We start from the raw sequence: 113515 nt of genomic DNA on the forward strand, positions 1-113515 counted from the left end.
CGCCTCCTCGCTGCTCGACGTTCTCGACGCCCAGCGTCAGGTCTCGCTCGCCCAGGCAAGCCTGGCCGCGGCCGTCCAGCAGATGGCCAGCGACTACGTGGCGCTCAACGTCGCCATCGGCGGCGGCTACAACCCGGGCGGCAACACCGCCCCGGCCAAGGTTGCCGCAAAGACAAACTGAGACGACGACAGAAATTGAGAAAAAGCCCCGGTTCGCCGGGGCTTTCTTGAGCGCTCGTCGTGTACGATACCGTAAGATACGCCCCTTGCTCATCCGCATCCTGTAAAATCGCTCCCGGTTTCGACTGATCGTCGCAACCGCTCCAGCACCAGTACGGAAACGGGGAGTGAGACAATGGGCAACTTGAAACCGCTAGGCACGGCGCTATTGGCCGGACTGTTCCTGGCGACCCTAGCCGATGTATCGTGGAGCACAGAGCAGGCGCAGCAGCGCCAGGCGGGGCGTGACATCAAGCAGACCACGCGGCAAAGCGCCCGCGATACCAAGCAGGATTGCCGCGCCGCCAATCAACAAAGCAACGCGGCATGCCGGCAGGACAAGCGGCAGACCAAGCAGAGCGGTCGGCAAACCGCGCGCGACCTGAAATACTGAAACGCCACGGAGACTCGCAACGCTCCGCTTCGACGAAGCGCTGCGTATCTCCCTAATGTAGCGATCACATGCTGGCCTGCACGCTGTGCAAGCCGGCATAGATCCCGTCGCGCGCCATCAGATCCTCGTGCCTGCCCTCCTCGACGATCCCGTCGGCAGTGAGCACGAGGATGCGGTCGGCGTGGCGGACCGTCGACAGGCGATGCGCGATGACGACGGTAGTGCGCCCCTTGGCGAGCCCAAGCAGCGCCTGCTGCACCGCCCGTTCGCTCTCATTGTCGAGCGCGCTGGTGGCCTCGTCGAAGATCAGGATCGCCGGGTTCTTCAAGAACGCCCGCGCGATCGTCAACCGCTGCCTCTGCCCGCCGGAGAGCCGCACCCCGCGCTGGCCGATGTCGGTATCGTAACCATCGGCAAGCGCCGTGATGAACTCATGCGCATTGGCCGCCCGCGCCGCAGCCTCCACCTCCGCATCGGTGGCATCCGGCCGCCCATAACGGAGATTGTCGGCAACCGAGCCGGCGAAGAGATAGACGTCCTGCTGCACCACGCCCACATGTCCGCGCAGCGACGACAGCGTGACATCGCGGATATCGGCGCCATCGATCAGGATCGACCCCGCCTGCACGTCGTACAAGCGGGGAATGAGCGAGCACAAAGTGCTCTTGCCCACCCCTGACGGACCGACCAGCGCCACGAACTCGCCGGGGGCGATGGTGAAGGACAGGTTCTCGAACACGCCACTCGTGTCGGCATCATAACCGAAGCTGACATCCTCGAACCTGATTTCACCCTTCGGCGTCGACAGCGTATGGGCACTTGGCCGGTCGACGATATCGGGCTCGACGTCGAGAACCTCCATCGCCCTCACGAAGCCGGTATAGCCCTCCTGCCAGAGCCGCACGAAATTGGCGAGCCGCTGCACGGGATCGACGAGCACCGCGACGCAGAGAAGGAAGGTCAGGAGATCGGCCACCGTCTTCGCCGACGACACGATCCTGATGCCACCGATGACGATGACGAGGATCGTGATGAACTGCGCGAAGCTCTCCGTTCCCACGGAAAACCACGCCTCGCTGCGATAGCCATCGGCGCGGCTCACGAGAAAGCGCTCGTTCTGAACGGCGAAGCGATCCCTCTCCAGTTTCTCGTTGGCGAAGGACTGAACGACGCGGATGCCCGCAAGGCTGTCTTCCAGCCGCTCGTTGACGCCGGCGATCTGCTGCTTGCTGCGTTCCAGCGCGCGGTTCATGCGACGGTTGAAATGCAGCGCGTAGGCGACCGCGAGAGGCGTCAGCAGCAGGATCAACCCGGCCAGAAGAGGATCGATATAGAAGAGTACCAGCATGGCGCCGCCATATTTGAGGATGGCGATCGAGACATCCTCGGGACCATGGTGGAACAGCTCGCCGAGCCAGAGGGAATCGCTGGTGATGCGGCTCATCAACTGTCCGGTGCGCTGGCGATCGTAGAAGCTGAAGGAGAGCTTCTGGCAATGATCGAACAGCTCCTGCCGGACGGCGGCCTCGATACGAGCGCCCATCACATGGCCGCGATAATCGACGAAGAACACCGCGACCATCTGCACCGCGAGCAGCGCCAGCATGACGGCGCCGACCTTGAGGATCAGCGCAATTGCCTCCCCGGCATCCGCGATCATGAGAAGGCGGTTGGTGACGATATTGGCGCAGATGGGCAACGCCACCGCGGTCGCCGCGACGAGAATGGCGCAGACGACATCGGCGCAGAGCAACGGCAGATGCGGACGGTAGTAGCTGAGAAACCTGGCGACCCGAGAGCGCCGCCGCGCATGTTGATCGTCGGCAGTATCAGGCTCGGAAGTGGTCGGGAGTGGTTTACGACGCGGCGCGTCTTTTCGCGCGCGGGCGAATTGAATAGACATGAAGCGGAGTGTCCTTGTGAGTGATCGTTCCTTTCGTTCTGGACAGGATCGCTTTCATGACAGTCTCCCTGGACGAGTTTGCGTTCAGCTTCGCGCCATCCTTAACAGATCAGACGCCAAGCCGCAAAGGCCGCTCCGGGCAGAAATTCAGGAGAACACGCTTAACGTGCGTTAACAGCGACGTCAGCGCGTCAGCGGGCCATTCGTCCCTCAATCAGGATTTCGATCTGGATCGAGACATCTCGGCCTCTCCCGCCGACTGTTTCCGGCCCGTCGTTTCGTTCCGCGACAGCGCGTCTGTCACAGCCTGAAACACCCTCAAGCCTTAACCTTACTGGGTAACCAATCCATTAGCATCCTGTTGAAAACGAAGGCGGTTATGGCAATCTTCAGCCATGACAAACATCCGCTCTCCAAGATTCAACGCCGATGATATGGGACGGTCGCGGGAATGCGAAAGCGTCTGCAAAGGGGCGATAACCGAAGTTGTCCGTCGCGCAATCGCGGCGGGATGGCGTGAAGCAGAAATCGCGCTTCACCTGGCAGACGCAGCAGAAGATTATGTCATCTACCTGGCAACCAAGCCGGACCGTCGCCTGAAGGCGGCAAACAACAACTAGTTGCGAATGGGGGCGACTGACGTCGCCGGAGCAAGGCCTGCTTACGAGGGGAAGCGACCTGCCTGCTCCGAAACATACGCATCGAGACTGTCTGCGGCGCTATCGCCGCACGATGATTTGAGAGCGGCGTCCACCCGCCGAACAACAGCATGGGCTCTGAAACGAGGCCATGCTGTTTGATTTCCAGCTCAGCCCTGCGGCCGGTTTCTGAAGGCCTCGGCTTCCGCGTAGAACTTCTTTTCCCACTCCTTGTGGTTATCGAGCCCTTCGCGGATGAACGGCGTGAAGACGGCGAGGTTCATCAGCGCCCAGTTGACGAAGCGGGCCGGAAACTTCAGCGGCTTGTCGAAATCGACGAACAGCACCACGCGCGTCTTGTCCGTGTGGTTCCAGGCCTCGTGCTCGTAGGCATCGTCGAAGATCAGCGCCTTGCCTTCCTGCCAGTGGCAGATCTGGTCCTTGACGCGGATGGCGAGCTTGTCGGCCGGCTCCGGCACGATCATGCCGACATGCAGGCGCAGCACGCCGTTATAGGGACCACGATGCGCCGGCAGATGTTTGCCAGGCTCGAAGATCGAAAACATCGCCGTCTTCAGGCCGGGGATCTTCTGCACCGCGCGCCAGGTTTCCGGGCACTGCGCGATGTTCTGTTCCGACTTCACGCCGAAACCGAGAAGGAAGAAGGTCTTCCAGCCGGAATCGGTCGAGATCGTCTTCACGTCGGTCGAGATGTCCTGGAAGGTCGGCAGCTCGCTCTGGCGCACCAGCACGCGCTCCAGCTCGGCGCGGATCTTAGGGTAAGCCGCCTCGACCTCTTTCGCCCAGGGGAAAGTGGCGTTGTCGTAGACCGGCGGATTGCCGAGCTTGGCGTATTTGTAATTCAGCTTCTCCGCCCAGGCGACTATGCCCATGAAGAACCGTGTCACGGGGCTCGGGCGCCCCATCGGGGCGATGCCCGAGGTGCCGAAGGTCTGTCCTTCGGGCTTGGAATTGGCGGATTGTGGGGAAGAAAGGTCAGCAGTGCTGTCAGTCATGGGTGTTCCAATGCGCGATGCGTAAACTGTCATCTGTCACTCAGGATATGGACATCGCAGCCGATTGCGCAAGTCAGGCCTCCGTGAAGTGAGGTCAAATGTCGCGACCCGGGGGCCATCTCCCCTGGTGACTGGGGGCTTCCCTCGCATACGACCGGATTCCATTAAAATCAATGGGAGACGGATTTGGAGAACAGGTTGACCACCAGCACGCCAGCGATGATCAATCCAAGGCCGATGACGGCGGGCGTATCCAGCCGCTGCTTGAAATAGATGAGGCCGACGCTGGAAATCAGCACGATGCCGAGCCCGCTCCAGATCGCATAGGCGATACCGACAGGGATGACCTTCAGCGTCTGCGACAGGCAGTAGAAGGAGGCGGCATAGCACGCGACCATCAGCGCGGTCGGCCAGAAACGGCTGAACTGCTGCGACAGCTGCAGCGCCGTCGTGCCGATGACTTCGAGCGCGATCGCCGTAAACAGGAGCGCATAGACCGCAACCGGTGCCATGATTGTTGATCCTCTATTCTAGGGAAGTCAGCGAGCGGTCAGCTCGACGAGACGTGCCAGAAGCGCCTGGCGCTGCGCGTCGTCGGAGGCGCCGCCGATCATGTCGGCGAGCCAGAGACCATCGGCGGCGAAGCGCACGATCTGCGCATCGATAGACGAGTCCGTGCCGACATATTCCTCGATCCGCCCGTCGATCCACTCCCCCCAGCGCTGCCGCAGCCGCGGCTCGGCCAGAAGCGCGATCGTCACCTGCGCCCAGTGACCGGCGTCGTCAGGGCTGTCGCGCAGGCCGGCGACGGCGTTGAGATAGGCGCGCGTGAAACGGCCGTGCGGCACTGGATCCTCGCGCATGCGCTCGTCGAGATCGGCATCGAAGCGCGCCAGAAGATCCTCGAAGAGCGCATTGAGCAGCGCATTCTTGGTCGGGAAATGGTGGAGAAGGCCGCCCTTGCTGACCCCTGAGGCGCCGGACACGGCATCGAGCGTCACGGCACTCATTCCCTGCTCGTTCGTCAGGCGCGCGGCGACATCCAGCAGCTGCTGGCGGACGATGGCGGGTTGCTTGCGGCGATGATGAGCGTTTGACATCATGCATAAAGATACCGTCTGGACGGTTTTGTCAAGATATCGTGAAATTCGACCGCTGGGTCTGGTGCGAAATGTCGCGCTTGGTGGTGCGGGTTCCGGTTGCGATCGAGGCTTCGGCGGTGCATGAAGGAACAAGCTGTGAGGAGCCGCGCCGTGAGCGAGAACACCATTACACTTTACGAGGCCGTCGGCGGCGACGCGACGATCCGGGCGCTATCGCATCGTTTCTACGAGCTGATGGATACGCTGCCGGAGGCGAGCCACGTCCGCGCGGTTCACCCACCGACGCTCGAGGGCAGCGAAGCGAAATTCTACGAGTACCTGACCGGCTATCTCGGCGGCCCGCCCGTCTATGTCGAGAAATACGGCCATCCGCGCCTCAGAAGCCGCCATTTCATTGCCGAGATCGGCCCCATCGAGCGCGACGAGTGGCTTTTATGCTTCCGCCAGGCGCTGGAGGAAACCGTTCCGAACCCGAAGCTGCGCGAGATCATCCTTCCGCCGATCGAGCGGCTGGCCGATCACATGCAGAACAAGCAATAGGCTTCCTATAATGACGCTCAATCAGCGCTTCGCGCCGCTTTTCCTGGTATTTTCAGGCCTCTTTGGCTTTGCCGGCGTGGCGCTGGCCGCGGCCGCCGCCCATCTCGACGGCGACGGGCACTTCTTAGCGTCGGCCTCCGCCATGTGCCTCGCCCACGCCCCTGCCCTCTTGGCTTTGGCGCTGGCGGGCGAAAAGCTGAAGACCGCATGGCTCGCCGGGCTCTTTATGGGCGTCGGCACGCTGCTCTTTTCAGGTGATCTGGTGACGCTTCGCTTTGCGGGCTCCGGCCTGTTTCCGATGGCGGCACCCACGGGCGGCTTCGCCATGATGTTCGGCTGGCTGGCAATCGCCGCCGGCGCCGTCTTCCGCAACCGCGCCTAAGACCAAGCGGCTTATGACTGCTGCGGGATCCGTCCAAAGCGCAGCAGATTGCCGTGCGGATCGTGGATGTAGAACTCTTCCATGTTCCACGGCCGCACCGTCATGTCGCTGAGCTTCTCGACGCCGCGCGCCTTGTATTCCGCGTGAAGCGCGCCGATGCCGCCGCCGCGTAGATAGACGGATGTGCGCTCGCAAAGCGACCGATCGTCCGTCAGCCAGAAATGCAGCTCCATCTCGTCGCGACGCAGGATGAGATAGTCCTTGTCCTGATAGACGATCGTCTCGAAGCCGAGCCCGCCGCGATAAAAGGACAGCGTCTCGCCAATATCGAGCGACGGCAGCACCGGCAGAACCTCGATACGATCTGGATTGTCAGCCACCATTCGTCAAATCCCGTCCACGACTTGAAAGCCCTCGAACACGGGCGGCCCCTTATACATCGCTTTGCGGTCGCCGGCATTGCGATGGGCGGCGCGGAACTGCTCCGACTTCGTCCAGTTGAGGAAATCCTCTTCGCTGCGCCAGATCGTATGCGAGGAAAACAGCGTATAGCCCTCCTCCGCATTCTCCCGACCGCGCAGCAGCCGGAATTCCACGAAGCCGGGCACTTCCGAAAGGCTGGAATCGCGATTGCGCCAGACGCTTTCGAATTCCGCCTCCGACCCGATCGATACCTTGAAGCGGTTCATCGCGATAAACATGGGAACACTCACGCCTTGCGTTTCCTCTCGGCCTCGGGAGCCTCGAAGGCTATCACATTGCGGCCCTCAAGGGCATCGCGCCCGAGCGGCTTTTCCGGCAATTCGCCCGGCATGCGTGCTTCCCAGATCGGAAACTGCTCGACATTGGGATAGTATCTGCGCCGCTCTTCGCGTTCCATCATCAGCTCATAGAGTTCGGGAACCATGCCATCGCCATTGTGGGCGGCCAGCTTGTGCAGGCCGATCAACGTATACCCTTCCGGGTGTCTATCGCTCATCGGGTGGCGTTTCGCTCGTTCATGGTCGTCAGCGCCCGCTCGAGGCTGGACTTGCTGCCGTTGCGCAGCGGAATGAAGGTCTTGCCGAACTTCTTGCAGCCGGTCTTTACCCTGAGGCACGCATCATGGCTGATACAGTCGATCGGGCAGAAGACGCAATCAACGGAGGGAAGCACCGTGTCGATGCGCGACACCGCCTCGCGCAGCCCGCCATCGTGGTGGATTAGCTCGGCGCCGAAGTTGCTGGCGATCTGGCGCAGATGCGCCACCTGGCAATCACGCCCGCCGACATAAAGGAAGCTGCGGCCATCGAGCTTGGAACGTCCGGAGGTCTCCTCAACCGTGCTTGTATCCGCACTCACGCGGATTTCCCGGTTAGAACCCTTCTTCGCCTTACGCGCCATTGACCACCCGTTCGTTCATTGATCGGCACACGATTGCTGCGTGTGTGGGTGGACCTTAGTAAACTTGATTTTTAGAGTAAAGTATAAAGTTGATTATTTTGATCATATTTTCTCAAGGACCCGATTTTATCATCGGGCCGCTTGCTGTCAGCGACCCGTCGTGACCTGCACTTCCTGGGTGAAGGTCCAGATCGGCTTGCCCCATTCGGCCGGCAGCGGCGGGAATGGTGCTGCGCGGCGAACGCCATCGACCACGGCGGCGTCGAGTTCGGGAATGCCCGAGCTGCGCGCAACCGACAGGCTGCTCACGCCGCCAGAGCCGTTGATGCTCAACCGAATGCGAACGCTCATCGCGGCATTCATCCGCCTGTATTCGGAAGGCACGCGGACGGACCGCCTGATTTTCGATTGCACCTTGCCCGGATAGTTGGCGACCGCGGCACTGCCGGAGCCGCCGCGATTTCCGGCGCTGCGCGAATCCTGGTCGGAGGCCTGGTCGACGCCATCGGAAGCGCCGCGTCGGCTATCCTGCTTGTTCTCGCCCTGAGAGCCTGAACGCGTGACAACCTTCTTCGGCGGCTGCTTCTTCTCTACCGGCTTCGGCTTTTCCACCGGCTTCTGCGCAACCGGCTTCGGGTCCGGCGTCGGCACGGTCTCCGGCTCAGGCGGAATTTCCGCCGTCTCGGTCGGCTGAACCGGCGCCACATCCTCAGGCGTCGCAGGCGGCGTCTCGGTAACCTCCGGCTGAACCTCCGTCGGCACCTCGGTTGCCATCGGCTGAACGACCGAGGTCTCGGCTGGCACCTGCGACGTCAACACCTCAGGCTCGACCGCCGTCATGTTCTCAGGCGAGACCCGCGTGACTTCCTGCGTCGGCGCGACAGGCTGTGGATCGACCGGCTGCGCGTCGGGCTGAACCTCTGTCGGCTGCTGCGCGACCTCGGGCTGCACCTGTTCCGCCACGATCTCTTCCGGCTGCGGCTCGGCCGTCTCCTCACCCGACGATGCCTGGTCGAGATCCGAATCGCCGAGCATGATCACGCTCACCGTCTCGCCGGCCTCTTCCTCCGGCTGCTCCGGAGTGACGACGACGCCGACGATCAGCGCGATTGCGAGCGCGCTGTGGAAAATGAAAGAACCGATGCAGGCGGCCGTCACGCCGAGCTTGCCGCGATGCGGCCGGGTGGCCGCCGGCATCTCGACGCTCGCATCCATCAGCGGCGCCGCCGCATGGCCGTTGCTTGCGCTACGCGGATCCTGCGGGAAGGACGAGATTTGCGCCTGGCGCGTGTAGTGCAGAACAGCCTCGGCGGCCGGCTGGCGCGCGACGTTGCGGAGATCCGACAACTCGTGGCCGGGATGCATGCCCGGGTTGTTGTCGTTCACACCGCCATCGGCGACCGCCTCGTCGAAGAGAACCTGTCTCGCCTTTGATCTCGCTGAAACCACCATTTTGGACGCCTTGTACCGCTGCAACGGAAGAGGCCGGGGCTACCCCCGGCCGTCACTCAACCTTCGAAAGGAATGGAAACCTGGGAGCGGGTCACCAGACCCTTCATGCACTCGCCCTTGTCGGGGCCTTCGCACGCCGGCGTGTCATTGATCAGCAGCCGCGTCACCGCCTCGCATTTCACGTTCGGCATATCGAACTGCCGCACCCGCTTCTTGCCCTGCGGCAGATCGCGGAAATCGAGAACGGTGATCTTGTCGACGGCGTTCTTGTCGTTGAAGAAGGCAAGCTCGAAGGACACTTTGGTGATCGCTTGCGGCAGCGTGTTCAACGCCACGAAGGTCATCATGCAGCCCTTCTGCGAAGGCGCCAGCGCGTTGAGTTCCACATCGAGCGCTGCCTTCGGCGCGGCCGCCGCTGCGGGCTCCTGCGCATAGGCCTGGATCGCGCCCGAAAGGACCAGTGAGCCGGCTGCCAAAAGCGTTGCAAATCGGGTGACCGGCCTCGTGACTACCATTGCGTCTCTCCACTGAAATTCTGAAACTTGACTTACAAAGTCCGCTATTGCGTCTTTAAAAAATGATGACTATGAAAGTCAAGATAATTGTAGGTCGTAAGGGCATTTTTGGCCCACCTAAAGAAGCAAAAAAGCCAACGAAATGATGGTCGATAAGCCGGACACACTGAAGCAAACGCTGTTGGCGCGCGACGCCATGGCCGAGGTCCGAATCCTGGAGAGCAGCGAGATTTTTCGCGGCGCCAACGAGATCGTCATTCGCCACGACGGCGCCTTGTACCGGATGAAAATCACCCGCCAGGGCAAGCTAATTCTGAATAAGTAGGGGTAGACATATGACTGAGAACACCAAGCCGTCGCCGGCCGAGATCCGCGCCTTCCGCGCCGAAAACCCGAAAATGCGCGAGCGCGATATCGCCGCCCAGCTCAAGGTTTCCGAAGCAGCGCTCGTGGCCGCGGAAGTCGGCATTTCCGCCACCCGCATCGACGGAAGCGCGATCAAGCTCCTGGAGCGCGTCGCCGAACTCGGCGAAGTCATGGCGCTCTCGCGCAACGAGAGCGCCGTTCACGAAAAGATCGGCGTCTACGAGAACATCAAGACCGGCGGCCAGGGCGCCATCGTGCTTGGCGAGAACATTGATCTGCGCATTTTCCCGAGCCGCTGGGTCCACGCCTTCGCGGTCACCAAGAAGGACGGCGACCAGGAGCGCCTGAGCCTGCAGTATTTCGACAAGGCCGGCACCGCCGTCCACAAGGTTCACCTGCGCCCGGCCTCCAACGTCGAGGCCTATCACTCTATCGTGAACGACCTCAAGATCGAGGACCAGTCGCAGGACTTCATCGCCGACGACAGCAAGACGGTGGCCGACGAGAGCGGCAGCGTCACCAAGGACGAGCTGCGCGACCACTGGAGCAAGATGACCGACACGCACGAATTCTTCGGCATGCTGCGCAAGCTGAAGATCGGCCGCCAGGCCGCCGTGCGGACCGTTGGCGACGACTTCGCCTGGCAGCTCGACAACACCGCGACCGCAGAGATGATGCACGCATCGGTCAAGTCCGGCCTGCCGATCATGTGCTTCGTCGGCAATGACGGCATTGTCCAGATCCACTCCGGCCCGATCTCCAACGTCCAGCCCATGGGTCCGTGGATCAACATCCTCGACGAGACCTTCCATCTGCACCTGCGTCAGGACCACATCGCCGAAACCTGGGCAGTGCGCAAGCCGACCAAGGATGGCCACGTCACCTCCGTCGAAGTCTACGGCGCCAATGGCGAAATGATCATCCAGTTCTTCGGCAAGCGCCACGAAGGCTCCGCGGAGCGCGCAGACTGGCGCGACATCGTCGAAAGCCTGCCCAAGGCGGCCAGCGTTGCGGCGTAAGCCGAAGGAGATGACGATGCCGAACCACAATCGCGGTTCATTCAAGAAGACATCCATGCTGCGGGGCCTCATGGCCCTGCCGCTGGCAGCCTCGCTTCTCGCCTTCTCGCCGGCTGCCCATGCCGAAGACAAGATCGACAGCACCCGCCTGATCTCGATCGGCGGCGACCTCACCGAGATCATCTATGCGCTCGGCGAAGAAAAGCACCTGATCGCCCGCGACACGACCAGCCTGTTTCCCGAACAGGCTCTGAAGCTGCCCGATGTCGGCTACATGCGCGCGCTGTCGCCCGAAAACATCCTTGCAATGAACCCGACGGCCATCGTCGCCGTCGAGGGCTCCGGCCCGCCGGAAGCGTTGACGGTGCTGCGCAGCGCCAGCGTCCCCTTCGAGACGGTACCGAACGCCTATACGCGCGACGGCATCCTCGCCAAGATCGACAAGGTCGGCGCGCTGCTTGGCGTCGAGCCAAAGGCAGCCGAACTGCACAAGCAGGTCGCGACCGATCTCGACGCGGCGATTTCAGACGCCGCCAAGCACCCGGAAAGCGAACGCAAGCGCGTTCTCTTCATCCTCAGCATGCAGGGCGGCAAGATCATGGCTTCGGGCACCGGAACGGCGGCCGATGGCATCATCAAGCTCGCCGGCCTGGTCAACGCCGTCGGCACCTTCCCGGGCTACAAGCCGCTGACCGATGAGGCGATCATCGAAGCCAAGCCCGACGTCATCCTGATGATGAACCGTGGCGACGGCGCAGGCACCAAGAACGAAGACCTGATGAAGCAGCCGGCGCTGGCGCTGACGCCCGCCGTGCAGAACAAGGCGATCATCCGCATGGACGGTCTGCACCTGCTCGGCTTCGGCCCGCGCACCGCCAGCGCCGTGCGCGAACTCACCAAGGCGATCTACGGGGGCTGACCATGGCGGTAGTGAACGACATGGACGGGCGTCGCATCGTGTTTTCGGCCTCGGGGATGCGTGAGCGTCACCGGGCCGGCGACCGCTCGCTGCTGGCACTGGCGGTCATCGCGCTGCTGGTGGTCGGCTCCGTCCTGTCGTTACTGTTCTCCGTCACGACCGGCGCCTCGGATGCGTCCTTCCTCGACGTGATCGCCAATGTCGCCGGATCGGATGATGCGCTGAGCAAGCGCGACCGCATCATCATCTTCGACATCCGCATGCCCCGCGCCATCCTCGGTTTCCTCGTCGGTGGTTCGCTGGCAGTCTCGGGCGCCGTCATGCAGGGCCTGTTTCGCAACCCGCTGGCCGATCCCGGCCTCGTCGGCGTCTCCTCCGGCGCCGGCCTCGGCGCTGTCGTCATGATCGTGCTCGGCGGCGGCTTCGTCGCTCCCCTCTACGTCCTGCTCGGCATCTATGCGCTTCCATTCGCAGCCTTCGCCGGCGGCCTCGCCACGACGCTGCTGCTCTACCGCATCGCCACCAGCAACGGCCAGACCTCCGTCGCGACCATGCTGCTTGCCGGCATCGCGCTCGGCTCGCTTGCCGGCGCCATGACCGGCCTGCTCGTCTACATGGCCAACGACCAGCAGCTGCGCGATCTCACCTTCTGGGGCATGGGCTCGCTCGCCGGCTCGACATGGACCAAGATCGCCGCCGCCGGCCCGATCATCCTCCTGTCCTTCATCGTCGTCCCCTTCCTCGCCAAGGGCCTCAACGCCATCACGCTCGGCGAGGCCGCAGCCTTCCACATGGGCGTTCCCGTGCAGCGGCTGAAGAACATCGCCATCGTCACCGTCGCGGCCGCGACAGGCGCATCGGTCGCCGTCAGCGGCGGCATCGGCTTTGTCGGTATCGTCGTGCCGCACGTACTGAGAATGGCGATCGGCCCCGATCACCGCTATCTCCTGCCGGCCTCGGCGCTCCTCGGCGGTTCCCTGCTGATCTTCGCCGACGTGATCGCCCGCACCATCGTCGCGCCCGCCGAACTGCCGATCGGCATCATCACCGCGGCCGTCGGCGGCCCGTTCTTTCTCTGGATCCTGCTGCGCCAGCGTTCCCGCCTTGCCCTTTGAGTATCTGCCATGATCGAAGTCTCCGGCGTCTCCGTCCGCCTGTCGGGCAAAACCATCGTTGAAGACGTCGGCTTCACCGCCGCCTCGGGCAAGCTGACGGCGATTGCCGGGCCGAACGGCTCCGGCAAGACGACCACGATGAAGGCCGTATCCGGCGAACTGCCCTATAGCGGCTCGATCCGCATCAACGGCGAAGACGTGCGCGGGCTGCAACCATACCAGCTGGCGGCCGTGCGCGGCGTACTGCCCCAGGCAAGCAACATCTCCTTCCCCTTCACCGTCCGCGAAATCGTGCGCATGGGCCTGACATCTGGGCTGAACCGCAATCCCGAACGCGCCGAGCAGACGGCGGCCAAGGCGCTGTCTTCGGTCGATCTCGACGGTTACGAAGGGCGCTTCTACCAGCACCTCTCCGGCGGCGAGCAGCAGCGCGTGCAGCTTGCCCGCGTGCTTTGCCAGATCTCCGAACCCGTCGTCGACGGCAAGCCGCGCTGGCTCCTCCTCGACGAGCCGGTCTCCAGCCTCGACATCAGCCACCAGCTGACGATCATGCGCCTTGCCCGCGCCTTCTGCGACGCCGGCGGCGGCGTCATCGCGGTGATGCACGACCTCAACCTGACGGCGCTATTCGCCGACCAGATCATACTCATGCAGCAGGGCGGCCTTGCAGCCCGGGGCACGGTGCATGACGTGCTGACTGACGAGACCATGCACTCGGTCTTCGGCTGCCCGCTGCGCATCAACAAGGTGCCCGACGACGGCACCCCTTTCGTGCTCGCCCACAGCGCCGTCGGCGGCTGATTACAAGCGGAACCTTTTGCCCACAACCGGCGTTAAGCCATTGATTTGGGTCATTGCCGGGCATCTGTGTTCATGCAAGCTTGCGTTCTGATCCTGTGTTTAACCAGGCGGTGCGAAACCGCGCCGTAACAATGGAGAAAACCATGGCATCTTTCCTTCAGACCGGCCGTCACCGTCGCAATGGCAGCGCCGCTCTTCACAACATCGAGGCAACGGTCGAGGACCAGATCGCATCGCTGCAGGATGAGATCGCGTCGCTGACGAAGTTGATCAGCAAGAACTCGCGCAAGCAGAGCGAAAAACTCAGCGCCCAGGCGGCATCCGGCTACGAAGATCTCGTTGCCCGCAGCGAGGACTTGCTGCGCGACCTGCAGGATGGTTATCTGCGCGGCGCTTCCGAAGTGCGCGACACCGTTCGCAGGCACCCGGTCGCCACCATCGGCGCTGCTGCCGCATTCGGACTGGTCGTTGCCCTCCTGGCACGACGCTAAGGAGGCTAGATGCTGTTCCCGATCCTCAGCCTCCTGGTAGGCACGAGTGTTCACCGCACCGTTGCGCGCACCAAGCGCAACGGTATTTTCATTGCCATCGCCGCGATTTTCGTGCTGACCGCCTATGCGCTGGCCGTCACAGCCGGCGCCATCTGGCTCGCCGGCATTTACGGCGCCGTCGGAGCAGCACTCTTTCTGGCGGCCTGCGCGCTTCTGATCGCCATCATCGTGATGATCGTCATGATGGTGATGAACGCCCAGGAAGCCCGGCGCGCAAAAGAACGCAAGCAGGCGTTCGAGACGGCCGCCGCGGCCAGTCTCGGCATCATCCGCTCGCAGCCGCTTCTGACCGCCGGCGTGATCGCCGCCATGGTCGCCGCCAATCTCTTCACCTCGAAGGATCGCGACTGACATCGCTGCCGCCTTCGCTGAACGCATAAAAAAACCGGCGCCCGCAAGGGTCAGCCGGTTTTTCCTTGTCCGTTCAATGCAGTCTCAGAAGGCGAAGGCCTTGGAGGTCAGCGGCGACGAGGTCGCATCCGGTCCGAAATCGGCCTCGCCGGTGATCTGCAGCATTTCCTGCAGGCGCTGGCGGGCGCGATTGACGCGGCTCTTGATCGTTCCGACCGCGCAGCCGCAGATTTCGGCAGCTTCCTCGTAGGAGAAGCCCGATGCGCCGACCAGAATGATCGCTTCGCGCTGGTCGCTCGGCAGCTGCTCGAGCGCCTTCTTGAAATCCTGAAGATCGAGCGCGCCATATTGCGACGGGTGCGTTGCCATGGATTCCGTGAACAGGCCGTCGCTGTCCTGTATCTCGCGGCCCGCCTTGCGCATCTGGCTGTAGAGCTCGTTGCGCAGGATGGTGAAGAGCCAGGCCTTCATGTTGGTGCCCATCTCGAAGTGGTCCTGCTTGGCCCATGCCTTCATGATGGTGTCTTGCACGAGGTCATCGGCGCGGTCATGACGACCGATCAGCGAGATGGCGAATGCGCGCAGGCTTGGGAGAGCCGAAAGGAGCTCGCGTTTGAAGCTTGGTTGCTGCTTGTCCATAGATCAACCTTCACTTCGCTGCTTTGGCCGAGGCCATTTCGGCCTGGTCGAGCTTTTCGAGGAGATCGAGGAAACGATCGGGGATCGCTTCTTCCTGAACGGCAGCGTAAAGCGATCTCAAACGCACCCCGATCTGGCTGTTGGGATCCATGATATCGCTTGCACGTAACTCAGCGCGTTGGCCGTCTATGTCTTCGTTGTTCCGGCTTGTCATTAACTTTTCACTTCTTGTCCGTTGTCTCTAAGCCTCGCGTACCGCTGCGGGAAAACCTTCATTCCGGTCCCCCGCCGCCTCGGTCGAATTCTCGCCGGACAACCCTCTCGGAATGCATGTCGTGTCGCAGGTCAGTTTACGATGAGCCCCTTCTCGTGGGCAGTAGAATGCGCGGTGGTAAAAAAAGTTCCTGATCATCTGGAACTTTTTTCCGGTAGTGTGCGTTCTCGATGCACTGGAGCTGTTTTTCGGCCCTGCTTATGGGAGCTTTCTATGACACTTTCTACTCGAATTGCGCCGCACCTTCCTTATCTGCGCCGCTATTCACGGGCGTTGACCGGCACACAGACATCAGGCGACGCGTATGTCGCCGCAGTGCTTGAGGCAATCATTGCCGACATATCCATTTTCCCTGACACATCGAACGACCGCGTTGCACTCTACAAACTGTTCACGACGCTGTTTGGTTCCTCGACAGTGCAGATTCCAGAGCCCTCCTCCCCCTACGCCTGGGAGCAGCGCGCCACCATCAACCTCGGCAAGGTCTCGCCGCGCGCCCGTCAGGCCTTCATCCTGGCCTCGGTCGAAAATTTCCGCGTCGGCGAAATCGCTGAAATCCTCGACAGCGAGGAGAGCGAAGTGGCGACCCTGCTCGACAGCGCATCGCGCGAGATTTCCCGCCAGGTCGCGACCGATATCATGATCATCGAGGACGAACCGCTGATCGCCATGGATATCGAGCAGATGGTCGAGAGCCTGGGCCACCGCGTCACCGGCATCGCCCGCACCCACACGGAAGCCGTGGCGCTCTACAACAAGACCAAGCCGAGCATGGTTCTCGCCGACATCCAGCTTGCCGATGGCAGCTCGGGTATCGACGCGGTCAACGACATCCTCAAGACCTCGAGCGTGCCGGTGATCTTCATCACCGCCTTCCCCGAGCGCCTTCTGACTGGTGAGCGTCCCGAGCCGACCTTCCTCGTCACCAAGCCATTCAATCCTGACATGGTCAAAGCTCTGATCAGCCAGGCGCTTTTCTTCAACGAAAGCACGAAGGCAGCCGCCTGACGCTATATTTCAGCCATTGCGGAACAATGCAAAAGGGGGAGCGTTCCAGTCCATCTGCAGCGCTCCCCGGATATTAAGATTTTATCTAGCGCTTGCCTCTAAAAAGAAGCGGTGGGCGGACTTTCGGGTCTGCTGGCGGCATAAACGGATTGAAGGAAAGGCGGCTGGGTGAAGAGGACTGGACCATTGGCCGGCACGCCCTTCGCATTGGAAGGCAAGGAGCTCTTGATGGAGCGGGCGCTCGCGAGCGCCGGCATTGCCGTTGTCTATCAGGATCCCGACCTCGGCATCGTCTACGCCGAGAACCTCCCCGCGCATCTTGAACACGCCGTTCTCCCCGGCGGCAGCGACGCCGACATGTTCGGCGAGGTCCACGCGCGCAATCTCGAAACACTGAAGCGCAAGGTGCTGGAAACCGGCACGCCGGCCAGCACAGAAGCCGACATCGCCATCGACGGCGAGATGCGCACCTACGAAATCAATGTGCAGCGGGTCACGCTTGGCCACGAAATCGGCCTGCTGTCGATCATAACCGAGATCACCGAGACCAGACACCGCGAGAAGGTGCTGAAGTCGCTTCTGCGCGAACTCTCGCACCGCTCGAAGAACCTGCTTGCCATCATCCAGGGCATCGCCACGCAGACCGCCCGAAACACGCTGTCACTCGACAGCTTCCTGGTAAAATTCCGCGGCCGGCTTCAGTCGCTGTCGAACTCCCAGGATCTCATCACCGACAGTAGCTGGCGCGGCGCCTTCCTCTTCGAACTCACCCGCAAGCAGTTCGCCCCCTATTGGCCGGAGAGCGCCGGCCCCCTGCCCGTCACCGGGCTCAATGTTCACCTGACGCCAAACGCGGCGGTTCATGTCGGCCTTGCGTTGCACGAGTTGATCGTCAATTCGGCGACCTTCGGCGCCATTGCCGGCGGTGCACCCGCGATCGCGCTCGACTGTCAGGAAACAACTCACGGCGACCGCAAGGCGATCAGCTTCACCTGGACCGAAACGCTACCCAACGACGAAGTCCACGAATTCAGCGACAACAGCTTCGGCCGCATCGTGCTCGAACGTGTCGTGCCCTCGTCGGTCAACGGCAAGGCGGATTTGCGCCTGACGCCGGGACGTATCGAGTATCACCTGCTGATCCCAGACACGGAATTCGAAATCCTCAAGCGCGCGCCGCAGCAGGTCGGCGGCGTCTGACGTTCACCACCTGACATTCCATCTATTTTTATTGAATATCGCGCACAAGAAAACAGCCAGTGCGAGGGCGGCGCACCGGCTGTTTTCACTCACCGGGAGGGGACCGTGAGTGTGATCCGAAGGTGGTTTGGGGGCGCGCATTTTTGGGTCGATGCGATCACCATTCGGATATCGCCATAACGGGCTGTGCGAGGAATGGTTCCCGCTCTTCACGAAAAATCTCTGATTTTTTCAATTATTCTTCCGCTGTGAAGGGAAGCGCCGCCGCAAGCGCCCATCGAGCGACTTGACAGCAATCAACTCAAAATCGAAAAACCGTTCTAAAACAGCAGGATACTCCGACAATCAAGCCTGCCCTATGCTAAAATTTTACCGTTTGATAAATTTTTTATCCTGAGTTAGGCTTCGTTCCACTGGCCGTTTACCTATAATGAGGGAACTTCAATGGAACGTCTGGACACTGGGATTCATGCTGGCCGGCTTTCGCCCGCCGAGTATGACAAGAATTTCTCCGATCTTCACCCGCGCCTCGACAAGCACGAGGCTCTGGTCGCCTCCGACCGCTGTTATTTCTGCTACGACGCGCCCTGTATGACGGCCTGTCCCACCGCCATCGATATCCCGCTCTTCATCCGGCAGATATCGACTGGCAATCCCCTCGGCTCCGCCAAGACCATCTTCGACCAGAACATCCTGGGCGGCATGTGCGCCCGCGTCTGTCCCACCGAAGAGCTCTGCGAGCAGGCCTGCGTGCGCAACACGGCCGAGGAACGCCCCGTCGAGATCGGCCGCCTGCAGCGCTACGCCACCGATGCGGCCATGCAATCAGGCAAGCAGTATTACACCCGCGCTGCCTCGTCAGGAAAGAAGATCGCCGTCGTCGGCGCCGGCCCGGCCGGCCTTGCCGCCGCGCACCGCCTAGCGGTCAAGGGCCATGAGGTCGTGATCTATGACGCCAAGCCGAAATCCGGCGGCCTCAACGAATACGGCATCGCAACCTACAAATCCGTCGACGGCTTCGCGCAGAAGGAAGTCGACTACGTGCTGTCGATCGGCGGCATCGAGGTCAGGCACGGCCAACTGCTCGGCCGCGACTTCCAGCTGGCCGACCTGCAACAGCAATATGACGCCGTCTTCCTCGGCATCGGCCTATCGGGGGTCAACGCGCTCCGCGTCGAGGGCGAAAACCTCGCGGGCGTCGACGACGCGGTCGATTTCATCGCGGCGCTGCGTCAGACCGACAACAAGGCCGACATCGCCATCGGTCGCCGCGTCATCGTGCTCGGCGGCGGCATGACCGCCATCGATGCGGCCGTGCAGGCAAAGCTCTTGGGCGCCGAGGAAGTGACCATCTGCTACCGCCGTGGCAAGGAGCATATGAACGCCTCGGAGTTCGAGCAGGATCTGGCGACGTCCAAGGGCGTCATCATCCGCCACTGGCTGGCGCCGAAGGCGATCCTTGCGCAGGACGGCAAGGTCGCGGCCCTTGAGGTCGAATACACCACGCTGTCGGAAGGACGCCTTGCGACGACCGGCGAAACCGGCGTGATCGCCGCCGACCAGATCTTCAAGGCGATCGGCCAAGCTCTCGTCTCGTCGAGCCTTGGGAGCCTGCGTCTGGAATCCGGCCGCATCGTCGTCGATGCCGAAGGCCGCACCTCGCTTGACGGCGTCTGGGCCGGCGGCGACTGCGTCTTCGGGGGCAACGACCTCACCGTCTCGGCCGTCGCCAATGGCCGCGACGCCGCCGAATCCATTCACCGCATGCTGGCCGCTGATGCGCAGCCGGCCGTTGCCGTCGCCTGAAGGGGAGAGTGAACCATGGCTGATCTCCGCAACAATTTCGTCGGCATCAAATCGCCGAACCCCTTCTGGCTCGCCTCGGCGCCGCCGACAGACAAGGCCTACAACGTCGAGCGCGCCTTCAAGGCGGGCTGGGGTGGCGTGGTCTGGAAGACGCTGGGCGAGGAAGGCCCGCCCGTCGTCAACGTCAACGGCCCGCGCTACGGCGCGATCTGGGGCGCCGACCGCCGCCTGCTCGGCTTGAACAACATCGAGCTCATCACCGACCGCGACCTCTACACCAACCTGCGCGAAATGAAGCAGGTGAAGATGAACTGGCCGGACCGGGCGCTGATCGCGTCGATCATGGTTCCCTGCGAGGAAGAGAGCTGGAAGGCGATCCTGCCGCTGGTGGAAGAGACCGGCGCCGACGGCATCGAGCTCAACTTCGGCTGTCCGCACGGCATGTCCGAGCGCGGCATGGGTGCCGCAGTCGGCCAGGTGCCTGAATATATCGAGATGGTGGTGCGCTGGTGCAAGCAGTACACCCGCATGCCCATCATCACCAAGCTCACGCCCAATATCACCGACATCAGGAAGCCGGCCCGCGCGGCGAAAGCCGGCGGCACTGACGCGGTGTCGCTGATCAACACGATCAACTCGATCACCTCGGTCAATCTCGACACCTTCTCGCCGGAACCCTCGATCGACGGACGCGGCAGCCATGGCGGCTATTGCGGCCCGGCGGTCAAGCCGATCGCGCTCAACATGGTGGCAGAGATCGCCCGCGATCCGGAAACCCAGGGCTTGCCCATCTCGGGCATCGGCGGCGTCACCACCTGGCGCGATGCCGCCGAGTTCCTGGCGCTCGGCGCCGGCAACGTGCAGGTCTGCACGGCGGCGATGACCTACGGCTTCAAGATCGTCCAGGAGATGATCTCCGGCCTCTCCGATTGGATGGACGCCAAGGGCCACCGCAACCTCGACGACATTACCGGCCGCGCAGTACCCAATGTATCCGACTGGCAGTATCTCAACCTCAACTACATCGCCAAGGCCAAGATCGACCAGGACGCCTGCATCAAATGCGGCCGCTGCCACATCGCCTGCGAAGACACCTCGCACCAGGCGATCACGCAATTCGTCAATGGCGTCAGGCACTTCGAAGTCATGGAAGACGAATGCGTCGGCTGCAACCTTTGCGTCAACGTCTGTCCCGTTGAAAACTGCATCACCATGGAGCAGCTACCCGTGGGCAGCCTCGACGAACGCACCGGCAAGACCGTCGACCCCAACTACGCCAACTGGACGACGCATCCGAACAACCCGATGGCCAGGCAGGCCGCGGAGTAAGCAAGTCCAGTCATCAGAATGCAAAGCCGCAAACTGTAAAGCGACACTTTACAGTTTGCGGCTTTGTGATTATATGTCCTCATGAGGATACGGAATATTCTCCATAAAGGCCTTCGACGGTTCGTCGTCGATGACGACGCGTCCGGCCTCCAACCGGCTGTCGTGGCCAAGCTGCGCCGCATGATTTCTTATCTGCAAGATATGCAGACGGAACACGAGCTAAGGGCTATTCCAAGCTGGAAAGCGCACCAACTCACAGGCGACCGGAAAGGCACCTGGAGCCTGTTTGTCACCAAGAACTGGCGGCTTACATTTCGTATCGACAACTCGGAGATCGAGATTATCGATCTGAACTACGAAGACTATCACTAGGAATGACCCCATGACGGACGCACTTGGTATTCGCGTAAAAAGCCCCGCACATCCCGGCGACTTTCTGAAGCACGAGGTCTTGGAAGAGCTTGCGCTTTCGGTCACCGATGCCGCGCGCGTCCTCGGCGTGACCCGGCCTGCCCTTTCCGCCCTGCTCAACGAGAGGGCATCGCTATCGCCGGAAATGGCGCTGCGGTTCGAGAAGGCGTTCGGGCTTTCCATGGATACGCTGATGCGCATGCAGAACAGCTTCGACATCGCCCAGGCCCGCAAGCGCGAGAACGACATCAACGTTAAGCCCTATCGCCCCGGCTCGCATCCGTAACCCCACCCGAAAACACCTTCCGATAAGCCCCCGGGCTGGTCCCCAGCCGTCGGCGAAAATGGTGCCGCATCGTTGCCGGCGTGCCGAAGCCGCAGGCGGTGGCGATGTCGTCGAGCGATGCCTCGCCCTTTCGCTCCAACAGTTCGCGCGCATGCCGCAGCCGCTCGATGAGCAACCATTCGCCGACGCTCGACCCCGTCGTGGCCTCGAAACGGCGCTGGAAGGTGCGCTGGCTCATCCCCGCCTTCGCCGCAAGCAGGCTGATCGGCTGCTCCTCATCGAGCCGCGACCGCATCCACTCGATAAGCGGCCCGAGCCGCACGCCTTCGCGCGGCTGCGGCACCGGAGCGCGGATGAACTGCGCCTGCCCGCCCTCGCGATGCGGCGGCACGACGAGGCGCCGTGCGACCGAATTGGCCGCCTCCGCGCCGAAATCGCCGCGCACCACATGCAGGCAGAGATCGATGCCGGCCGCACTGCCCGCAGCCGTCAGCATCCGCCCCTCGTCCATGTAGAGCACATCGGCATCGAGCCCGATCTCGGGATAGCGCTCGGCGACGGAAGCGACATAGCGCCAGTGCGTCGTCGCCCGCTTGCCTGCAAGCAACCCCGAGGCGGCCAGAACCGCTACACCCGAGCATAGCGACATGATCCTCGCCCCTCGCCCATGCGCCGCTTGCAACGCCTCTATTAGCCCGTCGGGCACCGGCGCATCGATCGCCCGCCAGCCTGGAACGACGATCAAATCGGCATCATCGAGATCGTCGAGACCACCATCGACGGTGACGCTCAGCCCACCGGCCGCGCGAAGCGGCCCGGCTTCGACGCCGCAGGCGCGAAAACGATACCAGTTCGTGCCCATCTCCGGCCTCGGCAGGCCGAAGACCTCGTAGGCGATGCCGAATTCGAAGGTGCACAGGCCGTCATAGACGAGCACGGCAACCTTGGGTCCTGACAGTGCGGCAGCATTTGGCATGATCTTTACGACAGTCGTCATTATGGCCAGTTTCGCCAACACCTATCATCGCTCATTGTGTCCGGCAACAGCAACGACAGGAGACCCCGATGACCGACATGATCCCCGAACAGCAGCCCGCAGCCCACCCCGCGCCACCAAGCTACGTCGCAGAAACCCCAGCCGCGGCACCGGAGGCGATCGCCGCCTATTACGCCCGCAAGCTCGCCTTCGAAACCGATTGCTGGGACGTTCACGCCTCGCTTGCATCAGGGCGCATCGACTTCGTTCTCCTCGACGTGCGCTCTCCCGCCATGTTCGCGCGGTTGCATGTGCCCAGCGCCCAGAACCTGCCGCACGGCAAGATGACCGCGCACCGCATGTCTCAGTGGCCATCGGACACGCTCTTCGTGGTCTACTGCGCCGGCCCACATTGCAACGGCACCGACAAGGCCGCCCTACGCCTCGCCAAACTCGGCTACCGGGTCAAGGTGATGATCGGCGGCATGACCGGCTGGGCGGACGAAGGCTTCGATTTCGAAACCGGATCGTCCAACGCTACAGCATAACGGCGGGCATATGCGCCGAACGGGGAGATTGAGTTTTCCGCGCCGGCGCGCATAGTCATCGCAGGCTCAAGAGGTGGCCCGCATGACCCGTCATATCGTTGCCATCGGCCCGCTGCCGCCGCCGCTACACGGCTTCTCCTTCGCCACCGCGGCGATGGTGGAACTCCTCTTGGAAGACCACACGGTCGTCACCAGCAACCTCTCGCCACCGGAAGGCGGTTCACGCCTCTGGCGGCACCCGGCGAAGGCGGCGCGCGTCTTCGCCGCGCTCGCCAGCCTTGCACGCGAGCGCGGCCATGCCGACAAGGCCTGCTACCTCGCCTGCGACGGCGGCTTCGGCCAGCTCTACACGCTGCTCCTGGTGGCCTTCGCCCGGCTCTTCGCCTACCCGACCTACCTGCATCACCACAGCTTTCGCTACATCGACCAGCCGAGCCTCACCATGCGCGCCATCCTCGCGCTCGCCGCTCCCGACCTCACCCATGTCTTTCTCTGCGGCATGATGCGCGACCGCTTCACCGACACCTATGACCGGCGCCTGCACACCGCCATCATCTCCAACGCCGCCTTCGTGCCCCCGCAGAGCGAGGACACGGCGGTCCCCGCCCGCCCACTGACGATCGGCATGCTCAGCAACCTCAGCCGCGCCAAAGGCTTGGAGACCTTTCTCGATCTGCTGCGACAGGCGATCCTCCAGGGCTTGCCGATCCGCGCCGTCCTCGCCGGCCCGGCGACCGATGGCGCCGACCGCGCCATGATCGACGCGGCGCTGAATGAATTCGCGGGCGCGCTCGATTATCGCGGCCGCGTGCTTGGCGACGACAAGACAAAGTTCTACCGCGATATCGACGTCTTCGTCTTCCCGACAACCTACGCCAACGAGGCCCAGCCCTTGGTCGTCTTCGAAGCCAAGGCAGCCGGAAACGATGTCATTGCCTACGATCGCGGCTGCATCCGCAAGCAGCTCGATGAGACCGACCTCCTCATCCCCACCGACGCAGAGTTCACGGACATAGCCATCGCCTGGCTCTCGGAAATTCCCGCGGATGACAGGCGAGACCAGCGAAGACATGAGGTCCGGCAGGTCTACGAGATCAGGCAGAAAACCGCGCGCAAACAGGCGAAGTCCTTGATGCTGTGAAATTTCCTGCCCCGCGGGTGGAAATCCGGATGGCTTGACGCATATTTTCAATCCTGCTCATTAGAGATTTATCTCGCGTCCCGAACCGAAAACTGGAAATCCCACAGCATGCCCCCTTGCAGCGCGCTTCGCGCCCACACCAGCGATTGCCACGCAGCGGCAGACGTTTTTCCAGTTCGCCCGATGGCAGACGCTGCCCCGCATGATCGGGAGCATGGTCCATCGTGAGCGAGAATTTCGGCAAGGTCGACCTCACCAATTGCGACCGCGAACCCATCCATCGCCTCGGCGCCATCCAGCCTTTCGGTTTCCTGCTGGTCGTGTCCTCGGATTGGATGGTGGCGCGCGCCTCCGCCAACCTCGAACAGTTCGTCGGCATCGCCTGCGATGAGATTATCGGCCAGCCTGTGTCGCGCGTCATCAGCGGCAAGACCATGCACACGCTGCGCAACCGGCTGAGCATCATGCGCGGGCCAGATGTGGTGGAGCGCCTCTTCGGCATCGAGCTTTCCGAAGGCGGCCCGCTTTTCGATATCGCCATCCACATGAGCGACGAGCAGGTGGTGATCGAGGCCGAGCCCTCGCAGGAGGGCGCGCAAGGCGGCTCGCCGGTGTCGATCCGCAGCATGATGGGCCGTCTCGACCAGGCCGAAACGCTGGAAGCCTTTTTCCGCGAAGGCGCCCGCCAGGCCCGCGCGCTCACCGGCTTCGACCGCGTCATGGTCTACCGCTTCGACGAAAGCGGCGCCGGCGAGGTGGTGGCGGAAGCCGCGCGTGCCGGCATCGGCTCGTTCCTCGGCCTGCATTACCCGGCCTCAGACATTCCCGTGCAGGCGCGTGCGCTCTACACCCGCAATCTCTTCCGCATCATCGCCGACATCGACGCCGTCAATGTGCCGCTTGTGCCTGAGATCGATGCGCATGGGCGCTCGCTCGATCTCTCCATGTCGATCCTGCGCTCGGTGTCGCCTATCCACATCGAGTATCTGAAGAACATGGGCGTCGGCGCCTCGCTGTCTATCTCGATCGTCGTCGATGGCAAGCTCTGGGGCCTGTTTGCCTGCCACCACTATTCCGCCCGACTGCCCTCCTTCGAGCGCCGCACGACGTCGGAACTGTTCGGCCAGATGTTCGCGTCACGGCTGGAGAGCCGCGAGCGGCGGCTTGCGCTCGAATTCGAAACCAAGGCCCGCCAGATCGCCGACCGGCTGCTGACCTCGGTCGCCGACAATGCCAGCCTGCTCGACGATCCCTCCTGGCTGATCGATGCGCTGGCCGACGCGATCCCCGCCGATGGCATCGGCGTCTGGATCAACGGCCGCTCGGCGCTGAACGGCATCACGCCGTCGCAGGCTGAATTCGGCGAGCTCGTCCGTGTCCTCAACCGCAACTCGGCCGGCCGCGTGTTTTCGACCGACAGCATCGCCGAGACCTGGCCGGGGACAATGTCCGGCGACATCGTGGCCGGGCTGATCGCCATTCCGATCTCCCGCTCGCCGCGCGACTACGTGGTTTTGTTCCGCCAGGAGATCGTCCGCTCCGTGCGCTGGGCGGGCGATCCGCACAAGCCCGTGGAATACGGCCCGAACGGCCCGCGCCTGACGCCGCGCAAGAGCTTCGAGACCTGGTCCGAGCTGGTGCGCCAGCATTCGCAGCCCTTCTCCGCCGCCGAACGCCGCGTCGCCGAGACCATTCGCGTCACGCTGATCGAGGTCGTGCTGCGGCTGACCGATGAAGCCAACGCCGTGCGCCAGCAGGCCAACGAACGGCAGGAACTGCTGATCGCCGAGCTGAACCACCGTGTGCGCAACATATTGAGCCTAATCAGCGGCCTGATCCGGCAGTCGCGCGGCACGACTGACAGCACTGACGAGTTCATCGGCCATCTCGAAGGCCGCGTGCAGGCCCTGTCGCGCGCCCACGACCAGATTACCCGAGACCACTGGGCGCCGGCGCCGCTGCGCGCCCTGTTGCAGGCCGAAGCCGCCGCCTATCTCGGCCCGAATGCCGCGCGCATCATCATGAACGGGCCGGAAGTGCTGCTCGCGCCGCAAGCCTTTTCGATCTCGGCGCTGGTGTTCCACGAACTGGTCACCAACAGCGCCAAATACGGCAGCCTCTGCGACAGCGGCACCGTCGGGGTCGATTGGCACAAGGACGACGCCGGCAATCTGGTCATTCACTGGCGCGAAAGCGACGGCCCGCCCGTCAAGCAGCCGACCCGCCAGGGCTTCGGCACGACGATCATCCGCCGCTCGATCCCCTATGAGCTCGGCGGCCAGGCGGATGTGCGCTATGAGCCGGAAGGCCTCGAAGCGCATTTCCTGATCCCCGAGAAATTCGCGACCTTCGCCGATGGCGCGGTGTCCCTGTTGCCGGAGCAATCGCTGCAATCGGCCAAGGCCATTCTGGAGACGATCAAGGATCGGCCGCTGGACGGGCTCGACATCCTGCTCGTCGAAGACAATCTCATCATCGCCATGGATGGCGAGGACATCTTCCTGCAACTCGGCGCCCATAGCGTATCGCTTGCGCCGAATGTCTCGAACGCCTTGGCGGTCATAGACAGCCGTAAATTCGACCTGGCCGTTCTGGATGTCCATCTCGGCGAGGAAACGAGCATCACCGTGGCCGAGAGGCTGGCGGCGAAGGGCGTGCCCCTGATCCTGGCGACGGGTTACGGCGAAGGAGTGTCGCAGGCCTATGGCGCCCTCGGCGCAAACCTGCTGCAGAAGCCCTACACGATCGAGAGTGTCGCAAGCGCCCTGTCGCGCATCGCGCCGATCGTCAAATCATGACGCCGGCTGGTTCGGCCGCACGCTGAGACCATCCACGAAGAGTTGTTCGAGAAAACGCGCCGCGTCCTCGAACCGCCCCTCGCCCGATTGCCCCTGCCCGAGCACGGCGCGTACCTGCACGTCGAAGTCAGCGTAATGTTGCGTCGTTGACCAGATCGAGAAGATCAGGTGGTAGGGATCACACTTGACGATCTTGCCGGCCTTGGCCCAGGCACGGATGACCGCGGCCTTCTCGTCGACCAGTTCCTTCAGCGGCCCCTTCAGCTCGTCTTCGATATGCGGCGCGCCCTGCAGCACCTCATTGGCGAACAGCCGGCTCTCGCGAGGAAAATCCCGCGCCATTTCAAGCTTGCGGCGGATATAGCCGCGAATCTCGCTCTCGGGATTGCCTTGCGCATTGAAAGCGCGCAGCGGCTCAAGCCAGGTGAACAGCACGCGGTCGATCAGTGCCCGGTGCATCGCTTCCTTGGTGCGGAAATAATAGAGCAAATTGGGCTTCGACATGCCCGCCACTTCAGCAATCTGGTCAATCGTCGATCCCCGAAAACCGCTCACCGAAAACACATCGAGCGCCGCTTCCAGGATCTGTTCTTCTTTCTCCTCCTGGATGCGGGTGCGCCGCTGTGTTTTCGCAGCTCTCGGTATCGCCATGTCGCTAATTTTTCTCTTTCAAATTCAACTATTTCAGTCAACTTTAAACAGCGGCGATCCGCTGCCGAAAAACCGGGCATATGCCCTGAATTTTGTCTGTATTTTTCCTGATTTTCGCCTTGAGCCCGACGCCGGAAGTTGTAATGTTTACCAGTCGGTCAAATTATCCGTCAGAAGCAAATCAAAGGCAACTGACGATTTTCAGACGCTAACAAAACAACAACGGCGCTGAAACTGACCACGGGAACAAGCGGACATGCCTCACGCATGCGCCGCATAAAAACTGGTGAGGAATACGGATATGGTGGCAGCACCAGGCGAGAACATGCGCGTCAACGGGGACCGTCTCTGGGACAGTCTCATGGACATGGCGAAGATCGGCCCGGGGATCGCGGGCGGCAACAACCGCCAGACGCTGACCGACGCCGATGCCGAGGGCCGCAGCCTCTTCAAGACATGGTGCGATGCAGCTGGCATGACCATGGGCGTCGACAAGATGGGCACGATGTTTGCGACCCGCCCCGGCACCGATCCCGATGCGCTCCCCGTGTATGTCGGCTCGCACCTCGATACGCAGCCGACCGGCGGCAAGTATGACGGCGTGCTCGGTGTGTTGGCCGCCCTCGAAGTCGTGCGCACGATGAACGATATGGGCATCAAGACCAAGCATCCCATCGTCGTCACCAACTGGGCCAACGAGGAAGGCGCGCGCTTTGCCCCCGCCATGCTCGCCTCCGGCGTCTTCGCCGGGGTCCACGACATCGACTACGCCTATTCCCGCAAGGATCCTGAGGGCAAGACCTATGGCGACGAGCTGAAGCGCATTGGCTGGCTGGGCGAGGAAGAGGTCGGTGCCCGCAAGATGCACGCCTACTTCGAATATCACATCGAGCAGGGTCCGATCCTCGAAGCCGAAAACAAGCAGATCGGCGTCGTCACCCACTGCCAGGGCCTCTGGTGGCTGGAATTCACACTGACCGGCCGCGAAGCCCACACCGGCTCCACGCCGATGAACCTGCGCGTCAACGCCGGGCTCGCGATGTCCCGCATCATGGAAATGGTGCAGGCCGTGGCGATGGGCGAACAGCCGGGCGCCGTCGGCGGCGTCGGCCAGGTCTTCTTCTCGCCGAATTCGCGTAACGTGCTTCCAGGCAAGGTGGTCTTCACCGTCGATATCCGCACTCCCGATCAGACAAAGCTCGACCGGATGCGCGCCACGATCGAGGCTGAGGCCGCCAAGATCTGCGAAGCGCTCGGCGTCGGCTGCTCGGTCGAGGCCGTCGGCCACTTCGACCCCGTCACCTTCGACCCGAAGCTGGTGGACGCCGTCCGCAACGCCGCCGATCGCCTCGGCTACAGCCACATGAACATCATCTCCGGCGCCGGCCACGACGCCTGCTGGGCCGCCAAGGTGGCGCCCGCAACCATGGTCATGTGCCCCTGCGTCGGCGGCCTCAGCCACAACGAGGCCGAGGAGATCTCAAAGGAGTGGGCCTCGGCCGGCGCGGACGTTTTGTTCCACGCGGTGGTGGAGACCGCGGAGATTGTCGGATGACCATGCAGCCGCTATATTCGATACCGGCTGAACTCGCGGAGACCATTGCATGTCTTCCTCTACAGAAAACCTCGTCCTTGAACATCTGCGCGCGATCCGCGCCACGCAGGATCGTCACTCGGACGACCTCATCGAAATCAAGGAGCGGCTTGGTTTTCTCGAACAGCAATATGCGAGCATCTCACGGCGCGTCGATCGCATCGATGAACGCCTTGAGCGCGTCGAGCGCAGGCTCGACCTCGTGGAGACCTGAGCCAGCCTTCAACGAGCATTTTCCGGAAGGCGTATTTCATATTCATTAGACTGCTGGACACGGCGCGACGGCACCGTGAACGGTGCCCCGTCTGATAAAAACAGGGAACCCGACCAATGAGCACAGTCATCAAGAACGGCACCATCGTCACCGCCGATCTGACCTACAAGGCGGATGTGAAGGTCGATGGCGGCAAGATCGTCGAGATCGGGCCCAACCTCTCCGGAACCGAAACGCTTGACGCCACCGGCTGCTACATCATGCCCGGCGGCATCGACCCTCACACCCATCTCGAAATGCCCTTCATGGGCACCTATTCCTCCGACGACTTCGACAGCGGCACGCGCGCGGCCCTTGCCGGCGGCACGACGATGGTCGTCGATTTCGCGCTGCCCGCGCCCGGCCAGTCGCTGCTCGAAGCGCTCACCATGTGGGACAACAAGTCCACCCGCGCCAATTGCGACTACTCCTTCCACATGGCGATCACCTGGTGGAGCGAGCAGGTCTTCAACGAGATGAAGACGATCGTTCAGGACAAGGGCATCAATACCTTCAAGCACTTCATGGCCTACAAGGGCTCGCTGATGGTGAACGACGACGAGATGTTCGCTTCCTTCCAGCGCTGCGCCGAGCTTGGCGCGCTGCCGCTGGTCCACGCCGAAAATGGCGACGTCGTCGCCTCCATGTCGGCGAAGCTGCTCGCCGAAGGCAATAACGGCCCCGAGGCCCACGCCTATTCCCGCCCGGCCGAAGTCGAGGGCGAGGCCACCAACCGCGCCATCATGATCGCCGACATGGCCGGCTGCCCCGTCTATATCGTCCACACTTCCTGCGAACAGGCCCACGAAGCCATCCGCCGCGCCCGCCAGAAGGGCATCCGCGCCTATGGCGAGCCGCTGATCCAGCATCTGACGCTCGACGAGACCGAATATTTCGACAAGGACTGGGACCACGCCGCCCGCCGCGTCATGTCGCCCCCCTTCCGCAACAAGCAGCACCAGGACAGTCTCTGGGCTGGCCTCGCCTCCGGCTCGCTGCAGGTCGTCGCCACCGATCACTGCGCTTTCACTACGGATCAGAAGCGCTACGGCGTCGGTGATTTCACCAAGATCCCGAACGGTACCGGCGGCCTGCAGGACCGCATGCCGATGCTCTGGACCTACGGCGTCAACACCGGCCGCCTGACGATGAACGAGTTCGTCGCCGTCACTTCGACGAACATCGCCAAGATCCTCAACATCTACCCCCGCAAGGGCGCCATCCTCGTCGGCGCCGATGCCGACCTCGTGGTCTGGGACCCGAAGCGCTCAAAGACGATTTCGGCCAAGACCCAGCAATCGGCGATCGACTACAACGTCTTCGAGGGCAAGCAGGTGACCGGCCTGCCGCGCTACACGCTGAGCCGCGGCGTTGTCGTCGTCGAGGAAGAGACGATGAAGACCCGCGAGGGCCATGGCGAGTTCGTCAAGCGCGAACCGGTCACCGCCGTCTCGAAGGCGCTCTCGACCTGGAAGGAAATCACCGCGCCGCGCAAGGTCGAGCGCGCAGGCATTCCGGCAAGCGGGGTGTGATCGATGATGCGCGGCAGGCTGGTTCTTACTCTCGTTTCGCTTGCCGCGCTGACCTCCGCGGCAAGCGCCGACACCTTGCCGATCAAGGGGAGCTACGGCAACAAGGATGGATGCGCCTATGCCAAGTCGGGTGAATCCACCGGATCGGAAAATTTCTTCCTGCTGACATCGGAAGCCATCACCACGGCGGCCTCCGCCTGCACCATCGAGAAGGTGCTGAAGACCGAGGGCAAGAACTTCACCGCCAAGGTCTCCTGCGAGGCCGAAGGCGAAGAAGCGGCAAGCGAGGACACGGCAAAGATCACCTATGGCCCGAAAGGCTATACGATCGGCTTCACCTCGGATGCCGGCATAAAGTGGGGGCCGCTGCCACTATGCAAGTGAAATCACACCGGCACGTTCCCATCCAGATCCGGCAAGAGCACGACGCTCTCCTGCTCGTTGGGATCGGTGCGCGCGATGATCGCCGTGCAGGGCGTGCTGCTGAGATTGGCCGGCAGGTGCGGCACGCCGGCGGGGATATAGAACAGCTCGCCGGCATGCACGACGACGTGGTGCTCGAGATCGTCGCCGTACCAGGTGTGCGCCTCGCCGGACAGCATGTAGATCGCCGTCTCGTGCGCCTCGTGCAGATGCGCCTTGGCGCGCACGCCGGGCGGAATGGTCAGAAGATGCATGCAGATACCCTTGGCGCCGACCGTCTCGGCGGCAATGCCCTGGAAATAGCTCAGCCCCTGCTTTCCGTCGTAGGAATGGTCGGGGCGCACGATATGGCAGGTCGGTTTTGATGTCGCATCCATCGTCGTCCTCCTCAAAGCTTGCCGGCGCGGCCAAAACCGCCGCCCATAATATCACGCAAACCGCCGCCGCGCGGGGAAAACAGGATCGATCCGCATTGACGCAAGCTGCCTCCGTCGTATCCGCCAAGGATCTGTGTCTCACCTACCAGGCCAATGACGCGCCGGTGCATGCGCTGAGCAACGTCAACCTCGATGTCCGCAAGGGCGACTTCGTCTCCTTCATCGGCCCATCCGGCTGCGGCAAGACCACCTTCCTGCGCGTCATCGCCGATCTCGAGAAGAAGACCTCGGGCGATATCACAGTCAACGGCATGACGCCGGAAGAAGCCCGCAAGGCGCGCGCCTACGGCTATGTCTTCCAGGCGCCGGCGCTCTATCCCTGGCGCACCATCGACAAGAATATCGCGCTGCCGCTGGAGATCATGAACTACCCGGCCGACGAAAGGCAGAAGCGCATCGCCGAGGCGCTCGATCTCGTCGGCCTGACAGGCTTCGAGAAGAAGTTTCCCTGGCAACTCTCCGGCGGCATGCAGCAACGCGCCTCGATCGCCCGCGCGCTGGCCTTCGACGCCGACCTGCTTCTGATGGACGAGCCCTTCGGTGCGCTGGACGAGATCGTCCGCGACCACCTCAACGAGGAACTGTTGAAGCTCTGGGCGCGCACCAACAAGACCATCTGCTTCGTTACCCACTCGATCCCCGAGGCGGTCTATCTGTCCACCAAGATCGTCGTCATGTCCCCCCGCCCCGGCCGCGTCACCGACATCATCGACTCGCCGCTACCCCGCGAACGCCCGCTCGACATCCGCGAGACCCCGGAGTTCCTCGAGATTGCCCACCGCGTGCGGGACGGGCTGAGAGCGGGGCATAGTTATGAGCACTAGAGGCTTGCAGTCCGTGGCTACCCCCCTCTGCCCTGCCGGGCATCTCCCCCACAAGGGGGGAGATCGACTCGTTGCCGGCTTTGCGCCAAACAAGGAAGGTGGAGCGAGCGGGCGAGCCCAGCCAATCTCCCCCCTTGTGGGGGAGATGTCCGGCAGGACAGAGGGGGGTAACGCCCGGCACACCCTCGCCAATGCGAGGCAAGCCGCATGACTCCCGACACCCTCAAGGACAAGATCATCCCCGTCACCACCATCCTGGCCGCCCTCGTCGCCATCTGGTACGTCGCGGCCATCCTGATGAACGCCTCCTTCCAGCGCGACATGGACACCCGCGCCGGCCAGACCCCAACCACGATGGAGTTCATCGAAAAAACCCTCTCGCAGCCCAAGCCCCTCCTGCCCGCCCCGCATCAGGTGGCGCAGAACGTCTTCGAAAACACCTTCCTGCGCAAGCTCACCAGCAACCGCAGCCTCGTCTATCACTCGGGCGTCACCCTCTCCTCCACCGTGCTCGGCTTCACGCTCGGCACGCTCCTCGGCATCCTGATCGCCGTCGGGATAGTCCACATCAAGGCGCTCGACCGTAGCCTGATGCCGTGGATCATCACCTCACAGACCATCCCGATCCTGGCGATCGCACCGATGGTGATCGTCGTATTGGGCGCCATCAACATCACTGGCCTCATCCCCAAGGCGCTGATCTCGACCTATCTCTCCTTCTTCCCCGTTACCGTCGGCATGGTGAAAGGCCTGCGCTCGCCTGAGGTCATGCTGCTCGACCTGATGCGCACCTATAATTCCTCGCCCGCCCAGACCTTCTGGAAACTCCGCGTGCCCGCCTCCGTGCCCTATCTCTTCACCTCGATGAAGGTGGCGATCGCGGCCAGCCTCGTCGGCGCCATCGTCGGCGAGTTGCCGACGGGTGCCGTGGCCGGCATCGGCTCCAAGCTGCTTGCCGGCTCCTATTACAGCCAGACCATCGACATCTGGGCGGCGCTGATTGCCGGCTCGCTGCTAGCGGCACTCCTGATCATGGTGGTCAGCATCGCCGCCAAGATCGTCGATCGCGCCATGGGCGGGAGGTCGGCATGAAGAACGCATCCTGGCAGGCAATCGTCGCCTTCCTCCTCATCATCGCCGCCGCGGCGACGCTGCCGTTGTTCTCCGCCACATCGGGCAAGCCGCCATCGACAGGTATGACGGCGATCACCTTCATCCTGATCGCGGCATCCGCTCTCATCTCCTTGCTGCCGCAATCGAAGACCAGCCGCGCGACGGTGCTCTTCATCGGCGCTCATGGCGGCGCCTGGCTGCTGCTGTCGAGCCTCAGCGGAAACGAAGGCTACGCAGCGAAACCATTCTTCCTGCTGATGGCGGCGTGCTGGCTGCTTGCCTGGCGCACGGTCAGCGAGATTGTCGAGATCAGGACCAACACCCGCGCTGACGACACGGCACTGCGGCTCCTGGTGCCCGCCATCTTCGGCGCCTGGATCCTCATCCTCTGGGAAACCGCCACGCGCGGCGCCGGCATCCCCTTCGTGCTTTTGCCGCCGCCGAGCGCCATTGCGGCGCGCATCGTCGGGTCGCTCCCGATCCTCGGCGATGATGTCAGGCAGACGATCTTCAAGGCTGTACTTGCGGGATATGTCATCGGCTGCGGCGCCGGCTTCGTCGTCGCCATCCTCGCCGATCGCGTCGCCTTCCTGCGCCGTGGCCTGCTGCCGATCGGCAACATGGTCTCGGCGCTGCCGATGATCGGTGTCGCCCCGATCATGGTCATGTGGTTCGGCTTCGACTGGCAGTCCAAGGCCGCCGTCGTCGTCATCATGACCTTCTTCCCGATGCTGGTGAACACCGTCGCCGGCCTTGCCGCATCCGGTCCGATGGAACGCGACCTGATGCAGACCTACGCCTCCAGCTACTGGCAGACGCTCCTGAAGCTGCGTCTGCCGGCGGCCATGCCTTTCATTTTCAATGCATTGAAGATCAACTCGACGCTGGCGCTGATCGGTGCCATCGTCGCGGAGTTCTTCGGTACGCCGATCGTCGGCATGGGCTTCCGCATCTCCACCGAGATCGGCCGCATGAATGTTGACATGGTCTGGGCCGAAATCGCCGTCGCGGCGCTGGCAGGCTCGATCTTTTATGGCGTCGTCGCCCTCGCTGAGCGGGCGGTGACGTTCTGGCATCCGTCTATCCGTGGTGGCTAGGCGTCGCTTATTCCCGACACTGGGGTCGGGCGTAAAGAAAGAGGGAACAAGAAAATGAAAAAACTGGTTCTTGCAATGATGGCGAGCGCCATGGCGATGGCGGCAAGCCACGCGATGGCCGCCGACAAGGTGACGCTTCAGCTGAAGTGGGTCACCCAGTCGCAGTTCGCCGGCTATTACGTCGCCAAGGAGAAGGGCTACTACGAAGAGGAAGGCCTCGACGTCGACATCAAGCCGGGTGGGCCTGATATCGCGCCCGAGCAGGTGATCGCCGGCGGCGGCGCCGACGTGATCGTCGACTGGATGGGCGGCGCGCTGGTTGCCCGCGAAAAGGGCGTTCCGCTCGTCAACATCGCCCAGCCCTTCCAGAAGTCCGGCATGGAACTGATCTGCCGCAAGGACGGCCCGATCAAGACCGAAGCCGACTTCAAGGGCCACACGCTCGGCGTCTGGTTCTTCGGCAACGAATATCCATTCTTCGCCTGGATGAACAAGATCGGCCTGAAGACCGATGGCGGCAAGGACGGTGTGACCGTTCTCAAGCAGAGCTTCGACGTTCAGCCGCTCCTGCAGAAGCAGGCCGATTGCATCTCCGTCATGACCTATAACGAATACTGGCAGGCGATCGATGCCGGCTTCAAGCCGGAGGAACTGACGGTCTTCAACTATACCGCCATGGGCAACGACCTGCTCGAGGACGGCCTCTACGCCAACGAGGAGAAGCTGAAGGACCCGGCCTTCAAGGAAAAGATGGCCAAGTTCGTCAAGGCCTCGATGAAGGGCTGGAAGTACGCCGTCGAGAACCCCGACGATGCAGCCGAGATCGTCGTCGATGCCGGCGGTCAGGACGAAAACCACCAGAAGCGCATGATGAGCGAAGTGGCCAAGCTGATCGGCGACGGCACCGGCAAGCTCGACACCACGCTCTACGACCGCACTGCCAAGGCTCTGCTGGACCAGAAGATCATCAGCAAGGAACCGACGGGCGCCTGGACGCACGACATCACCGACGCGGCCGCCAAGTAAGAAGCGGCGACCAAGTCGCATCAATGAACAGGAAGCGCGCGGGCTGGCACCGCGCGTTTCTCATTTAATAAATCACAAAAAATTCGTGGCGTTGTCGGATCAGCGTCGGCTGACGCGTCATAGGAATGACGGAATTGCGGATCAACAAACCGAATGCCGGCATCACGGAATGGTGATTGATATCGGCCGTCGAGATTACTAATGTGCGCCGCGAGGAATTATTTTCTGCCGGGCTTGTGCGTGGGGCAAAACGATACCACGTACATGTCGGATTTGCCGGACGAGGGTCATCTTACGAAGTAAGATACGGCAATGATGCGGGAATATTTCTGAGCTTGCACTTACGGGAGAAGGCCTTCGCGAGCTGAGGACAAGGCGCGAGTTTGGCCAACCTTTTTCAAAGACTGGACAAAGACGCATGGTACGCATGACGCCTAAAACTCTACGCGCCTCCACCCTGATCGCGGCTGCCTTTGCCGCATCGGTCGCGTTCGCTGAGGAAAACCAGCCGCCCAAGGCACAGCAGAACCTGCCCGTGATCGTGGTCACGACATCAGCCAAGCGCGCGCTGGTCGATCGCGTCATCGGCACCGGCACGATCCGCCCGATCGAGGAAGTCTATATCCAGCCGCAGGTCGAGGGTCTCTCCATCCGCGCGCTCAACGTCGATGTCGGCGACAAGGTCGAGGCCGACAGCACGCTTGCGACCCTGAACGACGATGCGCTGGTGCTGCAGAAGGCGCAGATGATGGCGACCAAGGCCAAGGGCGAGGCAAGTCTCGCCCAGCTCCGCGCCCAGCTGGTCGAGGCCAAGGCCAATGCCGAACAGGCCCGCCTGCAGCAGTCGCGCGCCGACGAGATGGGCAAGAAGGGCACGGTCTCCACCGCACAGGTCGAGCAGGCAGACGCCACCGCTGCGACCGCCAATGCCCGCGTCTCCTCGGCGGAACAGGCAATCGAGGTGGCGATCGCCGACCTGAAGGTGATCGACAGCCAGATCGCCGATGCCGACCTGAAGCTGGCGCGCACGGACGTAAAGACGCCTGTCTCAGGCGTGATCTCGGCCAAGAACGCCCGCATCGGCGCCATTGCCGCCGGCACCGGCGAGCCGATGTTCACCGTCATCAAGGATAGCGCCATCGAGCTCGTCGCCGAGCTTTCGGAAACCGATATCCAGAAGATCAAGGTCGGTCAGCGCGCCATCGTCACGCTGTCGGGCAACCGCACGAAGATCGAAGGCAAGGTCAGGATCGTCTCTCCGACGGTCGACCAGTCCACCCGCCTCGGCCTCGTGCACATCTATATCGACGACGAGAGTGCTGCCCGCTCCGGCATGTATGCCAGCGCCGACATCATCGTCGCCGAAAAGAACGACATCGCCCTTCCGCTGTCGGCCGTCACGTCAGGTCGTAACGGCTCCACCGCCCGCAAGGTCGAGGGCGGCGTCGTCAAGCAGGTGAAGGTGACGACAGGTATCCAGGATGGTGGCTTCGTCGAGATCTCGGAAGGCCTGAAGGAAGGCGACACCGTCGTCGCCAAGGCCGGCGCCTTCGTTCGCGATGGCGACAAGATCACCCCTGTCACCGAAGCCGTATCGGCACAATCGAACTGACCGAGGCCAATCCATGAATTTCTCCGCATGGTCGATCCGAAATCCGATTGCGCCGCTGCTCGCCTTCGCGCTGCTGGTGTTCGTGGGTATCCAGGCCTTCTACAAGCTGCCGATCACCCGCTTCCCGAATATCGACGTTCCCGTCGTATCCATCAGCGTCACGCAAAGCGGCGCCTCGCCGGCCGAGCTCGAAATGCAGGTGACCAAGGAGGTCGAAGACGCGGTCGCATCCATCAGCGGCATCGATGAGATCCAGTCGACGGTCACCGACGGCCAGTCGCAGACGGTCGTCGTCTTCCGCATCGAGAAGCCGACCGCCGAAGCCGTTCAGGACACCAAGGACGCCGTCGACAAGATCCGCAGCGACCTGCCCGCCGGCATCGAAGAGCCGATCGTCACCAAGGTCGATGTCGAAGGACAGGCGATCCAGACCTTTGCCGTCTCCTCCCCCAACATGACGCTTGAGGAGCTGTCCTGGTTCGTCGACGACACCGTCAAGCGCGCCCTTCAGGGCCAGCCCGGCATCGGCCGTATCGATCGCTACGGCGGCGCCGACCGCGAAGTGCGTGTCTCGCTCGATCCCGGCAAGCTTGATGCCTACGGCATCACCGCAGCCGACGTGAACCAGCAGCTGCGCGGCACCAACGTCAACCTCGGCTCCGGCCGCGGCCAGGTTGCCGGCAACGAGCAGACGATCCGCACGCTCGGCGACACGCGCGACGTCTCGCAACTCAACACGACAACCATCAGCCTGCCGAACGGCCGCTTCGTGAAGCTCTCCGAGCTCGGCACGATCGACGACACCTACGAGGAGCAGAAGTCCTTCTCGCGCTTCAACGGCACGCCGTCGGTCACCTTCGCCGTGTTCCGCGCCAAGGGCGCCAGCGAAGTCTCGGTCGCCGAAACCGTATCGGAAAGCCTGACGGAGATCCGCAAAGCCAATCCGAACGTCAAGATCGAGATGGTGGATGACAGCGTCTACTTCACCTACGGCAACTACGAGGCAGCCCTTCACACGCTGATCGAAGGCTCGATACTCGCCGTCATCGTCGTCTTCCTCTTCCTGCGCAACTGGCGCGCGACGCTGATCGCCGCCGTGGCGCTCCCTCTGTCGGCCATCCCGACCTTCTGGATCATGGATATCATGGGGTTCTCGCTGAACCTCGTGAGCTTCCTGGCGCTGACGCTGGCAACCGGTATTCTCGTCGACGACGCGATCGTCGAGATCGAGAACATCGCCCGCCACATCAAGATGGGCAAAACGCCCTACAAGGCAGCGCTGGAAGCAGCAGACGAAATCGGCCTCGCCGTCATCGCCACCAGCTTTACCATCATCGCCGTCTTCGTGCCGGTGTCGTTCATGCCTGGCATCGCCGGGCAGTACTTCATCCAGTTCGGCCTGACGGTCGCCTTCTCCGTCTTCTTCTCGCTCGTCGTGGCGCGCCTCATCACGCCCTTGATGGCCGCCTATCTGATGCGCGCCGAAGACGGCATGGAAGACCATCACGACAATGACGGCACGATCATGCGCGGCTATACGCGTCTGGTCACCGGCACCACACGCAAATGGTACTGGCGCTACACCACGCTGCTCTGCGCCATCGCCTTCCTGATCGGCTCGATGATGTTGCTCAGCCGCGTGCCCGGCAGCTTCATGCCGCCGGATGATTCCTCACGCGTCGTGCTCTCCGTCGAACTCCCGCCGAACGCCACGCTTGAGGACACGGCAGCCGCTTCCACCAAGGTCTACGACGCCGTGCGCGGGATCGACGGCGTGGAAAGCGTCTTCGTTCTCGGCGGCGCCTCGCCCAAGGGCGATCTCGAACTGCGCCGCGCCACCGTGCGCGTCATCCTCGGCAATATCGATCACTCGCTGCTGAAGACCCTCGTCAACAAGGGTCTCGGCGGGCTGCCTGTTATCGGCAACCTGATCCCAAAGATGGAAGAACACGGCCGCACGCGTCCGCAGTGGGATGTCGAGAAGGATATCTTCGCCGCCGTGCGCGGTATCCCCGACGTGCGCATCTCCAAGGTCAACGACCGCGCCGAGCGCGACCTCACCTTCAACTTCCTCTCCTCCAACGAGGACGATCTGAACGAGGCCGTCAGCCTGCTGGAATCGAAACTGCGCGCGTCGCCGATCCTGGCCAACGTCTCCTCCGAGGGCGCCCTGCCCCGTCCGGAACTGCAGATCCGCCCGCGCATGGCCGAGGCCTCCCGCCTTGGTATCACGCCGCAGCAGATCTCCGAGACGATCCGCGTCGCCACCATCGGCGATATCGACGCCAACCTCGCCAAGATCTCGCTCGACGACCGGCAGATCCCGATCCGCGTACAGGCATCGCTCGATGTCCGCCGCGATCTGGCGGCCATCCGCGCCATCAAGATCAAGACGGCGAGCGGCGCCAGCGTTCCGCTCTACAGCGTCGCCGATGTCGACTATTCAGAAGGCCCGAGCTCGATCAAGCGCAACAACCGCAACCGCGTCGTCGCCATCGGCTCCGACGTGCCTTTCGGCACCGCGCTCGATACCTCGACCGCCGAGTTCAAGCGCATCGTGTCGGAAACCGAGCTGCCGAAGAGCGTGCATCTGGCCGAAAGCGGCGACGCCAAGGTTCAGGGCGAAATGGTCCAGAGCTTCGGCAATGCGATGCTGATGGGCCTGATGCTGGTTCTGGTCGTTCTAATCCTGCTCTTCAAGGATGTGATCCAGCCCTTCACCATCCTGTTCTCGCTGCCGCTTGCGATCGGCGGCGTGGCACTGGCGCTGATTGTCACCCAGAACGCGCTCTCCATGCCTGTTCTGATCGGCATCCTGATGCTGATGGGTATCGTCACCAAGAACGCCATCCTGCTCGTCGATTTCGCGATCGAGATGAAGCGGCATGGGATGGAGCGTGTCGAAGCCATGGTGGAGGCCGGCCGCAAGCGCGCCCGCCCGATCATCATGACCTCGATCGCCATGTCGGCGGGCATGCTGCCCTCGGCGCTAGGTGTCGGCGAAGGCGGCTCGTTCCGCTCACCGATGGCGATCGCCGTGATCGGCGGCATCATCGTCTCGACGGTGCTCTCGCTCGTCGTCGTCCCCTCCTTCTTCCTGATTATGGACGACCTCTCCCGCCTCCTCGGCTGGCTGTTCGGCCGCCTTGTCGGCAAGAAGGACGAAGAGCAGCTGCCGCTCTCGCCCGAGGAACTCACCACCGCTGTCACCAGCCTCGACGGCCGCGTCACCGCGATCGAGAAGCCCGACGACAAGAAGGGTAAATCCGGCGGCAACGTCGTTCGCCTGCCGCCCTTCGCGGCGGAGTAATCGGATCACACGAAAAAGCCGGGGTTCGCCCCGGCTTTTGATCTCAAATGTGGCTTAAGCGGCCATTCACACCATTTCTAGCGTATGGGTTTCTGATCCGGGTTCGCGGCAAGGAATTCGCCGAGAGCCGGATTCTCGGCGTGGCGTTGCTGCTGATCGACAATCACGAACTTGTTGCCCAACTCGACCCGAAGCAAAGTCAGAAGCTGATCCAGATCCCTACTGAAGCGGTCGCACCTGCCTTGTGTCCAGAGGCTGGGGTCCGTCGGATAAAGCGGGTTGAGGTAGCCGAGATATTCTTGGTCGAGACGGCTGATGATCGAATGAACGTTGCGCGGCAGAAAGATTCGAGGAGGTTCTGAAACATCCCCCTCAGGGTTATAGTAGGTCGCATCAAGCGGACCATCGCCCAAAGTGGATCGTGTAGCCTCATCACCTGCCCAAAGGCAGCCGCCGGCTCCGAAATCAAAGAAGAATCGCAGTGTGCCCTTTGTCATGGCGCGAATAGCCATGTTTCATGAAATCTCCGCAAGTGGCGCATGGCTGCGACCTCAGGCTTTCTTGTTTCTTGCTCCCACTTGATGCAGATCAACTTTCACCGCAACCATTCCGGCTAGTTTAAGCGCATGGCAGGCGCGGCCTGCGACCGACGAATGTGGAGAAAGAGATGACGACGGGCTTGAAACTGAGCAATGTGCATAAGGCCATGCTTGGCGAAACCATTCTTTTTTCCGGCCTCAACCGGGATGAGCGCAACGCGCTTCTCGCTTGCGCGACCATCGTACGCTACCAGACGCATGACATGCTGTTTCATCAGGGCGAACGGGGCGAGTATTTCTATTGCGTGCTGACGGGGTTCGCCCGGCTTTATCGCCTCGGCGGCGACAATCAGGAAGGCGACATCCGTATCTGCGAGCCCGGCGACAGCTTCGCCGAATGCCTGGTCACGGATGGCGGAGATTATCGCTACGGCGCCCAGGCCATGGAGCACTCGATCTTCGCGCGCTTCAATCTCGAACAGGTCCGGGCGCTGGTCGAACACCGGCCGCATATCGGCATCGCCATCATGCGCAGCCTCTCGCAGCACCTGCTATCGACGATCGATTGCCTGGCGAGCGACCGCATGCAGACGGCTCCTCAGCGCGTCGCGACCTATCTGCTCACCCATTGCAAACAGGAAGGTCTCGAGGCGAAGATGCGGCTTCCCTTCCAGAAGAGCCTCTTGGCGCGCAAGCTCGGGCTGGCGCCCGAGGCGCTCTCCCGCGCCTTCTCGTCGCTGCGCGCCGCCGGCGTTACCGTCAGCGGCCGCTCGATCGAGATCAGCAATCTCAACGTCTTGAAGACGATCCCGGCGATTACAAGCCGCCATGCACCTTGAGGAAGTCGACGATGGCGCCAATGCCGTCGCCGCGCTTCATGTCCGAGAACACGAAGGGGCGCGTATCGCGCATGCGCGTCGCGTCGCGGTCCATCACGTCGAGATCGGCGCCGACATAAGGCGCCAGGTCCTTCTTGTTGATGACGAGAAGGTCCGACTTGGTGATACCAGGCCCGCCCTTGCGCGGGATTTCCTCGCCTTGGCAGACCGAAATTACATAAATGGTGATATCGGCGAGATCGGGCGAGAAGGTCGCGGCCAGATTGTCGCCACCTGATTCGATGAAGACCACGTCGAGATCGGGAATGCGCTCGTTGAGGCCGGCAATGGCCTGCAGGTTGATCGTGGCGTCCTCGCGAATGGCGGTGTGCGGGCAGCCGCCGGTTTCGACGCCGACGATGCGCTCCGATGGCAGCGCCTGCATGCGCATCAGCGCCTCGGCATCCTCGGTCGTGTAGATATCGTTGGTGACGACGGCGACCGAATATTGGTCGCGCATCGCCTTGCAGAGCTTTTCCGTCAGCGCCGTCTTGCCCGAGCCGACCGGTCCACCGATGCCGACCCGCAGAGGTCCATTTCCTGATTTCATATCGTGCACTCCAATCGAGAATAATCATAGCGCGTCAACCGCAAGGCGGCCACCGGCAAATGGCGCAGATCGTTAGCGACAAGTGCCGTTGTCACGATCGAAAAAGCCGCGTCGATTGCGTCTCGTGCCGTAGCGAGACGATATCGGCCTGCACCGTCGCCGAGCCCAGCTCATCGAGCGTCGAGCCCGCCGCCCGCCGCGCTAGCAGAGCGATATGCCCTTCCCGCGCCGCCATGATCGCAACGCCATCCTTCTGCCCGGCAACGCCAAGCCGGATGCCGGCGGAAACGGCCTGCGAGACATAGGCGTGCAAGAAAGCGGCAATCGCCTTTTCGGCGCCGATCTCATGCGCGCCGGACACGGCGCCGACGGCCACGGGATAAGCCACACGTTTTGGCAGCCGTGTGAACACCTCATCAGGCCATGCGCCGGCCGCCGACAGGAAAGCGTCGCCGAGCAGCATCGTTTCCTGATGCCGCTCGCGCGATCCCGCCAACGCCTCGGCAAGCTCGGCCACCTCGGATAGCGCCGAGGCGTTGCCATGCACCCTGTTGCTCTCGGCAAGCAGCACGACGTCGTTCCAGACGGCGCCGTGGTCCATCATGGCACCAAGCCAATCGCTGAGCGAGGCGGCATCGTACACCAGCCCGTCATGCACCGCACGCTCCAGCCCACCCGAATAGGCGAACGAGCCCACGGGAAAGGCCGGCGAGAGCCATGCCATCAACCGCAGCAGCGCCTGAAGATCACCGTTCTCGGTCATGGCTCAGCCGTGCGAATGGTTGTGCCCATGATCATGTCAGTGATCATGCCCATGGTCGTGCCCGTGGCCATGATCGTGTCCGTGCCCATGCGAATGGCTGCCATGGGAATGATAGGCACCCCGCGCCGGCTGGAACGGCTCGGTGACATCAGAGACCGTCGCGCCCAGCCCCTCGAGCATGGCGCGGATGACATGGTCGCGCAGGATGAGGATACGCTCTTCCTCGATCTGCGCGCCCAGATGCCGGTTGCCCAGATGCCAGGCGAGCTCGATCAGATGCAGGCGATCACGCGCCTTGATCTCGAACAGTTTCTCGTCGGCGGCAACGATCTCCACCAGCTCGCCATCGCCGAGCACCAGCATGTCGCCATTGGCAAACAGCACCGGCTCCTTGAGGTCGAGCATGACCATCTCGCCATTGTCGAGATGCAGCAGCTTGCGCCGGAGATGCCTCAGATCATGCGGCAGCACGACCTTGTGCGTGGGGTGGGAAGACGGCGTGCCGGCCGGCAGATAGGAGGTGATGTACTGCATGATGTGTCCATTCCGGTTCAGGCGAGGAGCATGCAAAATCGGCTGGAACCGCGCAAGGGTCAAAACGCCGGTTTGCGCACTATACGCGTGTCGTTGCAACGCTTTAGTCTAATGAATGGCGGACGACCTGCCGTCGACATTGGTTTCATCCTGGCTGAGACGCATGCGGCGCTGCAGGCCCTCGTCCTCGTGGACCACGCGATTACGGCCGAGCGTCTTCGCCAGATAGAGCGCCTTGTCGGCGGCGGTATAGGCCGCCTGCCTGCTTCGCCCATCGAAGAGCTCCGCGATGCCGGCCGACATCGTGACATTGAAGCTGCAGCCATCGAGTGCGATCGTCCGTTCGGCAAGCCGGTTGCAGGCAGCCCGGATCTGCGCCACCCGCTCCTCTTTCAAGGGAGCAATGACGACAACCCCGAACTCCTCGCCGCCGAGCCGCGCGACGGTCGAGTCCGCGCTGAATGCCGCCGACAGCTCCGCCGCAACAGCAACGATGACAGCATCGCCGCAGGCATGCCCATAGCGATCGTTGACAGCCTTGAAGCGGTCCACATCGAAGATCGCGAGACAAGCAGGCCCGTCGACATCATCGAGCGCCTCGGTAAACGCCCGCCGGTTCAACAGGCCGGACAGCATGTCGGTACGGCTCAACTGCTCGAACTCGGCGCGCGAGACGCTGAGCTGATGCATCGCATAGCCCGCGACCAGGGCCAGCGCTCCCGATACGATCCCGCCGATCACCCAGGATAGCGCCACGCCATAGATCACCGCATGCTCCAGCGAAACCGGCAGCATGCCCGCCCAATCGAGCGGCAACAGCAGCACCGCGATGACAAGCGAGGAGAGCATCACCGCGGCGAAACTCATCTTCAGCGCATAGGTATAAATCGTCAGGCGATTCCTGAAATCGCCGAGCTCCGCCTCGAGTAAAATGTGCATCCGAATCGACCTTCTAGCCCCTCGCCAAGTCTATTGATGAGACACGAACCGCTGCCGGGGTCTTAAGGGAATCACTAGGATTTTAGCGAGTTTTGTAAATTGTTCGTGCGCTGCACAATGGATCGAAACGCGACGAAAATGGCTTTGGAAATGGTCGCGAAGCCGCGCATCTAATAAATTGATAAATAACAGTTTTCATGAATTCAACGGTCGCCGCGTCCCATTTCGGACGCAACGCCCCATGGTGGAACAACACACAATCACGACACAACTTTAAGAATGCATTGATAAACGTGTAGCCAGAAGTTGGCCGGCACCGAAGCGCCGGCCATTAAAGCTGATCAATACATGAAGTAGCGCTGCGCCATCGGCAGCGAGGTCGCCGGTTCGCAGGTGAGCAGCTCGCCGTCGGCGCGCACCTCGTAGGTCTCCGGATCGACCTCGATATGCGGCGTCAGGCTGTTGTGGATCATCGATGCCTTGGAGATGCCGCCGCGCGTGTTCTTGATGGCGACGAGGTCCTTGGCGACACCGAGGCGGCCCTTCAGGCCGGCGTCGAGCGAAGCCTGAGAAACGAAGGTGACCGACGAGTTGGTGCGCAGCTTGCCATAGGCGGCGAACATCGGGCGGTAGTGCATCGGCTGCGGCGTCGGGATCGAAGCATTCGGATCGCCCATCGGGGCGGCCGCGATCGAGCCGGCGAGCAGCACCATCTCCGGCTTCACGCCGAAGAAAGCCGGGTTCCACAAGACGAGGTCGGCGCGCTTGCCGACTTCGATCGAGCCGATCTCGTGGCTAACCCCTTGAGCGATCGCCGGGTTGATCGTGTACTTGGCGATATAGCGGCGGACGCGGAAGTTGTCGTTATCCCCCGTCTCCTCCTTCAGCGGACCGCGCTGGCGCTTCATCTTGTCGGCCGTCTGCCAAGTGCGGATCGCCACTTCGCCGACGCGGCCCATGGCCTGGCTGTCGGACGAGATGATCGAGAAGGCGCCGATATCGTGCAGGATGTCTTCGGCCGCGATCGTTTCCTTGCGGATGCGGCTTTCGGCAAACGCGATATCTTCGGGGATCGACGGCGACAAATGGTGGCAGACCATCAGCATGTCGAGATGCTCGGCGACGGTGTTGACCGTATAGGGCCGCGTCGGGTTGGTGGACGACGGGATGACGTTCGACTGGCCGCAGATCTTGATGATATCGGGCGCGTGGCCGCCACCCGCCCCTTCCGTGTGGAAGGCATGGATGGTGCGGCCTTTGAGCGCCCCGATCGTATCCTCAACGAAGCCGCTCTCATTCAGCGTGTCGGTGTGGATCATCACCTGGATATCGTATTCGTCGGCCACCGAGAGGCAGCAGTCGATCGCAGCCGGCGTCGTGCCCCAGTCCTCATGCAGCTTCAGCGACGACGCGCCGGCCAACACCATCTCCTCGAGTGCGGCGGGCAGCGAGGCATTGCCCTTGCCCGCGAGCGCCAGGTTCATCGGGAAGCCGTCGAAGCTCTCGATCATCCGCTCGATGTGCCAGGCGCCGGTGCAGGTGGTGGCGAGCGTGCCATGCGCCGGGCCGCTGCCGCCGCCGAGCATGCAGGTGATGCCGGACATCAGCGCTTCCTCGATCTGCTGCGGGCAGATGTAGTGGATATGCGCGTCCATGCCGCCGGCCGTGATGATCTTGCCTTCGCCGGCGATCGCCTCGGTGGACGGGCCGACGATGATGTTGACACCAGGCTGCGTATCCGGATTGCCGGCCTTGCCGATGGCGTGGATGCGGCCGTTCTTGAGCCCAATATCGGCCTTGACGATGCCGGTATGGTCGATGATCACGACATTGGTGATGACGGTATCGACCGCGCCCTGCGCGCGCGTTGCCTGGCTCTGCCCCATACCGTCACGGATGACCTTGCCGCCGCCGAATTTCACCTCTTCGCCATAGGTGGTGAAATCCTTCTCGATCTCGATGAAGAGCTCGGTATCGGCAAGCCGCACCTTGTCGCCGGTGGTCGGGCCGAACATGCCGGCATAGGCGGCGCGGGAAATCTTGTAGGGCATGGGTCAGGCTCCTTGGGAGGACGAACGGGATGCGGACGGATAAAACCGCGTGACGCGGCCGGCGGCGACGTAAGCGTCGACGAGCTGCCTTTCGGCGGCGAAGGGATGCCACTCCCAGCCTTGATGGCCGAAGCCGGCAAGCGCGATCGGGGCATCGGGAAATCGGTTCATGACCTCCGCGATCACAATCATGCCGCTGCTCGGCACGACGTAGGGCGCGGGATCAAATGCGGCCAGCGCCTGGTCGACGCCATCATGAATCACTTTGTCAACGACCACATGTGCCTTGCCAGCGTCCTTGCAGAAGGCGTTGAATTGACTCGTATAGTCGTCGCAGAAATCGTCGAGCTCGGGATGCGAAATGGCAAGCGGACCCTTAAGCGCCGCGAACTTTTCCGGATCGCGCACGCTCCAGATTTCGGCAGCCTCGACCACGGCGGGATGCGCGCGCCATGCTTCCGAAGACAGCATCGCCTTGGCGGGACGGCCGGTATTGCAGACCGCGACGACATCGGTGCGGCCGGGGCTGGCGTCATAGGATCGGCATTCGTTGAACCGGATGACGAAGCCAGCTGCGGCAACAGCCGCGGCCCCTTCCCCACCGATCTCACCATTGCCGACGATCATGATGCTCTCTGTCACCTCAGTTGCTCATCGCGTCTTCGAGCGTCTTAAGCTCCTTGGTCCTGGCATCGGTCACGTTGGCGATGCAGCCGGCAACCAGCATCGGCTCCATCGTGCCGCCACGCGCCTGAAAGCCGGCCGCCTCGCATTGCGCATCACGGTAGGTAATCCAGGCGCGTTGGGCAGTGACCAGAGCCTTCTCCGCCCCCTTCATGTCGTCATCCTGATCGCTATCGATGGCGACCATGGCGGCGCGGGTCTTCTTGTATTGAACGTTGAGCGCCTTGTCGGCCTCGTCCTGCCGCGCCCGCTCGCAGAGCGTCATGTCGGTCTGCGTCGTCGGGCTCTTGCAGTCGATCTCCTCGGCGCCGGCGCCACCGGCCGCCATCAGCGCCAACAGCCCGAAACCCATAGGCATAAAGAAACGCATCATCTCCTCCCGAGACATGATCACAGCTTGCCCATCACCAGCTGCCGGAAGCCGTAAACTTCGCGCTTGCCGGATAGCGGGATCAGCGTCACAGAACGCGTCTGTCCGGGCTCGAAGCGCACGGCCGTGCCGGCCGGAATATCGAGCCGCATGCCATGCGCCTTCTCACGATCGAAGGAGAGCCCGGCATTGGTCTCACCGAAGTGATAGTGGCTGCCGACCTGCACCGGACGGTCGCCGGTATTCGACACCTCGATGGTCACGGTCGGCGCGCCGGCGTTGAGTTCGATTTCGCCGGGTGCGGCAATGATTTCGCCTGGGATCATGATTTTCTCCTCACGCAGCCTTCACGGGCGCGCAGCCCTCGGCCTTCAGCACGCGTTTCGTCGATGCCGGGTTGTTGATGAGCTTGCCCGCCGGGCGCACCGGCCGGCGCACCAGTTCGCCGCCGCAATTCGGGCAGATGCCTGAAAGCACGTTCTCGGCGCAATCAGCGCAATAAGTGCATTCGAAGCTGCACATCATGGCCTCGCAGCTTTCGGGCGGCAGGTCCTTGTCGCAGCATTCGCAATTGGGTCGAAGCTCGAGCATGATGGCCTCAGCGGATCGGTTCGTGGACGGTGACAAGCTTTGTTCCGTCAGGAAACGTCGCTTCCACCTGCACGTCGTGGATCATCTCGGCGATGCCATCCATCACCTGGTCGCGGCCGATGACATGGGCGCCGGCTTCCATCAGCTCGGCCACCGGCCGGCCGTCACGCGCACCCTCGACGACGTAGTCGGTAATGAGAGCGATCGCCTCGGGATAGTTGAGCTTGACGCCCCGCTCCAGCCGCCGCCGCGCGACCATCGCCGCCATCGAAATCAACAGCTTGTCTTTTTCTCTTGGTGTGAGGTTCATCGTGCATCCATCTGCTTGAACTAGAGATTCCAGACTTTCGGCACAGGCGCGCCGTTGCGCAAGGCTGAAATGATCGGGATCAGGATTTTTCGAAGAGCGAAGCCGTCCGACGCTGCCAGCCGAACGACGAGCTTGCCCGCCCAGCAACTGGCGCCGCCCATATGACCGTCGAGCAACGGCCTGACCGCATTGAGATAGCCTTCCGCCTGCGGCCCGAGATAAAGCAACGTCGCGAACGCGACCTGGCCCGACAGCACCGCCTGCTCCCGCGTCAGCGCCTGGACCTCGCCCGCGAGCCTCAGATCCTCGGCATGGCAGAGCCGGCCTTCTTTGCGGATACGCCAGCGGTCACGGAACAGCCCCGAGACAACCGCCTCACCCATCGCCTTGCGCCCGAGCAGGACCGCTTCGACCGCCAGAAACTCCGCTCCCTCGTCGAGGTCGACATCGAGCCGTCGATAGAGCGAGGAGCGATCGAAGAGGATGGTTTCCTGCGGCAGCCAGTCTACGCGCGCATTGGCGCCGACCTGAATTTTCGTGGTGATCTCGGCGGTGCCGGCGGACGCCTTGTAGATCTTCTCGCAGGCCTGCGTGGTCACGTCGATGCGCGTGCCCGGACCGGCAACGACGCTCCAGTCCATGCGGTCGCCACCGGTGAGCCCGCCGGCCGTATTGATGATGACGGCTTCCATCGAGGCATCAAAGGTATCGGGCAGCCGGATCTTCGCCGCACCCTCCTGATAGAGCTCGCGGATGCGCGTGCGCCCGCCGAGCGACTTCGCGGCCAGATGCCCGCGGCCTTCGGCCCTTTGCGGTCTGGTGGCTGCCGCGGCGTTCGTCATTCCATGCCCTTTTCATGCCGCCGGTTTGCCCGGCCGTTCTCATTCAACCCTGTAACTGATTGAAAGCAAGCAATTTCCGTGCCGCACGAAGGACACAGCGATCCCGGCGCCGACCAGCGGGGCGCATGTCGTCGAGTGCCTTTAAAAGCGGCGAATGCCGATCAGACGGTCAGATGCCGGCGCGCCTCCGGCGTATCCAACGTCTCAGCCAGACCTTCATGCACGATCTCGCCGCGATCCATGATGTAGACGTAATCGGCAAGCTCCCGGCAGAAATCGAGATACTGCTCGACCAGCAGGATCGCCATGCCGGTGCTATCGCGAAGATAGCGGATCGCCCGGCCGATATCCTTGATGATCGACGGCTGGATGCCCTCGGTCGGCTCGTCGAGCACGAGGATCTTCGGCCGCGTCACCATCGCCCGGCCGATCGCCAGCTGCTGCTGCTGCCCGCCAGAGAGATCGCCTCCGCGCCGCCCGAGCATGGTCTGCAGCACGGGAAACAGGCTGAAGATATCGTCGGGAATATTCTTGTCGCGGCGCGTAAGCGGCGCAAAGCCGGTCTCGAGATTTTCCTTCACCGTCAGCAACGGAAAGATCTCGCGGCCCTGCGGCACATAGCCGATGCCCTGCTTGGCGCGCGCATAGGGCGCCAAGCCATTGAGCTTGGTGTCGTTGAAGGTCACGGTTCCCGATGACAGCGGATGCTGGCCGGTGACGGCCCGCAGCAGCGAACTCTTGCCGACACCGTTGCGCCCGAGCACGCAGGTGATCTTGCCCATCTCGGCCTTCAGCGAGATGCCGCGCAGCGCCTGCGCCGCGCCATAGTGGAGGTTTGCGTTTTCGACGGTCAGCATGGTTTTTCCCTATGATGGCTTGCGGTTGGGATACCCCCCTCTGCCCTCCCGGGCATCTCCCCCACAGGTGGGGAGATTGGCTGGGCGCACCCGCTCGCTCCAACGGCTATTGATTGACGAGACGCCCGCCACACGTCGATCTCCCCCCTTGTGGGGGAGATGCCCGGCAGGGCAGAGGGGGGTATCACGCGCACAACGCTCATCACCGCCCCAGATAATTCTCGATCACCTTCGGATCGGAGCTCACAAAATCGATCGACCCCTCGGCCAGCACCGAGCCTTCAGCAAGACACGTCACCTTCACCCCAAGGTCGCGAATAAACCCCATGTCGTGCTCGACGACCACGACCGACCGCGTCTTGGCAATCTCCTTGAGCAGGATCGCCGTCTCCGCCGTCTCCGCATCCGTCATCCCGGCCACCGGCTCGTCGACGAGCAACAGCTTCGGCTCCTGCGCCAGAAGCATGCCGATCTCCAGCCACTGCTTCTGCCCATGGCTGAGATTGGCGGCAAGGTCGTCGCGGCGGTGCGTCAGGCGAACGGTCGCGAGGATCTCGTCGATACGCGACCGGTCCTCGCTCGACAGCCGGTAGAACAAAGTCGAGAACACGCCGCGCCGGCGGTTCAGCGCCAGCTCGATATTGTCCCACACCGTGTGGCTCTCGAACACCGTCGGCTTCTGGAACTTGCGGCCGATGCCGAGCTGGGCGATGTCGGCTTCGTCAAGCTTGGTGAGGTCGGTCTGCCCGTTGAAGAAGACCTGGCCGGTGTCCGGCCGCGTCTTGCCGGTGATGATGTCCATCATCGTCGTCTTGCCGGCGCCGTTCGGGCCGATGATGGCGCGAAGTTCGCCCGGTTCGATGACGATCGACAGCGAGTTCAGCGCCTTGAAGCCATCGAAGGAGACGGAGACGTTGTCGAGATAGAGAACGCTGTTGGGTTTGACGTCAGGGATCATGGCGCTCACTCCGCGGGCTGGATTTCTGCGTCCACACCGTCTTCGCGTTTCGCGGGCGGCGTGTCGCTGGAGGATGGCTTGCGCTTGCCGAGATACTGGCCGATCGTGCCCACGATGCCCTTGGGCAGGAACAGCGTCACCGCGACGAACAGACCGCCGAGCGCGAAGAGCCAGAATTCGGGGAAGAGGCCGGTAAAGATCGTCTTGCCACCATTGACCATGATCGCGCCGATGATCGGCCCGATCAGCGTCGAGCGGCCACCAACCGCCGTCCAGATGACGACTTCGATCGAGTTGGCCGGCGCGAATTCGCCCGGGTTGATGATGCCCACCTGCGGCACGTAGAGCGCGCCGGCGATCCCCGCCATCATCGCCGAGACGACGAAGGTGAAGAGCTTGAAGTGCTCGACGCGGTAGCCGAGGAAGCGCGTGCGGCTTTCCGCGTCGCGCACGCCGACCAGCACCTTGCCGAACTTCGAGCGCACGATGGCGGACGCGATCAGCAGCGAGAGTGCCAGCAGGATCGCGGTGGCCGAAAAGAGTGCCGCGCGGGTGCCGTCGGCCTGGATGTTGTAGCCGATGATATCCTTGAAATCGGTCAGGCCATTATTGCCGCCGAAGCCCATGTCGTTGCGGAAGAAGGCGAGCAGCAGCGCATAGGTCATCGCCTGGGTGATGATGGAGAGATAGACGCCGTTGACGCGCGAGCGGAAGGCGAACCAGCCGAAGACGAAGGCGAGCAGTCCGGGCACGACGAGCACCATCAGCGCCGCGAACCAGAAATGGTCAAACCCATGCCAGAACCACGGCAGTTCCTTGTAGTTCAGGAACACCATGAAATCGGGCAGGATGGGATCGCCGTAGCTGCCGCGCGTGCCGATCTGGCGCATCAGATACATGCCCATCGCATACCCCCCGAGCGCAAAGAAGGCGCCGTGGCCGAGCGAGAGAATACCGCAGAAGCCCCAGACGAGATCAAGCGCCAGCGCCAGAAGCGCATAGGTCAGATACTTGCCGAACAGCGACATGATGTAGGTCGGGATGTGCACGGGGCTCGATGCCGGCGTCATCAGGTTCAGGACCGGCACCAGCACGGCAAGCGCCAAGAGGATGAAGAGCGCGACGATGATCTTGCGATCGAGAGACCGGAGAAGGAAGGCCGTAATCATGCTTCCACCGCCCTTCCTTTGAGTGCGAAGAGCCCACGCGGCCGCTTCTGGATGAAGAGAATGATGAGGACGAGCACCAGGATCTTGCCGAGCACGGCGCCGGCGAAGGGCTCGAGGAACTTGTTGACGACGCCGAGCGACAGCGCGCCGACCAGCGTGCCCCACAGATTGCCGACGCCGCCGAACACCACGACCATGAAGCTGTCGATGATGTAGCTCTGACCGAGATTGGGCGAGACGTTGTCGATCTGGCTGAGCGCCACGCCCGCCATCCCGGCAATGCCGGAGCCGAGCGCGAAGGTGAAGGCATCGACCCATCCGGTGCGGATGCCCATCGACGATGCCATTCGGCGGTTCTGCGTGACGGCGCGCATCTGCAGGCCGAAGGCGGAACGCTTCAGCAGCATCAGCAGCGTCACGAACACGGCCATGGAGAAGACGATGATCCACAGGCGGTTCCAGGTGATCGACAGGCCGCCGAGTTCGAACGCGCCCGACATCCAGCTTGGATTGCGCACTTCGCGGTTGGTCGGCCCGAAGATCGAGCGCACCGCCTGCTGCAGGATGAGCGACACGCCCCAGGTGGCGAGAAGCGTTTCCAGCGGACGTCCATAGAGATAGCGGATCACGGTGCGTTCGATGACGAGGCCGACGAAGCCGGTGAAGATGAAGGCGGCCGGTACGGCGAAGGCCAGCGAGTAGACTTCGAGGCCAGGGAAGGTCGAGGCGATATACTGCTGCACGACATAGGTCGTGTAGGCGCCGATCATCACCATCTCGCCATGCGCCATGTTGATGACGCCCATGACGCCGAAGGTGATGGCAAGGCCGATGGCGGCAAGCAGCAGCACCGAGCCGAGCGACAGGCCGTACCAGACGTTCTGCACCACGTCCCAGAGCGCCAGGCTGCGATTGATCGTGTTGATATGCGTCTGGATCTCGCCCTTGAGTTCGTCGGGCGCGGTCGCCATCGCCGTCGTCAGGATGGTCAGCGCGTTGCGGCCGCCACGGGCGGCGATCGTGTCGATGGCGGCCTTCTTGTCCTCGGCGCCGACATCGCTCTTCAGCACCATCACGGCGCGGGCGGCTTCCATCGTCTCCTTGACCTCGCCGTCCTTCTCGGCGGCAAGTGCGGAGTTCAGCAGTTCGAGATTGGCGGGATCGGCATCGCGCAGCAGTCCCTGGGCGGCGGCAAGGCGCGCGCCCCGATCGGGAGAGAGCAGCGTCAGCTGGCTCATGGCCGAAGCAATGACACCTCGCAGCGAATTGTTGATCCGGACCTTCGACATGTAGTCCGCATCGATGTCAGCGACAGCTTCGCCGCTGATCGGATCGGAAAAGGTCGGCTCATCCTCCGTGCCGCCCTGAAGCAGAACCGGGCCACCGCTTTCCGAATTCACGTAAAGCTGGCCGTCGCTGAGCTGCTGCAGGATCTGGCTGACATGGGCATCGCCGGATGCGACCAGCGCCTTGATGGCGACCTCACGCTCCGGAAAATCGCCGACGCCGAGCGCGTCGACCAGCGCGTGGATATCTTCCTGCGCCTTCAGCGCCGTGGCGAATGCCGGCAGGGCCAGGCACAAGGTCAAAAGCAAAATCTTGATGGCGCGATACATCGGCTTTCTGCCTCGGTTATCGTTGGCCTTCCGGCGCAATCGGGAGAAATTCAGGCCTCTAACTCGGCAACTGCCGTCCGAAGCCTCAAGGCCACGCTTCGGAGAGAGAACTTCCGCCCGGACAGGAGGGCCGGACGGAAGCTGTTTTCAGGCTTTTAGAGTGAAGGGGTGTCCACTCAGGAGCCCTTGCCGCCGCACTTGCCCGTTGCGACATTGAAGTTGCCGCAGTTCATGGGCTTGCGCCAATCGGAGATCAGGTCCTTGGAGTCAGGCAGGAAGTCCGACCATTCGTCGCCGACGACAGCAGGGGTCTGCTGAACGATTTCGAACTGGCCGTTCGCCTGGATTTCACCGATCAGCACCGGCTTGGTGATGTGGTGGTTCGGCATGACCGTGGCGTAACCGCCCGACAGGTTCGGAACAGTGGTGCCGATGATCGTGTCGAGAACCTTGTCCGTGTCGGTCGTGCCGGCAGCCTGAACCGCCTTAACCCATGCGTTGAAGCCGATATAGGCGGCTTCCATCGGGTCGTTGGTCACGCGCTTGTCGTTCTTGGTGTAGGCATGCCATTCCTTGATGAACTTCTTGTTCGCCGGGCTTTCGACCGACTCGAAGTAGTTCCAGGCAGCCAGGTGGCCGACGAGCGGCTTGGTGTCGAGACCGGCAAGCTCTTCTTCGCCGACCGAGAAGGCGACGACTGGGATGTCGGTTGCCTTGACGCCCTGGTTGCCGAGTTCCTTGTAGAATGGAACGTTGGCGTCACCGTTGATGGTGGAGACGACAGCGGTCTTCTTGCCGGCGCCGCCGAATTCCTTGATCTTGGAGACTTCCGTCTGCCAGTCGGAGAAGCCGAACGGCGTGTAGTTGACGATGATGTCTTCCTTCGGAATGCCCTTCGAGATCAGGTAGGCTTCCAGGATCTTGTTGGTCGTGCGCGGATAGACGTAGTCGGTGCCTTCGAGAACGAAGCGCTTAACGCCTTCTTTTTCCATCAGATAGTCGACGGCCGGGATCGCCTGCTGGTTCGGAGCGGCGCCCGTGTAGAAGATGTTGCGCGAGGACTCTTCGCCTTCATACTGAACCGGGTAGAACAGGATGGAGTTGAGCTCTTCGAAAACCGGCAGGACCGACTTGCGCGAGGAGGACGTCCAGCAACCGAAGACGGCCGCGACCTTGTCCTTTTCGATCAGCTCGCGTGCTTTTTCGGCGAACAGCGGCCAGTCGGAAGCCGGGTCGACGACGACGGCTTCGAGCTTCTTGCCGAGAAGGCCGCCCTTCTTGTTCTGCTCATCGATGAGCATCAGCATGGCGTCTTTCAGCGTCGTTTCGGAGATCGCCATCGTGCCGGACAGCGAATGCAGAACGCCGACCTTGATGGTGTCGTCAGCCGCAACGGCTCCATGGAATGCGCCCGTGGCCGACATGACGGCGCCGAGCACGGCACCGGAAACATATGATCGCAGATTCATCTGGTTGATCCCCTCTTCTTGTTCCGACAACAGGCCTGAAACGGCGATTAACTGTTGCTTAAGGGACTATCCGGTGCTGCACTGCGAAAGCGTATACGCGAAATGACGTAGGTGACGGGGCGAAATGTGCAGTTTTGCGTTGCACCGCACTCTTAAGCCCCGCACTGTTCCATGTTACGAACGCATGACAAGGGGAACGAAGGGGCCGATTACGGGCATGGCAGCGCGGCAACGCATTATTCCGGTCAGGCGCGAATACAATCGCTGGGTCGCCAACCAGACGCTGGAAGACTATGCGCTGCGCTTCACCGCCAAGAGCGCCCGGCAGTTCTCCTCGCAGCGCATCTCGCAGACGGCGATCGGCGCCATCTCCTTCCTGGCGCTGGAGGCGATCGGCGGCGCCATCACGCTCTCCTACGGCACCACCAACGCCTTCTACGCCATCATCGTCGCCTCGATCGCCATGCTCGCCATCGGCCTGCCGATCAGCCGCTACGCGATCCGCCACGGTGTCGACATCGACCTGCTGACCCGCGGCGCCAGCTTCGGCTATATCGGCTCGACCATCACCTCGCTGATCTACGCCAGCTTCACCTTCATGCTGTTTGCGATCGAAGCGTCGATCATGTCCGGCGCGCTGGAGCTGACCTTGGGCATTCCGCTCTGGATCGGCTACATCATCAGCGCCGTCATGGTCATCCCGCTCGTCACCCACGGCGTCCGGCTGATCAGCCGCTTCCAGCTCCTGACACAGCCCTTCTGGATCGTCCTCAACATCCTGCCCTTCCTCTTCATCGCCGTGATGGACTGGGAGAAGTTCGACCTCTGGCGCGCCTTCTCCGGCATCCGCCATGCGTCGGGGCCGCCCGGCACCATCGCCCCCTTCGATCTCGTCGAGTTCGGAGCGGCCTCCGCCGTCATCCTGGCGCTGATGTCGCAGATCGGCGAGCAGGCCGACTTCCTGCGCTTCCTCCCCCCGGAAAAGCAGACGAAGTGGCGTCACCGACTGGCCGTCTTCCTCGCCGGTCCCGGCTGGGTCATCATCGGCGCGCCGAAGCTCTTGGCCGGCTCCTTTCTCGTCGTGCTCACTTTTGCTTCAGGAGTGCCCGCCGACCGCGCCGCCGATCCGGCGCAGATGTATCTGACCGCCTTCGGCTACATGATTCCCTGGCACAACGCCGCGCTGCTGCTGATGGCCGCCTTCGTCATGGTCTCGCAGCTGAAGATCAACGTGATGAACGCCTATGCCGGCTCGCTCGCCTGGTCGAACTTCTTCTCACGCCTCACTCACAGCCACCCCGGCCGCGTCATCTGGCTGGTGTTCAACGTGGCGATTGCACTGCTCCTGATGGAGTTAGGCATCTACCGGCTGCTTGAGGAAACGCTCGGCATCTTCTCGATCATCGCCATGGCCTGGCTCTGCACCATCTCGGCCGATCTCTTCATCAACAAGCCGCTCGGGCTCGCCCCTCCGGGCATCGAGTTCAAGCGCGCCCATCTCTACGACATCAACCCCGTCGGCCTCGGCGCCATGACGCTGTCTGCGACCATCGCGCTCATCGCCCATTTCGGCGTCTTCGGCACGGTCGCGGCGTCGCTGGCACCCTACATCACCCTCATCGTCGCCCTGATCGCCTCGCCCGCCATCGCCTGGGCCACCAAAGGCAAGTTCTACCTCGCCCGCAAGCCGCGCCAGAGCTGGAAGAACCTGACCAACATCACCTGTTCCGTCTGCGAACACCCGTTCGAGCCCGAGGACATGGCCTGGTGTCCCGCCTATGCCGCGCCGATCTGCTCGCTCTGCTGTTCGCTCGACAGTCGCTGCCACGACATGTGCAAGCCCAATGCGCATCTAAACGCGCAGGTCGGCTATGTCGCCAAGGCTGTGCTGCCCGAAACCATCGTCCAGAAGCTCACCACGCGCCTCGGCCGCTACGGCATCGCCGTCGTCCTGGCGCTCACCGCCGTCGGCGCAATCCTCGCCATGATCGCTCACCAGGTCTCCTCGGCCTCGCCGGAGACCGCCGAGGTCGTCAACGGCACGATCCTCATCGTCTTCTTCGTCTTCGCCGTCATCGCCGGCGTCGTCTGCTGGTTCTATGTGCTCGCCCATGACAGCCGCGTCGTCGCCGAAGAGGAGTCCTCGCGCCAGAACACGCTGCTGCTTAAAGAAATCGCCGCCCACAAGAAGACCGACGCCGCACTGCAAGCCGCCAAGGAAACCGCCGAGGCCGCCAACCGCGCCAAGAGCCGCTACGTCGTCGGCCTCAGCCACGAGCTGCGCACACCGCTCAACGCCGTGCTCGGCTACGCCCAGATCCTCGAGCGCGACGAGACCATCCCGACGCCGCGTCAGTCGTCGATCAAGGTCATCCGCCGTAGCGCCGAACATCTCTCCGGCCTTATCGACGGCCTGCTCGATATCTCCAAGATCGAGGCCGGCCGCCTGCAGGTCTATTCCAACGAGATCAACATCCAGGATTTCCTCGACCAGATCGTCGACATGTTCCGCCCGCAGGCGCTTGCCAAGGGCCTGACCTTCAACCACCAGCGCGCGCCTGCCCTACCGCAGTTCGTGCGCACCGACGAGAAGCGCTTGCGCCAGATCCTCGTCAATCTGCTGTCCAACGCCATCAAGTTCACCGATGAGGGCACCGTCACTTTCGACGTCGCCTATCGCAGCCAGGTCGCCACCTTCACCGTGACGGACACCGGCCGCGGCATCGCCGAGAAGGACCTGAGCCGCATCTACGAGCCATTCCAGCGCGGCGAAGCCGATAGCATCCGGCCCATGCCCGGCCTCGGCCTTGGGCTGACCATCACCCAGCTTCTGACCAACACGCTCGGCGGCGAAATCTCGGTGACCAGCGAGAAGGACAAGGGCTCGACCTTCCGCGTGCGGCTGATGCTCTCGGCCGTACTGCGCGAGATGGCCGCGCCGCCGCAGGAAAAGAAGATCGTCAGCTACGACGGCCCGCGCCGCACGATCGTCGTCGTCGACGACAACGAGGACCACCGCGAGATGATGCGCGAGATTCTGGTCCCACTCGATTTCGTCGTGCTGACGGCCGCCAGCGGTACGGATTGCCTGACGCTGATCGAAGGTATCCAGCCCGACCTCTTCCTCGTCGACATTCTGATGCCTGGCATGAACGGCTGGCAGCTCGTATCGAGGCTCCGCGAAGCCGGCCAGACCGCGCCGATCGTCATGCTGTCGGCCAACATCGGCGACGCAGCCGCCCATGGCGACAGCGACGACAGCCACAATGACGCGATCGGCAAGCCGGTCGACATCCGCCGCCTGCGCGATAAGCTCGCCCTGCACCTCGGCCTGAAATGGCTCTACGCCGAAGCGGCACCCGCAACGCCCAAGAAGACCGAACAGATCCTGCAAAGCCCAGGCTATGCACATGTGCAGGAACTGCTGCGCCTCGGCGAGATCGGCTATATCAGGGGCATCGAGGCCAAGCTCGCCGACCTTGCCAAGGTGGAGGCAAATCAGCCATTTACCGAGGAACTTCGATCCTATGTCGCCGCCTTCGACCTGAACGGCTTCATGGCCTTCCTGCACCGCTTCGACGAAAAGGTGGAACACATTGGCTGAGCTCCCGCGCGACATCGTTCTGTTGGTCGACGACTCGCCGGAAGCGCTCGGCTTCCTCACCGATGCGCTGGAACAATCCGGCTTCTCCGTCCTGATCGCGACGTCCGGCTCGGCCGCACTCAATATCGTCGAGCGCATCACCCCCGATCTCATCCTGCTCGACGCGGTAATGCCAACGATGGACGGCTTCGAGACCTGCCGGCGGCTTAAGGCCAACCCGGCGATCAGCCAGATCCCCGTCATCTTCATGACCGGCCTGACCGAAACCGAACACGTCGTCCATGCGCTCGGCTCGGGCGGCGTCGACTATCTGACCAAGCCGATCAACATCGATGAACTCCGCGCCCGCATCGGCGTCCACCTAAAGAACGCCCGCTCCGCGCAAAGCGCCCGCGTGGCGCTCGACGCCGCCGGCCGCCATCTCCTGGCGGTCAAGGGCGACGGCAACATCCACTGGTCGACGCCCCAGGCCACCCGCCTCGTCAACGCCGCCATGGGCAGCGACGACGGCATGGACACCGTCATATCGACCATCGCTGCCTGGATGAAGGACCGCACCGCCGCCACCATCGCCGTCGCCCATGGAGGCCAGGACGTGCTGCAGCTCGCCTTTCTGGGCACCATCGGCCCCGACGAATATCTCTTCCGCCTGACCGCCAGCCAGCGCGCCGACGACCAGGTGCTGCGCCAACGCTTCGCGCTCACCCACCGCGAATCCGAGGTGCTGCTCTGGATCGCCAAGGGCAAGGCCAACCGCGACATCGGCGAAATTCTCGGCCTCTCCGCCCGCACGGTGAACAAGCACCTCGAGCAGATCTACGTCAAACTCGGCGTCGAAAACCGCGCCTCGGCCGCGGTCAAGGCGGCGCATGTGCTGCATGAGACGTGAGCGAGCCCTGACAGTAAAAAAGACGCTCACACTTTAGAAAGCACACATGGATATCCTTGGAGGCAACGCCCGCAAGCCGGGCATGGCATCAAGATGATATCCGACAGGTCATGAAGGACAGGCTTTATTACGTGGATCGGCTGCGGATTTCCGCCTTCGCGATCCTGATCCTCTATCACTCCTCGGCGGCCTTTTTCACAGACATGGGCTGGCTGATCCATAGCGAGCGCACCAGCCCTGCACTGTCGCTAATCATGGAATTCCCGCGCGCCTGGCGGCTGGCTCTGTTGTTTTTCGTCTCCGGCATGGGGGCTGCCTTCTCATTCCGTTCGGATTCCAGCCTCGCCTTCCTGCGCAAACGCACTATCCGCCTGCTCGTGCCCCTGCTCTTTTCCATGGCGGTCCTCGTCGTGCCGCAGGTCTGGTACGAGCGCATGTACGAGAACGGCTATGACGGCTCGCTTCTGACCTTCTGGCTGACGCGCTATTTCACCGAGGGACGCTACCCGACCGGCAATTTCACCTGGGCGCACATGTGGTTCGTCGCCTATCTGCTTGTCATGTCGGTGATCTGCTATCCGATCTTTCTCTATCTCAGCCGCCCCGATAACAGGATCATGGCCTGGTTCGAGCGCGTCGCGAAATCAAGCGCCATCTACCTCTTCTTCCTGCTGCCGCTGCTTCTCAACCTGGCCTTGACGCCCTTCTATCCCAAGGAAACCAATGCGCTCTACAATGACGGCGCCTGGTTCGCCGTCTGGGCAAGCTGGTTCGGCCTCGGCTTCCTCGTCGCCCGCAATCATCGCAGCCTGATCGAGCCGATCATCGCCAAGCGCTATCTGAGCGTCGCAATCGCGCTGGCCGTCACCGTGTTCCTCTACGCCTTCGCCTGGCTTGCCCCGGCCGAACAGGCTATCGGCAGCTATGCCGATGAAACCCCGTTCTTCAAGGCCGCGATCTTCCTGCTTGCCTGGTCGATGATCCTTACCCTGATCGGCTTCGCCGCCCGTCATTTCAATCAGCCGGACGCGCGGCTGGTCACGGTCAACCGGCTCGTCTTCCCGCTCTACATCATCCATCAGACGGTGATCGTCGGCGCGCTCTATTATGTGCTGCCGCTCGGCCTGCCTGCCGTGCCGAGCTTCATCATCATCGCCGCCGCGACCTTCGTGCTGTCGGGCCTCTTCGCCATCGCGGTGGACTTCATTCCCGGCCGCGCGCGCCTGCTCTTCGGCCTCGAAGCCAAACCGCGTGGCCCCTCGGCAGAGCGCAAGACCGTCAACGCGCAGCGATAGGCGGCGTCAGGCCACCCGGTCCGGCGGCTCGCGCCCCTCGAAGAAGGCGGTGATATTGTCCACCACCTTCATCCCCATCGCATTGCGCGTCTCGTCGGTAGCACTACCGAGATGCGGCAGCAGAACCACATTCTCCATCGCGCGCAACCTCTCTGGCACCTGCGGCTCAGCCTCGTAGACGTCGAGGCCGGCGCCACGGATCACGCCATTCTCAAGCGCCGCGATCAATTCCGCCTCATCGACGACATCGCCGCGCGCCGTGTTGATCAGATAAGCCCCGGGCTTCATCGCCCCGAAACGGGACGCGTTCATCAGGTGCCGGTTCTCCGCACCTCCGGGGCAATGCAGCGACACGAAATCGCTCGCGGCCAGTACCTCTTCCACGGTCGCTAGCTGCCGCGCGCCATATCGCGCCGCTTCCGCCGCATCGACCGTCGAGCGGTTGTAGAACACCACGTCCATGCCGAAACCGAAATGGCAACGCTGCGCGAAGGCCTTGCCGATGCGCCCGAAACCGATGATCCCTACCGTCTTGCCCGTGACCTTGGAGCCGATCATATGCGTCGGACACCAACCCTTCCATTCGCCGGCCCGGATCTGCCGCTCACCTTCCCCGCCACGGCGCGCGACAGAAAGCAGGAGCAGCATGGCGATATCGGCGGTGCAATCGGTGAGCACGCCCGGCGTGTTGGTCACCACGATGCCCTTGGCCTTCGCCGCCGCGATGTCGATGTGGTTATAGCCGACGCCGAAATTGCCGAGGACTCTGGCCCGGATCTCGCCTTCGAAAACCGACGCCGGAAGCTTGTCCGACACGGTCGGCAGCACGGCGTCGTGGGTGCGCAGCGCCTCCGCGATGGCTTCGGGCGACATCGGCAGGTCGTCGGTGTTGAAGGTCGCGTCGAAGCGTTCGGCAAGCACAGCCTCCACGGCGGAGGGCCAGCGGCGCGTGAGCAGAATCTTGGGGCGGGACATGGCGTATCCGTCTCGTCTGCGGCTACGCGCCGATCGGCGGCAACCTGTTGAATTCGCCGCCGATCGTAACCGGATCGTCCTCGATCGCAAGACCGGTAAGCGGCCGGGCGGTTCGCATTGTTGCCAAAACGAAAGAAGCCCGGTGCGAGACCGGGCTTCCAAGGTGAGAACGAAAGTTCTTACTTCGCGTCCTGCGGGAAGTAGGAGAACTTGCCGTCCGGGCCCTTCTTCCATTCGTACATGACGTAGCCTGGGATCTTTGGGTCGCCCTTTTCGTCGAACGAGATTTCGCCGAGAACGGTCTTGAACGGACCCTTGGCCTTCATCGCTGCGGCAACGGCTTCAGCGTCGGTCGAAGCAGCTGCCTTGGCAGCTTCAGCGATCGTCTGCATGGCGGCGTAGGAGTACAGCGTGTAAGCTTCCGGGTTGAAGCCGGCAGCCTTGAACTTCTCGACGAGTGCCTTGTTGTCGGGGTTCAGCGTTGCGTCCGGGCCGAACGTGTTCAGCGTGCCGGCGACTGCGTCACCAGCGATCGATGCCAGTTCGTTCGAAACGATACCGTCACCCGATACGAGCGTTGCCTTCAGGCCCTGGTCGGCGGCCTGGCGGATGATCAGACCAGCTTCGGTGTGGAGACCACCCCAGTAGATGATCGAAACGCCGGCTTCCTTCATCTTGGCGATGAGGGCCGAGAAGTCCTTGTCGCCGACGTTGATGCCTTCGTACATGACTTCGGTGAGACCAGCGGCATTCATGGCCTTCTTGGTTTCGTCAGCGAGGCCCTGGCCGTATGGGGTCTTGTCGTGAACGACAGCGATCTTGGCGTCCTTGAAGTGGTCGGCCAGATACTTGCCGGCAATGCCGCCCTGCTGGTCGTCGCGACCGCAAGTACGGAACGTGTTCCACAGACCACGCTCGGTGAACTGCGGGTTGGTCGCAGCCGGCGTGATTTCGAGGATGCCGTTTTCAGCGTAAACTTCGGAAGCCGGGATCGAAACGCCCGAGTTGAAGTGGCCGATGACGAACTTGACGCCGTCAGCTGCGAACTTGTTGGCAACCGAGATACCCTGCTTCGGGTCGGACACGTCGTCGCCGAGCACGATCTTGATCTGCTCGCCATTGATGCCGCCAGCAGCGTTGATGTCGGCAGCTGCCTGCTCGGCACCCTTCTGGAGCTGTGCGCCGAACGCAGCGTTCGGGCCGGTCAGCGGACCAGCAACGGCAACCGTGATGTCGGCCCAAGCGTTGCTGCTGAAGGCGACCATCGCCGTCAGAGCCACTGCCGACAGAAGAGACTTCTTCATTATGTTACTCCCAGTTTTTTAGCGGGTTCCGTTCCATTACCCAGCGCATCACCCACTTTACTGCGCCGGGAAACCTGTTCCACTCGGAGAGGTAATTTGTCCCTAGATTCAACCGGCTGTCAATGTTTTGCCTTCCAGGAGAAGGGTGACGTCTTTTCGTAGAGCCAGTAGTAATTATTGACCATCTGATTGGTCCGGCGATAGCGGTATCCCGCCGTCGCGAAGATCAAGAGAAGGACGAAGTCGATGGCGTAATAGAACACACTCAGCACCGGTCCGTCGAACAGCGCATGATGCAGAAACTGCATCGCAGCCGCCAGAAGCACGCTGTAGCCGATGACAATAGGATAGTCGCTCCAGCCATCGGCAGCAGCCTTGCCCGAACGCCACGCGGTCCAGAAGCCGATCAACACGACGATCAGGCGGATGACGCTGCGAACGCCGGTATCGCCTTCAAAGAAAAGTCCCTGCATATCAAAGTCTCCCCTTCGTCATGCTCAATGCCGTCCGCCTTCGAGATAGGCGGCGCGAACTTCAGGATTGGCGAGCAGCTCCTGGCCGGAGCCCGACATCGTCACCTTGCCGTTGACCATGACATAGGCCCGGTCCGACAGCTTCAGCGCCGCGAAGGCGTTCTGCTCGACGAGGAACACGGTGAGCCCCTCATCCTTGTTCAGCTTCTTGATCGCCTCGAAGATGCCCTTGACGATCAGTGGCGCGAGACCGAGCGACGGCTCGTCGAGAAGCAAAAGCTTCGGGCGGGCCATCAGCGCGCGGCCGATCGACAGCATCTGCTGCTCGCCGCCCGAAAGCGTGCCGCCGCGCTGCGTCTGGCGCTCCTTGAGACGCGGGAACATCGCGAAGATCTTCTCGACGTCTTCCTTGAAGTATTTCAGGTTATCGAGGCCGGCGCCCATCTGCAGGTTTTCCATCACGCTCATGCGCGGGAAAATGCGGCGACCTTCCGGCGACTGCGCGATGCGCAGGCGGGCGATCTCGTGAGTCGGCATCTTGGTGATGTCGCGGCCCTCGAAGATGACCTTGCCGGCGCGCGCCTGCGGGCTGCCGCAGATCGTCATCATCAGTGTCGACTTGCCGGCGCCGTTGGCGCCGATCAGGCTGACGATTTCGCCCTGGTTGACGTGGACATCGATGCCGGCGAGCGCGCGAATGTTGCCGTAATAGGTTTCAACACCCTCGACCTTGAGAAGTGGCTGACCGGTCATCAGTGCGTACCTCCTTCGAGGTTTTCGACGTCTGCGATCACCTGTTCCACTTCCTCGTCTTCGACACCGAGATAGGCCGCGATGACCTTCGGATCGTTCTTCACATGATCGGGCGTGCCGTCGGAAATCTTCTGGCCGTATTCGAGCACGACGACGTGGTCGGAAATTTCCATGACCACGGACATGTCATGCTCGATCAGGAGCAGCGACGTGCCCTCGTCGCGGATACCGCGCAGAAGCGTGTTCAGCGTCAGCGATTCCTTCGGGTTGAGACCGGCGGCCGGCTCGTCCAGGCAGAGCAGTTCCGGTCCCGTGCACATGGCTCGCGCGATTTCCAGACGACGCTGAGCGCCGTATGGCAGGTCGCCGGCGGGATCGTCGGCGCGATCGATCAGATCGGCCTTCTCCAGCCAGTAGCGGGCAAGCTCGATCGCGTTCTTCGCTTCCGCGCTGTAGCGACCGATCCCGAGCAGACCGAGAATGGTGTAGCCCGATGCCAGCATCAGCTTGTTGTGCTGCGCGACCAGGAGATTTTCGAGAACCGTCAGGCCGGAGAACAGGCGGATGTTCTGGAAGGTACGGGCGACCTTTGCTTCGCGGGTGATGCGAAAGTCCGGCAGACGCTCAAGCAGGTGTTCTCTGCCATCCTTGTGGCGCATGGTGATCATGCCCATGGTCGGCTTGTAGAAGCCGGTGATGCAATTGAACACGGTGGTCTTGCCGGCGCCGTTCGGGCCGATCAGCGCGGTGATCTCGCCGCGCTTGGCCTCGAACGAGAAGTCGTTGATGGCCATCAGGCCGCCGAACTTCATCGACAGGTGCTCGACCTTGAGCAGGGTATCGCTGGACATGTTGGTTTCCTGAGGGCTCATCAGCCGTGGCCCTCCTTGGTGAAGCTTCCCGATACCGATTTCCGTTCCTTGAGGAAGGCTGTCGGCTCACGCGATCCGACGAAGCCGCGCGGCTTGATCAGCATGACGACGACCATCGCCAGACCGAATAGCAGCATGCGGTAGAGTTCCGGCGTGAAGTCGGGTCCGAAGATGAGCTTCAGGAACTCCATCTCGCGCAGCATTTCCGTGCCGCCGATCATGACGATCGCCGCGATCGCGATGCCGGTCAGCGAACCCATGCCGCCGAGAACGACGATGGCGAGGATGACGGCCGATTCCAGGAACACGAAGGATTCAGGCGATACGAAGCCCTGGCGAGCGGCGAAGAAGGAACCGGCGAAGCCGCCGAACATCGCACCCGTGGCAAAAGCCGTGAGCTTGGTCGTCACCGTGTTGATGCCAAGCGAACGGCAGGCGATCTCGTCTTCGCGAAGCGCTTCCCACGCACGACCGATCGGCATGCGGCGCAGGCGGATCGTCACGTATGCCGTCAGGAGGCACAGCGCCAGGATCAGATAGAAGAGGAAGATCTTGTAGTAGGCCGAAGAGATCGGCAGGTGGAATAGCTTGGCGAAGCCGTGCGGGCTGGCATCGAACGGAATGCCGAACAGCGTTGCCTTCGGAATGCTGGCGATACCGAACGTGCCCTTGGTCAGATCCGTCCAGTTGATGATGACGAGGCGGATGATTTCGCCGAAGGCCAGCGTCACGATCGCCAGATAGTCACCGCGCAGACGCAGCACCGGGAAGCCGAGGATGATGCCCCAGAGACCGGCGAGAATGCCCGACAGCGGCAGAAGAACCCAGAAGGACAGGCCGAAATAGCTGGAGAGCAGCGCGTAGGAATAGGCGCCGACCGCGTAGAAGGCGACGTAGCCGAGATCGAGCAGACCGGCGAGACCGACGACGATGTTCAGGCCCCAGGCCAGCATCACGTAGATCAGGATCTGGATACCGAAGTTGTCGACCCACTTCAGCGAGCCCTGCGCGCCAACCAGCGCCACGATGACGACGGGATAGAGCACCAGCGCCAGAAGCGCGATCTTCAGGAAGTGGGCGTGGAAGAAGCCCTTCTTGTCGGAGATGTCGAGCTCGCCGCTGCGCGCCTTGGCAAGCTTGCGGGCATCGAGATGCGGACGCAGGAAGACCACGATCGCAAACCGGCCGACCGCCGCGATGGCGACGAAGACCGCAAGCAGGCCCCAGCGCTGCACGACGACGAGTTCGTTGCTGATGTTCTGCTGCGTGCCGAGACCGACATAGAGAACGAACATGCCGAAGGAGATAACGGCTGCGAAGATAGCTTCTTTAATACCCTTCTGGACAAGTCCGGATGCGGGCTTGCCAGGGGCGTTTTCAACATTTGCCATGACGTTAAACCTTCTCGACTTCCGGCCGGCCCAGGATACCTGTCGGCTTGAAGATCAGCACGAAAGCGAGGATGGCGAAGGTCGCCACATCCTTGTAGGCGATGGTGAAGTAGGCCGACCACAGGCTTTCGATGAGGCCGATCATCAGACCACCGAGAACGGCGCCCGGAAGCGAACCGATACCGCCGAGAACGGCCGCCGTGAACGCTTTAACGCCAGGCACGAAGCCGTCGTTGAAGTTCACCACGCCGTAGTACATCAGGTACATCGTGCCTGCGACGGCAGCGAGTGCGGCGCCCATGATGAAGGTCACCGAGATCGTCTGGTCGACGTTGACGCCCAGCAGCGCCGCCATCTTGCGGTCCTGCTCGGTGGCGCGCTGCGCGCGGCCAAGCGCCGTGTGATTGACGAGATACCAGAAGACGGTGAGCAGCACGGCGGTGATAATAATGATCACGATCTGCTTCAGCGAGACGGTGACGCCACCAATGTTATAGACGCTGCTGATCAGCGGCGGGATCGGCTTGTTGCGCGGACCCTGCGTCACCTGGATGAAGTTCGACAGCGTGATCGACATGCCGATCGCTGTGATCAGCGGCGCCAGGCGGAACGAACCGCGCAGCGGGCGATAAGCGACGCGCTCGATCGTCCAATTCCACAAACTCGTCATCAGCATCGCGATAAGCAGCATCAGCAGCAGCAGAACCGCGACCGGCAAACCAGCAAAAATCGATGTGAGGACGAGAAAGACGATAAGGGCGGCGAAGCCACCGATCATGAAAATATCGCCGTGAGCGAAGTTGATCATGCCGATGATGCCGTAAACCATCGTATAGCCGATAGCCACAAGGCCATAGATGGATCCAAGAGTCAGCCCATTAATGAGCTGCTGGACAAAATATTCCATATGTCTTTCCCCTGGACACAGAACCGTGAAAAGCCTGCGTCTCTTGTTATTAGAGCCCTTGTTGAGCCCTTGATTAAAGATTTCATACTGCTTTCAAGGCAAAAGGGAAGCGCAAAATTACAAAGCTCCAAAGTTCTTTACCGTTTTGGTGAAAATGACTTTTTGGCATCCATAAAGTTGATTTTTTCAACACAATCCGGCCTCTCACGCCACTTTTCACCGCAAATTCACTTTTCCCCGGGATCTTTAGCCTTCGCCGATGGATGGAAAATCGTCAAAGCACACCTGCGTCCTTTTGCGACGGCGGACGAGCCGTGCAATGAAGCGTGAAAACGACTATATGAGAAGCATGATGGAGAAGGGATCGAACAGACCCGCGATGCTCGAGACGTTTGAACGTGCCGCCCTTGAGGCTGGCAAGGCGATCATGGATGTGTACCGCGCAGGCTGCACGGCGGCCAGCAAGGCCGACAACAGCCCGGTGACGATCGCCGACGAGCAGGCCGAGCGGATCATTCTGGCGCATCTCTATCGTGATTTCCCCGATATCCCCGTCATCGCCGAAGAATCAGTCGCGGCCGGCATCGTGCCGGCGGTCGGCTCGTCGTTCTTTCTGGTCGATCCCCTGGATGGCACGCGCGAATTCGTCGACAAGCGGCCGGAATTCACCGTCAACATCGCCTTCATCGTCGATGGCCACCCGGCCGCCGGCATCGTCTTCGCGCCCGCGCTGGGCGTTGCCTTTCTCGGCGAGAGCGGCACGGCCGAGAAGTTGCATATCGGCCCGGACTTCCGTGTCGAAAAGCGGTTGCCGATCAATGTTCGCCTCGCCAAAGCCGAACGCACCGCACTCGCCAGCCGGTCGCATAACAGCCCGCAGACGGCACGCTTCCTGGCCGAGCAGGCCATCTCGGAGTGCAAGAACATCGGCTCGTCGCTGAAATTCTGTCTTCTCGCGGAAGGAGAAGCGGACGTCTATCCGCGCTTTACCCGCACCATGGAGTGGGACACCGCGGCCGGCGACGCCATCCTGCGCGCGGCCGGAGGCTGCACCGTGACCCTCGACGGTCGCCCCCTCACCTACGGCAAGACCCGGCAGGCCCACGACGCGGATTTCGCCAACCCCGATTTCATCTCCTGGGGCAACGCCCCCCGGCTTTGAGCGCGGGGACGTTTCTCGCGAATATCCCTGTGAAAACAGCGCCCGGCCCCGCGCGCTGTCCCCCCTTCCCGACGCGCCCCTACGATTTGCGGCAGTGAAACCTGCCGCGAACACCGGAGCTCGATCGTGTCGGACCAGACCAACAACCTCGCCTTGCCCTACATCCTGCCCTCCCAGGCGCAGAAGCAGGTGCCGCATAACGAAGCGCTACAGCGCCTCGACGCCGTGGTCCAGCTGACGATCATCGCCGAACGCCAGGCACCGCCCGAAACACCGGGTGAAGGCAACCGCTACCTCGTCGGCGCCGATCCCGAGGGCGCGTGGCTCGGCCGGCACGGGCTCATTTCCGCCTGGCAGGACGGTGCATGGGCCTATCTCTCGCCAAACCCCGGCTGGCGCGCCTTCTTTCTCGATACCCGTCAGCTCCGCGCATTCGACGGCGCTAACTGGAACGTCATCTCCCTCGATGCGGATGGCGCGCTTCCGATGATCGGCGTCAACACGACGGCCGACGCGATCAACCGGCTGGCGGTCGCCTCCGAAGCAAGCCTCTTCACCCATGCAGGCCAGGGTCATCAGCTGAAGATCAACAAGGCCGATCCGTCTCAAACAGGCACGCTGCTCTTTCAGACGAACTGGTCGGGCCGCGCCGAGATGGGGCTTGCCGGAAGCGATGCGTTTTCGATCAAGGTCAGCGGCGATGGCAATGATTGGTCGACGGCGCTCGTCGTGGCGCCGGATGGCGTGGTGCGCATGCCCTCGCGGCCGATCATGCGGGCATCGCCCGCTGCAGGTATCACCTCCCTGCCACCGGCAAGCCGCACCGGCTTTACGGATATCCACGCAGAACAAGGCGGCTTCGAACTTGGCGCCGCCGTACCATCAGGTACCGGCAGGCGGCTGATCGTCCCTGCCGACAGCTTCTACCTGCTGTCGCTCTCTCTGAGCACCCTCACCTCATCAGGCCACGATGTGGCGATCGAGGTCAACGGCGCCACGGTCGTCGCCAGCGCCGGCGGACCCGCCTCGACATCACCAACGCGGCAGAACGCAACGACGATCGCCTGGCTGAACCAAGGCGACTGGCTCGCATTGCTTCACAGCGGCACGGCGCAATACGAATTTGGACCGGCGAAGACCGAACTCTGCGCCGTCATGCTCTGAACGAGCTACAGCAGGCGGTAGCGGAAGGCCCGGGCAACCGCCTGCATCCGATTGACGGAATCGAGCTTGCGCATCGCGCTCTTCAGATATCCGACAACGGTGTGCGGCGAGAGCTCGAGTATGATGGCGATCTCGTCGCTGCTCTTGCCCGCCGCCGACCAGCGCAGGCATTCGATCTCGCGGCTGGTCAAATTCTCCAGCGGCTGTTCGGTCACCTGCAGGCGCGCATAGACGTCGAGGAATTCCATGGCGCTGAACACATGCGCCATCGCCTCTTCGCGCGAAAGGTCCGCCCGCGCGCCCGAAAACGCGAAAATATAAGGCTGGCGATCGGCGTCATGCAGCACGAAAGCAAATGTCCGGCGAAATCCGAGCTCGCGAAACAGCCCGGTGATCCGCCCGTTCTTCGGGTTGGTCACGCTGCTTTCAAAGGCACCGACACCAAACGAAACCGGTAGGCTCGATTTCCTGAGCTCCGAAACAAGCGCACTATTGTGAAACAGGTCGTCTTCGTCATAGGCGGCAACGAGGCTGTCAGGCCAGTTGCTGAAAATGTGATTTCCCGCAAAGCCGCCATTGTCGCCGCGGGGAAAACCCGCGAACAAATAGTGGTTGAAACCCGCCGCCTTCGCCAGACGCGCGAGGCGTTCCTTGGGATCGGCTGGCGATGGACTGGATTTTTCTGGCGATAAAAAAGCAATATTGGCCGCGCCGTCTTGAACGGCACGTTCTTCATTCCGCATCGATTTCGTCCTTCAAAGGCTAAACTTGCCTGAAAACGCTCTTCTGGCAGCAACAATCAAAGTATAGGAAAAGAAAAAATGGCCGCTTCGACGTTATGCGAAGCCTGATATTCTATTCCCAACGCACGCAGAAACAACAATCGCGACGACGCGCGACGTTCTATCTGCCCCTGGGGAGGCTTATAGTTTGACTGACATCAGACAACTAATATTCATTGTGCATGGCTCCCATGCACTTATGACAAATTTACGCAAGGGAAGCCGTGCGCGAGGCGCGCGCCAGCGCCATCATGCGACGCGGTTAAATTTATTATCAAAGTCTTACGACGCGTTTAGGCAATTTTTAAATGTGACAAGCTAGAGTGGCTCTCGTGGTCTTGAGTTGTGTAGAGAGTCCAATGACCGAAATGATACGTCCCCGAGTGAAATATGTCATCGGCCCCGATGGCAGCCCGCTGACGATTGCGGATTTGCCGCCGCCGAATACTCGGCGCTGGGTAATTCGCCGTAAGGCAGAGGTTGTCGCAGCTGTGCGCGGTGGCCTGTTGAGCTTGGAAGAAGCTTGCGAACGCTATACCCTGACCGTCGAGGAGTTTCTCTCCTGGCAGTCATCCATCAACAGCCATGGTCTTGCCGGCCTGCGCACCACGCGCATCCAGCAGTATCGCCATTGATTAATTATTGAAGTTGATTCCATTTCAGTTCGGGCCGACCGCACATCGCAGGATGTGAAGCCGGCCCGAAGCTTTTGCTGCTTTCCGGCTTTTATTTTATTGCCGAACTGAACCGACGCTCTGAAGCGCGGCCAGCGTCCACAAAGACCACTCGGACAACGGCTGCGCGAGCAAGGCTCGACAATCCTGTCAGCCACCTCCCCTTTCATCGAACAATCCGTCACCGTGAGCGGCCTTTGCTTTGCGCCGGCGCCATGGCACGTTTGCTTCAACGCAATCGAAAGGAAGGCAGTCGGGATGAAGATCACCAACGAAGAAAACGCATCGGGCGGCCGCTACGTCGCCGAGCTCGAAGGCCATCAGGCCGAAATGACCTATTCCCGCACATCGCCGACACTCATCATCATCGATCATACCGGCGTGCCGGATGCGCTGCGCGGCAAGGGCGTCGGCCAGGCGCTGGCGCTGCATGCGGTCGAAGCCGCCAGAACCGGTGGCTGGAAGATCATCCCGCTCTGCCCCTTCTTCAAGGCGCAGGCGCTTCGCCATGAAGAATGGCGCGACGTCATCAACTGATCTTCTGAAGTCGAGAAACGCCAAAAGCCATGTATGACGGACAGCACGCCCGTCATGCATGGCTTTTATGAGATGACACCCCAGATGCCCGAAGGCATCGATCATCCTGGCTTAGGCTCGTGCCCGAACCGCCCCGTCGCGCTCTTCGAGCGCGGCAGCGCGTGCATATTCCGCCTGCATCTCTTCGAGCGTCTGCTCCAAGGCCTCTTCCTGCATCCTCAGTTCCTTGATCGAAACCTGAAGATTGTCCGCGCGCTGGCGTGCTGCCTTCGCGAAGGTGGGATAGGCGAAGTGATTCGGGTCGGAAATGCCGGACTTCTTTTCCTCGACGACGATCTGGCTCTCCAGATCCTTCGTCATACGGTCAAATTCAGACATCATCATCTGCAACTGCTGCAGCTGACGACGCTTTTCGTTCACCTGAAACTCTTTCAGACGAACTAGGCTCTCACGCGACTTCATACGCATTACTCCAGTGATGCGAGACCCCGGCTTCACTTGAAACCGCCCATTAGCTGCCGCTGTCATGCGACTTGCCCAAAAAATTTCCCTCGGCGTTAACAAAAACCTACCGCTGGTAACCTTTCGTTTACGGGCATCGTTAATGATAGTGCCGATGATTTAAGGGTCGGTAAACACAACTACGCGATTTCCGGTCCGTTTCATTGGTGAGTCGAATGAATCGCTTGCCGGCCTTTCTTAATGTAACAGTTGAGGATAAGGCCTTGCGGATTCTCGTTGGAAAACAGCGGAATGGACAAAATATTTAATAAATTGATTACCTCTTGCCAGAGTGAATCAGAATTTGTTAACCATTTCGTGGCAGCTTCCAAATCACGCAGTGACATTTCTGTATCGCGTAGGGGCCAGACCACCTTTCGGCGGCGGTAAAGGGGATAAGAATGCGGGTACTACTCATCGAAGATGACAGCGCGACAGCGCAGAGCATCGAACTGATGCTCAAGTCAGAAAGTTTCAACGTCTACACCACCGATCTTGGTGAAGAAGGCGTCGATCTCGGCAAGTTGTATGATTATGATATCATCCTTCTTGATCTCAACCTTCCAGACATGTCCGGATATGAAGTGCTCCGCACTCTCCGTCTGTCCAAGGTTAAAACACCGATCCTGATCCTCTCCGGCATGGCCGGCATCGAGGACAAGGTTCGCGGTCTCGGCTTCGGCGCCGACGACTACATGACCAAGCCTTTCCACAAGGACGAACTGGTTGCTCGCATCCATGCGATCGTCCGTCGTTCCAAGGGTCACGCCCAGTCGGTCATCATGACCGGCGAACTGATCGTCAACCTCGACGCCAAGACCGTCGAAGTCGGTGGCCAGCGCGTTCACCTGACGGGCAAGGAATACCAGATGCTGGAGCTGCTTTCGCTCCGCAAGGGCACCACCCTCACCAAGGAAATGTTCCTGAACCACCTTTACGGCGGCATGGACGAGCCGGAACTGAAGATCATCGACGTCTTCATCTGCAAGCTGCGCAAGAAGCTTGCAAACGCTGCCGGCGGCGCAAACTACATCGAAACCGTCTGGGGCCGCGGCTACGTTCTGCGCGAGCCTGACGGTGCCGAATACGCCGAAACAGCCTGATATCCGATTTCGGTCCCTACGCCGATCATCCTTAAGATCCCGCCTTCACGGCGGGATTTTTTGTGTCCGTGAATAGTCTGAAACGACAAAAGCCGCCCTGAAGGCGGCTTTTGCGATTGAATCGAATGGAAATATCAGGCTGCGATGGCGCGATTGCCGAAGACCGCGGTCAGGATCTTGCGATCGAAGGGCTTCAGCAGGAAATCCGTGGCCCCTGCCCGCTTGCCCATCATCAGTTTCTTCAGGTCGGCCTCGATCACGCAATAGTAGATCTTGACCTCCTTGCCGCCTTCCATGGCACGAACCGCCACGATCAGATCAAGCGCGCCATCCATGGATGAATCGACAATCAGGTAATCAGGCAGTTCCACCTGGCAATGGGACAATGCTTCGCTGGCGCTGGAGGCTTCACTGACCATGAAGTCGAGTTCAGAGAGAATCCGCTTCCCGACTTTACGAACGACGTCCGACGAATCGGTGATCATGAACCTTTGCATCGCTGCTCCATTGCCCAGCTTCTGTCCCGGCGGGCATCTTCACGGGCAAGGATAGAAACATTCGGCTAAGGAAGTATTACTTCGATACAAGCAATGTGCCGGGAATCTATCCCGGCGCTGTTTTAGATCAGGCCGGAATGACTTCGGCGGTGAAGACGATCTCTTCGGCGCTGGCGCTGTGGCCAAGCTTCATGCCGCACTCTTCCGCGAGCAGCACGGCGTAATAGGGCTGGATCGTGTGGGCATCGATCGCTTCTTCGATCTCACCCGTCGAAATCTCCACGAACTTCGGCGGCAGGCGCATCAGCTTGCCCTTGGCGACGAGCGTGAACTTCGCGTCGAATTCCGGGTTCTCAAGCGTGATATCGATCTGTCCACCGCGCGGAATGGACGAGTAGGCAACCAGGAACAGGTTCAGCAGCAGCTTGACGCGGTTCTTCGCGATGATCGCGCGCGGACCGTTCCAGACCACTTCGGTCTTCTTCTCGGCGGCGGCGAAATCCTTGGCGGCGCGCTCGGCTTCGCCAGTGTCGATCGAAGCGCCGACGGAGCCGGAAGCGCCGAAGGCAAGGCGTGCGAATTTGAGACGAACCGACGCGTTCAGCGCGCTGGTGCGGATAAGATCCATGGCGTCTGCATCGGCGCCGCCCTCGTCGAGCAGTTCAAGGCCGTTGTTGATCGCGCCGACGGGCGAGATGACGTCATGGCAAACACGGCTGCAGAGAAGCGCGGCCAGATCAGGGCCGGTCAGGGTAAGGTTTGGATTCTTCGACATCATTGTCTCCAAGAAGGCGGTGATTCATTCCGCCACACATATTGCTTCATCATTGCACGAAGTTTGCGAGCGTACTCGGCGCCATAATGACACCATATTTGGTAAACCGATTGTTAAGACCATCCGCGCAAAATGATAGAAACGCCGGAAACGGCACCATGTATCGACCATGATGAACGGATGACACCATGCGCCCCTCAATCCTAGGAAGATTCCTGGCCGACTGCCGGCGGGTATCACTGCTCGCGATTTCGTGCCTGATGCTCGTCGCGACGCAGGCCGCGGCTCAGCAAGCCAGGAGTGATCAATACTCGGTTCAAGAAATCGTCGACGCAGGCCACTCCTTCTTTGGCTCCACCAGCGGCGGCCTTGCCAAGGCGGTCGAGGCGGCCTTCCAGAAGTACGGCTTGCCGAACGGCTACATTCTCGGCCAGGAAGGCTCCGGCGCCTTCATCGCCGGCCTGACCTATGGCGAAGGCCAGTTGAACACCAAGAACGCCGGCGAGCATCCGCTCTACTGGCAGGGTCCCTCGCTCGGCATCGACTACGGTGGCCAGGGCACGCGCGTCATGATGCTGGTCTACGACCTGCCCTCGACCGATGCCATCTATGCCCGCTTCGGCGGCGTCAGCGGCCAGGCCTTCGTCATCGCCGGCTTCGGCATGACGCTGCTCAAGAACAACAACGTTCTCGTCGTGCCGATCCGCACAGGCGTCGGCGCCCGCCTCGGCCTCAACGTCGGCTACCTCAAGATTACCCCAAATCCGACCTGGAACCCCTTCTGATAATGCCGTCACGGCGAACTCTGTGTCGCCGTGACCCATCCGCCACTTGCCCTAACGGCGTTGGCCGCTTAATCATTGGCTGACGCAAATCAACTTCTGGAAGCAGTGGCCTCGCCGTGATCGAATACGCGCTCTTGTTCGGATTGGGCTTTCTGGCCGCGGCGTTCCTGGTTTTCCTCGTATCGCCGGCCGTCCATCGCCGTATCGTCTGGTATACGGAAAACCGCATGCGCGCGACGATGCCGCTCAGCCCCCAGGAAGTGCGTGCGCAAAAGGACATGGTCCGCGCGCTTTATGCCGCCGAAAACGCCCGCACGACGCAGGATCTGATTCGCGAACGCGAAAAGTCGATGTCGCTGCAATTGAAGCACGACCAGATCGCCCGCGACGCCGGTCACTTCGCCTCCGAGATCAGCGCGCTTCAGGCCCAGATCGCCGACATGAGCGTCGAGGCTGCCGAACTGCGCTCGCATCTGCGCAAGGACGAGAATTATATCAGCCAGCTGAAGACCAGCCTGCATATCGCCGAACAGTCCAGTGCCGCCAAGGAAGGCGAGCTCGACGCTCTCCGCATCCGCCTGAACAAGATCGTCGAGCAGACCGACAATCTGAAGATCGACATGGCCGCGCGTGAGACCGAGCTCGAGAACCTCAATTTCAAGCACAGCGGACTGCGCACCGAACGCGACGAGCTTCGCCAGGACGTCGGCCTGCTGCAGAAGCGCGCCAAGGATGCCGAACAGAAGCTGACGCAGCAGGAACACGCTGTTCTGCGCCTGGAAGACCGCGCCGAGCGCGACAAGGCGGCCCTAGCCGACAAGGAAGCGCTTCTGACGCGCCGGCAGCAGGACCTGACCAAGCTCAAGGATCAGGTGAAGGCCGCCAATGCCGACATGCGCAAGGCAAACCGTGCGCTTCGTTCGGCCGGCCTTGCTCCCCTCGTTCTCATCCCGCCGCAGGAAAAGCCCGTGCCGGAAGAAGCCCCGATCTCAGAACTCGACACCGCCGCGGTCGCAGCGCGCCTCGCCGAAGAAGTGCGCGCCCGCAGCGCCGCCGTTTCCGAGGAAATCCTCGCCGCCAGGCTGAACACCTCCAACGACGGCGCGATCCGCGAGGAGATCGCAACCATCGCGGCCGACATGGTGGCCCTGACCGCCATCAATGAAGGCAAGTCCTCGCCGATCCGCGAGCTGCTGCCTGAGACGGCGGAAACGAAGGAAGGCGAGCGCATTGACCTCGCCCAGCGCGCCGCCACGATCCTGTCGCAGCCCGGCTAAGGTAGGTCGCCAAGAGTTTTCAGATACGCTTGGCCGTGGAAGACATGGCAAACAGCGCGATGCCGGTTGCGGTCGCGACGTTGAGGCTATCGAGCCCCGGCGATTGCGGAATGCGGGCGCTGCGGAAGCGCGACAGCACCGCCTGCGGCAACCCCTCGCCTTCCGTGCCCACGACCAGCGCCATGCGCTCCGAGGCCGGAATGGAGCGGATATCGACCTCGCCACGGGGCGACAGCGTCCAGATGGCGAAATCCCGCTCTGCCAATTGCGTGAGCAGCTCAACCGCATCACCACCGCGCTGATAGGGAACGCTCAATACCGATCCGACTGAAACGCGCATCGCCTTGCGATAGAGCGGATCGCAGGAGGTCTCGTCGAGGAAGATCGCATCGGCATCAAAGGCGGCCGCATTGCGGAACATCGAGCCGGCATTGTCGTGATTGGAAATGCCGCAACCGACCAGCACCAGCGAACGCTGAGGCAACCGATCGATCAGCGCCCCGCCCTGTGGCTGCCGCCGCCCAAGCGCTAGCACGCCGCGATGCAGATGGAAGCCGACGATACGGTCGAGCACATCCGCTTCCGCGACGTAGACGGGAACGCCCTCCGGCAGTCGCTCGAGAATATCGGCGACACCCTCGACACGGTTGCGCAGCAAGAGCACCTTCTCGGCCGCGAAATCGCCGCCCGCCCTATGCGCCTCGGCCAGCATGCGCAGCACGACGGTGCCCTCGGCGATAAACCGGTTATGCCGCCCGGTCAGATCGCGTTCGCGAATATCGCGAAACTCGGCGATACCAGGGTCGTCGGCATTGTCGATCGCAATGAGCCGAGGGGCCATCGTTCTCAGCCGCCGTTGACGGTCACGTCGGCAATGATGCTTCCGGCCTTGATGTCGAACACCAGCGCCTTGGCCACGCCCTCGGCCGTCTTGCCGAAGAACATGATCTGGCCGCCCGAAAGCGAAGAGGACTGGAGAACGAAGCCGGCAGGCAGGTTTGCCGTCACCGAAACCGGCGCATCCGACGGAATTCCGGCTGATGTAATCGCGACCGGCTCCTTCGCTGGCGCCCGCATCGTCTTGTAGACAACCGCGCCGAAGACCGCCATAAGGCTCACGAACATGATGAAGCCGGAGACGATCTGCAGGCGGATCATCTTGCGTCGGACATTTTCCATTGCCGGATCGAGGGGCTTTTCTTCCTGATCGTCTTCTGGCTGGACATTCGTCATATATGGCGTTCCATTCTATAAAATACTTCGGAGAAGAAGCCTCTTGAGCGACCCCTTTAAACAAGCAGCCGGCAATATGAAAGTCCTGACGGCGGATGAACATGCCGAAGGCCGGCTTGATGCGTGGATGACGGCTCAGCTCGGCGAGGAATTCTCCCGCAGCCGCATCAAGGTGCTGATCAAGGAAGGCCAGGTCACGTCGAAGGGATCAGTCGTCGCCGATCCGCAGAAGAAGGTCCGCCCCGGCGACGTCTTCGAGATCAACCTGCCCGAGCCCGAGGACCCGACGCCGAAGGGCGAGGATATCCCACTCGACATTCTCTATGAAGACGACGACCTGATCGTCATCTCCAAGCCATCCGGCATGGTCGTGCATCCGGCCGCCGGCAACTGGACGGGAACGCTGGTCAACGCGCTGATCTATCACTGCGGCGATAGCCTGTCGGGCATCGGCGGCGTGCGCCGTCCCGGCATCGTCCACCGCCTCGACAAGGACACGACGGGCGTCATGGTCGTCGCCAAGAACGACGTCGCGCACCGCCACCTCTCCGCCCAGTTCGCCGACCACGGCCGCACCATGCCGATCGAGCGCGCCTACCAGGCCGTCGTCTGGGGCCGTCCGCGCACATTGACCGGCAGCATCGACGCGCCGCTCGGCCGCGACACCGGCGACCGCACCCGCCGCGCGGTCAAGCGCCCGGGCACCGCCGATGCCGATGAGGCCATCACCCATTACGAGGTGATCGAGCGTTTCCACGAGACGCCGGATGCGCTGTCGCTGGCCTCTCTCGTCGAGTGCCATCTAGAAACCGGCCGCACTCACCAGATCCGCGTCCACATGGCCCATATCGGCCACCCGCTCCTCGGCGACACCGTCTATGGCGCAGGCTTCAAGACCAAGGCCAACCTCCTACCGGATGCCGCCAAGAAAGCGGTCAACAGCTTCGGTCGCCAGGCGCTGCACGCCTATATGCTGCAGTTCGAGCATCCGCGCAGCGGCGAACTCATGCGCTTCGAGGTCCCCCTGCCCGATGATATGGTGGCGCTGGTCGACGCCTTGCGGAATGCCGAACTGTAACGGCATCGTGAACCGGGCTTGAGCCTTGAACTACGGTTTCGCCACACTTATCTCTACAGTGACTTCGTGCGGGCTTTGACAAAGCCGCACGTTCCCGGTTCGCCTTCAAGACGCAGGGACGCGTCCAAGCGGGGATCGGAATTCAGATAGGAGGGTGCAAGAATGGCCCGAAGCAGTTTGCCGTCCATTACCGCCGGCGAAGCCGGTCTCAACCGTTATCTCGACGAAATCCGCAAGTTCCCGATGTTGGAGCCGCAGGAAGAATACATGCTGGCAAAGCGGTATTCCGAACACGGCGACCGCGAGGCTGCGCATCGTCTCGTCACCAGCCACCTGCGTCTCGTCGCCAAGATCGCCATGGGTTATCGCGGCTACGGTCTGCCGATCGGCGAAGTCGTGTCGGAAGGCAATGTAGGCCTGATGCAGGCCGTCAAGAAGTTCGACCCGGAACGCGGTTTCCGCCTGGCAACCTATGCCATGTGGTGGATCAAGGCCTCGATCCAGGAATATATCCTGCGGTCCTGGTCGCTCGTGAAGATGGGCACCACCGCCAACCAGAAGCGTCTGTTCTTCAATCTGCGTCGCCTCAAGGGCCGTATCCAGGCCATCGACGAAGGTGACCTGAAGCCGGAACACGTGGCAGAGATCGCAACCAAGCTGCGCGTCTCCGAGGAAGAAGTGATCTCGATGAACCGTCGCCTGTCCGGCGACGCCTCGCTCAACGCGCCGATCAAGGCGTCGGAAGGCGACAGCGGCCAGTGGCAGGATTGGCTCGTCGACGATCATGACAGCCAGGAAGACGTGCTGATCGAGCAGGACGAACTCGACACCCGCCGGCGCATGCTGGCCAAGGCGATGAGCGTTCTGAACGACCGCGAACGCCGCATCTTCGAGGCACGCCGCCTCTCGGAAGATCCGGTGACGCTGGAAGATCTGTCGAGCGAGTTCGACATCAGCCGCGAGCGTGTGCGCCAGATTGAGGTCCGCGCCTTCGAAAAGGTCCAGGACGCTGTCCGCAAGGACGCGCTCGACCGCGCCAAGGCCGTCCGCGTCGTCGAAGCCACGGCGTAAGCGAAACAATCCCCAAAATACAAAGGGCGGGTCTCACGACCCGCCCTTTTTGTTTACAGGGTTCCCAGCACCGCCGCGCCCGCCAGCAGCAAGCCCGTCAGGATATTTGCCAGGAACAGCCGATAATTCACCTCCGGGCGAACAAGGTCGATCCGCCCGGTCTGCCACGCAAGATGGGCGGCAATCACCAGAATTCCGAGCATATAGGGCAGCGACATGCCGAGCAGCCAGCCGCCGAGCGCCCATGCGCCAACGGCCAGACCGTAGAAGACGCCAATGATCGCCTTGCCATGCCGGCCAAACAGGATCGCCGTCGATTTCAGCCCAAGCCGGGTATCATCCTTGACGTCGACATAGGCATAGACCGTGTCGTAGCCGATCTGCCATGCAATCGCCCCGCCCCACATCAGGATGGCCCCAAGCGGGATGTGCCCGGCGACCTCGGCCCAGGCCATCAGCATGCCCCAGTTGAACGCCGCGCCAAGAACGGCCTGTGGCCAGTGTGTGAAGCGCTTGCATAGGGGATAGATGAAGACGAGCGGCACGACACAGATCGCAACAAGCCGTGTGTAGGGCGAAAGGAAGAACAGCAGCGAGGCCGCCAGCGCAAGCTCAACCGCCAGAAAGCTCAGTGCCTGCGGGATACCAAGCTGGCCATTCGCCAGGGGCCGGAAGCGCGTCCGCTCGACATGGCCGTCAAACTTGCGATCGGCGATATCATTGACGGTGGACCCGGCGCTTCTCATCAGCAGGGCGCCGAGCGAGAATATCACCAGCTGCCGAATATCGGGAAAGCCGTGCGACGCCTGAATGAGTGCCGCCCAGCACGGGAAAAGCGTGAGCCATATCCCCACGGGACGATCTAGCCGCGCCAGACGCGTGTAGGGTCGCCATGCTCTGGGAACCCTGCGCTCCACCCAGTCGTCGAGGTTGATATCGCTCAAATCCGGGCGGCTTGCAGCGGTCATCTTGTCCAAACTCCAAATCCAGAAGGCCCGGCAACGAAGTGGGCCGATCTCGTCAAAAAGGGCAAGTCTTGCGACCTGCCCTTTCCTGTATCTGTTCAGTCTGGACGACCAGCCTTACTGGCTGGTCGAGACGTCGCCGGCTGCGTTCCATTCGCGGATCGCGGCGTTGAAGGCTTCGATGCCGGTCTGGCCTTTCTGCATGGTCAGAAGCGCGCGGCGGCCGTTGCGATAGGTGATCGGGATGTCGATCCAGTCGCGCGTCGACAGAAGGTCGAGATTGGCCTTGCGGGCATCCGGGTAATCGTTGAGCGCGATCATATGGAAGTCGTCGGTGATCTTCGCCGGTACCGCGACGAGCGCATCACCACGATCCTGCTCGGTCCGCTTCATCGAAATGCGCTGAACGCTGTCGATCGCGCCACCTTCGAAATTCGCCGGCAGCGAGAACACCATCTCGACGATGTGGCTGGCAGGCAGCGACGGATCGGAGTTGCGCTTGAAGTTGATCTGCGCCGTGAGGTTCCGCTCGGGCACCGTCAGCGTGCCCTGGACGGACGCTTCCTGCTTGCCATCGGCGCCGGCCTCATGATGCAGGCTCCAGACGATCGAGCCCTGGATCGCCGTCGGCGAGCTCTGGCCGATGCGCTCTTCGTAGAGGAACATCTTCTCGCTTGAACCGGCAGGCGCGGTCTGGCCGGCGGCGGGCGGCGTCGCGGATGCTGCGGCACCGGGTGCGGTCGTGCCGGAAGCGGCTGCCGGCGGTGTCGTGCCTGCGGCGGCCGGTGCGACCGGGTCGGCGGACGCGACATTCTGCTCGGCGACGGACTTGCCTTCGGCAACCTGCGTGCTTGGTGCGGCGGCTGGGCCGCTATCGACCTCGGTGCCATCGGCCATCAGCCGCTGCGTGAACTTGTTGCCGGCGGCCGAACCGTCGGCGGAAGCCGCACCGTTCTGCGCGGCATCAGGCGTTGCAGCAGCCGGCTTGGCATCGCTTGTCTGGTCGGCGGGCGCGGTGGTGCCTGCAACAGGTGGCGGCGTCTGCGCGGTCTGCGATGGTGCGGCACTGACAAGGCCCTTGACCATTTCGGTCAGCGCGGCCTGGTGCGTATAGGCGGCATAGCCGCCGCCACCGACAACGCCCAATGCGATCAGAAGCGCGATGATGGAACCGATGCCGAAACGACGGCGCTTCGGCTCCATACGGAAATTCTTGCCCTGGAACTTCGAGGCGATGTCGTCGTCGCTGTTGCCAACGGACAGGCCATCGTCATCCTCGGCAACGACGCCGCGGTTGTCATAGCCGCGAAGCCTTGTTGCTTCCTGCCAGTCATCGCCGGCGAGAGGCTCGTTTTTCGGCGTCGGTCCGCCATGAATTTCGGAGAAGAGATCGACATCCTCGTAGGATGTGGCAGCCGGTGTCTTCTTGTCGTTGTCGATCGGCGGCAGATCGTCGAACGCGGCCGCTTCCCAGGAGAAGCTCTCATTGGCGGGCGGCATCTTTGCCGGTGCAGCCGATACCGGCGCCGACGCGTAGTCGATGCTCGACACCACCTCGTCGAAGGCACGCGCCGCATCGTTGGCGGCGGGTGCTGCATGCGAGGTCTCGGAGAACTGGCGCAGCTCCTCGAGCGCCCAATCGGTCGGCTCAACCGTCTTCGTGGACGGTTCCGGTACTTCTTCCGCCGGCTCGTTCCAAACCGGATCGAAATGACCGGCGGCGTCGGCATGAATGGGATCGTCCTGCGTCTGCTCGACGAACTGATGCGGCGGCTCGAAAACCGGAACCGGCTCGACGAGACGATTGCTCAGGTCGAAATCGCGCGCGACCGACTGCGCCCGCGGCGCGTCGTCGATGACAGGCTCGGCATAGGGCTCAACGTCGGGCGCGGCAGCGAAATCATGGCCATGCGTCTCGCGCACGGCATCATACTGATCCTCGACCGGCAGCTGCCAAGGCTCGACCGTCTCCGGCTCGGAAGCAGCGGACACATGCGGCGCTTCCTCGAACACGGGCTCGTCATGGGAATGCGCGGGCTCGTGATAGAGTTCAGGCTCAGGCTGAACTTCAGGCTCTTCGTGCACCTCGGCGGCATGCACCGGCGCCGGCTCTTCGTAAACCGGCTCCTCATGCGCGACTGGCTCGTCAGCAACCGGAGCCTCGGGCTCGACGGGCGCTTCGTAAGCCGGTTCCTCGTAAACGGGTTCTTCGTGCGCGGGCGCCTCGTAGGCGGGATGCTCGTAAGCCGGTTCGGCTTCCGGCGCCTCTTCCGCCTGTTCGGCGACTGGCTCGGGGGCCGCGGTAACCTCGGGCTCGGGCGCGACTTCCGGCTCCGCCGGCGCTTCCGTCACCGGCTCGGCGACAGCGGCATGATCCTCGGCCGGCAGCGCATCGGCATGCTCGGCTTCGACTTCACGAATGGCGGCTTCGAGCTTTTCCAGCTGGCGCTGCAGCATGGCCTCGGGCGGACGCGGCTTCATGTTCTCGAGCTGCCGCTGTACGGCACCGCGAGCACGCTCGTAAACCTTCACCCGCATATCGGGAGTGTTGTCGGTCAGGCCGTCAACCGCCCGCCGGATAACTGCGATAAAATCCGCCATACGTACTTTCTCTAAGAGTGTGGTTCGCCGCGCGAACCACACAAATAATCATATAAAACCTTAATCCTCAAAAGGATCGGTCACAAGTATGGTGTCATCGCGCTCAGGACTTGTAGACAGGAGAGCGACGGGGGCGCCGATCAGCTCCTCAACCTGGCGGACATACTTGATCGCCTGGGCAGGCAGATCGGCCCAGCTGCGCGCGCCGACGGTCGATTCCTTCCAGCCCTCAAGCGTGATGTAAACAGGCTCAACGCGCGCCTGGGCAGCCTGGCTGGCCGGAAGATAATCGATCTCCTTGCCATCAAGCTTGTAGGCGACGCAGATCTTCAGTTCGTCGAGACCATCGAGAACGTCGAGCTTGGTGAGCGCGATACCCGTGATGCCCGAGGTCTTTACCGTCTGGCGAACCAGAACGGAATCGAACCAGCCGCAGCGACGCGGACGGCCGGTATTGACGCCGACTTCGCGGCCGACGGTCGAAAGATGCTTGCCGACGTCGTCGTTCAGCTCGCACGGGAACGGACCTTCGCCGACGCGGGTCGTGTAGGCCTTGGTGATGCCGAGAACATAACCGATCGCCGTTGGGCCGAGACCGGACCCTGCGGCAGCCTGGCCGGCAACCGTGTTCGACGAGGTGACGAAGGGATAGGTGCCGTGGTCGTTGTCGAGCAGCGCGCCCTGCGCACCTTCAAACAGGATACGGGCGCCGGCCTTGCGCTGGTCGTCGAGGATACGCCAGACCTGGTCGACATAGGGCAGAACCTGGTCTGCGACGTCGTTCAGTTCCTTCTCGAGCGATTCCACCGAAATCTCCGGCAGGCCAAGGCCGCGGCGCAGCGCATTGTGGTGCGTCAGCAGGCGGTCGATCTTCGCCGGCAGTGCTTCCTTGTCGGCGAGGTCGATGGCGCGGATCGCGCGGCGGCCGACCTTGTCTTCATAGGCAGGACCGATGCCGCGGCGGGTGGTGCCGATCTTGGTGCCGCTGTTGGAGGCAGCATCTTCACGGAAGCCATCGAGATCGCGATGCAGGGACAGGATCAGCGGCGCGTTGTCGGCGATGCGCAAAATCTCAGGCGATACGTTGACGCCCTGGGCACGCAGCTTCTCGACTTCGGCGACGAAATGGTGCGGATCGACGACGACGCCGTTGCCGATGACGCTGAGCTTGCCGCGCACGAGGCCCGACGGCAGCAGCGCCAGCTTGTAGCTGACACCATCGATGACCAGCGTATGGCCCGCATTGTGTCCGCCCTGATAGCGCACGATCACATCGGCACGTTCCGAAAGCCAGTCGACAATCTTGCCCTTGCCTTCGTCACCCCATTGCGAACCGACCACAACTACGTTCGTCATTCACGTCTTCCTGTTAAAGGCGGATTTAACCGCTCCCTGCTCAAACCCGCGCATCTATAAGGCTTTGTTTTTGGGAAAGCGACCCTGTATTGCCGTCTGAATTGGCTTTTTACGTGACAAATCAGCTATTGGCAGGCTATTTGCCGCCATCGTCGGAGGAAGTTCTGCGCCCGCGCAGCCGACCGGGAGAGAATCGGCCGTGCAGTTTGCCGCCTACATATGCCTTGTCGTTGCCGCGATGTGCTGGGGTGGCAATACCGTTGCCGGAAAACTGGCGCTCGGTCACGTCAGCCCGATGATGCTGACCTCCCTGCGCTGGTTCGTCGCAACGGCGATCATTGCCGCCATATCCGTGCCGCAGCTGAAACGCGACTGGCCGGTCGTGCGCAAAAACCTCCCTCTGCTCTTCTTCTACGGCATCGTCGGCTACACGCTCTTCAATGCCATGCTTTATTCCGCGGTAAAATATACGACCGCCATCAATGTCGCAATCGAGCAGGCAGGCATCCCGATGCTGATATTCCTGCTCAACTTCCTATTCTTCCGCACCGGCGTGTCGCTCGCCCAGATCCTGGGTTTTGCGATGACCCTGCTCGGCGTAGCGCTGACGGCCGCCCATGGCAGCCTGACCACGCTTTTGGAGCTCGGCCTCAACACCGGCGACGGCCTGATGCTGGTCGCGGTCGCCGCCTACTCCGTCTACACCATCTTCCTGCGCTGGAAACCGCCGCTCGACTGGCGCACGCTGATGGCGGTGCCCGCACTCGGCGCCATGCTGAGCGCGCTGCCGCTTCTGGCCTGGGAGGCATCGATGGGTGCGGCACAGGCTCCCGACGCGACCGGATGGCTCATCACCATCTACACGGCGATCTTCGCTTCGCTGATGGCACAGGTCTTCTACATCAAGGGCGTGGAATGGATCGGCGCCAACCGCGCGGCGCTCTTCATCAATCTCGTGCCCGTTTTCGGCACGCTGTTTTCGGTCGCCCTGCTCGGCGAAACACTGCAGACGTTCCACATCGTGGCACTGGTCTTGACGCTCGGCGGCATCGCCATCGCCGAAAAGGGCCGCCCCAATCGAGTCGCCCCAGCGACGTCGGACGCGAGCTAGTTAGCCCAATTCCAGCGTGGTGACGCCAAAGACATTCTTCAGCGGAACGGTGGGAACGGCGCCGCGATACATACGCGCCGTCTCGAACACAGGCTCCAGCCCCATGCCGACCGCAAGCGCCACCGCGTCGCGATTGTCGGAGGGGATATCGATGAACACCCGTGCGCCCTTCGCCTCCTGCCCGAGCGTGGAAAGCAGCGCCGCGGCGCTGTCCGCATCGGCGGCAAACAGCGGCCCGATCTTGTATCCGTCATAACAGCGGCGGATCGTGCCATAGCCACGGATCTTGCCGCTCTTGCGCACGACGGCCGTGCGCCGATGCTTGCGGTTGGTGCACCACGAGGTCACGAAAGCCGGGCGCTGCGCCGAAAACACGCTGGCGTCATAACGCACCAGCCCGTCCAGCTTGTCGGTCACGGGCGTGGCGGTCAGCGACGACGATGGCAAGGAGCCGATCACGCCGCCATAGCGAACCGTCTTGTAGGCTTCCTCGAAGCCGGCCTTGCGGTAATTTTCCTGCTGGGCAACCACGCCATCGAGCCCGATGCTGCGGCCATTCGCAGACGCGATGCCGGCATCCCAGATCGCCCTGCCGTAGCCCTTGCCGCGAAATTCCGGGTGAACCATGTAGAGCCCGAGAAAGGCCAAGTCGTCGCCATACTTGACGACAGAGATCGAGCCAACGGGGACTTCGCCAACCGCGCCGACGAAAAACCCCGATGGATCCGCGTCATGAAAGGGAAGCGAATCGTCGAGACCTGGATTCCACCCCTCCTGGCGCGCCCATTCGAGCACTAGCTCCAACTCACCGGGCCGCATGGGGCGAACGGCAAACTCCGAATTCATGCAATCTTCCCAATCAGGCCCACGGCGAGCGCACACAGGCGGCATAATATGATGAAATCAAGTCTAGCGGCCGCGATACGCGATCGATGACCAGGAAACATGTTCTCTACGGAAGCGATCTGCATCGATCGACATGACGTCGGACACAGAAAACCTTCCGGCCGGAATCATCATGGAACAAGGAAACTGTAATCTCAAGACAATTACTTAAGAGACCATGAAGCTCACTGGGCTTTGCGAGGTTTGAACGGAAAAGAACTTGCGCCGACAGGTCGTCCCCGTCTCCCGACACTGAATTAGGATGTTTTTCCCAATTCTTACAGGAGACCCGCAATGCTTCTCGGTATCGCCCTTTCGACTACTCAATCCCCCACCCGGCAACGCCCCGGCGCCCGTGCCATCATCGCATTCGGAGACAGCCTCACCGAGGGTGCCGGCGCATCGTCCCGCGACACCACCTTCCCTGCCATCGCCGCCAACCTCTTCGATCCGCCGAGGAGGATCATCAATCGCGGTATCGGCGGCCAGACCTCGACGGAGATCGCGGCCAGACAAGGCGGCGTGCCGCTGCTGCTTGCGGTCGCCGGCGGCGATATCAGGAACCTCTATCCGCATACACGCGACTGGATGGACCGGTTCGAGACCGGCATCGTCAACGGCCTCACCCATGAATGCATCAACAAGGGCATCGACGAAAACGGCCTGCCCTATGGCGACATCAGGATCCATGGGACGGCGACAGCCGGCTTCACCGACATCGGCCGGCAGATCTACGGCGCCATCGCCGCCAACTACCTCGCGGAACCCGGCAACCGCTGGACGATCTCAAGCGCGATCCAGATGATCGCCGGCTCCACAACGGGCATAGCGGGCATGCGCCTGCTGCTCATCGAGGCCGAAGAACTCGGCGGCTATCTCGCCGAAATCGCCGCGCCCGCTTTCGCCCTCGACGGCACGCGGAGCCACGTCTCGGCGACAGCGACCAACACCCACAACTTCATCCGCTCCACCCACCTGCTCGACATCATCCCGGGCAGCGCGATCGACATCACGCTGCGCATATTCCCCGGCCAGTTCGAACAAGGGGCGGCCGCGACCGCGCTACAGCTGACACCCGGCGACGGCGAAATCCCCGCCTACCACCCGGAATTCTCGCGGCGATACCGCTTCGATCAGGGTAGCGACGGCTGGCTGCCGCGCCTCCAGGACGGCCACGCGACCCCAGTCTCGACGCTAGACGGCAAACTAATCGTCGAAAACGACGACGCCGGCGTGCTGCGAGGATGCGAACTGGCCATCGCCGAAATCCCCGGCGGCCAGATCATCCCAGGCGGCAAGCTCATCCACATCGCCTTCGACATCGAGCTCATCGACGGCAGCGGCCAGATCCATGTCGGCGGCCTCAGCGCACCGGGAGGCAGCTGGGCGACGACGACATCGGACGGCGACCCGACATGGCCGATCTCGGCGAGCGGTCATTACGAACTGGTTTTCTCAGCCGGCAATCTCGCCAGCGCAAACCCATCCTGCGAGGCAATCGCCTTCCTCAGCAGCGGCAGTCTTCTCCGCTGGTCGCTCGACAACATCGTCATCGAATGGGGCGACGAGACCCCGCAAGTGGAGGTTCTCTATCGATCGGTCGAGGCGCTGCACGGCGCCAACGGCGCCATCGGCCTCAGCGGCACGCTGGCCGGCGTGGAGGGCACGCTGACGACCGATGGCGGCACGCGCCACCTGTTCACGCGCAGCCATGCGGGCGATGCCGTGGCCACCGCATACGCCACGCCCTTCTTGCCCAGCGATGCGACCACAAGCCAGATCCAATGGCTATGGGCCGGCCGCAACAATGCGGTCACACCCGAGACCGTTCTCTCCGACATCGCGGCCATGACGGCCAATGTGCCCGGCCACCGCTATCTGATCGGCTCCATCCTGCCTTCGGCCGCCGACACCCCCGAAACGCGCCAGACAATCGCCGCCCTGAACGCCGATCTGGCCACCCTCTACACAACACGCTTCGTCGATCTCCACGCCGCCCTTACCGCCGCCGCGAACGAAACAACCTGGGACCAACAGGACATCGCCGCCGGCCTCGTACCGAGGTCGCTACGCGCCGATGCGCTGCATCTGAACGACCAGGGCTATGCAATCGCCGCCGCAGCCTGGGTGTCTGCGACGCTGGCTATGGGCTGGTGACGCGCGCGAAGCTATGGACTGGTAGCCCGGGCGCGGATCGGCCGCGCCGGATTGCCGGCGTAAACGGTCCACGCGGCAAGATCGCTGAAGGCAACGCCCCGCGCCCCTAAAACCGCCCCCTCCCCGATCGAAACGCCGGGGCCGACAAAGGCCTCGGCCGCGACCCAGGCAGCCGCGCCAATGGTGATCGGCCGAGCTATTAGTTGGAACGACGCATCATCGATATCATGCGACCCGGTGCACAAATGCGCGCCCTGCGAGATCACCGCGCCGCGTCTGATATGAACAGGCGCGATGCAATAGATGATTGCCCCGCGACCGATCAGCGTGTTCTCCTCCATGACCAGATGCGGCGGATACCAGATCCGCGCCGATCCATGCACCCGCGCATTGCGCGCCAGCCGCGCCCCAAAGAGCCGCAACAGAACCGCCCGCCACCGATGCAACGGCGCCGGCGTCCACGCCGCCAGCAGCGCCCAGACGATCCCCCAAACCAACCGCAATGCACGATGCCCGACACTAAAGCTCGGCCCGCCCTCACGCGAGCCGGATCGGGCAGCGTCGAGTATGCCGAAATTTTCCTCCACGCTATCGCTCATCGTCGCAACCGTTCCTGATAGAGCCGCGCCGGATAAGCTTGGTCCCGGACCGGCCGCGACAAAGCCAAAGCAACCGCGACCTGGAAAACGAACAACGGCAGCACCGCGCCAACAGGGCCGCGCAAAAGGATAGGCAAAGACGAGGCGATGAGAATACGCAACACGCTGACGCCGCCGAACACGCCCCACTCCGCCATCAGCACCGACCGCAGCAGCATCGCCGCAACCATCCCGCCGAGCGCGACGCCGGCAAAGCCGAAATCCATGTAGAGATCGCAGCCGACGAAGAAGGACAGGTTCGGCGTCCCGTACATGCCCGCCGCAAACAGCTCGTTCCCGACATCGAGCCCGCCCACGACAGGCTTCCCGGGCCAGACCGCGCGCGGCACGAAGAACAACAGGATGGCGGTGAGCTTCTCGCCCCACATCTGATCATGCGCCGACATGAACCGCACCGCATGAACCGCCATGTCGAAGACATCGACGGAGGGAATATCGAAAAAGTTGCCGATAACGGATATCTCGGAGAGACCACCCACGCCATCCAGTCCAAGGCGTGTGGTGATATTCAGCACCGGAAACAGGATCGTCAATGCCAACAGGCCGGCAACATAAAACCACGCAGCCGAAACCCTGCCGCCGCAAAGCGCCAGCATGACCGGCCCCCAGACCGCCAGCAGCATGAAGCGCGGCGCATTGAACGGATTTCGCGAGACCGCCAGCAAGGCGATAACGAGAAGCAGCGGCGCGAGAGACATCAGTCGCGATCGGGACACATGAAACCGCACCGCGACAAGGCAAGCCGTTACCGACTGCAGGCCGAGAAAGAACAGGCTGCCGATGAAGGCCTGCGCGGGATCCTGCTCCAGCCGCGACGACAACAGCCGTTCCAGTCCGCCTTCGGATGCGACGAAGAATGCGAAGGCGAGCCCGTTCAGGGCCAGCAGAACCGGCGTCGGCAATGTCGAACCACCCGCTTCGGCGGCCGGCTCGTCTCGCTCCATCTGGACAAACAGAAACGGCAGACAAAACAGGACGACGATCAGCATGGCTGCAATGAACTCGTGCGGCTCGTAGGCATAGGCCGTGATCGCCGTAGCGCCGCCGATCCGGTCCCCATGCATGCGCTGCAGCGGCGAGATCACGAAATAGACGAAGAGACAGAACCAGAAGACATCGCCGATCTGGAACCGGCGTGACTGAATGCGATGCAGCCCCACCAGCACCATGAGGAACATCGGCAGCGTCAAGAGAACGACGAAGAGGCTATCGGCGAAGGGCAGATTGGCGAGATAGAGCGCCGTAACGGTCCAGAGCCTGATCATGCACTGACCCGCAGGATCCTGCGCCCGTCCACTCGCCGGAACACCGAAGCCCAGATCACCAGCGCCCCCACCACATGCGTCACAACTTCCGCCACCGCCAGCCCGACAAGCCCAAGCAACGCCGCGAGACCGGCGCTCGCTGCAAAGCCGATCAACATGGCCAGCACGGCGGCAAGGGCCACGACGCGAAAGCGGCCAAGCCCTTGGGCAGCCTGCGCCAGCGTCTGCGACAGCGCCCCCGTCATCACCCCGACAGAAAAGAGCGCCACCACCAGACCCGATTGCGCAAAGGCGCCACTCATGAGCAAGAAGCAACCGCCGCCAACCAGCATCAATCCAAGCGTCAACGCAATCGCAAGCAGCGTCGCCAACCGCTGCGCCTCAAAGCCCGCCCTCAACGTGGCATGACCCTGCTGAAGGCCGCGAACCATATCGGGAAAATGCGCGCGCCGCACGAACTCCAGGACCTGCGAGGCGGCCGCCGCGATCTGCCTACCATAGACGAACAGCCCCACACCCGCCTGCCCCAGAACCGCCGCGCAAACCGCGATCTGGAAGCGAAACGACAGCTGTCCGGGCAGGATCGCTAGCATCACGCCCAATCCCTCGCGGGCAAAGAGGCCGCAATCCGCGACGCTGACCGGCACCACACGCACCGAGCAGCCCAGCCGCCAAAGCACGGCCAGTTGCGCGACGATCGCGAAGGCGTAGCCCAGCGACAGCGCCACCCCGAGGATCATGCCGGCATCGGCCGATTGCGCTCCCGCCGCGACCAGCGCGATGGCGGACGCGATATAGGCAAGCATCCCGGTCAGCCCGCTGATGCCGCTAAGCCCCAGCCCATCGAAGACGCCGGCCGCGTTGAATGCCGATATCAACAGCGCCGGGATGGCGGCCGGAATATAGGCTCGCGAAAATCCGTCTCCGCCAGACCAGGCGTAGAAGAGCGCCGCCACCGACAGCACGAGTGCAACGCCAAGCCGAACAACCGATGCCTGCCAGTAGCAGCGCCGCGCCACGTCCCGCATCTCGCCGTCCCCCGTCAGTGAAATCCGCCTTGCAACGACGACAGGCGCGCCGAAGTCGACAATCATCAATACCAGGATGGCAAAGGAGAAGTGCGTCGCGAACGCCGCCAGGAGATCGAGCGCGCCGCGATGGATCAGCCATGTCTGCGCCAGGAAGATCGATCCCTGCCCGACCGCGAAGCTCAGGATCAACAACACCGCGTCGGTCGAGCCGCGCGCCCGCCCGCCCATGGCGGAGAGCCTATTCCACCGAGGAAAGCCGCGTCTCACGCGGCACTCCGCAGAAGCTGGGTTTCGATCCAGGCATAGGTTTTTTCCAGGCCGTCCATCAGGCGCTGGGTCGGCCGCCACTGGAGTGTCTCGGCAATCAGCCGATTGTCCGATCTGCGCCCGCGAACGCCCATCGGCCCAGCGACATGCCGCTTGTGCAGCCGCTTGCCGGCGATCTCGCACACCATGTCGACCAAGCGGTTGATGCTCACCATCTCATCCGAGCCGATATTGACGGGGCCAGCAAAATCCGAGCGCATCAGCCGCATCGTGCCCTCGATGCATTCGTCGACATAGAGAAAGGAGCGCGTCTGCAGGCCATCGCCCCAGATCTCGATCTCGCCGCCATGATCGGCCTGCGCCACCTTCCGGCAGATGGCCGCCGGCGCCTTCTCTTTGCCGCCGTCCCAGGTTCCCGATGGGCCGAAGATGTTGTGGTAGCGGGCGATGCGGCAGGTCATGCCGTAGTTGCGGGCATAGGACTGATAGAGCCGCTCCGAGATCAGCTTCTCCCAGCCATATTCGCTGTCCGGTGCTGCGGGATAGGCGGAGGATTCCACGCAATTCGGGTTGTCGGGATCAGCCTGGTTGACGGCGGGATAGACGCAGGCCGACGATGAGAAGAATACGCGGCCAACCTCGCGCCGGCGGCATAGCTCGGCGACATTGAGATTGATCGTCGCCGAATTGTGGATGATGTCGGCATCGTGCTGGCCGGTGAAAATATAGCCGGCCCCGCCCATATCGGCCGCCAGCTGGTAGACCTCGTGGAAGTCGCGATCGATCACCCGTTCGCAGACGTCGATCTGCCTCATATCTCCGACGATGAACTCGTCGGCCACGCTTTCCTCATAATCCGGCAATTTGAGATCGACGCCGCGAACCCAAAAGCCGTCGCGCTTCAGGCGGGCAACGAGGTGGCTACCGATAAACCCTCCGGCGCCGCAGACAAGTGCAGTCTTTTCCAGCATGCAACGCCCCCCAGCGTTAGATTGCCTGTTTCTCCATCTGATAAAGGCCGGCGAAAATCGCCTCGAAACGGTCGGTGATCGGCTCGATCGCGAAATTTGCCCGGGCATAGGCAAGGCCGTTCGCCCCAAGCCTGCGCCGTAGCGCGACATCGCCAGCGAGCCTTCCAAGATTGCCGATAAACCCCGCCGCATCACCAGGATCCGACGCAAGACCGGCATCAGCGCGCGCGATGAGCCGTCGCGCCAAGTTGTTGCGTGGCACGGAGGCCAGCACCGGCCGCCCGCATCCAAAATAGGTCAGCACCTTGGATGGCACGCAGAAGGCCCCGGCCCCCTCTTCGATCATCGCGACCAGGATATCGGCTGACCCGAGCACATCGGGCAGATCGGTAAACGGCACCCACGGCTTTCCGCGCAGATTGCTGACACCTTCCGCCGCCGCCTTGCGTGCCAGGTTTTCGGCAATCGCGCCCTCGGAATGAACGTCGATCGCAACAGGCAGCGCTTTCGCCGCCTGTAGTAGCAGATCGGGATTGTGCTTGTAGCCGAGCGTGCCGGCATAGACCGCCCGGATCAGGCCATCGCCTTTGTCGCTCTCGGGCACCACCGGTTCCACCGATCGCATTTCATCCAGCGGCGCCCAGTTCTCGATGACGGAGAGCCGACCCGGCGTGATGCCGTTTTGCCGGAGATATGGAACGAAGTCGTCGGTGATCGCGACGACATGATCGCTTTCTCTCAGCAGACCGAATTCGAGCCGCTGATATCGGCGCGCCACAGCATTCCCGATCAGCGGAAACGCCGCAGGCAGAAAGCGGGCGATGGCCTCGCTGTAGATATCCTGGAGCCAGAAAACGAACCGCGCTCCGCATGCGCGCGCAGACTTGTGAATGACGGCTTGCGTGTCGAGCGGTGCATTGGCGGAAAGCACGATGTCAGGCCGAAACCGCCTGATCTCGCTGGCCACCATCCGCCCGAACTCGATCTCCTGCGCCCGACGCTTCAGGAAGCTCGATTTCTGAAACGGCTCGGACAGCGAAAGACCGGCGATCCGAAACCCGGACGGATCGTCCCGCCGCGCGGCAAGATCACCCTTCGGCGTCTGGAAGCTTTCGGAATAGACGTGCAGAACCTCATGCCCACGCCGTGCCAACGCGCGCGCAAGCTGCACCTGAAACGGATGACCGGAATAATCGTGGACGAGAATGCGCCTTGCACGGACCATGCGTCGCTCTTCAACGAATGAGTGAAATCGCTATTTCAAATGCCTGCAATCAAGCGCCACCGAGAAAAATCGGGGCGCAGCCATGACGCGAATAAGGTTGCATTTATGAATGAGCTAAACCTTTAGTAACGCAACTAGTGTGTCAAGCGCACGTCGTCGATAAACGCCTGGATTGCACCTAAAGAGGTAGGCCACGGCGGAAGCGGCGGCCTCCACCCCCCTACCTAGCATAGGCGGTGCGCCACATAGGCTTGGCCTTGAAGCTGAACCAATGGCGCTGGTCCTGCCCGTTCAGCACCGCGATCACAGGCGTACCGCCGCCGACATTCCCCTTCAGCGCGGTCACAGCCTTTCGCGCGACGTTCTGCGGCGTCCGCGCCCAGCGAACCACGAAGAGCGCGACATCGCAGAGTCTCGCCAGATAGAGCGCATCCACCGCCGCCTCGACCGGCGGCGTGTCGATGACGACGTAGTCGAAATGCAGCCTTGCCCGCGTCAGAAGCGCCCGCACCCGCGCGCTCATCAGCAGCTCATCGGTCGCAAATTCCGCCGGCCGCGCGCCCAGAATGACGGAGAGGTTCGTGGCATGATCGACTGCCACCATGCTGGCGAGCCCAGGATCGGCCTCGCCGCGCAGCAGATTGACGAAAGCGGGTGTCGGCTCGCGATCGACGTGGCGGTGAATGCTGGGCTTCCTGAGGTCGCAATCGATGAGGAGCGTACGCTTTCCGGCAAGCGCATAGGTCCGAGCCAGCGCGGTAGCGAGCGTCGATTTCCCCTCGCCCGGAAGGCTGGAGGACACCATGATCACGATGCCTTCCTCGCGGGTATCCTCCGTCACGGGATGCCGGTTGAGAAGCGCTTGTTCGACCGAGACCCGGATCCGCCGGATGGACTCCGAAAAGACCGAGAGCGGCGCCGTCATGATCCGGTCGGAGAGCCCGCGCCCATGCGGCCGCTCCAGCTCGCCACCCTCCTCATGCGGCACCACCGATGCCAGCTGGATGTTCAGCACCGCCTCGACCTGGTCCTCCCCGGTAAATCCGCCAACAAAGAACTCCCGCAGAAAACCCGCCCCGATACCGAACCCAAGCGCGACGAGGCTCATGACGGCGAGGACAGCAGCAACCCTCGGATAGGATGGCTCGATCGGCGGCAAGGCCTCCGAAATCACCCGACTGTCAGCCAGTTGCAGGCTGGCCTGCGCCTCGAAATCCTGCAATCGGGTGAGCAGGTTCTGATATTGCGCCCGCGCAATCTCAGCCGATTGCTGCAGGCTGTAGAACTGCGTCAATGTCTCGGAGGGGGCTGGCGGCTGCGGCGTGCTTGTCGGTAGCGTGGCCGCTCGATTGAGCTGCGCATCGGCGACGCGCAGGCCGATATTGGCGTTCGTGAAGGCATCGCGCATCCCGGCATTGGCGGCAAGGAAGGCATCCAGCAGCCCCTCGTGGCTCGCAAGGCTGTCCTTGGCAGCACTCACCCGGGCCTGCAGGCTGTTGCGGGACGCGATCGTGCCCGCCACCTTGGCGTCGATCTGATGCCTGATGTAAACCGACGCCACGCGATTGGCGAGAAGCGCGGCCTTCGCGGCATCCTCGGATGTGACGCCAATGGTGATCAGATAGGTTAGCCCCTCGCGACGAACGCGGACAGCCTCCTTGAACGAGGCCAGCGTCTCGCGCTCGGCGTCATCCGTGGTGTGAGAGGATGCGCCACCGAAGCGAACCAAGATGCCCGTAAGATAGCCGGATCGCGGCGCGAATTCCGGGTCATCGGCCAGCTTGCCCTCGCGCACGACATCGAGAAGCACCGCATCGGACTGCGCAATCCGCACCTCCCCCTCGACGCGCGCGTTATCGGAAGCACTGGCAATTGCCGCGCTATCAGGCGCCAGCAGATTCTTGGCGCTGGTATCGACCACGACAAGCGCCTGCGCCGTATAGCGCGGCGTCAATACCGTCAGGACGATGGCGATCAAAGAAAGAATAGCTGCGGCGGTGGCCAAGACCACCCATATCTGGCGACGGAGAAGGCCTGAAATCATCCTGAGGTCGGCAATATCGCTCATACGAATGCATATCCTCGGAAAATGAGATCCTATACCCGCTCCAGTATCAATGATTAAAAGTTACCACATAAGATTGAAGGCATGACCCTAGATCAAAGTGGTAGTGCGCAGGAAGCCGTCGGGCAGACCGCGAACGGCCTGCCCGACGAATGCTTTATTTATATGGCTCGAAGAGCGCCTTGATCGCATCGACCTCATTCGGCCGGATCTCGTGTCCGCCGGGATGCCATACGGTCGTCACGTCAGTGTTCTGGCGCTCGTAGTAATCGGCCAGCGCCTTGGTGACCGGCACGGGGCTGATCGGATCGCGCTCGCCGGCGGTGATCAGCACCTTGCGACCCGCCAGACCTGCGTTTTCCTTCGGCTGGAAGGGAATGAGCGGATGCATCAGCGCCGACGCATCGAACACCCCTTTCTCGATCAGCACGTTGGCGAGAATGTTGGCGCCGTTCGAAAAGCCCAGCCCGAGGATTGCCGAAGCCTGGTGCTCCCTTGCGAGCTCGCTGACGTATTCAGCCATCTTGTCGGTCGCCCGCGCCAGATCGGCCATGTCGTAAACGCCCTCGCCGGTGCGCTTGAAGAAGCGCGCGGCGCCGTATTCCGAGACGTCGCCACGCGGCGAGACGATAGTTGCCTCAGGCAGAAGCTGCCGCGCGAAGTCGAAGAACTGGTTCTCGTCTCCGCCCGTACCGTGCAGTGTGAAAAGAATAGGCTTGCCTGCGGCACCGGCATGCAGCCGGTGCACATATCCATGATCGGTCATATCGATGTCCTTAGCTTATGCTTCCAGCGGTTCGAGGTGCTGTTCCAGCAGCGAGCGCAGATGCTCGTGCTGCGTCGGCAGCTTCAGCGCTTCGCCGAGATGCGCCGTATCCTCGTCCCGGTCGAAGCCCGGTTCATTGGTGGCGATTTCAAACAGCACGCCGCCCGGCGTGCGGAAATAGATCGCCCAGAAGTAATCGCGGTCGATAACTGGCGTCACCTGGTATCCGGTGTCCATCAGGGCCTTGCGGACCTCCAGCTGCTTCGCGCGGTTTTCGACGGCGAAAGCGACGTGATGCACCGAGCCCGCGCCCGGAAGCGCCCGCGAGATGTTCGGCATCGTCTCGAGATCGATCAGGTGCGCGCCGTTGCCGCCAGGAATGGTCAAGCGCTTGACGCCGTCGCGTTCGTCCTGGACCTGGTAGCCCATGAACTTCAGCAGCTCCGATGTCGCTCCGTCGTCGCGCAGCCGCATGGCAACCGAATGGAAGCCACGGATCGCATGATCCTGATCAACGCCGCCATGCGTCCAGGGCAGACGGGTGTCGTCCTTAACTTCGACGAGCGCAAAGCCGTCACCATCGGGACCGGCAAAGTTCAGCCGCTTCTCGCCGAATGTTTCCTCGGCCTTCAGACCGGTCACATTCAACTTGGCGAGACGATCGCTCCAGAAGCCGATCGAACCCTGCGGAATGGAATAGACCGTCGTTCCGACTTCGCCGGTGCCCGGACGACCCTGCGCCATCTTCGGGAACGGGAAGTAGGTCATGATCGTGCCCGGCGCGCCGTTCTCGTCGCCATAATAGAGGTGGTAGACATCAGGAGCGTCGAAGTTGACGGTCTTCTTGACGCGGCGCAGACCGAGCGCGTTGGTGAAGAATTGATTGTTCGTCTGGGCGTTCGCAGCCATCGACGTAACGTGGTGAAGACCCTTGATCTGGTCGAGCATTTGAGACCCCTTTCTGGCCCGCCTGGCGGGCTGTTCGATGGGTCATAGATGATCTTTATCAGCTCGTTGGAATAGTCCCACGGACCGGAACGCATTGTCTACTTTTAGTGAACGACAGCACGATGTCGTTCATCACGGGCTATTCATCAGCAGGATTTTCAGGAAGCTGCCAGTCGATCGGCGAACGACCATGCTCCTTAAGAAAGGCGTTGGCCTTGGAGAAATGATGGCAGCCGAAAAAGCCGTTATGCGCCGAAAGCGGCGACGGATGCGGCGATTTGAGAACGAGATGCCGGGATGTGTCGACGAACGCCGCCTTGCGCTGCGCATAGGCGCCCCACAAGATGAAGACCACCGCATCGCACTCGTCGTTGACCTTGCGGATGACGGCATCAGTGAAGGTCTCCCACCCCTTGCCCTGATGCGACGCGGCCTGCGCCTCCTCGACCGTCAGCACGCTGTTCAAGAGCAGAACGCCCTGCCGCGCCCAATGTTCAAGAAAGCCGTGGCGCGCCGGCGTAATGCCGAGATCGGCCTGCAACTCCTTATAGATGTTGACCAGCGACGGCGGAATTCGGATGCCCGGCTGCACGCTGAAACACAGGCCATGCGCCTGCCCCGCGCCGTGATAGGGATCCTGGCCGAGGATCACGACCTTCACATCGTCAAGCGGTGTCAGATCAAGAGCCCTGAAATATTCTGATCCCTTAGGAAAAATCCGTTTCCCCATCTGCTTTCGCTCGATAAGGAAGCTTCTCAGCCTTTGCATGTAGGGCTGCTCGAACTCTGTGGACAAGGCGTTCTTCCAGCTGTCTTCGAGTGCGATGGTCTGTTCATTCATGCAATTGCCTCCACCAGCTCGCCAAAAACGAGCTGTAAACTTGCGTCGAAAAGGGATTTGGCGGACATTTTACCGGTCGCCGGCCATCAAAGTTTACGAACTTTGGGTAGTCTGCTTTCAAAACACGGTCGAATTCAAGCGTTGCCGAGGGCTTATTCAGAATGAAATTTGGGACAAGCGGGCTTCGAGGCCTTTCCGAGGATCTGAAGGGCCGGGCATCGGCACTCTATGCGACGGCGTTTGGCCGCTATCTCCTCGAAAGCGGTCGGGCAAAGGCGGGTGACCCGATCCTTATTGGCCGCGACTTTCGCCAATCCAGCCCCGAGATATCAGCCGACTGCACCAAGGCGCTTGGCAAGCTCGGCTTCGCGATGATCGATTGCGGCACGGTGCCGACGCCGGCGCTGGCGCTATACGGCCTGCATCTCGGCGCCGCCTCGCTGATGATCACTGGCTCCCACATCCCCGCCGACCGCAACGGCATCAAATTCTATCGGCCGGATGGCGAGATCGACAAGGCTGATGAAGCCGCGATCACAGCGGCGGCGACCGATCTCGACCGCACCGGCTTCGAATGGCCACTGAGTGACCGGCAAGCCGAGGATCGGTCGGTCGAGTGTTTCGACCTGTTCAAGAAGCGCAACGCCAGCCTGCTGTCCGCCAATGCACTTGCCGGCCTGAAGGTCGGCGTCTACCAGCACAGCACCGTCGCCCGCGATCTCATGGTCGACCTGCTCGAGCACTTCGGCGCCGAGGTCAAGGCGTTCGCGCGCTCCGAACACTTCATTCCCGTCGATACCGAAGCCGTCTCGGAAGAGACCATTGCGCTGTTGAAGCAGGCGGCAACCGACCATGGCCTCGACGCCATCGTGTCTGCCGATGGCGATGGCGACCGGCCGCTGGTGACCGATGAAACCGGCACCCCGCTGCGCGGTGACTTGCTTGGCCTGATCGCCGCCAACTTCCTCGGCGCCAATGCCGTGGTGACACCGGTGACTTCCAACTCCGGCATTGAAGCATCAGGATCGTTCAGCGTCATCCGCACCCGCGTCGGATCGCCCTTCGTGATATCAGGCATGCAGGAGGCGCTTGCATCGGGCAAGACCGGCGTCGTCGGCTTCGAGGCCAATGGCGGCACGCTGGTGGCGAGCGCTTTCGAGGTCAATGGCACCACGCTGCTGGCGCTGCCGACCCGCGATTGCTTCCTGCCTGTTCTGGCGACGCTGGCGCAGGCGGCCGCAAACAAGCGCCCGCTGTCGGTCGTCGCATCCGGCTACGCGCTCCCCTTCGCCGCCGCCGACCGGCTGGAGAACTTCCCGGTCGAGACCAGCGCGAAACTGATGGCGCATCTGCGCGCGAGCCCGGCCAATCTCTCCGACTTCCTGCAGCCGATTGGAGAAGTCGACAGCACCAGCGACATCGACGGCCTGCGCGTGACGCTTGCCGACAAGCGCATCATCCACTTCCGCCCATCGGGCAATGCGCCGGAAATGCGCTGTTACGTGGAAGCGGAGGCGGAAGCTGCGGCCACCGACCTTCTCGCAGCCGGCCTCAAGCGCATCCGCGCCTGGGCAAGCGCAAACTGATCAACGATTAAAGACCATTTCGAGGACACATCCAGATGACGCAGAAGATCGTTCCGGTAATCATGGCAGGCGGCAAAGGCACGCGTCTCTGGCCGCTGTCGCGCGCCGCCGCCCCCAAGCAGTTCATCCGCTTCATCGGCGATACCACCCTTTTTCAGGACACGTTGCTGCGCGTCTCAGACAAGACGCTCTATGAACCGGCGATCGTCATCACCAACGAGGAATTCCGCTTCCTGGTCGCCGAGCAGGCCCGCGAACTCGATATCTCGTTGTCGAGCATCCTTCTGGAGCCGATGGCCCGCAACACGGCCGCTGCCGTTGCTGCCGCCGGTGCGCTGGTGCGCGACCGCTTCGGCGAGAGCGCGATCATGCATGTGCTCGCCTCCGACCACGAGATCGACGCCGATCAGGTCTATTTCGACGCCGTGCGCGCAGCGATTGCCGCTGCATCCGCGGGTAAGCTCGTCACCTTCGGCATCAAGCCGACGGAACCGGCAACCGGCTATGGCTATATCGAAGGCGGCGAGGCGCTGCCGAGTGGCGCGCTGACGGTCAAGCGCTTCATCGAGAAGCCGCCGCTTGCGAAGGCCGAGGAGATGCTGGCATCGGGCGGCTTCTACTGGAACTCCGGCATGTTCATGTTCCCGGTCGCCAAGCTGCTCAGCGAAATGACGAGCTTCGCCCCCGATGTCCTAAAGGCTGCCGGCGAAGCGGTCGCGCAAGGCGTCAAGGATCTCGACTTCATCCGCCTCGACAAGGCGGCATTCGCGCAAAGCCCCGATATCTCGATCGACTACGCGGTCATGGAAAAGACCAAGAACGCAGCCGTCGTTCCCTCGCCGTTCCAGTGGTCGGATCTCGGCAGCTGGGATGCGATCTGGAAGAGCGGCAACCCTGACGAAAAGGGCAATGTCGCCGCCGAAAACACCACTGTCGTCAACACTCGCAACTCGCTGGTCATGACCCATGGCGTGCATCTCGCGGTCAACGGCATGGACGGCGTCGCCGTCATCGCCAGCGAGGATGCCGTCTATGTCGGTCACCTCAAGGACAGCCAGGACGTCGGCGCGATCGTCAAGATGCTGGCCTCCAAGCCGGCGACATCAAAGCTCACCGAGACACACCCGACCTCCTACCGTCCCTGGGGCGGCTATACCTCGATCTTCAACGGCGACCGCTTCCAGGTGAAGCGCATCTTCGTCACCCCGGGCAAGAAGCTGTCGCTGCAGAAGCACCACCACCGCTCCGAGCACTGGATCGTCGTCAAGGGCACGGCTGAGGTCACGATCGGCGAGAACGTGCAGATGCTGCGCGAAAACGAATCGGTCTACATACCCCTCGGCGAAGTCCACCGTCTGGCCAATCCGGGCAAGATCCTGCTCGAACTGATCGAAGTCCAGACGGGCTCCTACCTCGGCGAGGACGATATCATCCGCATCGTCGACGAGTTCGGCCGCAACTGACCTCCCGGTTGTCTTGAACTTATAAAATTACCTCTGTAACACCATCATGGCCTTGCCATCAGGCAGGGCTGTGATCGGTGTTTGAGGAAATTTCCATGCGTATTGTGATGATCGGCTCGGGCTATGTCGGCCTTGTCTCGGGGGCCTGCCTCGCGGATTTCGGCCATCATATCACCTGTGTCGACAAGTCTGCGGCCAAGATCGATGCGCTCGAAGCGGGCCAAGTGCCGATCTTCGAACCCGGCCTCGACACGATCATCGCCCAGAACAGAGCCGCCGGACGCCTGGATTTCTCCAAGGATCTCGCAGCCCCCGTGGCCGCAGCCGACGTCGTCTTCATCGCGGTCGGCACGCCCTCGCGCCGTGGCGACGGTCATGCCGACCTCAGTTACGTCTACGCGGCGGCGCGTGAAATTGCCGCATCGGTCGAAGGTTTCACCGTTGTCGTCACCAAATCGACGGTCCCCGTCGGCACCGGCGACGAGCTCGAGCGCATCTTCCGCGAAGAGTTTCCCGACAAGGACATCGAGGTCGTGTCCAACCCGGAGTTCCTGCGCGAAGGTGCCGCCATCACCGACTTCAAGCGTCCCGACCGCATCGTGCTCGGCACCGAGGAGTCGCGCGCCATCGAGGTCATGCGCGAAGTCTACCGCCCGCTCTATCTCAACGAAGCCCCGCTCTATTTCTGCGAGCGCCGCACCTCCGAGCTGATCAAGTACGCGGCCAACGCATTTCTCGCCATGAAGATCACCTTCATCAACGAGATCGCCGATCTCTGCGAGCAGATCGGCGCCGACGTGCAGAAGGTCGCCAAGGGCATCGGCATGGACAAGCGCATCGGCGACAAGTTCCTGCATGCCGGCCCCGGCTACGGCGGCTCGTGCTTCCCCAAGGACACGCTGGCGCTGGTCAAGACCGCGCAGGATCATGACAGCCCGATGCGGCTGATCGAAACCACCGTCGCCATCAACGACAACCGCAAGCGCGCCATGGGCCGCAAGGTGGTCGCCGCCTGCGACGGCAATGTGCGCGGCAAGAAGATCGCCATCCTCGGCCTCACCTTCAAGCCGAACACCGACGACATGCGCGACGCACCCTCGATCACCATCATCCAGGCGCTGCTCGACGGCGGCGCGACGGTGCACGTCTACGATCCCGAGGGGATGGATGCGGCGAAGGAGCTGCTCGGCCCAGTCGTCTACGGCAAGGATCCCTACGAGATCGCCGAAGGCGCCGATGCGCTGGTGCTGGTCACCGAATGGGAGGAATTCCGCGCGCTCGACTTCAAGCGGCTGAAGACGCTCGTCAAGACGCCGGTGCTGGTCGATCTGCGCAACATCTATCCGATCGCCGAAGTCACGAGACACGGCTTCAGCTATTTCGCGGTCGGCAAGAAGAGCAAGGCATAACCAACAGCAGGGCATGAGCATGCGGTATTTCATCACCGGAACAGCCGGTTTCATCGGCTTCCATCTCGCGCGCCGGCTTCTGCAGGACGGCCACGAGGTCACCGGCTTCGATGGCATGACGCATTATTACAACATCAAGCTCAAGCATATGCGCAACGCCGCCCTCGCCCAGTTTCCGGCCTTCAAGCCGGTGACGGCGATGCTGGAGGATCGCGCCGCAGTCGAACAGGCGGTCGCAGTCGCCAAGCCCGACGTGATGATCCACCTCGCCGCCCAGGCCGGCGTGCGCTACAGCAACGAGAACCCGCAAGCTTATCTGAACTCGAACCTGATCGGCTCCTGGAATATCCTGGAGATCGCCAAGAACACCGGCGTCTCCCATCTGATGCTGGCCTCGACCTCCTCGATCTACGGCGCCAATCCGACCGTGCCCTTCCACGAGACCGACCGCGCCGACGAGCCGCTCACCTTCTACGCCGCGACCAAGAAGTCGATGGAACTGATGGCGCACAGCTACGCCCATCTCCACAAGATCCCGACCACGGCCTTCCGCTTCTTCACCGTCTACGGCCCCTGGGGCCGGCCTGATATGGCGCTCTTCAAGTTCGTCAAGAACATGCTGGAGGGCCAGCCGATCGAGATCTACGGCGAAGGCAAGATGAGCCGGGATTTCACCTATATCGACGATCTCGTGGAGGCCGTCGTGCGCCTATCGACCGTCGTCCCCGCCGAGAGCAATCGCGTCGCTGAGGAGAAGGTCGAGACGCTCTCGCGCCAGGCGCCGTTCCGCATCGTCAACATCGGCGGCGGCCAGCCGATCAGCTTGCTCGACTTCGTCGAAACGGTGGAGAAAGCCCTCGGCCATCCGGCCAAGCGCGTCATGCTGCCGATGCAGCAGGGCGACGTACCGCGCACCTATGCCAGCCCCGACCTCTTGCAGGCGCTGACCGGCTACACGCCGAGCACGTCGCTCGAACAGGGTGTGGCGGCTTTCGTGGAATGGTATCTCGAAGCGCGCGGCGAACTCGACACGGCGGCCTGATCCTCAGCCCGCGACTAGGGCGGAAAACTTGCGGTCGATCTCGGCAGCCGGCACCGGCCGGCTCAGTGCAAACCCCTGTAGGGCATCGCAGCCGAGCTTGGCCAGCGTCGCCGCATGCCGCTCGGTCTCGACACCCTCGGCGATCACCTTGACGCCAAGCGCCTTGGCAATCTCGATGATCGACTTCACCACCCGCCGCTGCTCGTCGGACGTATCGATCGCATCCACCAGTTGGCGGTCGATCTTCAGGCGCGTCGGGCGCAGCCTCACGAGGCCGATCAGCGAGGCGTGGCCGGAACCGAAATCGTCGATCTCGATCTCGATGCCCATGAGCTTGATCCGGTCGACGCTCTGCATCATCTCGTCGTCGCAGTCGTCGAGAAAGATCGTCTCGATCAGCTCGAAAACGATCGAATTATCAGGGATGTCAAGCGCTTCCAGATCGCTGATCAACAGCGGATCATAAAGCCGCTGCCCTGAGATGTTCACCGAAATCCTCGGCACATCGAAGCCATGCTGCTCCCATTCGCGGCGATCCCTCAGGACGTGCCGGAGGATCGAAGCGTCGATTTCGGCGGTCAGCCCATGCTCGTCGGCGACCTTCAGGAAATCCGCCGGCGCCAGAATGCCCCGCTCCTTGTGACGCCAGCGCGCCAGGGCTTCGAGCCCGACGATCTCCCGCGTCCGGGCGTCGAATTGCAGCTGGTAATAAGGAACGATTTCGCCCGCCGTCAGCGCCAGCTTGAGCTCCTCGGCGATCCGCCGCTTGCCCATCAATTCGTCCTTCAGTCGCTGCGTGAAGAACTCGATGCGGTCGCGCCCGCCGCTCTTGGCCGCGTAGAGCGCCATGTCGGATTCGGCCAGAAGATTGGTATCGCCGCGATCCGCCGACCATGAAATGCCGATCGAACTGCCCGACTGCAGCATCTCGTGGCCGAAGCGGATCTTCTTGCGCAGCCGCTTCTGCACACGACGTGCAATCTCCCGCAATTCGTCCATGCTCTCGAAGTTGACGAGCACGATGACGAACTCGTCGCCGCCGATGCGCGCCGCCATGCCAGTCTCAGGGAGCACCGCGGCGATCCGCAAGGCGGCCGCGCGCAGCACCGCATCGCCGGCGGCGTGTCCGTAGCTGTCATTGATCTGCTTGAACTCGTCGAGATCGAGATGCAGCACCGCTAGCGTCGAGACGCTCTCGTCTTCCGCTAGTTCCGCGATCCGTTTGTCGAAGAAACGCCGGTTCGGCAGGCCGGTCAGGTAGTCGTGCGCGGCCGCATGCTCGATGAGCGCGGTGCTCTCCTCCAGCGCCAGCGCGCGGGCCTCGGCCACCTCGCGCTGCCGCGCGGCTTCAGCGTTGAGAAGCACGTCGGCGGTCACATCCCATTCCGCGCCGATGAACGACGGCGCCCCCTCCTCGCTCACATAGAAATGCGCGCGCGAGCGGATATAGCGGATCTCGCCATTCGGCCAGATGATCCGGAACTCCGAATTGTACTGGCCGCGCTTGGCGATTGCGTCGTTGAATTCCTGGGTGGCACGCGCGCGATCATCGGGATGGATCGCGTTCGACCAGATCGACGTCGGCACAGGCCCGCTCCGCTGGCCGGTCTGGTAAAGGCGATGCATCTGCACGTCCCAGGAGATCTCGTTCGATCGCAGGTCATGCTCCCAGACACCGATCTGCGACGCATCGAGCGCAAGCTCCAAACGCCGTAGAAGATCTTGAAACTCCCGCTCAGAGCGTATGGAGTTCTTAGATGCCAAAGCCATTCATGCCTCACGCCACGTCAAAGCGAAATCCATCCCCGCTGCCCGCTAGCAACCACAATCACCTACCAGTGATTGCCAAGTGCGACATTAATTAGAACACCCTAAAAATCTATCAATGATTGCATGCCAGCGCGCCAGCGCTATTTATTGTTCGTCAGGGATCGTACCGACCGTCAGGATTTTCCGCCTTCGCGGCCCGACTTCCGCTCCAGCTGCAACAGCAATCCGCTGTGATCCGTATCGCCATTGCCATCCTCGACGAAAGCGGCGAACTCGGCGCGCACCGCTTCTGTCAGCGGCAGGGTCAGTGCCAGGCTATTTGCCTCGGCAACGATGTTGTTGAGATCCTTCAGCTGCAGCCGCGAAGGGCCGGCGCCGCCGAAATTGCGCTCCACCATACGTTGACCGTGAATCTCAAGAATTCGGCCCTCGGCGAAGCCGCCCCGGATCGCACGGCGAAACGCCTCCGCCGACCCGCCACCGGCCTCGACCAGCATCATCGCTTCGGCCACGGCGCCGATGGTGATCGCCACGATCTGCTGGTTGCCGAGCTTGGCGAGCTGGCCCGTGCCGCTTGGCCCCACATGCGTCACCCGGCCGAGCGCGGAAAACACATCGCTCAGCGCATCGACGACATCGGCACTGCCTCCTGCCATGATCGCAAGCGTACCGGCCGAAGCGCCGACGACGCCACCGGAAACCGGCGCATCGAGATGGCGGATGCCGCGTTCGCCAAGCCTCGCCGCATAATCACGCGCAGCCTCTGGCGTGATCGAGCTGCAATCGATGACGACCGCGCCGGGCGCGAGCGCCTCTGCCACACCTTGCGAAAACAAGACGTCGCCGACAGCATTGCCATCGCTGAGCATGGTGAAGACGACCGACGCCCCCTCAACGGCCAAAGCCGCTGTCGTCGCAACTGCGGCGCCATCGGCCCTCAGCGCCTCGGCCTTGGCGATGTCACGGTTCCAGGCGGTAACGGCAAAGCCGGCATCGAGCAGACGCCGAACCATCGGCGCGCCCATCAGCCCGGTGCCCAGAAACGCGATCGCCCGTTGTTGACTGCTCATTGAATTCTGCCTTCCATTTCATCTTCTATATGCACGCGAATGATCTCTTCGAAGCTCGTCTCGGCCACGAAGCCGAGGCGCGTTGCCCGCTCCGGCGCGAAGGCCCGCGCCCAGCCGCCGACGATCCTCATCACCAACTCGTCCGGCTCCCGCCGGATCAGCGCCACCGCCTTGTCGCCCGCAATCGCGCGCAAGGCCTCGATCTGCTCGCCGACCGAGGCGCTGACGCCTGGCATGGTCAGGCTTCGCTGCGCGCCGAGCGGCTCGAGATCGATGCTCGCGGCATGAATGAGAAAGCCGACCGCCGAGCGCGGCGAGGCATGCCAGTGGCGCACCGTATCCGGCACCGGAAGAATGGCCGGCTGTCCCGCCAGCGGCTCGCGGATGATGCCGGAAAAGAAGCCGGAAGCGGCCTTGTTCGGCTTGCCCGGCCGCACACAGATCGTCGGCAACCGAATGCCGATACCGTCGATGAAGCCACGCCTCGTATAGTCGGCGAGCAAAAGCTCGCTCATCGCCTTCTGCGTGCCGTAGCTTGTCAGCGGCGTCAGATTGAAATCGTCGGGGATGACATCGGGCATCGGCGCGCCGAAGACGGCGATGGAGGAGGTGAAGACCACGCAGGGACGATACCCATCCTGCAAATGCGCCAGACGGATCGCCTCGAACAGCGCCCGCGTCCCCTCGAGATTGATGCCGTAGCCCTTCTCGAAATCGAGCTCGGCTTCCGCCGAAACGATCGCCGCGAGGTGGAAGATGATATCCGGCCGCGACCCGACGATCAGCGCCGCCTGTCCCGGCTGCGAGATATCGGCCGCACTCGCATCCACCCGCCCGGCAAAGCCGACAGGTGCAGCCGGCGCCACGACATCGACCAGCGTCAGCCGCCCGATCGCCTGCCCGGACAGTTTCCCGTCGGACACCAGCCGTTCGGTGAGTTTGCGCCCGATCATGCCGGCAGCGCCGATGATAGCGATATGCATGGAACCTCCTCCCGTGACAGGCGGCGAAGCAGCAACCACCCGTACCCCTCACAATTGATAGGGCCGCTCGCGCCGATGCAAGCTCAAAAAGCCATGCTGCATTGCAAACAAAATGCTGGACATATCGCGCCGGATCCGTGAACCCGAGCCGACGAAACGCGTAAGGATACCCACGATGAAACTTCCCCCGCTCCCCTACAACTCGCTCGACTGGCATGCGCTGCCGGCCAGCGAACACAAGGGCGAAACCGGAACGGCGATATGGAGAACGCTGAACAATGGCGATGTCCGCATGCGGATCGTCGAGCTTTCGCCGGGCTATCTGGCGGACCACTGGTGCGACCGTGGCCATATCGTCTACGTGCTCGAGGGAGAAGTGACGAGCGAGCTCAAGGACGGCCGCAGCTTCGTGATGAAGCCGGGCATGGGATACACGGTCTCCGACCACGGAGACGCCGCCCACCGCTCCAGGACGGCATCGGGCGCCAAGATGTTCATCATCGACTGACCGCTCTTTCAAAACCAGAAAGGGCGGAACTCGCGTCCCGCCCTTTGCTCTATTTGCCTGTGTCGGAAGCCTATTCGGCCGCCATCCGGATCACCTCGGCCCCACCGTGGCCGTTATGATCATCGTCCTTGTGCTGCACCAGCGGACGGTTGCCCGCCAGCTTGCGGATCAGCACGTAGAACACCGGCGTCATGAAGATGCCGAAGAAGGTGACGCCGATCATGCCGGAGAACACCGCCACACCCATCGCGGCACGCATCTCCGCACCAGCACCGGTCGATACGACGAGCGGCACGACACCCATGATGAACGCCATCGACGTCATCAGGATCGGGCGCAGGCGCAAGCGGCTGGCCTCGACCGCCGCCTGAACAGGCGTACGACCTTCGAATTCCAGCTCGCGGGCGAATTCCACGATCAGGATCGCGTTCTTCGCCGAGAGACCGACAAGGACGATGAGGCCGATCTGCGTGAAGATGTTGTTGTCTCCACCGGTGAGCCAGACGCCGGTCAGGGCGGCCAGCACGCCCATCGGCACGATCATGATGATCGCGAGCGGCAGTGTCAGGCTCTCATACTGGGCAGCCAGCACGAGATAGACGAGCAGCAGCGCCAGCGGGAAGACGAGCACGCCCGAGCTGCCGGCAAGAATCTGCTGGTAGGTCAGATCCGTCCACTCGAAGCCGATGCCCTTCGGCAGCGTCTCGTCGGCGATCCGCTCGATGGCGGCCTGTGCCTGCCCGGACGAGAAGCCCGGTGCCGGACCGCCATTGATATCGGCGGCGAGGAAGCCGTTGTAGCGGGTCGTGCGTTCCGGTCCCGTCGTGGCATCGACCTTGAGCAGTGCCGACAGCGGGATCATCTGCCCCGAAGCCGAACGCACCTTCAGCTGGCCGATATCATCGGCATGGGCGCGGAACTGCGCATCTGCCTGCACGCGGACGCTATAGGTACGGCCGAATGCGTTGAAGTCGTTGACGTAGAGCGAGCCCAGATAGATCTGCAGCGTTTCGAAGACGTCGGTCACCGACACGCCGAGCTGTTCGGCCTTGGCGCGATCGAGGTCCGCGTAGAGCTGCGGCACGTTGATCTGGTAGCTCGAGAACAGGCCGGCCAGCTCAGGCGTCTGGTAGGCCTTGGCGAGGAAAGCCTTGGTCGCTTCGTCCAGCGCATTGTAGCCCAGGCCCGCCCGGTCTTCGAGCTGCAGCTTGAAACCACCCGTCGTGCCCAGACCCTGGACCGGCGGCGGCGGGAACATGGCGATGAACGCATCCTGGATCGCGCCGAATTTCTGGTTGAGCGTCATGGCGATCGCTCCGCCTGAGAGATCGGGCGTCTTGCGCTCCTCGAAGGACTTCAGCTTGACGAAGACGACACCGGCATTCGAGCCGTTGGTGAAGCCGTTGATCGACAGGCCGGGAAACGCGATGGCGTGTTCGACGCCGGGCGTTGCAAGGGCAATGTCGCTCATCCGCTTGATCACGTCTTCGGTGCGGTCGAGGCTGGCGGCGTCGGGCAGCTGCGCGAAGCCGATCAGGTACTGCTTGTCCTGCGCCGGCACGAAGCCGCCGGGAACGGCATTGAACAGGCCATAGGTCGCCCCGGCAAGCGCCAGATAGATCACCATGACGATGCTCTTGCGCGACACCAGACCGCCGACACCCTTACCGTAAGCATTGGAGCTGGCGCTGAAGGCGCGGTTGAAGCCGCGGAAGAACCAGCCGAACACGAAGTCCATGCCGCGCGTCAGCCAATCCTTCGGCGCATGGTGACCCTTCAGAAGAAGGGCTGCCAGAGCCGGGGAAAGCGTCAGCGAGTTGATGGCGGAAATCACGGTCGAGATGGCGATCGTCAACGCGAACTGGCGATAGAACTGGCCCGACAGGCCGGTGATGAAGGCCAGCGGCACGAACACCGCCACCAGCACCAGCGCGATCGCGATGATCGGGCCGGACACTTCCTTCATGGCCTTGTAGGTCGCGTCGCGCGGCGAAAGGCCGTTCTCGATGTTGCGCTCGACGTTTTCGACGACGACGATCGCGTCGTCCACGACGATACCGATCGCAAGCACCAACCCGAACAGGCTGAGCGCGTTGATCGAGAAGCCGAAGACATACATGACCGCGAAGGTGCCGATGATAGAGACCGGAACCGCGATCAGCGGAATGATCGAGGCGCGCCATGTCTGCAGGAACAGGATGACGACGATGACGACGAGCGCGATGGCTTCGAGCAGCGTGTCGACGACCTTCTCGATCGAAGCGCGGACGAACTGCGTGGTATCGTAGACGATCTCGTACTTCACGCCTTCAGGCATCGCCAGCTGCAGCTCGTCCATGGTCTTGATGACCTGGTCCGAGATGGTGATGGCGTTGGAGCCGGGCGCCTGGAAGACAGGGATAGCCACCGCCGATTTGCTGTCGAGCAGCGAGCGCAGCGAATAATCCGACGCACCGAGTTCGACGCGCGCGACATCGCGCAGACGCGTGATCTCGCCATTGGCGCCGCTCTTGACGATGATGTTGCCGAACTCCTCGGGCGTCTGCAGACGACCCTGGGCGTTGACGTTCAGCTGGATATCGACACCGGTGAGGCTCGGCGACGCGCCGATCGTACCGGCAGCCGCCTGCACGTTCTGGGCGCGGATGGCATTGGTGATGTCGCTCGCCGCCAGATTATGCTCGGCCGCCTTCTGCGGATCGATCCAGATACGCATCGAGTAGTCGCCCGACCCGAAGATCTGCACCTGGCCAACGCCCTCGATACGGGCAAGCCGATCCTTGACGTTCAAGACGCCATAGTTGCGCAGGTAGGTGATGTCGTAGCGATTATCCGGCGATGTCAGGTTCACCACCATCATGAGGTCGGGCGAACTCTTGACTGTCGTGATGCCGAGCGCGCGCACCTCCGTCGGCAGGCGGGGCTCTGCCTGGCTGACGCGGTTCTGCACCAGCTGCTGTGCCTGGTCGGGATTGGTGCCGAGCTTGAAGGTCACCGTCAGCGTCATCACGCCGTCGGATGTCGCCTGGCTGGACATGTAGAGCATGCCCTCGACGCCGTTGATCTGCTCTTCGAGCGGCGTGGCGACGGTTTCGGCGATGACCTTCGGGTTGGCGCCGGGATAGGTGGCGCGCACGACGATCGATGGCGGGACAACTTCCGGATATTCGGAAATCGGCAGCGATCGCATGCCGATCAGGCCGGCGACCACGATGAGGACCGATAGCACCCCGGCAAACACCGGGCGGTCGACAAAGAATCTGGAGATATTCATTTCAAAGCCCTCTCCGGGATGAAATTTGGGATGCAACGACCCTCTCCGGCGGTTGGGATACCGCCGGTAGGGGTAGAACTGGATGCTTAAAAGGCCCTCTCTGGCCTGCCGGCCATCTCC

The 113515-nt window shown here is 62.3% G+C and carries 113 protein-coding genes and 1 pseudogene; 52 read left to right on the plus strand and 62 right to left on the minus strand.

Annotated elements, in window-relative coordinates; translation table 11 throughout:
* Together J5286_RS16400 and J5286_RS16405 are read left to right on the plus strand one after the other, a co-directional pair.
* Positions 1 to 181 (plus strand): annotated as a pseudogene (locus J5286_RS16400) (TolC family protein); the annotation flags it as partial.
* A gap of 174 nt (positions 182 to 355) precedes the next feature.
* The gene (locus J5286_RS16405; RefSeq protein WP_209191322.1) at positions 356 to 613 is read left to right on the plus strand and encodes a hypothetical protein; all 258 of its coding nucleotides are present in this window, start codon (positions 356 to 358) and stop codon (positions 611 to 613) included.
* 64 nt (positions 614 to 677) lie between these two features.
* Here J5286_RS16405 and J5286_RS16410 read toward each other — a convergent pair whose 3' ends face one another.
* A complete protein-coding gene (locus J5286_RS16410) occupies positions 678 to 2516 on the minus strand; it encodes an ABC transporter ATP-binding protein (RefSeq protein WP_209191323.1) in 1839 nt (612 codons plus the stop codon).
* Positions 2517 to 2911: 395 nt separating this feature from the next.
* Between J5286_RS16410 and J5286_RS16415 the strand changes: the two genes are divergently transcribed.
* Positions 2912 to 3136 carry a hypothetical protein gene (locus J5286_RS16415; RefSeq protein WP_018897204.1) on the plus strand — a complete coding sequence of 75 codons (225 nt, stop codon included), beginning with the start codon at positions 2912 to 2914 and terminating at the stop codon, positions 3134 to 3136.
* A 188-nt stretch (positions 3137 to 3324) separates the two neighbouring features.
* On the opposite strand, the gene olsC is transcribed toward J5286_RS16415, so the two are convergent.
* The 3 genes from olsC to J5286_RS16430 all read right to left on the minus strand — a co-directional run bounded on the left by olsC (position 3325) and on the right by J5286_RS16430 (position 5270).
* A complete protein-coding gene (olsC, locus tag J5286_RS16420; RefSeq protein ID WP_209191324.1) occupies positions 3325 to 4170 on the minus strand; it encodes an ornithine lipid ester-linked acyl 2-hydroxylase OlsC in 846 nt (281 codons plus the stop codon).
* Positions 4171 to 4340: 170 nt separating this feature from the next.
* A complete protein-coding gene (locus tag J5286_RS16425) occupies positions 4341 to 4682 on the minus strand; it encodes an SMR family transporter (RefSeq protein ID WP_047514405.1) in 342 nt (113 codons plus the stop codon).
* Between the two features lie 27 nt (positions 4683 to 4709).
* Positions 4710 to 5270 (minus strand): TetR/AcrR family transcriptional regulator, encoded by a 561-nt coding sequence (locus tag J5286_RS16430; protein ID WP_209191448.1) that lies wholly within the window; start codon positions 5268 to 5270, stop codon positions 4710 to 4712.
* 153 nt (positions 5271 to 5423) lie between these two features.
* On the opposite strand from J5286_RS16430, the gene J5286_RS16435 reads away from it, so the two are divergent.
* Together J5286_RS16435 and J5286_RS16440 are read left to right on the plus strand one after the other, a co-directional pair.
* The gene (locus J5286_RS16435; RefSeq protein ID WP_209191325.1) at positions 5424 to 5813 is read left to right on the plus strand and encodes a group II truncated hemoglobin; all 390 of its coding nucleotides are present in this window, start codon (positions 5424 to 5426) and stop codon (positions 5811 to 5813) included.
* A gap of 10 nt (positions 5814 to 5823) precedes the next feature.
* Positions 5824 to 6195 carry a DUF423 domain-containing protein gene (locus tag J5286_RS16440; RefSeq protein ID WP_209191326.1) on the plus strand — a complete coding sequence of 124 codons (372 nt, stop codon included), beginning with the start codon at positions 5824 to 5826 and terminating at the stop codon, positions 6193 to 6195.
* Positions 6196 to 6206: 11 nt separating this feature from the next.
* Here J5286_RS16440 and J5286_RS16445 read toward each other — a convergent pair whose 3' ends face one another.
* From J5286_RS16445 to J5286_RS16470, 6 genes are all read right to left on the minus strand, one after another.
* Positions 6207 to 6578, minus strand: coding sequence for a bleomycin resistance protein (locus tag J5286_RS16445; protein WP_209191327.1), 372 nt, complete (start codon positions 6576 to 6578; stop codon positions 6207 to 6209).
* A 3-nt stretch (positions 6579 to 6581) separates the two neighbouring features.
* Positions 6582 to 6896 (minus strand): heme-degrading protein HmuQ, encoded by a 315-nt coding sequence (gene hmuQ / locus J5286_RS16450; protein ID WP_047514419.1) that lies wholly within the window; start codon positions 6894 to 6896, stop codon positions 6582 to 6584.
* 8 nt (positions 6897 to 6904) lie between these two features.
* A complete protein-coding gene (locus J5286_RS16455; protein WP_026282764.1) occupies positions 6905 to 7174 on the minus strand; it encodes a hypothetical protein in 270 nt (89 codons plus the stop codon).
* Positions 7171 to 7578 carry a DUF2325 domain-containing protein gene (locus J5286_RS16460; protein WP_047514424.1) on the minus strand — a complete coding sequence of 136 codons (408 nt, stop codon included), beginning with the start codon at positions 7576 to 7578 and terminating at the stop codon, positions 7171 to 7173. Before J5286_RS16460 ends, J5286_RS16455 begins: the two co-directional genes overlap by 4 nt.
* Positions 7579 to 7725: 147 nt before the next feature.
* Complete coding sequence (locus J5286_RS16465; protein ID WP_209191328.1) at positions 7726 to 9030, minus strand: energy transducer TonB family protein; 1305 nt, start codon at positions 9028 to 9030, stop codon at positions 7726 to 7728.
* Between the two features lie 56 nt (positions 9031 to 9086).
* Complete coding sequence (locus tag J5286_RS16470; RefSeq protein ID WP_047514431.1) at positions 9087 to 9545, minus strand: hypothetical protein; 459 nt, start codon at positions 9543 to 9545, stop codon at positions 9087 to 9089.
* 142 nt (positions 9546 to 9687) lie between these two features.
* Here J5286_RS16470 and hemP point away from each other — a divergent pair, with 142 nt between their 5' ends.
* From hemP to J5286_RS16505, 7 genes are all read left to right on the plus strand, one after another.
* On the plus strand, positions 9688 to 9870 hold the full coding sequence (gene hemP / locus J5286_RS16475; protein ID WP_047514434.1) for a hemin uptake protein HemP: 183 nt from the start codon (positions 9688 to 9690) through the stop codon (positions 9868 to 9870).
* 10 nt (positions 9871 to 9880) lie between these two features.
* On the plus strand, positions 9881 to 10930 hold the full coding sequence (locus J5286_RS16480; RefSeq protein WP_209191329.1) for a hemin-degrading factor: 1050 nt from the start codon (positions 9881 to 9883) through the stop codon (positions 10928 to 10930).
* A gap of 10 nt (positions 10931 to 10940) precedes the next feature.
* The gene (locus J5286_RS16485; protein WP_209191449.1) at positions 10941 to 11849 is read left to right on the plus strand and encodes a heme/hemin ABC transporter substrate-binding protein; all 909 of its coding nucleotides are present in this window, start codon (positions 10941 to 10943) and stop codon (positions 11847 to 11849) included.
* 20 nt (positions 11850 to 11869) lie between these two features.
* Positions 11870 to 12964, plus strand: coding sequence for a FecCD family ABC transporter permease (locus J5286_RS16490; protein ID WP_449090026.1), 1095 nt, complete (start codon positions 11870 to 11872; stop codon positions 12962 to 12964).
* 9 nt (positions 12965 to 12973) lie between these two features.
* The gene (locus tag J5286_RS16495; RefSeq protein WP_209191331.1) at positions 12974 to 13765 is read left to right on the plus strand and encodes a heme ABC transporter ATP-binding protein; all 792 of its coding nucleotides are present in this window, start codon (positions 12974 to 12976) and stop codon (positions 13763 to 13765) included.
* A 143-nt stretch (positions 13766 to 13908) separates the two neighbouring features.
* Entirely contained in the window at positions 13909 to 14256 is a 348-nt protein-coding gene (locus J5286_RS16500; RefSeq protein WP_209191332.1) for an ElaB/YgaM/YqjD family protein, read from the plus strand.
* A gap of 9 nt (positions 14257 to 14265) precedes the next feature.
* Positions 14266 to 14667 (plus strand): hypothetical protein, encoded by a 402-nt coding sequence (locus J5286_RS16505; RefSeq protein ID WP_018897186.1) that lies wholly within the window; start codon positions 14266 to 14268, stop codon positions 14665 to 14667.
* 84 nt (positions 14668 to 14751) lie between these two features.
* Here the strand turns inward: J5286_RS16505 and J5286_RS16510 are convergent, their stop codons facing one another.
* Both J5286_RS16510 and J5286_RS16515 read right to left on the minus strand, forming a co-directional pair.
* Complete coding sequence (locus J5286_RS16510) at positions 14752 to 15306, minus strand: RNA polymerase sigma factor (RefSeq protein ID WP_018897185.1); 555 nt, start codon at positions 15304 to 15306, stop codon at positions 14752 to 14754.
* A 10-nt stretch (positions 15307 to 15316) separates the two neighbouring features.
* Positions 15317 to 15520 carry a NepR family anti-sigma factor gene (locus tag J5286_RS16515; RefSeq protein WP_018897184.1) on the minus strand — a complete coding sequence of 68 codons (204 nt, stop codon included), beginning with the start codon at positions 15518 to 15520 and terminating at the stop codon, positions 15317 to 15319.
* A 273-nt stretch (positions 15521 to 15793) separates the two neighbouring features.
* On the opposite strand from J5286_RS16515, the gene J5286_RS16520 reads away from it, so the two are divergent.
* From J5286_RS16520 to J5286_RS16545, 6 genes are all read left to right on the plus strand, one after another.
* The gene (locus J5286_RS16520; protein ID WP_047514451.1) at positions 15794 to 16588 is read left to right on the plus strand and encodes a response regulator; all 795 of its coding nucleotides are present in this window, start codon (positions 15794 to 15796) and stop codon (positions 16586 to 16588) included.
* Positions 16589 to 16774: 186 nt separating this feature from the next.
* The gene (locus J5286_RS16525) at positions 16775 to 17788 is read left to right on the plus strand and encodes a PAS domain-containing HWE histidine kinase family protein (protein WP_209191450.1); all 1014 of its coding nucleotides are present in this window, start codon (positions 16775 to 16777) and stop codon (positions 17786 to 17788) included.
* 444 nt (positions 17789 to 18232) lie between these two features.
* Positions 18233 to 19594, plus strand: a complete 1362-nt coding sequence (locus J5286_RS16530) for an NAD(P)-dependent oxidoreductase (protein WP_209191333.1) — start codon at positions 18233 to 18235, stop codon at positions 19592 to 19594.
* Positions 19595 to 19609: 15 nt separating this feature from the next.
* Entirely contained in the window at positions 19610 to 20923 is a 1314-nt protein-coding gene (preA, locus tag J5286_RS16535; RefSeq protein WP_209191334.1) for an NAD-dependent dihydropyrimidine dehydrogenase subunit PreA, read from the plus strand.
* Positions 20924 to 21004: 81 nt separating this feature from the next.
* Positions 21005 to 21295 (plus strand): type II toxin-antitoxin system RelE/ParE family toxin, encoded by a 291-nt coding sequence (locus J5286_RS16540; protein ID WP_209191335.1) that lies wholly within the window; start codon positions 21005 to 21007, stop codon positions 21293 to 21295.
* 10 nt (positions 21296 to 21305) lie between these two features.
* The gene (locus J5286_RS16545) at positions 21306 to 21620 is read left to right on the plus strand and encodes a HigA family addiction module antitoxin (RefSeq protein WP_112945384.1); all 315 of its coding nucleotides are present in this window, start codon (positions 21306 to 21308) and stop codon (positions 21618 to 21620) included.
* On the opposite strand, the gene ftrA is transcribed toward J5286_RS16545, so the two are convergent.
* Complete coding sequence (gene ftrA, locus J5286_RS16550) at positions 21589 to 22617, minus strand: transcriptional regulator FtrA (protein WP_209191336.1); 1029 nt, start codon at positions 22615 to 22617, stop codon at positions 21589 to 21591. The two genes, J5286_RS16545 and ftrA, sit on opposite strands and share 32 nt — an antisense overlap.
* A gap of 77 nt (positions 22618 to 22694) precedes the next feature.
* On the opposite strand from ftrA, the gene J5286_RS16555 reads away from it, so the two are divergent.
* The 3 genes from J5286_RS16555 (at position 22695) to J5286_RS16565 (ending at position 27083) form a co-directional block, all read left to right on the plus strand.
* Positions 22695 to 23144 (plus strand): rhodanese-like domain-containing protein, encoded by a 450-nt coding sequence (locus J5286_RS16555; protein WP_209191451.1) that lies wholly within the window; start codon positions 22695 to 22697, stop codon positions 23142 to 23144.
* Positions 23145 to 23226: 82 nt separating this feature from the next.
* Positions 23227 to 24285 carry a glycosyltransferase family 4 protein gene (locus tag J5286_RS16560; RefSeq protein WP_209191337.1) on the plus strand — a complete coding sequence of 353 codons (1059 nt, stop codon included), beginning with the start codon at positions 23227 to 23229 and terminating at the stop codon, positions 24283 to 24285.
* Positions 24286 to 24509: 224 nt separating this feature from the next.
* Positions 24510 to 27083, plus strand: a complete 2574-nt coding sequence (locus J5286_RS16565) for an HWE histidine kinase domain-containing protein (RefSeq protein WP_209191338.1) — start codon at positions 24510 to 24512, stop codon at positions 27081 to 27083.
* Here the strand turns inward: J5286_RS16565 and J5286_RS16570 are convergent.
* On the minus strand, positions 27078 to 27734 hold the full coding sequence (locus tag J5286_RS16570; RefSeq protein ID WP_209191339.1) for a TetR family transcriptional regulator C-terminal domain-containing protein: 657 nt from the start codon (positions 27732 to 27734) through the stop codon (positions 27078 to 27080). The genes J5286_RS16565 and J5286_RS16570 overlap by 6 nt on opposite strands.
* A gap of 301 nt (positions 27735 to 28035) precedes the next feature.
* Between J5286_RS16570 and J5286_RS16575 the strand changes: the two genes are divergently transcribed.
* The 4 genes from J5286_RS16575 (at position 28036) to J5286_RS16590 (ending at position 31497) form a co-directional block, all read left to right on the plus strand.
* Positions 28036 to 29289, plus strand: coding sequence for a Zn-dependent hydrolase (locus tag J5286_RS16575; protein ID WP_209191340.1), 1254 nt, complete (start codon positions 28036 to 28038; stop codon positions 29287 to 29289).
* A 49-nt stretch (positions 29290 to 29338) separates the two neighbouring features.
* A complete protein-coding gene (locus tag J5286_RS16580; protein WP_018897120.1) occupies positions 29339 to 29542 on the plus strand; it encodes a hypothetical protein in 204 nt (67 codons plus the stop codon).
* 116 nt (positions 29543 to 29658) lie between these two features.
* A complete protein-coding gene (gene hydA / locus J5286_RS16585) occupies positions 29659 to 31113 on the plus strand; it encodes a dihydropyrimidinase (RefSeq protein ID WP_209191341.1) in 1455 nt (484 codons plus the stop codon).
* Between the two features lie 3 nt (positions 31114 to 31116).
* A complete protein-coding gene (locus tag J5286_RS16590) occupies positions 31117 to 31497 on the plus strand; it encodes a hypothetical protein (RefSeq protein ID WP_209191342.1) in 381 nt (126 codons plus the stop codon).
* A 2-nt stretch (positions 31498 to 31499) separates the two neighbouring features.
* Here the strand turns inward: J5286_RS16590 and J5286_RS16595 are convergent, their stop codons facing one another.
* Positions 31500 to 31913 carry a cupin domain-containing protein gene (locus tag J5286_RS16595; protein ID WP_209191343.1) on the minus strand — a complete coding sequence of 138 codons (414 nt, stop codon included), beginning with the start codon at positions 31911 to 31913 and terminating at the stop codon, positions 31500 to 31502.
* 95 nt (positions 31914 to 32008) lie between these two features.
* On the opposite strand from J5286_RS16595, the gene J5286_RS16600 reads away from it, so the two are divergent.
* The 6 genes from J5286_RS16600 to J5286_RS16625 all read left to right on the plus strand — a co-directional run bounded on the left by J5286_RS16600 (position 32009) and on the right by J5286_RS16625 (position 40955).
* Positions 32009 to 32797, plus strand: coding sequence for an ABC transporter ATP-binding protein (locus J5286_RS16600; RefSeq protein WP_026282748.1), 789 nt, complete (start codon positions 32009 to 32011; stop codon positions 32795 to 32797).
* A gap of 207 nt (positions 32798 to 33004) precedes the next feature.
* Complete coding sequence (locus J5286_RS16605) at positions 33005 to 33889, plus strand: ABC transporter permease (protein WP_018897115.1); 885 nt, start codon at positions 33005 to 33007, stop codon at positions 33887 to 33889.
* Positions 33886 to 35007 carry an ABC transporter permease gene (locus tag J5286_RS16610; RefSeq protein ID WP_209191344.1) on the plus strand — a complete coding sequence of 374 codons (1122 nt, stop codon included), beginning with the start codon at positions 33886 to 33888 and terminating at the stop codon, positions 35005 to 35007. Before J5286_RS16605 ends, J5286_RS16610 begins: the two co-directional genes overlap by 4 nt.
* Positions 35008 to 35061: 54 nt before the next feature.
* Positions 35062 to 36033, plus strand: coding sequence for an ABC transporter substrate-binding protein (locus J5286_RS16615; RefSeq protein WP_209191345.1), 972 nt, complete (start codon positions 35062 to 35064; stop codon positions 36031 to 36033).
* Positions 36034 to 36451: 418 nt separating this feature from the next.
* Positions 36452 to 37645, plus strand: a complete 1194-nt coding sequence (locus J5286_RS16620; RefSeq protein WP_209191346.1) for an efflux RND transporter periplasmic adaptor subunit — start codon at positions 36452 to 36454, stop codon at positions 37643 to 37645.
* Positions 37646 to 37658: 13 nt separating this feature from the next.
* Entirely contained in the window at positions 37659 to 40955 is a 3297-nt protein-coding gene (locus J5286_RS16625) for an efflux RND transporter permease subunit (protein WP_209191347.1), read from the plus strand.
* Positions 40956 to 41032: 77 nt separating this feature from the next.
* Here the strand turns inward: J5286_RS16625 and J5286_RS16630 are convergent, their stop codons facing one another.
* Positions 41033 to 41467 carry a hypothetical protein gene (locus tag J5286_RS16630; RefSeq protein WP_209191348.1) on the minus strand — a complete coding sequence of 145 codons (435 nt, stop codon included), beginning with the start codon at positions 41465 to 41467 and terminating at the stop codon, positions 41033 to 41035.
* Between the two features lie 155 nt (positions 41468 to 41622).
* On the opposite strand from J5286_RS16630, the gene J5286_RS16635 reads away from it, so the two are divergent.
* Positions 41623 to 42333, plus strand: coding sequence for a Crp/Fnr family transcriptional regulator (locus J5286_RS16635; protein ID WP_209191349.1), 711 nt, complete (start codon positions 41623 to 41625; stop codon positions 42331 to 42333).
* Here the strand turns inward: J5286_RS16635 and ureG are convergent.
* The 16 genes from ureG to urtA all read right to left on the minus strand — a co-directional run bounded on the left by ureG (position 42311) and on the right by urtA (position 56075).
* Positions 42311 to 42922: an urease accessory protein UreG gene (gene ureG, locus J5286_RS16640; protein WP_047514508.1), complete on the minus strand. Its 612-nt coding sequence runs from the start codon at positions 42920 to 42922 to the stop codon at positions 42311 to 42313. The two genes, J5286_RS16635 and ureG, sit on opposite strands and share 23 nt — an antisense overlap.
* 91 nt (positions 42923 to 43013) lie before the next feature.
* Positions 43014 to 43685, minus strand: coding sequence for an urease accessory protein UreF (locus J5286_RS16645; RefSeq protein ID WP_209191350.1), 672 nt, complete (start codon positions 43683 to 43685; stop codon positions 43014 to 43016).
* Between the two features lie 36 nt (positions 43686 to 43721).
* Entirely contained in the window at positions 43722 to 44219 is a 498-nt protein-coding gene (gene ureE / locus J5286_RS16650) for an urease accessory protein UreE (protein ID WP_209191351.1), read from the minus strand.
* Positions 44220 to 44327: 108 nt separating this feature from the next.
* The gene (locus J5286_RS16655; protein ID WP_209191352.1) at positions 44328 to 45158 is read right to left on the minus strand and encodes a GGDEF domain-containing protein; all 831 of its coding nucleotides are present in this window, start codon (positions 45156 to 45158) and stop codon (positions 44328 to 44330) included.
* Between the two features lie 341 nt (positions 45159 to 45499).
* Positions 45500 to 47209 (minus strand): urease subunit alpha, encoded by a 1710-nt coding sequence (gene ureC, locus J5286_RS16660; protein ID WP_113523118.1) that lies wholly within the window; start codon positions 47207 to 47209, stop codon positions 45500 to 45502.
* A gap of 3 nt (positions 47210 to 47212) precedes the next feature.
* Positions 47213 to 47836 (minus strand): Urease operon accessory protein, encoded by a 624-nt coding sequence (locus J5286_RS16665; RefSeq protein ID WP_209191452.1) that lies wholly within the window; start codon positions 47834 to 47836, stop codon positions 47213 to 47215.
* Between the two features lie 16 nt (positions 47837 to 47852).
* The gene (locus J5286_RS16670) at positions 47853 to 48245 is read right to left on the minus strand and encodes a lysozyme inhibitor LprI family protein (protein ID WP_209191453.1); all 393 of its coding nucleotides are present in this window, start codon (positions 48243 to 48245) and stop codon (positions 47853 to 47855) included.
* A 38-nt stretch (positions 48246 to 48283) separates the two neighbouring features.
* Positions 48284 to 48589, minus strand: a complete 306-nt coding sequence (locus J5286_RS16675; RefSeq protein ID WP_047514525.1) for an urease subunit beta — start codon at positions 48587 to 48589, stop codon at positions 48284 to 48286.
* Positions 48590 to 48599: 10 nt separating this feature from the next.
* A complete protein-coding gene (locus J5286_RS16680; RefSeq protein ID WP_209191353.1) occupies positions 48600 to 48854 on the minus strand; it encodes a DUF1272 domain-containing protein in 255 nt (84 codons plus the stop codon).
* Positions 48855 to 48861: 7 nt separating this feature from the next.
* On the minus strand, positions 48862 to 49164 hold the full coding sequence (locus tag J5286_RS16685) for an urease subunit gamma (protein ID WP_018897100.1): 303 nt from the start codon (positions 49162 to 49164) through the stop codon (positions 48862 to 48864).
* Positions 49165 to 49184: 20 nt separating this feature from the next.
* The gene (locus tag J5286_RS16690) at positions 49185 to 50006 is read right to left on the minus strand and encodes an urease accessory protein UreD (protein WP_209191354.1); all 822 of its coding nucleotides are present in this window, start codon (positions 50004 to 50006) and stop codon (positions 49185 to 49187) included.
* A gap of 161 nt (positions 50007 to 50167) precedes the next feature.
* The gene (urtE, locus tag J5286_RS16695) at positions 50168 to 50863 is read right to left on the minus strand and encodes an urea ABC transporter ATP-binding subunit UrtE (RefSeq protein WP_018897098.1); all 696 of its coding nucleotides are present in this window, start codon (positions 50861 to 50863) and stop codon (positions 50168 to 50170) included.
* 202 nt (positions 50864 to 51065) lie between these two features.
* Positions 51066 to 51821, minus strand: coding sequence for an urea ABC transporter ATP-binding protein UrtD (gene urtD / locus J5286_RS16700; protein ID WP_018897097.1), 756 nt, complete (start codon positions 51819 to 51821; stop codon positions 51066 to 51068).
* 5 nt (positions 51822 to 51826) lie between these two features.
* Entirely contained in the window at positions 51827 to 52990 is a 1164-nt protein-coding gene (gene urtC / locus J5286_RS16705) for an urea ABC transporter permease subunit UrtC (protein ID WP_112980402.1), read from the minus strand.
* Complete coding sequence (gene urtB / locus J5286_RS16710) at positions 52987 to 54606, minus strand: urea ABC transporter permease subunit UrtB (RefSeq protein WP_112980403.1); 1620 nt, start codon at positions 54604 to 54606, stop codon at positions 52987 to 52989. The genes urtC and urtB overlap by 4 nt, the downstream gene beginning before the upstream one ends.
* Positions 54607 to 54782: 176 nt before the next feature.
* The gene (gene urtA, locus J5286_RS16715; protein WP_209191355.1) at positions 54783 to 56075 is read right to left on the minus strand and encodes an urea ABC transporter substrate-binding protein; all 1293 of its coding nucleotides are present in this window, start codon (positions 56073 to 56075) and stop codon (positions 54783 to 54785) included.
* Positions 56076 to 56292: 217 nt separating this feature from the next.
* Between urtA and J5286_RS16720 the strand changes: the two genes are divergently transcribed.
* From J5286_RS16720 to J5286_RS16730, 3 genes are all read left to right on the plus strand, one after another.
* Positions 56293 to 59679, plus strand: coding sequence for a hybrid sensor histidine kinase/response regulator (locus J5286_RS16720; protein ID WP_209191356.1), 3387 nt, complete (start codon positions 56293 to 56295; stop codon positions 59677 to 59679).
* On the plus strand, positions 59672 to 60568 hold the full coding sequence (locus tag J5286_RS16725) for a response regulator (protein WP_112536734.1): 897 nt from the start codon (positions 59672 to 59674) through the stop codon (positions 60566 to 60568). The genes J5286_RS16720 and J5286_RS16725 overlap by 8 nt, the downstream gene beginning before the upstream one ends.
* Positions 60569 to 60678: 110 nt before the next feature.
* Positions 60679 to 61863 carry an acyltransferase family protein gene (locus J5286_RS16730; protein WP_209191357.1) on the plus strand — a complete coding sequence of 395 codons (1185 nt, stop codon included), beginning with the start codon at positions 60679 to 60681 and terminating at the stop codon, positions 61861 to 61863.
* A gap of 6 nt (positions 61864 to 61869) precedes the next feature.
* Here the strand turns inward: J5286_RS16730 and J5286_RS16735 are convergent, their stop codons facing one another.
* The 7 genes from J5286_RS16735 to J5286_RS16765 form a co-directional block, all read right to left on the minus strand.
* Positions 61870 to 62838 (minus strand): 2-hydroxyacid dehydrogenase, encoded by a 969-nt coding sequence (locus tag J5286_RS16735; protein WP_209191358.1) that lies wholly within the window; start codon positions 62836 to 62838, stop codon positions 61870 to 61872.
* Positions 62839 to 63017: 179 nt separating this feature from the next.
* On the minus strand, positions 63018 to 64142 hold the full coding sequence (locus J5286_RS16740) for a branched-chain amino acid ABC transporter substrate-binding protein (protein ID WP_047514557.1): 1125 nt from the start codon (positions 64140 to 64142) through the stop codon (positions 63018 to 63020).
* 119 nt (positions 64143 to 64261) lie between these two features.
* Complete coding sequence (locus J5286_RS16745) at positions 64262 to 64615, minus strand: DUF6867 family protein (RefSeq protein ID WP_018897088.1); 354 nt, start codon at positions 64613 to 64615, stop codon at positions 64262 to 64264.
* Between the two features lie 24 nt (positions 64616 to 64639).
* Positions 64640 to 65368 carry an ABC transporter ATP-binding protein gene (locus J5286_RS16750; RefSeq protein WP_018897087.1) on the minus strand — a complete coding sequence of 243 codons (729 nt, stop codon included), beginning with the start codon at positions 65366 to 65368 and terminating at the stop codon, positions 64640 to 64642.
* Positions 65368 to 66240 carry an ABC transporter ATP-binding protein gene (locus J5286_RS16755; protein WP_026282746.1) on the minus strand — a complete coding sequence of 291 codons (873 nt, stop codon included), beginning with the start codon at positions 66238 to 66240 and terminating at the stop codon, positions 65368 to 65370. Before J5286_RS16755 ends, J5286_RS16750 begins: the two co-directional genes overlap by 1 nt.
* Positions 66240 to 67631, minus strand: coding sequence for a high-affinity branched-chain amino acid ABC transporter permease LivM (gene livM, locus J5286_RS16760; RefSeq protein WP_209191359.1), 1392 nt, complete (start codon positions 67629 to 67631; stop codon positions 66240 to 66242). Before livM ends, J5286_RS16755 begins: the two co-directional genes overlap by 1 nt.
* Positions 67632 to 67635: 4 nt before the next feature.
* Complete coding sequence (locus tag J5286_RS16765) at positions 67636 to 68538, minus strand: branched-chain amino acid ABC transporter permease (protein WP_209191360.1); 903 nt, start codon at positions 68536 to 68538, stop codon at positions 67636 to 67638.
* Here J5286_RS16765 and J5286_RS16770 point away from each other — a divergent pair.
* The 3 genes from J5286_RS16770 to J5286_RS16780 all read left to right on the plus strand — a co-directional run bounded on the left by J5286_RS16770 (position 68422) and on the right by J5286_RS16780 (position 70864).
* Complete coding sequence (locus J5286_RS16770) at positions 68422 to 68868, plus strand: hypothetical protein (RefSeq protein WP_209215362.1); 447 nt, start codon at positions 68422 to 68424, stop codon at positions 68866 to 68868. The two genes, J5286_RS16765 and J5286_RS16770, sit on opposite strands and share 117 nt — an antisense overlap.
* 49 nt (positions 68869 to 68917) lie before the next feature.
* On the plus strand, positions 68918 to 69700 hold the full coding sequence (cysQ, locus tag J5286_RS16775; RefSeq protein ID WP_209191454.1) for a 3'(2'),5'-bisphosphate nucleotidase CysQ: 783 nt from the start codon (positions 68918 to 68920) through the stop codon (positions 69698 to 69700).
* Between the two features lie 126 nt (positions 69701 to 69826).
* Positions 69827 to 70864, plus strand: a complete 1038-nt coding sequence (locus J5286_RS16780) for a DUF2793 domain-containing protein (protein WP_209191362.1) — start codon at positions 69827 to 69829, stop codon at positions 70862 to 70864.
* Positions 70865 to 70869: 5 nt separating this feature from the next.
* On the opposite strand, the gene J5286_RS16785 is transcribed toward J5286_RS16780, so the two are convergent.
* On the minus strand, positions 70870 to 71607 hold the full coding sequence (locus J5286_RS16785) for a helix-turn-helix transcriptional regulator (RefSeq protein ID WP_209191363.1): 738 nt from the start codon (positions 71605 to 71607) through the stop codon (positions 70870 to 70872).
* 398 nt (positions 71608 to 72005) lie between these two features.
* Here J5286_RS16785 and sciP point away from each other — a divergent pair, with 398 nt between their 5' ends.
* Together sciP and J5286_RS16795 are read left to right on the plus strand one after the other, a co-directional pair.
* A complete protein-coding gene (sciP, locus tag J5286_RS16790; RefSeq protein ID WP_007533628.1) occupies positions 72006 to 72281 on the plus strand; it encodes a CtrA inhibitor SciP in 276 nt (91 codons plus the stop codon).
* A 297-nt stretch (positions 72282 to 72578) separates the two neighbouring features.
* Positions 72579 to 72857, plus strand: coding sequence for a GNAT family N-acetyltransferase (locus J5286_RS16795; RefSeq protein ID WP_113008332.1), 279 nt, complete (start codon positions 72579 to 72581; stop codon positions 72855 to 72857).
* Between the two features lie 111 nt (positions 72858 to 72968).
* Here the strand turns inward: J5286_RS16795 and J5286_RS16800 are convergent, their stop codons facing one another.
* Positions 72969 to 73319, minus strand: coding sequence for a hypothetical protein (locus tag J5286_RS16800; RefSeq protein WP_018897078.1), 351 nt, complete (start codon positions 73317 to 73319; stop codon positions 72969 to 72971).
* Between the two features lie 440 nt (positions 73320 to 73759).
* Between J5286_RS16800 and ctrA the strand changes: the two genes are divergently transcribed.
* Entirely contained in the window at positions 73760 to 74461 is a 702-nt protein-coding gene (gene ctrA, locus J5286_RS16805) for a response regulator transcription factor CtrA (RefSeq protein ID WP_003542362.1), read from the plus strand.
* 134 nt (positions 74462 to 74595) lie between these two features.
* Here the strand turns inward: ctrA and J5286_RS16810 are convergent, their stop codons facing one another.
* Both J5286_RS16810 and chpT read right to left on the minus strand, forming a co-directional pair.
* Positions 74596 to 74958, minus strand: a complete 363-nt coding sequence (locus J5286_RS16810; RefSeq protein WP_018897077.1) for a response regulator — start codon at positions 74956 to 74958, stop codon at positions 74596 to 74598.
* Positions 74959 to 75085: 127 nt separating this feature from the next.
* The gene (gene chpT / locus J5286_RS16815; RefSeq protein ID WP_026282744.1) at positions 75086 to 75736 is read right to left on the minus strand and encodes a histidine phosphotransferase ChpT; all 651 of its coding nucleotides are present in this window, start codon (positions 75734 to 75736) and stop codon (positions 75086 to 75088) included.
* Positions 75737 to 75921: 185 nt separating this feature from the next.
* Between chpT and J5286_RS16820 the strand changes: the two genes are divergently transcribed.
* Complete coding sequence (locus J5286_RS16820) at positions 75922 to 76518, plus strand: DUF1134 domain-containing protein (RefSeq protein ID WP_209191364.1); 597 nt, start codon at positions 75922 to 75924, stop codon at positions 76516 to 76518.
* 116 nt (positions 76519 to 76634) lie between these two features.
* The gene (locus J5286_RS16825; protein ID WP_209191365.1) at positions 76635 to 77795 is read left to right on the plus strand and encodes a coiled-coil domain-containing protein; all 1161 of its coding nucleotides are present in this window, start codon (positions 76635 to 76637) and stop codon (positions 77793 to 77795) included.
* A 19-nt stretch (positions 77796 to 77814) separates the two neighbouring features.
* Here J5286_RS16825 and J5286_RS16830 read toward each other — a convergent pair whose 3' ends face one another.
* Together J5286_RS16830 and J5286_RS16835 are read right to left on the minus strand one after the other, a co-directional pair.
* Positions 77815 to 78636, minus strand: a complete 822-nt coding sequence (locus J5286_RS16830; protein ID WP_209191366.1) for a TrmH family RNA methyltransferase — start codon at positions 78634 to 78636, stop codon at positions 77815 to 77817.
* 5 nt (positions 78637 to 78641) lie between these two features.
* Positions 78642 to 79028, minus strand: coding sequence for a hypothetical protein (locus J5286_RS16835; protein WP_018897072.1), 387 nt, complete (start codon positions 79026 to 79028; stop codon positions 78642 to 78644).
* Positions 79029 to 79071: 43 nt separating this feature from the next.
* Between J5286_RS16835 and J5286_RS16840 the strand changes: the two genes are divergently transcribed.
* Entirely contained in the window at positions 79072 to 80106 is a 1035-nt protein-coding gene (locus tag J5286_RS16840) for an RluA family pseudouridine synthase (RefSeq protein ID WP_209191367.1), read from the plus strand.
* A gap of 162 nt (positions 80107 to 80268) precedes the next feature.
* Positions 80269 to 81177, plus strand: a complete 909-nt coding sequence (gene rpoH / locus J5286_RS16845) for an RNA polymerase sigma factor RpoH (RefSeq protein ID WP_018897070.1) — start codon at positions 80269 to 80271, stop codon at positions 81175 to 81177.
* 53 nt (positions 81178 to 81230) lie between these two features.
* Here the strand turns inward: rpoH and ubiA are convergent, their stop codons facing one another.
* From ubiA to J5286_RS16860, 3 genes are all read right to left on the minus strand, one after another.
* Positions 81231 to 82145 carry a 4-hydroxybenzoate octaprenyltransferase gene (ubiA, locus tag J5286_RS16850; RefSeq protein ID WP_209191368.1) on the minus strand — a complete coding sequence of 305 codons (915 nt, stop codon included), beginning with the start codon at positions 82143 to 82145 and terminating at the stop codon, positions 81231 to 81233.
* Between the two features lie 114 nt (positions 82146 to 82259).
* The gene (locus J5286_RS16855) at positions 82260 to 84743 is read right to left on the minus strand and encodes a hypothetical protein (protein WP_209191369.1); all 2484 of its coding nucleotides are present in this window, start codon (positions 84741 to 84743) and stop codon (positions 82260 to 82262) included.
* Between the two features lie 60 nt (positions 84744 to 84803).
* Positions 84804 to 86099: an adenylosuccinate synthase gene (locus J5286_RS16860; RefSeq protein WP_113235269.1), complete on the minus strand. Its 1296-nt coding sequence runs from the start codon at positions 86097 to 86099 to the stop codon at positions 84804 to 84806.
* A gap of 199 nt (positions 86100 to 86298) precedes the next feature.
* On the opposite strand from J5286_RS16860, the gene J5286_RS16865 reads away from it, so the two are divergent.
* Positions 86299 to 87210, plus strand: a complete 912-nt coding sequence (locus tag J5286_RS16865; protein WP_209191370.1) for a DMT family transporter — start codon at positions 86299 to 86301, stop codon at positions 87208 to 87210.
* Here the strand turns inward: J5286_RS16865 and J5286_RS16870 are convergent, their stop codons facing one another.
* Complete coding sequence (locus J5286_RS16870; protein ID WP_209191371.1) at positions 87211 to 88056, minus strand: GNAT family N-acetyltransferase; 846 nt, start codon at positions 88054 to 88056, stop codon at positions 87211 to 87213.
* Between the two features lie 333 nt (positions 88057 to 88389).
* On the opposite strand from J5286_RS16870, the gene J5286_RS16875 reads away from it, so the two are divergent.
* Complete coding sequence (locus J5286_RS16875) at positions 88390 to 90252, plus strand: SGNH/GDSL hydrolase family protein (RefSeq protein ID WP_209191372.1); 1863 nt, start codon at positions 88390 to 88392, stop codon at positions 90250 to 90252.
* Positions 90253 to 90263: 11 nt separating this feature from the next.
* Here the strand turns inward: J5286_RS16875 and J5286_RS16880 are convergent, their stop codons facing one another.
* The 9 genes from J5286_RS16880 to ung form a co-directional block, all read right to left on the minus strand.
* Positions 90264 to 90851: a DapH/DapD/GlmU-related protein gene (locus J5286_RS16880; RefSeq protein ID WP_209191373.1), complete on the minus strand. Its 588-nt coding sequence runs from the start codon at positions 90849 to 90851 to the stop codon at positions 90264 to 90266.
* The gene (locus J5286_RS16885) at positions 90848 to 92176 is read right to left on the minus strand and encodes a hypothetical protein (RefSeq protein WP_209191374.1); all 1329 of its coding nucleotides are present in this window, start codon (positions 92174 to 92176) and stop codon (positions 90848 to 90850) included. The genes J5286_RS16880 and J5286_RS16885 overlap by 4 nt, the downstream gene beginning before the upstream one ends.
* Positions 92173 to 93474, minus strand: coding sequence for a lipopolysaccharide biosynthesis protein (locus tag J5286_RS16890; RefSeq protein WP_209191375.1), 1302 nt, complete (start codon positions 93472 to 93474; stop codon positions 92173 to 92175). The genes J5286_RS16885 and J5286_RS16890 overlap by 4 nt, the downstream gene beginning before the upstream one ends.
* Entirely contained in the window at positions 93471 to 94445 is a 975-nt protein-coding gene (locus tag J5286_RS16895) for an NAD-dependent epimerase/dehydratase family protein (RefSeq protein WP_209191376.1), read from the minus strand. The genes J5286_RS16890 and J5286_RS16895 overlap by 4 nt, the downstream gene beginning before the upstream one ends.
* 16 nt (positions 94446 to 94461) lie before the next feature.
* The gene (locus J5286_RS16900) at positions 94462 to 95670 is read right to left on the minus strand and encodes a glycosyltransferase family 4 protein (protein ID WP_209191377.1); all 1209 of its coding nucleotides are present in this window, start codon (positions 95668 to 95670) and stop codon (positions 94462 to 94464) included.
* 220 nt (positions 95671 to 95890) lie between these two features.
* Positions 95891 to 97738, minus strand: a complete 1848-nt coding sequence (locus tag J5286_RS16905) for a Wzz/FepE/Etk N-terminal domain-containing protein (protein ID WP_209191378.1) — start codon at positions 97736 to 97738, stop codon at positions 95891 to 95893.
* A 154-nt stretch (positions 97739 to 97892) separates the two neighbouring features.
* A complete protein-coding gene (locus J5286_RS16910; protein WP_209191379.1) occupies positions 97893 to 98501 on the minus strand; it encodes an alpha/beta hydrolase in 609 nt (202 codons plus the stop codon).
* A 15-nt stretch (positions 98502 to 98516) separates the two neighbouring features.
* Positions 98517 to 99449, minus strand: a complete 933-nt coding sequence (locus J5286_RS16915; protein WP_209191380.1) for a VOC family protein — start codon at positions 99447 to 99449, stop codon at positions 98517 to 98519.
* Between the two features lie 139 nt (positions 99450 to 99588).
* Positions 99589 to 100290 (minus strand): uracil-DNA glycosylase, encoded by a 702-nt coding sequence (ung, locus tag J5286_RS16920; protein WP_209191381.1) that lies wholly within the window; start codon positions 100288 to 100290, stop codon positions 99589 to 99591.
* 161 nt (positions 100291 to 100451) lie between these two features.
* Between ung and J5286_RS16925 the strand changes: the two genes are divergently transcribed.
* The 4 genes from J5286_RS16925 to J5286_RS16940 all read left to right on the plus strand — a co-directional run bounded on the left by J5286_RS16925 (position 100452) and on the right by J5286_RS16940 (position 105790).
* Positions 100452 to 101876 (plus strand): phosphomannomutase, encoded by a 1425-nt coding sequence (locus J5286_RS16925; RefSeq protein ID WP_209191382.1) that lies wholly within the window; start codon positions 100452 to 100454, stop codon positions 101874 to 101876.
* Positions 101877 to 101911: 35 nt separating this feature from the next.
* Positions 101912 to 103339 carry a mannose-1-phosphate guanylyltransferase/mannose-6-phosphate isomerase gene (locus tag J5286_RS16930; RefSeq protein WP_209191383.1) on the plus strand — a complete coding sequence of 476 codons (1428 nt, stop codon included), beginning with the start codon at positions 101912 to 101914 and terminating at the stop codon, positions 103337 to 103339.
* A 95-nt stretch (positions 103340 to 103434) separates the two neighbouring features.
* The gene (locus J5286_RS16935) at positions 103435 to 104748 is read left to right on the plus strand and encodes a UDP-glucose dehydrogenase family protein (protein ID WP_209191384.1); all 1314 of its coding nucleotides are present in this window, start codon (positions 103435 to 103437) and stop codon (positions 104746 to 104748) included.
* 19 nt (positions 104749 to 104767) lie between these two features.
* The gene (locus tag J5286_RS16940; RefSeq protein ID WP_209191385.1) at positions 104768 to 105790 is read left to right on the plus strand and encodes an NAD-dependent epimerase/dehydratase family protein; all 1023 of its coding nucleotides are present in this window, start codon (positions 104768 to 104770) and stop codon (positions 105788 to 105790) included.
* Between the two features lie 3 nt (positions 105791 to 105793).
* Here the strand turns inward: J5286_RS16940 and J5286_RS16945 are convergent, their stop codons facing one another.
* From J5286_RS16945 to denD, 3 genes are all read right to left on the minus strand, one after another.
* Positions 105794 to 107560 (minus strand): putative bifunctional diguanylate cyclase/phosphodiesterase, encoded by a 1767-nt coding sequence (locus J5286_RS16945; protein ID WP_209191386.1) that lies wholly within the window; start codon positions 107558 to 107560, stop codon positions 105794 to 105796.
* A 173-nt stretch (positions 107561 to 107733) separates the two neighbouring features.
* Positions 107734 to 108630: an NAD(P)-dependent oxidoreductase gene (locus J5286_RS16950; protein ID WP_209191387.1), complete on the minus strand. Its 897-nt coding sequence runs from the start codon at positions 108628 to 108630 to the stop codon at positions 107734 to 107736.
* Positions 108627 to 109613: a D-erythronate dehydrogenase gene (gene denD, locus J5286_RS16955; RefSeq protein WP_209191388.1), complete on the minus strand. Its 987-nt coding sequence runs from the start codon at positions 109611 to 109613 to the stop codon at positions 108627 to 108629. The genes J5286_RS16950 and denD overlap by 4 nt, the downstream gene beginning before the upstream one ends.
* 175 nt (positions 109614 to 109788) lie before the next feature.
* Here denD and J5286_RS16960 point away from each other — a divergent pair, with 175 nt between their 5' ends.
* On the plus strand, positions 109789 to 110121 hold the full coding sequence (locus J5286_RS16960) for a DHCW motif cupin fold protein (RefSeq protein WP_209191389.1): 333 nt from the start codon (positions 109789 to 109791) through the stop codon (positions 110119 to 110121).
* A 70-nt stretch (positions 110122 to 110191) separates the two neighbouring features.
* Here the strand turns inward: J5286_RS16960 and J5286_RS16965 are convergent, their stop codons facing one another.
* On the minus strand, positions 110192 to 113395 hold the full coding sequence (locus tag J5286_RS16965; protein WP_113008356.1) for an efflux RND transporter permease subunit: 3204 nt from the start codon (positions 113393 to 113395) through the stop codon (positions 110192 to 110194).
* Positions 113396 to 113515 lie beyond the last annotated feature (120 nt).

Origin of the sequence: Rhizobium sp. 16-488-2b (assembly GCF_017741815.1) — a bacterium.
Lineage (GTDB): Bacteria > Pseudomonadota > Alphaproteobacteria > Rhizobiales > Rhizobiaceae > Rhizobium.

Bases quoted from the DNA above. Each gene is read 5' to 3' on its own strand.
- J5286_RS16440 (WP_209191326.1), top strand. From the start codon at position 5,824: ATGACGCTCAATCAGCGCTTCGCGCCGCTTTTCCTGGTATTTTCAGGC.
- J5286_RS16560 (WP_209191337.1), top strand. From the start codon at position 23,227: ATGACCCGTCATATCGTTGCCATCGGCCCGCTGCCGCCGCCGCTACAC.
- urtC (WP_112980402.1), bottom strand. From the start codon at position 52,990: ATGATTACGGCCTTCCTTCTCCGGTCTCTCGATCGCAAGATCATCGTC.
- J5286_RS16915 (WP_209191380.1), bottom strand. From the start codon at position 99,449: ATGCTCGACCAGATCAAGGGTCTTCACCACGTTACGTCGATGGCTGCG.
- J5286_RS16930 (WP_209191383.1), top strand. From the start codon at position 101,912: ATGACGCAGAAGATCGTTCCGGTAATCATGGCAGGCGGCAAAGGCACG.
- J5286_RS16905 (WP_209191378.1), bottom strand. From the start codon at position 97,738: ATGAGCGATATTGCCGACCTCAGGATGATTTCAGGCCTTCTCCGTCGC.
- J5286_RS16615 (WP_209191345.1), top strand. From the start codon at position 35,062: ATGAAAAAACTGGTTCTTGCAATGATGGCGAGCGCCATGGCGATGGCG.
- J5286_RS16590 (WP_209191342.1), top strand. From the start codon at position 31,117: ATGATGCGCGGCAGGCTGGTTCTTACTCTCGTTTCGCTTGCCGCGCTG.
- J5286_RS16620 (WP_209191346.1), top strand. From the start codon at position 36,452: ATGGTACGCATGACGCCTAAAACTCTACGCGCCTCCACCCTGATCGCG.
- J5286_RS16870 (WP_209191371.1), bottom strand. From the start codon at position 88,056: ATGAATTCGGAGTTTGCCGTTCGCCCCATGCGGCCCGGTGAGTTGGAG.
- J5286_RS16415 (WP_018897204.1), top strand. From the start codon at position 2,912: ATGACAAACATCCGCTCTCCAAGATTCAACGCCGATGATATGGGACGG.
- J5286_RS16500 (WP_209191332.1), top strand. From the start codon at position 13,909: ATGGCATCTTTCCTTCAGACCGGCCGTCACCGTCGCAATGGCAGCGCC.
- hydA (WP_209191341.1), top strand. From the start codon at position 29,659: ATGAGCACAGTCATCAAGAACGGCACCATCGTCACCGCCGATCTGACC.
- urtE (WP_018897098.1), bottom strand. From the start codon at position 50,863: ATGCTGACCGTCGAAAACGCAAACCTCCACTATGGCGCGGCGCAGGCG.
- ureG (WP_047514508.1), bottom strand. From the start codon at position 42,922: ATGAAATCAGGAAATGGACCTCTGCGGGTCGGCATCGGTGGACCGGTC.
- ftrA (WP_209191336.1), bottom strand. From the start codon at position 22,617: ATGACGACTGTCGTAAAGATCATGCCAAATGCTGCCGCACTGTCAGGA.
- ureE (WP_209191351.1), bottom strand. From the start codon at position 44,219: ATGCAGTACATCACCTCCTATCTGCCGGCCGGCACGCCGTCTTCCCAC.
- hmuQ (WP_047514419.1), bottom strand. From the start codon at position 6,896: ATGTTTATCGCGATGAACCGCTTCAAGGTATCGATCGGGTCGGAGGCG.
- J5286_RS16855 (WP_209191369.1), bottom strand. From the start codon at position 84,743: ATGGCGGATTTTATCGCAGTTATCCGGCGGGCGGTTGACGGCCTGACC.
- J5286_RS16455 (WP_026282764.1), bottom strand. From the start codon at position 7,174: ATGAGCGATAGACACCCGGAAGGGTATACGTTGATCGGCCTGCACAAG.
- urtD (WP_018897097.1), bottom strand. From the start codon at position 51,821: ATGATCCCTGACGTCAAACCCAACAGCGTTCTCTATCTCGACAACGTC.
- J5286_RS16965 (WP_113008356.1), bottom strand. From the start codon at position 113,395: ATGAATATCTCCAGATTCTTTGTCGACCGCCCGGTGTTTGCCGGGGTG.
- J5286_RS16810 (WP_018897077.1), bottom strand. From the start codon at position 74,958: ATGCAAAGGTTCATGATCACCGATTCGTCGGACGTCGTTCGTAAAGTC.
- chpT (WP_026282744.1), bottom strand. From the start codon at position 75,736: ATGATGTCGAAGAATCCAAACCTTACCCTGACCGGCCCTGATCTGGCC.
- J5286_RS16755 (WP_026282746.1), bottom strand. From the start codon at position 66,240: ATGAGCCCTCAGGAAACCAACATGTCCAGCGATACCCTGCTCAAGGTC.
- J5286_RS16485 (WP_209191449.1), top strand. From the start codon at position 10,941: ATGACGATGCCGAACCACAATCGCGGTTCATTCAAGAAGACATCCATG.
- J5286_RS16860 (WP_113235269.1), bottom strand. From the start codon at position 86,099: ATGACGAACGTAGTTGTGGTCGGTTCGCAATGGGGTGACGAAGGCAAG.
- J5286_RS16625 (WP_209191347.1), top strand. From the start codon at position 37,659: ATGAATTTCTCCGCATGGTCGATCCGAAATCCGATTGCGCCGCTGCTC.
- ung (WP_209191381.1), bottom strand. From the start codon at position 100,290: ATGAATGAACAGACCATCGCACTCGAAGACAGCTGGAAGAACGCCTTG.
- J5286_RS16530 (WP_209191333.1), top strand. From the start codon at position 18,233: ATGGAACGTCTGGACACTGGGATTCATGCTGGCCGGCTTTCGCCCGCC.
- J5286_RS16945 (WP_209191386.1), bottom strand. From the start codon at position 107,560: ATGGCTTTGGCATCTAAGAACTCCATACGCTCTGAGCGGGAGTTTCAA.
- J5286_RS16655 (WP_209191352.1), bottom strand. From the start codon at position 45,158: ATGCACATTTTACTCGAGGCGGAGCTCGGCGATTTCAGGAATCGCCTG.
- J5286_RS16490 (WP_449090026.1), top strand. From the start codon at position 11,870: ATGGACGGGCGTCGCATCGTGTTTTCGGCCTCGGGGATGCGTGAGCGT.
- J5286_RS16680 (WP_209191353.1), bottom strand. From the start codon at position 48,854: ATGCTCGAGCTTCGACCCAATTGCGAATGCTGCGACAAGGACCTGCCG.
- rpoH (WP_018897070.1), top strand. From the start codon at position 80,269: ATGGCCCGAAGCAGTTTGCCGTCCATTACCGCCGGCGAAGCCGGTCTC.
- J5286_RS16820 (WP_209191364.1), top strand. From the start codon at position 75,922: ATGCGCCCCTCAATCCTAGGAAGATTCCTGGCCGACTGCCGGCGGGTA.
- J5286_RS16720 (WP_209191356.1), top strand. From the start codon at position 56,293: ATGGCAGCGCGGCAACGCATTATTCCGGTCAGGCGCGAATACAATCGC.
- J5286_RS16830 (WP_209191366.1), bottom strand. From the start codon at position 78,636: ATGGCCCCTCGGCTCATTGCGATCGACAATGCCGACGACCCTGGTATC.
- J5286_RS16570 (WP_209191339.1), bottom strand. From the start codon at position 27,734: ATGGCGATACCGAGAGCTGCGAAAACACAGCGGCGCACCCGCATCCAG.
- J5286_RS16405 (WP_209191322.1), top strand. From the start codon at position 356: ATGGGCAACTTGAAACCGCTAGGCACGGCGCTATTGGCCGGACTGTTC.
- J5286_RS16675 (WP_047514525.1), bottom strand. From the start codon at position 48,589: ATGATCCCAGGCGAAATCATTGCCGCACCCGGCGAAATCGAACTCAAC.
- urtA (WP_209191355.1), bottom strand. From the start codon at position 56,075: ATGAATCTGCGATCATATGTTTCCGGTGCCGTGCTCGGCGCCGTCATG.
- J5286_RS16505 (WP_018897186.1), top strand. From the start codon at position 14,266: ATGCTGTTCCCGATCCTCAGCCTCCTGGTAGGCACGAGTGTTCACCGC.
- J5286_RS16605 (WP_018897115.1), top strand. From the start codon at position 33,005: ATGACTCCCGACACCCTCAAGGACAAGATCATCCCCGTCACCACCATC.
- J5286_RS16510 (WP_018897185.1), bottom strand. From the start codon at position 15,306: ATGGACAAGCAGCAACCAAGCTTCAAACGCGAGCTCCTTTCGGCTCTC.
- ubiA (WP_209191368.1), bottom strand. From the start codon at position 82,145: ATGACCGCTGCAAGCCGCCCGGATTTGAGCGATATCAACCTCGACGAC.
- J5286_RS16950 (WP_209191387.1), bottom strand. From the start codon at position 108,630: ATGAGCAGTCAACAACGGGCGATCGCGTTTCTGGGCACCGGGCTGATG.
- J5286_RS16575 (WP_209191340.1), top strand. From the start codon at position 28,036: ATGGTGGCAGCACCAGGCGAGAACATGCGCGTCAACGGGGACCGTCTC.
- J5286_RS16610 (WP_209191344.1), top strand. From the start codon at position 33,886: ATGAAGAACGCATCCTGGCAGGCAATCGTCGCCTTCCTCCTCATCATC.
- J5286_RS16730 (WP_209191357.1), top strand. From the start codon at position 60,679: ATGAAGGACAGGCTTTATTACGTGGATCGGCTGCGGATTTCCGCCTTC.
- preA (WP_209191334.1), top strand. From the start codon at position 19,610: ATGGCTGATCTCCGCAACAATTTCGTCGGCATCAAATCGCCGAACCCC.
- J5286_RS16740 (WP_047514557.1), bottom strand. From the start codon at position 64,142: ATGAAGAAGTCTCTTCTGTCGGCAGTGGCTCTGACGGCGATGGTCGCC.
- J5286_RS16765 (WP_209191360.1), bottom strand. From the start codon at position 68,538: ATGGAATATTTTGTCCAGCAGCTCATTAATGGGCTGACTCTTGGATCC.
- J5286_RS16580 (WP_018897120.1), top strand. From the start codon at position 29,339: ATGTCTTCCTCTACAGAAAACCTCGTCCTTGAACATCTGCGCGCGATC.
- J5286_RS16875 (WP_209191372.1), top strand. From the start codon at position 88,390: ATGCTTCTCGGTATCGCCCTTTCGACTACTCAATCCCCCACCCGGCAA.
- J5286_RS16445 (WP_209191327.1), bottom strand. From the start codon at position 6,578: ATGGTGGCTGACAATCCAGATCGTATCGAGGTTCTGCCGGTGCTGCCG.
- J5286_RS16635 (WP_209191349.1), top strand. From the start codon at position 41,623: ATGACGACGGGCTTGAAACTGAGCAATGTGCATAAGGCCATGCTTGGC.
- ctrA (WP_003542362.1), top strand. From the start codon at position 73,760: ATGCGGGTACTACTCATCGAAGATGACAGCGCGACAGCGCAGAGCATC.
- J5286_RS16665 (WP_209191452.1), bottom strand. From the start codon at position 47,836: ATGATCGTCGGCAATGGTGAGATCGGTGGGGAAGGGGCCGCGGCTGTT.
- J5286_RS16940 (WP_209191385.1), top strand. From the start codon at position 104,768: ATGCGGTATTTCATCACCGGAACAGCCGGTTTCATCGGCTTCCATCTC.
- J5286_RS16745 (WP_018897088.1), bottom strand. From the start codon at position 64,615: ATGCAGGGACTTTTCTTTGAAGGCGATACCGGCGTTCGCAGCGTCATC.
- J5286_RS16520 (WP_047514451.1), top strand. From the start codon at position 15,794: ATGACACTTTCTACTCGAATTGCGCCGCACCTTCCTTATCTGCGCCGC.
- ureC (WP_113523118.1), bottom strand. From the start codon at position 47,209: ATGCCCTACAAGATTTCCCGCGCCGCCTATGCCGGCATGTTCGGCCCG.
- J5286_RS16690 (WP_209191354.1), bottom strand. From the start codon at position 50,006: ATGACGAACGCCGCGGCAGCCACCAGACCGCAAAGGGCCGAAGGCCGC.
- denD (WP_209191388.1), bottom strand. From the start codon at position 109,613: ATGCATATCGCTATCATCGGCGCTGCCGGCATGATCGGGCGCAAACTC.
- J5286_RS16540 (WP_209191335.1), top strand. From the start codon at position 21,005: ATGAGGATACGGAATATTCTCCATAAAGGCCTTCGACGGTTCGTCGTC.
- J5286_RS16800 (WP_018897078.1), bottom strand. From the start codon at position 73,319: ATGAAGTCGCGTGAGAGCCTAGTTCGTCTGAAAGAGTTTCAGGTGAAC.
- J5286_RS16880 (WP_209191373.1), bottom strand. From the start codon at position 90,851: ATGAGCGATAGCGTGGAGGAAAATTTCGGCATACTCGACGCTGCCCGA.
- J5286_RS16795 (WP_113008332.1), top strand. From the start codon at position 72,579: ATGAAGATCACCAACGAAGAAAACGCATCGGGCGGCCGCTACGTCGCC.
- J5286_RS16430 (WP_209191448.1), bottom strand. From the start codon at position 5,270: ATGTCAAACGCTCATCATCGCCGCAAGCAACCCGCCATCGTCCGCCAG.
- J5286_RS16910 (WP_209191379.1), bottom strand. From the start codon at position 98,501: ATGACCGATCATGGATATGTGCACCGGCTGCATGCCGGTGCCGCAGGC.
- J5286_RS16735 (WP_209191358.1), bottom strand. From the start codon at position 62,838: ATGTCCCGCCCCAAGATTCTGCTCACGCGCCGCTGGCCCTCCGCCGTG.
- J5286_RS16425 (WP_047514405.1), bottom strand. From the start codon at position 4,682: ATGGCACCGGTTGCGGTCTATGCGCTCCTGTTTACGGCGATCGCGCTC.
- cysQ (WP_209191454.1), top strand. From the start codon at position 68,918: ATGCTCGAGACGTTTGAACGTGCCGCCCTTGAGGCTGGCAAGGCGATC.
- J5286_RS16470 (WP_047514431.1), bottom strand. From the start codon at position 9,545: ATGGTAGTCACGAGGCCGGTCACCCGATTTGCAACGCTTTTGGCAGCC.
- J5286_RS16545 (WP_112945384.1), top strand. From the start codon at position 21,306: ATGACGGACGCACTTGGTATTCGCGTAAAAAGCCCCGCACATCCCGGC.
- J5286_RS16935 (WP_209191384.1), top strand. From the start codon at position 103,435: ATGCGTATTGTGATGATCGGCTCGGGCTATGTCGGCCTTGTCTCGGGG.
- livM (WP_209191359.1), bottom strand. From the start codon at position 67,631: ATGGCAAATGTTGAAAACGCCCCTGGCAAGCCCGCATCCGGACTTGTC.
- J5286_RS16900 (WP_209191377.1), bottom strand. From the start codon at position 95,670: ATGGTCCGTGCAAGGCGCATTCTCGTCCACGATTATTCCGGTCATCCG.
- J5286_RS16685 (WP_018897100.1), bottom strand. From the start codon at position 49,164: ATGAACCTCACACCAAGAGAAAAAGACAAGCTGTTGATTTCGATGGCG.
- J5286_RS16495 (WP_209191331.1), top strand. From the start codon at position 12,974: ATGATCGAAGTCTCCGGCGTCTCCGTCCGCCTGTCGGGCAAAACCATC.
- hemP (WP_047514434.1), top strand. From the start codon at position 9,688: ATGATGGTCGATAAGCCGGACACACTGAAGCAAACGCTGTTGGCGCGC.
- J5286_RS16515 (WP_018897184.1), bottom strand. From the start codon at position 15,520: ATGACAAGCCGGAACAACGAAGACATAGACGGCCAACGCGCTGAGTTA.
- J5286_RS16410 (WP_209191323.1), bottom strand. From the start codon at position 2,516: ATGTCTATTCAATTCGCCCGCGCGCGAAAAGACGCGCCGCGTCGTAAA.
- J5286_RS16630 (WP_209191348.1), bottom strand. From the start codon at position 41,467: ATGGCTATTCGCGCCATGACAAAGGGCACACTGCGATTCTTCTTTGAT.
- olsC (WP_209191324.1), bottom strand. From the start codon at position 4,170: ATGACTGACAGCACTGCTGACCTTTCTTCCCCACAATCCGCCAATTCC.
- J5286_RS16835 (WP_018897072.1), bottom strand. From the start codon at position 79,028: ATGACGAATGTCCAGCCAGAAGACGATCAGGAAGAAAAGCCCCTCGAT.
- J5286_RS16885 (WP_209191374.1), bottom strand. From the start codon at position 92,176: ATGATCAGGCTCTGGACCGTTACGGCGCTCTATCTCGCCAATCTGCCC.
- J5286_RS16750 (WP_018897087.1), bottom strand. From the start codon at position 65,368: ATGACCGGTCAGCCACTTCTCAAGGTCGAGGGTGTTGAAACCTATTAC.
- J5286_RS16555 (WP_209191451.1), top strand. From the start codon at position 22,695: ATGATCCCCGAACAGCAGCCCGCAGCCCACCCCGCGCCACCAAGCTAC.
- J5286_RS16670 (WP_209191453.1), bottom strand. From the start codon at position 48,245: ATGGGTTTCGGGCTGTTGGCGCTGATGGCGGCCGGTGGCGCCGGCGCC.
- J5286_RS16595 (WP_209191343.1), bottom strand. From the start codon at position 31,913: ATGGATGCGACATCAAAACCGACCTGCCATATCGTGCGCCCCGACCAT.
- sciP (WP_007533628.1), top strand. From the start codon at position 72,006: ATGACCGAAATGATACGTCCCCGAGTGAAATATGTCATCGGCCCCGAT.
- J5286_RS16960 (WP_209191389.1), top strand. From the start codon at position 109,789: ATGAAACTTCCCCCGCTCCCCTACAACTCGCTCGACTGGCATGCGCTG.
- J5286_RS16785 (WP_209191363.1), bottom strand. From the start codon at position 71,607: ATGCGGAATGAAGAACGTGCCGTTCAAGACGGCGCGGCCAATATTGCT.
- J5286_RS16460 (WP_047514424.1), bottom strand. From the start codon at position 7,578: ATGGCGCGTAAGGCGAAGAAGGGTTCTAACCGGGAAATCCGCGTGAGT.
- J5286_RS16480 (WP_209191329.1), top strand. From the start codon at position 9,881: ATGACTGAGAACACCAAGCCGTCGCCGGCCGAGATCCGCGCCTTCCGC.
- urtB (WP_112980403.1), bottom strand. From the start codon at position 54,606: ATGTATCGCGCCATCAAGATTTTGCTTTTGACCTTGTGCCTGGCCCTG.
- J5286_RS16465 (WP_209191328.1), bottom strand. From the start codon at position 9,030: ATGGTGGTTTCAGCGAGATCAAAGGCGAGACAGGTTCTCTTCGACGAG.
- J5286_RS16895 (WP_209191376.1), bottom strand. From the start codon at position 94,445: ATGCTGGAAAAGACTGCACTTGTCTGCGGCGCCGGAGGGTTTATCGGT.
- J5286_RS16645 (WP_209191350.1), bottom strand. From the start codon at position 43,685: ATGACCGAGAACGGTGATCTTCAGGCGCTGCTGCGGTTGATGGCATGG.
- J5286_RS16925 (WP_209191382.1), top strand. From the start codon at position 100,452: ATGAAATTTGGGACAAGCGGGCTTCGAGGCCTTTCCGAGGATCTGAAG.